Below are 115,343 nucleotides of genomic sequence, written 5' to 3'. Positions count from 1 at the left end.
CTTCCCCCTCTCCTCGTCCGGCCCCGGGGGCCGTCATGCTGTTGATCGATCGTGGCGTCCGTGGTGCTACTTCTTGACGCGAACGGTCTTGGTGGAGCGCGTTTCGAGGGTCATCTCGTCCGCCTCCGCGACCTTCGCCTTCAGTCGCACAGTACCGGTCGCCGCATCGACGACGTCGACCACCTTCGAAAGCAGTTTCGCAGTGTCCCGGTTCCCGGACGCCGACGCCAACTGCACCGCACGGCCCAGTTTCGCCGTCGCACCGTCGAAGTCGCCCGACCTGCGGGCGTCCAGCCCCTGCTGGATGACGTGCGCCAGTTCCGCCTGGCCGGTGTAGTGCGCGACCTGCGGATTGATCGAGGTCGACGCCACCACGTCGTCCGTCCAGACCGCCCGTACGAGCCCCCGCGAGAGCACCTGTGGAGCTCCCGCGCCCGAGGGGTCGGGCAGGATCAGGGAGACCCGGGCCGCCAGCATCTCCTGGCCGATTCCGGCCTCGGGGACCAGGACGCACACGTGGTAGTCGCGGGACTCGTCGCCCCAGGAGCCGGTCGGGTGGTCCCCGGCGCGCGGGCCGGCCTCGGTGCGCCGGCCGGTCAGGTCCTCGACCGTGGGCGCCATTTGCTTCAGCAACGGAACAGTCGACCATCAGCACCACCGCGGCGCTCGGCCCCTGACCCGGTCCGTACCCGGGTGGCGCCGCCGCCCCGGCCAGCGGTACGCCGCCGGTGGTGGTGCCGCCGGTCGAGGTGACGGTGACGATCGCGTTGACCTCGCGGCCGCCCTCCGGAAGGAACTCGTTCTGGCAGACCTCGACGGAGAACCGCGGCACGTTCGACTCGGAGAAGTTGGCCATCCGGTCGGCTCCTTGAGGCTCAGACGGTGGTGCAGGCCGATCCTGCCCCTCGCGGCTCCACGGCGAACGGCAGCAGAGCCACGGTTACGTTGTCGTGGCCCCCGCCGTCGAGCGCGTGTCCGACGAGCACCTGGGCGCCGTGCAGCGGGCGCCGATGGGCCTCCAGAGGAACGGCCGCGGCCATCTCCTCGGCGGATTCCGCGTAGTTCCACAGGCCGTCCGTGCAGACCACCACCAAGCCGGGGCGGTCCGGCTTGAACGAGGCGGTGTGCGGCTCCAGTTCGTAGGAGTCGGCGCCGAGCCAGCCGGTGATGGCGTGGGCGCGCTCGTCCGCGTACGCCTCGGCCTCGTTCATCAGGCCCGCCGCCACCATCTGCGCGGCCCAGGAGTCGTCCTCGGTGAGCCGGGAGGGCGGGCCCGTACGGTCGTCCGGCACCCAGTAGACCCGGCTGTCGCCGACCCAGCCGACGACCAGCAGACCGCCCGCCATGATCGCGCCGACCAGGGTGCAGGCCGGGGCGTTCTGGTGGCGGGGGGCCTCGTGCCCGGCCACCCCGGGAGGGTCCTGGGCCAGCGCGTTGACGGCCTCGGACGCGGCGACGATCGCCTCGTGCATCGCCTGCTGGGGGTGCGTGCCGCGCGGCAGGGACTCCAGCAGCGCCTCGTTGGCGGCGACCGCGGCGGCCGCCGACGCCTCGTCGGGCCGGCTCGCCGAAGAGACGCCGTCGCAGACGATGGCGACGACGGCGGGGGAGCCGTCCGGCAGCGCGGTCGAGGAGACCGCGAAGGAGTCCTCGTTACGGTGGTGGCGCAGGCCCCGGTCGCTGACGGCTGCCACCGAGCCGAGCTCCTGCTCCATGTGGTCGCGCTCGCGTGGCTGGGCGTGCCCGCAGTTCTCGCAGTACCCGTCGGGATCCACCCGGCCGGACCGGCAGGCCACACAGACCTGCGTGCCGGCGGCGGGCGTGGGGGTGGGCTCCGCCGTACGGGGACCGGGTGCGGCCGGCGCGAAGTCGCCGGAGGGGTCAGGGGTGCCGGCGGGCACGACGGCGGGCGCCACGGCGGCCGGGCCGGCCGTGGCCGGGGCCGCCGTCGCCGCCCGGTCGTCATGGCGCATCGGGGGTGTCGCGGCCTGCCCGTCGTGGTGCACCGGGGGTGTCGTGGCCTGCTCGTCCCGGTGCACCGGGGGTGTCGTGGCCTGCTCGTCGTGGTGTGCCGGGGGTGTCGTCGGCAGCGGTTGGCCGCCCGAGTCCGTGCCGGGCAGGTCCGTCGCCCGGTGCACCGGCGCCGGCACGTCGGAGCTGTCCGTCTCGGAGGCGGCGGGCCACCGCACGGCCGCCGCGGGCGCGGCCGGGGTGTCGGGCGCGGCCGGGGCCGCCGGGGGCACGGTGACGGCCTGTGTCGGGCGGTCGTCGGGGCGCGCGGGCACGGCCGAGAGGTCGTAGCCGCACGCGCCGCAGAACAGGTCGCCGGACGCCGGTGGCTCCTCGCAGCCGGGACACCTCGCCAGGGCGGGCTGTTGGTGGCTCTCTGACATCTTCACACCCACGTCCGGGGGCGGAAACGGTTGGCCCGCTCCACCAGTTCGATCCTCTCGTCGCCCCGCTGCGCGAGCCGGGCGAGCATGCGGTACGAGCGTTCCAGGCCCAACCGCAGCCCCCGCTCGCCCAGTTCGGCGCCGAGCAGTTCCCGGGTACCCGGAGATCCCGACGCCGATCCGCCCGGCGGCGGTCCACCGGGACTACCGGAGAGTACCCAGTCCAGCGCCTTGCCCAGTACCTCGGTCGTCAACTGCTCGCGTCGCACCGGGTCCAGGCCGAAGCCGGTCAGCGCCGCCACCTGGACGCCGGCGGCCGCCAGGTCGGCGTGCAGGGGCTCGGCGGGGTCCCGCTCGCGCAGCCGGGCGCGGACGGCGGCGACGCGGGCCGCGGTGTAGTGGATCGACGCCTCCGGTACCGACTCCAGCGTGCGCGCCGCCCCCGCCCGGTCGCCGGCGGCGATCTGCACCCGGGCCAGGCCGAACGCGGCGCTCACGAAGCTCGGATCGGTCGCCCAGACCAGGCGGTAGTACTCGGCGGCGTTGTCCAGCTGGCCCAGCACCTCCGCGCAGATCCCCAGCGCCAGCTTGGGCGCGGGCTCCCCGGGAAACGCGTCATACAACGCGTCGAAGGAGAGCGCCGCGACCTCGTGGTCACCGGTCACCAGCGAGGTGACGCCCCGGTACCAGACGACCCGCCAGTCGTCCGGATGCCGGCCCTCCAGGGCGGTCAGCGCGGCGGCGGCGGAGTCCGGTTCGCGCATCTCCAGCCGGGCCCGCAGCTCCCGCAGCCGGGTCTCCGGCGAGGCCGTCGACACCGCCTTTAGGGCCGCGATCAGCTCGGCGGGCGCGGAGGCCATCAGGCCGGCGAGGAACCCGGCGTTCGGGTCGTTCGCGTCGACCCGGGGGACCGGCAGCGCCAGGGCGGTGGCCCCGACGTCGAACTGCGCGAGCCGGACGCCCCCGGCGGTCACCTCGGAAGGGCCGTACGGACCGGTCCGCGCCGCTGGGGCGGGTGCGCCCTCCCGGGTCGCCGGGACGACGGCGGCGTGCGCGTGCGCGGGTGCGGAAGCGTGAGCGGGTGCGGGTGCGTAGGCCTGCGCGGGTGCCGGGGCGACGGGGGCGTGCGCCGGTACGGGACCGTGTGCGGGGGACGCGTACGCCGCCACCGTGCCGCCGCCCTGCGGACCGGCGTACGGACCAGCGCCCGTGCCGCCGCCCTGCGGCCCGGCGTACGGACCAGTTCCCGTGCCGCCGCCCTGCGGACCGGCGTACGGACCAGCGCCCGTGCCGCCGCCCTGCGGACCGCCCCGTACATGCGTCGCCGCCGCCGTCAGCGGCGCCGCCCCCCGGGTGGGCCACACACCTGCCACGGGACCGGACGGCTGCCCGCCCATCGGCAGCGCACCGGCCACCGCCGACGTCACGGCCCCGGGGGCCACCGGCACCGCACCGCCCTGAGCCGCGAGGACGCCACCCTGACCCGCTACGCCCTGGCCCTGCGCCGGAATCCCCGGCAGCGGGCCCGTCCCGCCTTTGCGCCGCCCGAAGCGGCCGCCGCGCCCCGCGGCCGCCACCCGGGCGCCCAGCCGCGACACCTCGTCCACCTGCTCGGCGAACAACTCCGTGTCCGTCACCCGCGGTTCCGTACCGAACAGCGTCGACAGCGCCGGTCTCGGCCGCCCCGTCTGCAGCGCCACGACCTCGCGCAGCACGCCGGTCAGCTGCTCGGCCATCTCGGACGCGGAGGCGAACCGCTGGGCCGGATCCGGGTCGGTGGCCCGCACCAGCAACCGGTAGAACGACTCGTAGGTGCGGAACACCTCGATGTTGTCGGGGTCCGGCAGCGAGTCCACGAAGACGTTCGTGTATCCCTGGAAGTCGAAGGTGAGGACCGCCAGCGTCCGCGCCACCGTGTACAGGTCGGAGGCGACCGACGGGCCGACCTCGGCGACCTCGGGGGCCTGGTAGCCGACGGTGCCGTAGATGGCGGACTCCTCGTCGTCCATCCGGCGCACCGCGCCCATGTCGATCAGCTTGAGCTGGTCCTCGGTCTGGATCGCGTTGTCGACCTTGAAGTCGCAGTAGAGCAGGTTGCGGCTGTGCAGATGGCCGAGTGCCTCCAGCGCCTCGATCCCGTACGCGCAGGCCTGCTCGACCGGGAGCGGGTCACGTCGGCCGGCCGGGGTGCGGCGCTGGTTGGCGATCTCCTTGAGCGCCTTGCCTCCGACGTACTCCATGACGATGTACCCGTCGAGCGAGCCGGTCCGCTGGTCCAGGTGCTCCACGAAGTTGTAGATCCGGACGATGTTGGCGTGCTCGATCTCGGCGAGGAAGCGGCGCTCGGAGATGGCCGCCGCCATCGCGTCCTGGTCGCCGGTGTCCAGCAGGCCCTTGAGCACCACCCAGCGGTCCGAGACGGCCCGGTCCACCGCGAGGTAGACCCAGCCGAGCCCGCCGTGCGCCAGGCAGCCCACGACCTCGTACTGGCCGTGCACGAGGTCGCCGCCGGTCAGCTTCGGCACGAAGGAGTAGGGGTGGCCGCACTTGGTGCAGAACCCCTCGGTGCGGCCCGGCCGCTCACCGCGCGAACGCCCCACCGGCGCCCCGCAGTCCGAGCGGGAGCAGAACCGCTTGCGCTCGGGCACCTCCGGGTCCGCCATCACCGCCGTACGCGGGTCGGGCCGGGGCACGTCCGGGACCTGCACCAGTCCGACGCCGAGCCGGCTCCGGGTGGCGGAGGCGGCCGACGAGCCCGAGGAGCGCACCGAGACCGAACGGGAGGCGGAGGAGCCGGAGAGCGAGCGCGACAGCCGCCCCGACACCGAGCGCCGCGAGGTCGACGAACGTGACGAGGAGCGCGCGGAGGAGCGGGAGCCGGAGCGCTGGGAGGAGCTGCCACGGCTGCTCGCCCGGCCGCCGCCCGCGATCCCGGTGGGCGGCGAGGAGACCATGCCGGTCGGCGAGACGACCGGGGCCAGACCGCAGGTGCCGCAGTACAGCTCACCGCCGCCCATGTCCTCGTAGGCACCCTCGCACGCCGGGCGCTGGCACTGCGTACTCATCGTGTCTCCCCCTGATCGCCCGACCCGGCCTCGCCCCGCCGGTCCTCGGACCCCTCAGGCCGTTGCGGTGTCAGCAGCTCGGCCGCCGCCTGCTGGTAGCGCAGCACGGTCTGCTCGGCCACCCGCAGATCGCAGGGGGCGCTCCACAGCATCCGGCGCGCCGCGTCGTACCGCTCGATCAGCAGCGGGTCCTCCGCCAGACCGTGCCGGGCCACCTTCGCCCGGTACGCGTCGAGCCGGCCGCGCAGCTCCGCGCGGACCGCCAGCGGGGCCGTCACCGAGGTCAGCGACTCCCGGGCGCGCAACAGCTCCTCCTCGGCTTCCCGCTCCAGCGACTCCAGGAGCGGGGTGAGCCGGTTCCACCGGGCACGCCTGCGGTACTCGGCGGCGATGTCCAGCCGCTCCTGGAGCGCGGTCGCCGGTCCGCTGACGGCGGGCACCTCGGAGGCGGCGATCTTGGCCAGCACCTCGCCGCGCGCCGCCCGCGCCTCGGTCAGCGTGCGGTCGGCCCGTGAGAGCACGTCCCGCAGCCGCATCAGCCGCGCCTCGGCGTCCTGTCGCACCGCGAGCACCGCCTCGATCTCCCGCCGCACGTCCTCCAGGGCGCGGGCCGCCCGGTCGTAGCGGGAGGTGTCGGGGCGTCCGCCGCCGGGCGCGGCACTGCCGGGGCCCGGCAGCCAGAACGCCAGCGGGTCGGAGATCACCTGCACGCGCAGCGTGGTGAGCTCCTCGGTGATGTCCTCCAGGTCGTCCCCGGCCGGGTGCTCACCGGGCCGCACCCCGACGGAGTGGGCCAGCGAACGGGTCCGGCGCAGCTCGGCGGCGAGCAGGTCGATCCGGGCGGGCAGTGCCGACCAGACGGAGTCCGAGGCGACGACCATGTCCAGCGACCTGGCGTACAGCTCGTTCATCCGGGCGACCAGCTCCTGGAGCGAGAACCTCTCGGAGAGCCGGGCCGGGCCCGTGTCCGAAGGAGGCGGCACCGCCCCGGAGTTGGCCACCGTGACCGCCTCGCCGCGCAGCAGCTCGGTCAGGGCGGCCAGGTCCTCCCGGTTCGGGTGGCGGCGGCGCGCCCGTATCTCCCTGGCCTCCTCCAGCGCGCCCGCGTAGGCGTCGAAGTACCCCCACAGCAGCGTGATCGACTGCTCGGTGGCGGCCCAGCGCTCCCGGGTGACACCGGTCAGCTCGGCGCCCTCCAGGAGGCGGCGTCCCGCATGGTCCTGCAGGGCGAGGAGCGAGGTCTCGATGGCCTCGTGCTCCGCGCCGAGCCGGGCCAGCGCACGGTCCGCCTCTTCCCGGTCCATGACCGGGCCGGGGGGCCTCCCTGCGAAGCTGGGGAAGGATCCCGCGACGCCCATCGATCACCTCTCCGCTCTCGCCGCCGGGCCGGTGGGCCCGGACGGGGTCAGGTTGCTCCGGTACGTGCGTCCGTCCGGCACGCACGCGTTCACCGCCTTACGCACGTGTCCCGGCGCGCCGGGGTCACTCGCTGCGGTACTCGGGGGCCGGCGGCGCCGTGATGCCGGGCAGTCCGGCCGCCAGCCACTTGCGGTACGACACCATCCAGGCGCTGTCCGCCCCGCCCGCGCGGTAGTCGACCAGGACCTTGTTGACCCGGGCCACCAGATCGTCGGCCCCCCTCTTCGCCGCCACGCCGTAGTACTCGGTGGTGAACGGCCCCGTGCCCTTGAGCGCCACCGCCGGGTCCTGCGCGGCCTGCCCCGCGCCCAGGGCGTTGTCGGTGAGGACGGCGTCGACCTCGCCGAGCTGGAGCCGGACCAGGCAGTCCAGCTGGTTGGGGACGGTCAGCTGGTCCCGGTCCCGCTCGGTGCCGTCGAACCCGTCCCTGAATATCGCCCCGTACGACTTCCTCTCCAGCGCCTCGTAGGCGGTGGTGCCCTCGCCGGAGCAGACCCGCTTGCCCTTCAGCGAGTCGTCGTACCCCGTGATGGGGGAGTCCTTGGGGGCCAGGATCTGCTGTCCGGTCCGGAAGTAGGCGGTGGAGAAGGAGACCTGCTCCAGCCGCTTGCAGTTGATGGTCATCGTCCGCACGATGACGTCGACCCGGTCCCTCTCCAGGGCGGCGATGCGCTGGTTGGTGGGGATGGCCCGGAAGATCACCGCGTCGGGATCGCCCAGGATGTCCTTGGCCAGCGCCCGCACGAGGTCGATGTCGAACCCTTCGAGCTCGCCGCTGTAGGGGTTGCGGTAGCCCCAGCGGAAGCTGTTCTGGTCGACGCCGGCGACCAGCTTCCCGCGCGCCTTGATCTTCTGGATGCCCGGCCCGTCCACCGACGAGGGCGGCAGGCTCGCCTCCGGATCGGTGCACGCCTCGGCCCGCACCGGCACGGTCGCCGTCGTCCCGCCGACCGTGTCCGCCCCGGCGGTCCGCTCGCCGTGCAGGGAGAGCGGCAGCAGGGTGAGCGAGGCGGTGAGCACGCACGCCACCGCCATCCCCGTCACACCGCCCCAGCCGCGCAGCCCGCCCCGCGCGGGGCCGCGCCGTGTCCATGTCCTCGCCCTGGCCATCGCTGCCCCTCTCACCGGTACTCCGAGAGTCTGCGGTTGACCCCGAGGATCGCGCCGACCGCTCCCAGCACCGCCAGTGCGGCGGCTCCGGTCGGCAGGCCGCGCAGGGCCCCGCGCCCGTCCTCGGCGGCCGCGGTGAACTCGCCCTGCTCATGGGCGAGCGCCTTCCGCAGGGCGCTGTCCACCTGGTGGAAGGACTGCCCGGTGGAGTCCTCGGCCCCGATGATCTGCTTCAGCGCACCGTCGTAGTCGCCCTGGTCGTCCGTGGCGCGCGCCGTGCGGTGGCGGTCCTGCCACTCGGTGACGCTCCTGGCGGCCCCGGCCACCGGCGCGCTGCCGCTCTCGTCGTCGGCGAGCCGCCGGGCCTGCTTCAGCTGCGCCCCGAGGGCCTTCATACCGGTGGTGTAGTCCCTCTCGTACTGGTCGGCCGAGCCGTCGGCCGTCAGCACGGCGCCGCGCGCCACCAACGTGAGGTTCTCGTTGGCCCGGGCCTTCAGGGAGTTGATCCGCGCGTTGTTGAGGACGTCGAGCGATTCCTGGCCGTGCACCATGGCGGAGCGCAGCTCGGTGCGGGCCACCGTGTGCCCCACCGCCAGCCAGAGCAGCACCACCGAGGCGGCGGCCGTCGCCACCAGCAGCCCGTGGTTGAACACCCGGTTGGTACGGTGGTAGTTGCGGCGCTGCGTCCACACCAGCGCGCCCAGCACCACGATTCCGGCGGCGAGCGAGAGGAAGGGCCACCGCCGGGCGTCGGCGGAGTCCCCTTCGAGCCGGCCCGTCTCCGCCGCGTACAGCCGCTCGGCGGCCGGCAGCAGCTCGTCGGTCATCTTCCGGTTGGCGTACCGGAGATAGGCACCGCCCAGCGGGAGCCCCTGCCGGTTGTTGGCGCGGGCCCGCTCGATCAGGCCGGTGTAGACGGGCAGCAGCTCGTTGAGCGTGGTGATCTCCTGCCAGGAGCGGGTCGAGGAGTCGGTGTTCGCCGACGCCTTGACCAGCAGCCGGGCCGCTTCCTCGATGTCCTTGCGGTACTGGTCCTGTACGGCCTCGGGCTCCTGCGCCCCGGCGAGGAAGCCGCTCGCCGCCATCGTGTCCGCGTCGGCGAGCGAGCGGTAGATGTTCGCCGCGTCCGCGCTGAGCGGCTGACTGCGCCCCACCACGTCGTCGGCGGCGGAGGCCCGGTGCGAGATCTCCAGTGCGGTCACCGCCCCGAACGCCACGACCAGCAGCGCCAGGACGGCCCCGATGATCTGGAGGCGGCCGGGCTCGGTCGTCCCCACCGCGCGCAGCCGTCGGCTCCGCACGGCCCAGGTGGAACGGCGCTGTGCGGGCAGGCCGATGGGCACGGGCGCCTGTTCCGGCGCGCGCTGCGTCCGCGGGCCGCCCTGCTGCAGCTGTGTCACTCCACCTCCCCCTCGGTCACCGACGATGCCCCGGACCCCGGCCGACCGGGAGCCGGCGCCCGGCCAGAAGTATGGCCGCAGGGACGGACACGTACATCACGAACGCCTGGATCCCACCGGTCAACGCATTCGATCAGGGCGGAAGCGGCCGATCAAGGCGATCGGCGCAACGCGCCCCGAAACCTCCCCATAAGCGAACCCGCCCCGTCAGCGGCCTCCCCCGAAGCCTCTGCCGACCCGCCACCGGGCCCGATCCGCAGCATCCCCAGCCATCCGCCCGTCCCGCCGTCCCCCGGCGTTCCGGACTCCCCATCAGGTACACGTGTGAGGCGCGCGATCGGTTCCCTCACCTGCTCCGCGTTCCCCCGAACGAGGGGCACCCCACCGCGTGAAAGCGACAGGACGCCCCGCGTCGGACCCCCGGGAGATCAGGCGTACTGCGCCCGCAGTCGCCGGTGCACCTCCGGCGCCGCCCCCGTGACGTCCAGGCCCAGCAGCGCCGCCCCCAGCACCGGCGGCTCGGTCACCACCCGCACCACCGCCTTCGGGGCGCGGGCCGCCAGCAGTTCGGCGATCCGGTCGTTCAGCCGCGGATGGCGCGCGGCCAGCACGCTGCCGCCCAGCAGCACCGGCGCCTCCTCCTCCAGCAGCTCCAGGCGGGTCAGCGCCACCGAGGCCATCGCCACCACCTCCTCGGCCAGCCGCTCCACCAGCGAGGCCGCCACCGGGTCCCCGGAGAGGGCCGTGGCGAACAGCACCGGTGTCAGCTCGTGCCGCCGGGTCATCGGGATCGCGCCCCGGTGCAGCGCCTCGATCAGCGCGTACATCGAGTCGAGCCCGAAGTGCGCCGGCAGCGTCACGGCCAGCCCGGTCGGCTCACCGCGCCCGTCCTCGGCGCGGGCGGCGAACCACAGCGCCTCGTCCGCCAGCCCCGCGCCGCCGCCCCAGTCGCCGGATATCCGGCCGATCGCGGGGAACCGGGCCGTCCGCCCGTCCGGCGCCATGCCCGCGCAGTTGATCCCGGCCCCGCAGACCACCGCGACGCCCCGGGGCTCGTCCACCCCCGCGCGCAGGACCGCGAAGGTGTCGTTGCGCACCTGGACCGAGGTGCCCCAGCCCCGCGCCTCCAGCGCCTGGGTCAGTTCGGCCTCCTCGACCGGCAGGTCGGCGTTGGCGAGGCACGCCGAGATGTGGCCGAGGGAGCCGGGCGCGGAGGGCAGCTCCGCGACGGCCCGGTCCAGGGCCGAGCCCAGGACGTCGACGGCGGAGTCCACTCCCACCAACGGCGGCTGGAACCCGCCGCCCCGAGCCGTGGCGAGGACCGTGCCGTCCGCACCGAGCAACGCCACATCGGTCTTGCTGTTGCCCGCGTCGACGGCGACGACCGCGACGTTCACGCCCACGCGAGGTGCTCCCGGTTGTGCGCGACCAGCCGGTCGGTGAGCTGCTCGGCGTAGTCGTACTGACCGATCAGCGGATGGGCGAGCAGCGCCTTGAAGACCCGGTCCCGGCCTCCGCGCAGCGCGGCTTCCAGGGCGAGGTCCTCGTAGGCGGTCACGTTGGCGATCAGACCGGCGTACAGCGGGTCCAGCGCGGGGACGGCCAGCGGGGTCGCGCCGTCGTGCCCGACCCGGGCCTGGACCTCGATGACCGCGTCGTCCGGGAGGAACGGCAGCGTCCCGTCGTTGTACGTGTTGACCACCTGGACCGGCGAACCGCCGCCGCCCAGCAGGGAGGCCGCGAGGTCCACGGCCGCCTCCGAGTAGAACGCGCCGCCGCGCTTGGCGAGCAGACCGGGCTTCGTGTCCAGCGTCGGGTCGCCGTACATCGTCAGCAGCTCCTTCTCCATCGCCGCGACCTCGGCGGCCCGGGACGGCTTGGTGCCGAGCTCCCGTACGACCTCGTCGTGGGCGTAGAAGTAGCGCAGGTAGTACGAGGGGACGACGCCGAGCCGGTCCAGGATCTGCCGGGGCAGGTGGAGGTCGTCGGCGATGGTGTCGCCGTGCTTGGCGAGCAGCTTCGGCAGCACGTTCTCGCCGTCCGGGCCGCCGAGCCGCACACCCAGCTCCCAGGTGAGGTGGTTGAGCCCGACGTGGTCCAGGTGCACCTCGGAGGGGTTCACCTCCAGCAGCCGGGCGAACGTGCGCTGGAACCCGATCGCCACGTTGCACAGGCCGACCGCCTTGTGCCCGGCCTGGAGCAGGGCCCGGGTGACGATGCCGACCGGGTTGGTGAAGTCGATGATCCAGGCGTCCGGGTTGGCGCGGCGCACCCGTTCGGCGATGTCCAGCACGACCGGCACGGTCCGCAGCGCCTTGGCGAGGCCGCCCGCGCCGGTGGTCTCCTGGCCGACGCAGCCGCACTCCAGCGGCCAGGTCTCGTCCTGGTCGCGCGCGGCCTGTCCGCCGACGCGCAGCTGGAGGAGGACCGCGTCGGCGCCGGCCACACCGGCGTCCAGGTCGGTGGTCGTGGTGATCTTCCCGGCGTGGTCCTGCTTGGCGAAGATCCGCCGGGCCAGGCCGCCGACCAGCTCCAGCCGGTCGGCCGCCGGGTCGACGAGGACCAGCTCCTCGACCGGCAGCGTGTCCCGCAACCGGGCGAAGCCGTCGATCAGTTCAGGGGTGTAGGTGGACCCGCCACCCACTACTGCGAGCTTCATTGTCAGCCCTTTACTCCGGTGAGTGTGACGCCCTCGACGAATGCCTTCTGAGCGAAGAAGAAGACGGCGATCACAGGGGCCATGACCAGAACGGTCGCGGCCATGGTCAGGTTCCAGTCGGTGTGGTGAGCGCCCTTGAAGGATTCCAGGCCGTAACTGAGGGTCCAGGCGGCCGGGTTCTCGGAGGCGTAGATCTGTGGTCCGAAGTAGTCGTTCCAGGCGGCGAAGAACTGGAAGAGGGCGATGGCCGCGATGCCGCTTCGCCATCGGCAGGACGACCTTGATCAGCGTACGGAACTCACCGCAGCCGTCCACCTTGGCCGCGTCCAGATACTCGTTCGGGATGGTCAGGAGGAACTGCCGCAGCAGGAAGATGGAGAACGCGTCACCGAACGCCATCGGGATGATCAGCGGCCACAGCGTGCCGGACAGGTCCATCTGCTGCGCCCAGAACAGGTACATGGGGATGATGACGACCTGCGGCGGCAGCATCATCATCGAGATGACGAGCATCAGCGACAGCTTGCGGCCCCGGAAGCGGAACTTCGCCAGCGCGTACGCCACGGGGATGGACGACACGACGGTCAGCACGGTGCCGAGTCCGGCGTACAGCAGGGTGTTGCGCCACCAGGTGAGGAAGCCGGGGGTGTTGAAGACCCGTTCGTAGTTGCCCCACTCCCAGGTGTCGGGGGTGAGGTCGCGGGTCAGCGCCTGCTGGTCGTTCATCAGCGAGGTCAGCACCACGAAGACGAACGGCAGTACGAAGAAGAGCGCGGCGGCGATCCCGAGCGAGTGGACGGCGATCCAGTGCAGCAGGGCCTTGCGCCGTGCGGTGCGCGCGGCGGCCGTGGGCCGGTCGGCGGCCGGGGCGGGAGCGGTCTTTTCGATGAGTTGGGTCATGGCTCAGTCACCGGCCTGGATCAGGCTGTCGCGGCCTCGCATGAGCAGCGCGGTGAAGGCCATGGCCAGGGCGAACAGGATGAGGGCGACGACGCAGGCGGCGCCGTAGTCGAAGCGCTGGAAGCCGAGGTTGTAGACGAGCTGGGGGAGCGTGAGTGTCGACTTGTCGGGATAGCCGGGTTCGAAGGACTGGCCGGAGCCGCCGATGACCCCGGAGGCGACCTTTCCGGCGACCAGCGGCTGCGTGTAGTACTGCATGGCCTGGATGACGCCCGTCACCACGGCGAACAGCACGATCGGCGCGATGTTGGGCAGCGTCACGAAGCGGAACCTCTGCCAGGTGGAGGCGCCGTCCAGTTTGGCCGCCTCGTACTGCTCGGCCGGCACGTCCAGCAGCGAGGCCATGAAGATGACCATCAGGTCCCCGATGCCCCAGACCGCGAGCATGGTGAGGGCCGGCTTGGACCAGGCGGCGTCGTTGAACCAGCCGGGCGTCGGCAGCCCCAGGTCCCCCAGGATCGCGTTGACCGGCCCGGTGCCGGGGTTGAGCAGGAAGACGAAGGCGAGCGTCGCGGCGACCGGCGGGGCCAGGTACGGGAGGTAGAACAGCGTCCGGAAGAGACCCGTCCCCGTCTTGATCTTCGTGATCAGCAGACCGGTCCCGAGCCCGAAGACGACCCGGCAGGTGACCATGACGACCACCAGCCAGAGCGTGTTCCCCAGCGACGGCCAGAACATCGGGTAGTCCCGGAAGACGTAGGTCCAGTTCGTCAGCCCGTTGAAGACCGGCGCCCCGAACCCGTCGTACGACATGAAGGAGAAGTAGACCGTCGAGGCCATCGGGTACGCGAAGAAGACCGAGAACCCGATCAGCCACGGTGACATGAAGGCCGCGTTCCGCAGCGCCGACCTGCGGCGCTTGGAGCGGAGAGTGTGCGTCGTCATCGTCGGGCTACTTGGCCTTGGCGATGTCGGTGTCGATCTGCTTCGCGGTCTTCTCCAGGCCGGCCTGGAGGTCCTTCACCGCGCCCTTCTCGTACTGGTAGCCGAAGTCCTGGAGGGTGAGCTGGTACGCCGAACCGTTGACGGCCCCGTCGGGGGTGCTGGACTTCGGGTGCTGGGCGATGTCCAGGAAGGTCCGGAAGCGCGGGTCGAACTTCAGGTCGGGCGAGTTCAGCGCCTCGAAGGTGGAGGGCACGTTACGGATGCCGTTGGCGAAGTCCACGACCGCCTCCGTGTCACTGGTCATGTACTTCACCAGCTCCCACGCCGCGTTCTGCTTCTTGCCGGCCGGGGCGATGCCCACGATGGTGCCGGAGAGGAATCCCTTGCCGTAGCTGTCCGCCTCGTCGTCGGCGACGGGCATCGGCGCGACCCCGATCTCGAAGCCGACCCCGGCGTCCTCGGCCATCCCGAGCCGCCACTCGCCGTCCAGCTGCATGGCCACCTGGCCGGTGTGGAAGGGGTGCTTGGCGCCCCACTCGTCACCGAAGGTGCCGCGGTACTTCTCCAGCTTCGGGTAGCCGCCGAGGTCCTCCACGAGCTTCTTCTGGTACGTGAACATCTCCGCGAACGCCGGGTCCTTGGCGATGTTGGACTTGCCGTTCTCGTCGAAGTACGTGTGGTCCCACGAGGACAGGTAGTGGTCGGCGACGGTCTCGTAGCCGTGGAAGGTGGGCATGAACCCGAGCTGCTGGTAGCCGTCGCCCTTCTCGACCGTCAGCTTCTTGGCCACGCTCGCCAGTTCGGACATCGTCTTCGGCGGCGCGGTGATCCCGGCCTTCTTGAAGGCGTCCTTGTTGTAGTAGAGGCCGTAGGCGTCGGTGAGCAGCGGCAGGGCGCAGCGCTTGCCCTCGAACTGGGTGTAGTCGAGCAGGACCTTCGGGAAGGTCTTCTCCAGGTCGAGCTTCGACTTCTCGATGAACGGCTTCAGGTCGGTGAAGGCGCCCGACGAGCAGAACTTGCCGACGTTGGAGGTGGTGAAGGAGGAGACGACGTCCGGCCCGTTCGAACCGCCCGCGCGCAGCGCCTGGTTGAGCTTGTCGTCGTTGATGTTGCCGGAGACCTTCACCGTGATGTTCGGGTGGGCCTTCTCGAACCGGTCGATGTTGTCCTGGACGGCCTTGACCTCGGCGGGCGAGCTCCAGCCGTGCCAGAAGTTGATCGTGGTCTCCGCCTTCGGGTCGTCGGTGGCCCCGGCCTCGGACTGGCCGGTACACGCGGTGGCGAGCACCGATATCGCGGCGACGGCGACAGCGGTGCTGGTGAGACGGCTTGTGCGCATGACAAAGCTCCCAGGGGCGGGGAAGAGAGGCAGACGGCAGGGACGGGAAATGGACGGGCTCAGCGCGAGGTGTCGAACACTTCGTCGCGGGTGTCGGCGAGCGCCCTCTCCAGGGCGCCGCGCAGCACGGGGGTACGGTCGATCTCGCCGACGACCAGCCGGGGCCGGGAGGCGGCGAGCTCGGCCAGCTCGGACTGGATGAGGGAGCGCAGGACCTCGCCGCCGGCGGCGACCGCACCGCCGGAGAGCACGATGAGCCCGGGGTCCAGCACGGCGGTGACGGAGGCGAGACCGGTGGCGAGCCGGTGGGCGTACTGGCCCAGCAGCTCGGTCAGCGCCTGGTCCTGCCCGTACGCGGCGGCCGCCCGCTCCAGCAGGGCGGCGGCGGCCTCGGCGTACGGCTGCTGCGGGGTGTCGATGCCGAGCGCCTTGGCGAGCCGGGGCACCGCCTGGGCGCCCGCCAGCTCCTGGAAGCCGCCGCTGTTGGCCTTGACGACCTGGCGTACGAGGGGGGTTCCGGGCACCGGCAGGAAGCCGACCTCGCCCGCGCCGCCGGTGAAGCCGCGGTGCAGGCGCCCGTTGATGACGAGGGCGGCGCCGAGGCCCTCCCCGTTCCACAGCAGCACGAAGTCCTCGTGCCCGCGGGCCGCACCGAGGCGCTGCTCGGCCACGGCGACCAGGTTGACGTCGTTCTCGTACTCCACCGGCATCGGCAGGAACGCGGCCAGTTCGTCCAGGAGGGTGGGGGAGTGCCAGCCGGGCAGGTGCGAGGCGTACCGCAGCCGCCCGGTGCTCGGGTCGAAGGCGCCCGGGGTGCCGATGACGACCCGGTGGATGTCGGCGCGGGTGAGCCCGGCCGCCTTCACCGCCCCGTCCAGCGCGTCGGCGACCTGGCGCACCACGCTGTCGGCGCGCCGGCCGGGGGTCGCCAGCTCGAACTGCCCGACGCTGGTCCCGGTCACGTCCGCGACGGCGGCGACGATGCGCCGCTCATTCACGTCGAGCCCGGCCACATGCGCGGCGCGCGCGTTCACCATGTAGAGCTGCGCGTTGGGCCCCGGCCGCCCCTCGCTGGTCCCGGTGGCGACGACGAGACCGGCCGCCTCCAGCCGCGCCAGGAGCTGCGATGCGGTGGGCTTGGACAGCCCGGTCAGCTTGCCGATCCGGGTCCGGGAGAGCGGCCCGTGCTCCAGCAGCAGATCGAGGGCGGCCCGGTCGTTCATGGCCCGCAGCACCCGGGGGGTGCCCGGTGTGGTTCCCGTCATCGTGGACGCACCCACCTCTGTGAGGAGCTCTGCCGGGCCCTGCGCCCGAACTCTGTTAGGAAAGTTTCCTATTCTGGGAGGACGGTAGGACGCTAGCCACCGGGGCGTCAATGGGGACCGCCCGTCCGGCAATCAAAGCGTTACCTCGCACGCCGACGCCCCCGGCCGCCTTCCTGGGATCCAGGGGCGGCCGGGGGCGCCGGGGTGAGGCCCTACTTGTTCAGATTGGTGGGCGGCGGTATCGGCGTCGCCGCCAGCGACTGCGGGGAGGTCGCCGACGCGTACGCCGAGGGGGCCGCCATCGCTGCCGTCGGGTCCGCCGTGGACTCGCCGTCCGTCTGGAGCGGCACCGCGCCGATCATCCGGATGCCCGCCTCGTCCAGCGCCTGCTTGATGCGCCAGCGCAGCTCGCGCTCCACGCCGATCGACTTGCCCGGCATCGTCTTCGCGGTGACCCGGACCGTCATGGAGTCCAGCAGGACCGCGTCCAGGCCGAGCACCTCCACCGGGCCCCACAGCCGCTCCGACCAGGGGTCTTCCTTCGTCATGGTCTCGGCGGCCGTGGTGATCGCCGCGCGGACGTGCTCCAGGTTCTCCGTGGGGCGCACGGTCACGTCGACCCCGGCGGTGGACCAGCCCTGGCTGAGGTTGCCGATCCGCTTGACCTCGCCGTTGCGGACGTACCAGATCTCACCGTTGTCGCCGCGCAGCTTGGTGACCCGCAGGCCGACCTCTATGACCTCACCCGAGGCCACCCCCGCGTCGATCGTGTCCCCGACCCCGTACTGGTCCTCCAGGATCATGAAGACGCCGGAGAGGAAGTCCGTGACCAGGTTGCGGGCGCCGAAACCGAGGGCCACCCCCGCCACACCCGCCGACGCGAGCAGGGGCGCCAGGTTGATCTTGAAGGCGCCCAGCACCATCAGGACGGCCGTCCCCAGGATCATGAAGGAGGCCACCGAGCGCAGGACCGAGCCGATCGCTTCCGAGCGCTGGCGCCTGCGCTCCGCGTTCACCAGCAGACCGCCCAGCGCCGTGCCCTCCACCGCCTGGGCACTGCGGTTCATCCGGTCGATCAGGTTGGTCAGGGCGCGCCGGATCAGGTAGCGCAGCGTGACCGCGACCGCGACGATCAACAGGATGCGCAGACCGGTGCTCAGCCAGGTGGACCAGTTCGCCTCGACCCAGCCCGCGGCGTTCCCGGCCTGCTCGGCGGCGTCGTCCAGCGAGCCGACCGGCTCGGGTGACGGGGCTGCGGCCAAGAGGGCGGACAGGGACACGACAGGGACCTCCAGGGGGACGACGGCGGGTCATCCACACTAACGAAGCCGGGGGAGTGGATCGTTGCCGTCAGCGGAGGAGAGACAGGTCTCACCGGGGACAGGTCCGCTGTGGCCGATCGCACAGTGCGCACGGCCGCCCTGGTGAGGCACCACTCCGGAGCCCGGCGGGCGCCCGCCGCGCCGGAGGGTGAGAAAAATCCTCCCGGCCCGTTACCCCTACGTGGTGGCGCTTCGACCAGGCATGAGGAGAGACTGAGATCGGATCGTCCCGGCGCGAGCCACGCGCCGCCGGCGTACAAGGAGGCATCCACCGTGCCGCACGTCCTGGTTCTCAACGCGTCGTACGAGCCGCTCGGCGTCGTACCGCTCCGCCGCGCGCTCGTCCTCGTCCTCGAGAACAAGGCCATCTGCCTTGAGGAGACCGGCGCCTTCCTGCACAGTGCCACCCGTGCCGTGCCCGCGCCCAGTGTGGTCCGGCTCAAGCGTTTCGTCCGGGTCCCCTACCGGGGGCCCGTTCCCCTGACGCGCCGGGCGCTGTTCGCCCGGGACGGGGGGCGCTGCATGTACTGCGGGGCCGCCGCGACCAGCGTCGACCACGTCATTCCACGCAGCCGCGGTGGACAGCACGCTTGGGACAACGTGGTGGCCGCCTGCCGCCGCTGCAACCACGTCAAGGCCGACCGCCACCTCCCCGAGCTCGGCTGGCGGCTGCGCCACCAGCCCGCTCCGCCGACCGGCCTGGCCTGGCGGATCATCGGGACCGGACACCGCGACCCGCGCTGGCTGCCGTACCTGCAACCGTTCGGCGCGGACGACGTGATGGCCCGGATCGACGGCGTTTCCGCCTGAGACCGGGCCTTCGCCGTCGCCGGGCCCGCTGTACGGGTCACTCCGCGACCGCGTACGCCTCCACCGACCAGAGCGAGTAGCCGTACTGCGTCGCCCGGGCGTCGCCCCGCACCCGGATGAACCGGGTGCCCTCGGCGTCCATCCGCACCGACTCGCGCCCGCCCCGGCCCTCCCGGACGGTCGCCGCGGTGCGCCAGGTACGGCCGTCGGCGGAGACCTGGACCCGGTAACCGGAGGCGTACGCGTCCTGCCAGGACAGCACCACCTGGCCCAGCCGCACCGGCCGCACCAGCTCGGCCCGCCACCACGCGCCGTCCTCCACCGGGGAGGACCACCGGGTCTCCGGGTCGCCGTCGGAGGCGTCGGAGGCGGGGAAGTCGGGGGTCTCGTCGCCGGAGGAGGAGGCCGTGGCCGTACGCACCAGATCCGGCCCGCCGGTACGCGGGAAGGCCCGCACGGTCAGGGTGGACTCCTGGCCGCCGAAGGTCAGCGGCACCTCGTACTCACCCGCCGGGGTGTCCGCCGGAACGGTGATGTCCACCGGCACCTCGGTACGGGAGCCGCGCGGCACGGTCGTCTGCTTCGGGACCCGCACCTCGATGCCCTCAGGGGCCTTCGCGGTGAGCTTGCCCTTCACCTCGGCCGGACGCCGCCCGGCCAGCCGCGCCGCGACCCGCTGCGGTTCGCCGCCGATCTCCGCGTCCGTCTCGCCGCGCGCCAGGTCGAGCGTGGCGGCGGGCTCGTCCCCGAACCACGGCACCAGGGCGCGCAGCCGCAGGGTGTCCGCCGGGATCGCGGGGGCCGTCGGCAGGCTGGGGCTCAGATAGGACGGGGGCGTGGTCCGGGCCGCCTCGGGCACGGTGACCCGTACGGCGTCGGCACGCAGCCCCTTCGCGGGGGTCTGGGTCCAGCCGGCCGGCGACAGCCGCCCCAGCGCCCGCCAGCCCTCGCCCGGCACATGGGCCTCGACGACCGCGCCGGTCAGGGCGGGGCCCGGCTCGGCGAGCACCGTCACCGCCTGGAGCGGGCGGGCCCGGTCCAGGCGGACCGTGTGGCCGCTGCTGTCCTCGGTGACCCGGCCGCCGGCGCGGTCGATGCCGTTCCAGCCGTCGGCGGCCTTCTCGGCCCGGTCCAGGAAGGGGTCGAGCACCCCCTTGCCGACCGTGGCCTTCTGCGCCGCGATCTCCTCGCGCAGTGGCTCCAGGGCCAGCTGCGCCCGCCAGGCCCCCGCCCCGTCGCCGCCCGCCTGGGCCTGGAGCAGGTCCACGGCGAGCTCACCGGCGCGACCGTACCGGGCCAGCTGCTCGGTCCACGGGCGCACCTCGTCGGCGAGGCGCCCCTCGGCGGGGGTGGCCAGCCGCTCGGGGGCCCGCCGCATCACGGTGAAGGCCGCCCGCAGCTCGCGCGCCGCCCGGTCCCGGACCGGGGCGCCCGATGCCCGGGACTGCCAGAACGCGGTGAACAGGGGCCGCAGATAGGCGGACTCCTCCGCACCGAGCACCGAGTCCGCGCTGTTGCCCGCGAGCGCCCGCAACGCCTCCCGGGCCCCCGCGTCGCCGCCCGCGAGATCGTCGATCGCCGCCTGCCAGGACGCGTCCGCGCGGTACCCCTTCGGGTTCCAGGCGAAGTCGGCCGCGGTGAACAGCGGGATGCGCGAGGCGGACGCCTGCTCCATCGCGTTGGCCAGCAGCGCCGCCGAACCGCCCGCCACCGCCGGGTCGCGGCCGGTGTACGGCCCGAGGAAGATCCGGTCCTGGGCGTAGTCGTTGACCGGGTAGTTGTCCATCGTCACCAGCGGGTGGCGGAACGCGGCACGCGCCCCGGCCAGCTCACCACCGGTGATCTTCTCCGGTACGACCCCGACGCCCGTCCAGGCCACCTGCACCCGGCCGTCCAGCTCGGCGGCGAGCGCCGTGCGGTAGTCGGTCGCCCCGTCCTGGTAGAACTCCGTCGGCAGCACCGACAGCCGTGCCGCGTCCGGGTGGCGCTCCGCCAGGTGCCGGGCGACCGCACCGGCCACCTGGGCCTGCGCCCGGGCCGCCGCCTCGGGGCCGCTGCCGAACCGCTCGGCGTCCAGGTCGCAGTGCCACTCGCTGTAGCTGACGTCCTGGAACTGGAGCTGGAAGACCCGCACCCCCAGCGCCCACATCGCGTCGATCTTCTTCGTCAGCGCCCGGACGTCCTGGTCGGAGGCCATGCACATCGCCTGGCCCGGGGACACGGCCCAGCCGAGCGTCACATGCTCGGCCCGCGCCTCGCGCGCCAGCGCCCGGAAGTCGGCCCGCCGGTCGGCCGGGTAGGGCTCGCGCCAGCGGGCCAGCCGGTAGGGGTCGTCGCCGGCCGCGTAGAGGTACCGGTTCTGCTTGGTGCGGCCCATGAAGGCGATCTGGGCGAGCCGCTCCTGCTGGGTCCAGGGTCGTCCGTAGAACCCCTCGGTCATGCCGCGTACGGCCGTTCCCGGCCAGTCCCGCACCACCACGCCGGCCACCGAGCCGCCGCTGACCAGCTGGCGCAGGGTCTGGACCGCGTGGAACAGGCCGTCCTCGCCGAGCCCGTCCAGGGCCACGGTGGCGCGCCCGGCGACCCGGCCGGACGCGATCCGGTAGCCGCCCGCGGGCAGATCGGCGCGCTCGGGTGCGCGCAGCGCCCGCAGGGCCTGTCCGGCGCCCGGACCACCGATCCGGATCAGGGGCCCGCGCCCGGGCAGGCCCTCGTGCACGGTGGCGACCCCGGCGGCGCGCAGCAAGGAGCGCAGCTGCGCCACGGCGTAACGATCGGCGTCCGGCGCGGCGAGGACGGTGGCCTCGGTGCCGAGCGGCAGGGCCGGGCCGGTGGCCTCGATGCTCTGGGGCCGGGGCCAGACGGCGGGCGGCTGGGCGCTGCCGGCGCGGTCGGGCGAGGCGGCGGCGGGTCTGCCGGGGTCGAGGGGGGCGGCGGTCGCGGCCGGTGCGACCGGACCCAGCAGACCGCCGATCACGGCGACGGCCACGGCCGTGGCCTGCTTCCTGCGCCCGAACCGCACGTCACGCTCCCTCGAAGGATCTGAGTGGGGTCCGAGCCCACCACCCGTGCGTGAGGGTGTCAATGCGTGTGGCTGTTCTGCCGGACTTGCCGCGAATAGTGGCACCTTCGTGCCTCTTGGGACGGGAGTGAGGGGAGGGAGTGGCTGAAAACAGCCCATAGCTGCCGTGCGGGGGAACGGAATGTGACCCATGGCACGTTGGGCTCGTTGTCCTGATGCGTTCGCCGCCATGACGTCACCGCGCACGCCGTCATGACGCGTATGTCACGTCCAGGTCTGCGCACGCGGGGCCTGGGTAGGCCTGCTGTGTCCTGTTCTCCACGGCCAGGAGGCCACCATGCCCGCATCCGCGCAGCTTCTGCTCTCCGCCCTCTCCGAACAGGTACCCGCCCAAGCCGATCCCGCGCCGCTGACCAGCGGACTTCCCCTCGCCGATGTCGCCCACCTGATCAGCGGGCCGCCGCTCGCCGACCTCTCCCTCCTCCCCGGCGAATCCTCGTACCCCGACGCCGCACCGCTGACCAGCGAGCCCCCGCTCGCCGATGCCACCCCGCTCACGAGCGAGCCTCCGCTCGCCGCCGTCGCCCCTCTGACCAGTAAACCGGCACCCGGTGCCGCGGGGGGCATGGAGTTCCCAGGAGTCTGAATGGGCTTGTCCCGGCTCGCCGCATTGCACGGTGTCGCCACCTCCTACTCCCCGTCTCCGGATGTCACGGTGTCCGTCCCCGACGACACGGTCATCGCCGTGCTCGCCGCGCTGGGCGTGGACGCCGGCACCCCGGAGGACGTACGGAGGTCACTTGTCGCCGCGGAGTCCCGCTCGCGCCTGCTGCCGCCGACCGTGGTGGTCTGGGCCGGTGAGCCGCTGCCGCCCGAGCTGGCCGGGCTGCCGCCCGGCTCGACCGTGACGGTCGAGCCGGAGCCGGCGGGCGGGACCCCCCGGCCCGCCGTCACCTGGAAGGTGCCGGGGGCCGCCTCGTCCTGGAAGGCGCCGCAGACCTCCCCGCCCGAGCGGACGCCGGACCCCGCCGCCTCCCGGACGGTGCTGGACACGGACTCCCGGGCGGCGTCGGACGCGCCCGCCTCCCGGACGGTGCTGGACACGGACTCCCGGGCGGCGTCGGACCCGCCCGCCCCCCGGACGGTGCTGGACACGGACTCCCGGGCGGCGTCGGACCCGCCCGCCCCCCGGACGGTGCTGGACACGGACTCCCGGGCGGCGTCGGACGCGCCCGCCTCCCGGACGGTGCTGGACACGGGCTCCCGGGCGGCGTCGGACGCGCCCGCCTCCCTGGCGGTGTCGGACGTGGCCGCCTCCCGGATGGTGCCGGATGCGTCCACCTCGCCGACGGCGGGGACGGCGGCCGGGTCCCCGCCCACCGTCCCCGCCGGGTGGACCGAGCCTCCCTGCGGTGTCCACCGCCTCCACCTCCGCACGCCCGACCACCACGAGGCCACCGCCACCCTGGTCGTCGCCCCGCCCCGGGTCCCGCAGCCGCCCGGGCGCACCCACGGCTTCCTGGTCCAGCTCTACTCCCTGCTCTCCGCCCGCTCCTGGGGCATGGGCGACCTGTCCGACCTGGCCGACCTCGCCGCCTGGTCCGGGCGCACGCTCGGCGCCGGGTTCGTCCAGGTCAACCCGTTGCACGCGGCGGTCCCCGGCCGCCCCACCGACCCCTCCCCGTACCGCCCCTCATCGCGCCGCTTCCCCGACCCCGTGCACCTGCACGTCGAGTCGGTCCCGGAGTACGGGCACGTCCACGACCGCGCCACCCTGGACGACCTCCGCCAGGACGCGGCGGCGCTGAGCGAGGCCGTGCTCAACAAGGGCGCGCTGATCGACCGGGACGCCGTCTGGGAGCTGAAGCGGCAGGCCCTGGAGCTGATCGCCCAGGTGCCGCTCACCCCCGGCCGCCGCGCCGCCTACTGCGACTTCCTCGCGGAGCAGGGCCAGGCGCTGGAGGACCACGCCCTGTGGTGCGCGCTCGCCGAGGTACACGGCCCCGACTGGCACAGCTGGCCCGAGCCCCTGCGTGACCCCCGCTCCCCGGGGACCGCCCGCGCCCGCGCCGAGCTGCTGGACCGGGTCGACCTGCACTGCCGCCTCGCCTGGCTGACCGCCACCCAGCTCGCCGACGCCCAGCGGGCCGCCGAGGGCGCCGGGATGCCGGTCGGGATCGTCCACGACCTGGCGGTCGGGGTACACCCGGCCGGGGCCGACACGTGGGCCCAGCAGGACGCCTTCGCCCACGGGATGTCGGTCGGCGCGCCGCCGGACGCCTTCAACGCGCGCGGCCAGGACTGGGGCCTGCCGCCCTGGCGCCCCGACACCCTCGCCGCCACCGGATACGCCGCCTTCCGGGGCCTGCTGCGCGGCCTGCTGGCCCACGCGGGAGCAGTGCGCATCGACCACGTCATGGGCCTGTTCCGGCTCTGGTGGGTGCCGGAGGGGTGCCCGCCCACCGACGGTACGTACGTCGCGTACGACGCCGAGGCGATGCTCGCCGTCCTGGTCCTGGAGGCCCACCGGGCCGGCGCCGTCGTGGTCGGCGAGGACCTGGGCACCGTCGAGCCCGGCGTCCGCGAGGCGCTCACCCGGCGCGGGGTGCTCGGCACCTCCGTGCTCTGGTTCGAACGCGACTGGGAGGGCGACGGGCGGCCGCTGGCCCCCGAGCAGTGGCGCCGTGACTGCCTCGCCACCGCCACCACCCACGACCTGCCCTCCACCGCCGCCCGGCTGACCGGCGACCATGTGACGCTCCGCCACCGCCTCGGCCTGCTCACCCGCCCCCTGGAGGAGGAGCTCACCGAGGACGTCACCTCCACCGCCGAGTGGCTGGCGCTCCTGGCCCGGCTGCGGATGCTCCCCGAGGGCGAGGGCAACGAGGAGGCCGCCGTCCGCGCGGTCCACCGCTTCCTGCTCGCCACCCCCGCCCGGATGACCGGCGTCTGGCTCCCCGACGCCGTGGGCGACCGCCGCCCGCAGAACCTCCCCGGCACCTGGGACCAGTACCCCAACTGGCGACTGCCCGTCGCCGACGCCGAGGGCCACCCGGTCACCCTGGAGGAGATCGCCGCCTCACCCCGCCTGCACGGACTGATGGAGGTCATGCGCCCCCGCACGGCCCGTACGGCACCCCCGGGCGAGCGCCCCGACTAGGCGTTCGCTACGTTGGCACCGTGGACAAGAAGAACGCTATGCGCGCCGGCGTCGTTGCGGCCGGGACGACGCTGATGATGCTGCTCATGTCGGCCCCGGCCCTCGCGCTCACGGCCGACGACGGTGACGACCCGGGCCAGGGCCTGAGCGTGATGGAGACCATCGGTCTCTACGTCATCGCGCCCATCGGCCTGTTCCTGTTGATCACGGCCCTGGTCATGGTCCTGGACAAGTCCAGGAAGCAGGTCTGACCCGCACACGTACGAAGGATGCGCCGCCGGCAGGAGCTACCGCGCGGCGCATCCGCATGTCCGGGGCCGGACCGAACGGGACGTGGGCGGAGCGGGACCCGGGCCGGACGGGTCCGGCCCCGCCGGGTCGGTAGGTCGCGGCCATGACCGAGTGGGACGTCAAGAAGCTCCGCATCCTGCGCACCCTGCGGGACCGCGGCACCGTGACGGCGACCGCCGAGGCGCTCTCGATGACCCCCTCCGCCGTCTCCCAGCAGCTCACCAACCTGGCCAGGCAGCTCGGCGTGGAGCTCCTGGAGCCCCAGGGCCGCCGGGTACGTCTCACCGACGCCGCCCACCTCGTCCTGCGCCACGCCGAGGCGGTCTTCGCCCAGCTGGAGCGGGCCGACGCCGAACTGACCGGCTATCTGCGCGGCGAGGCGGGCGAGGTGAGGGTCGGCGCGTTCTCCACCGCCGTGCCCGCCCTCGTCGTCCCCGCCGTGACGCTGCTGCGCGCCGAGGACCGCCCGGGACCCGACGTACGCGTACGGGAGGCCGAGGCGGCCCAGGCGTACGAGCTGCTCACCGCGGGCGAGGTGGACCTGGCCCTCTCACTGGCCGCCCACGCCCCGACCGCCCGCGACCCCCGCTTCTCCCTCTTCCCGCTGCTCGCCGACCCGCTGGACGTGGCGCTCCCGGCCGGCCACCCGCTGGCCGGAGCGCCCGCGCTGCGCCTCGCCGACCTGGCCGCCGAACGCTGGATCTTCGGCGGTTCCGGCCCCTGGTCCGCGATCACCACGGCCGCCTGCGAAGCGGCCGGTTTCGTCCCCGAGCAGGCGCACAGCGCCGCCGGATGGACCGCGATCCTCGCCCTGGTCGAGGCGCGCATGGGCATCGCGCTGGTCCCCCGGATGGCCTCCCGGGAGCAGCGCCGCGAAGGCGTCGTGATGCGGGTCCTGGAGGCGGACCAGCCGCGCCGCCATGTGGTGGCGGCGGTCCGGCACGGGGCGGAGACCGGCCCCGCGGTGGCCCGGGTGCTCGCGGCGCTCACCCGCGTGGCGGACTCGGTCAGCTGAGCCGTCCGTCAGCCGCGTGATTCTTCAGCTGCGCTGAACGGTATGTGCGGAAACTTTCGATGGACCTGATGGGTCCGATGGCGCGAAGGTAAGGGCATGACCTCCGACGCGAGCGAGAGCACATTCCAGAACTCCGACACCGACCCCCACGCCAATGACGCCGCGCCCTACGGCGGCGGCGACCCGTACGCCGACTACCGGGAGGCGGGCGACCTCCCCTTCGCCGAGCTGGTCGACCTCGCCGACCGTCGGCTCGGCGCCGGCGTGATCGCCGCCAACGACGAGTTCTTCGCCGAGCGCGAAAACCTGCTGCTGCGCGAGCGCGCCGTCTTCGACCCCGAGCGCTTCGGCCACAAGGGCAAGATCATGGACGGCTGGGAGACCCGCCGCCGCCGGGGAGCGGACGCCGACCACCCCTTCCCGGCCGCCGAGGACCACGACTGGGCGCTCATCCGCCTCGGCGCCCCCGGCATCGTGCGCGGCCTGATCGTGGACACCGCCCACTTCCGCGGCAACTACCCCCAGCGCGTGTCGGTGCGGGCCACCGCCGTCGAAGGCACCCCGAGCCCCCAGGACCTGCTCGCCGACGACGTGAAGTGGGAGGAGATCCTCGCGCCCACCCCCGTACGCGGACACGCGGCCAACGCCTTCGAGATCACCGGCGGCCGCCGCTACACCCATCTGCGCCTCTGCCAGCACCCCGACGGCGGTATCGCCCGCCTCCGCGTACCCGGCGAGGTCGTCCCGGACCCGGCCTGGATCGCCGCGCTCGGCACCGTGGACCTGATCTCGGTGCTCAACGGCGGCCGTTACGAGGACGCCTCCGACCGCTTCTACTCCTCACCCACCCAGATCATCCTGCCGGGCACGTCCCGCAAGATGGACGACGGCTGGGAGAACCGCCGCCGCCGGGTCCGCGACACCAACGACTGGGTCCGCTTCCGGCTGCCCGCCCAGGGCGCGGTCCGCGCGGTCGAGATCGACACCGCCCACCTCAAGGGCAACTCCGCCGGGTGGATCGCCCTCCAGGGCCGCAACGGCGGCACCGGCGAGTGGTTCGAGATCATCCCGCGCACCCGCCTCCAGCCCGACACCCTCCACCGCTTCGTGCTGCGCGCCCAGGCCGTCGTCACCCACGTCCGCCTGGACGCCTTCCCCGACGGCGGGGTGGCCCGGATGCGGCTGCACGGCAGCTTCACGGAGTCCGGCACGGCCGAACTGACCCGCCGCTACGAGGAGTCCGGCACGTGACCCCGTAACCCCCGGACGGCACCCCCGGTTCCCGCCCGGCGGACGGCTGCGCTCCCGCGCCCGCCCGCCGGGCGGCTTCCACCTTCCCGTACCCGGCGAAGGGGCGCCCCCTCCGCAGCGGCGGAGAGGACACCCCCGGTGGCGCGTTACGCGGTGGCCGCCGCCGCGTCCGCCGCCTGGGCCTTCAGGGCCCGCTCCACGCCCGCCCGCGACTCCGACATCAGCCGGCGCAGGGCCGCGCTCGGCTCGGCCGAGGCCAGCCAGGCGTCGGTGGCGTCCAGCGTCTCCTGGGAGACCTGGTAGGCCGGGAAGAGGCCGACCACGATCTGCTGGGCCATCTCGTGGCTGCGCGAGTCCCAGACGTCCTTCACCGCGGCGAAGAACTTCTCCGCGTACGGGGCCAACAGCTCGCGCTGGTCCGGCTGGACGAAACCGTTGATGACCGCGTCCTGGAGCGCGTTGGGCAGCTTGTCGGACTCCACGGCCGAGGCCCAGGCCTGCGCCTTGGCCTCCTCGGAGGGCTGCGCGGCCCGGGCGACGGCCGCGTGGCGCTCGCCCGCCGCCGTCCTGTCACGCTCGTACTCGGCGGCGATCTCCTCCTCGTCCAGCAGCCCGACCGCGGCCAGCCGCTGCACGAACGTCCAGCGCAGCTCGGTGTCGACGGTCAGGCCCTCGACGGACTCCGTACCGTCCAGCAGCGACTGGAGCAGGTCCAGCTGCTGCGGGTCGCGGGCCGTCGCCGCGAAGGCGCGGGCCCAGGCCAGCTGGTGGTCGCTGCCCGGCTCCGCCGCCCGCAGGTGCGCCAGCGTCGCCTCCGTCCACTGGTTGAGCGCGGCCTCACGGGACTGGGGGGCCGCGTACAGATCCAGGGCCAGCTTCAGCTGGCGGTGCAGCGACTGGACGACGCCGATGTCCGACTCCTTGCCGATGCCGGAGAGCACCAGCGAGAGGTAGTCGCGGGTCGCCAGTTCGCCGTCGCGCGTCATGTCCCAGGCGGAGGCCCAGCACAGGGCGCGCGGCAGCGACTCGGTGAAGTCGCCCAGGTGCGCGGTGACGACCCGCAGGGACTCCTCGTCGAGGCGGACCTTCGCGTACGACAGGTCGTCGTCGTTGAGCAGGACGACCGCCGGACGGGCCCTGCCCACGAGGGCGGGCACGTCGGTGCGCTCGCCGTCGACGTCCAGCTCGATCCGGTCGGTGCGCACGAGCTTGCCGTCCGCGGTCAGGTCGTAGGCGCCGATGGCGATCCGGTGCGGGCGCAGCGTCGGCTCGCCCTTGGCGCCGACGGGCAGCGCCGGGGCCTCCTGGAGGACGGTGAAGGAGGTGACGTGACCGTCGGCGTCGGTCTCGATCTCCGGGCGCAGGATGTTGATGCCGGCCGTCTCCAGCCACGCCTTCGACCAGGTCCTCAGGTCACGGCCCGACGTCTTCTCCAGCGCGCCCAGCAGATCCGAGAGGCGGGTGTTGCCGAAGGCGTGCGCCTTGAAGTACGCCTGCACGCCCTGGAAGAACGCGTCCTTGCCGACGTACGCGACGAGCTGCTTGAGCACGGACGCGCCCTTGGCGTACGTGATCCCGTCGAAGTTGACGAGTACGTCGTCCAGGTCGCTGATGTCCGCCATGATCGGGTGCGTGGAGGGCAGCTGGTCCTGCCGGTACGCCCAGGTCTTCATGGAGTTGGCGAACGTGGTCCAGGAGTGCGGCCACTTCGAGCCCTCGGCGTCCGCCTGGCAGGCGATCGAGGTGTAGGTGGCGAACGACTCGTTCAGCCAGAGGTCGTTCCACCACTCCATCGTGACGAGGTCGCCGAACCACATGTGGGCCAGCTCGTGCAGGATGGTCTCGGCCCGCACCTCGTACGCCGCGTCCGTCACCTTGGAGCGGAAGACGTACTGGTCGCGGATGGTGACCGCGCCGGCGTTCTCCATCGCGCCCGCGTTGAACTCCGGGACGAAGAGCTGGTCGTACTTGGCGAACGGGTACGCGTAGTCGAACTTCTCCTGGAACCACGCGAAGCCCTGCCGGGTGACGTCGAAGATCTCGTCCGCGTCCAGGTACTCCGCGAGCGAGGGGCGGCAGTAGATGCCGAGCGGCACGGACCGGCCGTCCGCCTCGTAGCTGCTGTGCACCGAGTGGTACGGGCCGACGATGAGAGCCGTGATGTACGTGGAGATACGCGGCGTCGGCTCGAAGGACCAGACGTCGTCCTTCGGCTCGGGCGTCGGGGAGTTCGAGATGACCGTCCAGCCGGCGGGGGCCTTCACGGTGAACCGGAAGGTCGCTTTCAGGTCCGGCTGCTCGAAGGACGCGAACACGCGGCGGGCGTCCGGCACCTCGAACTGGGTGTACAGATAGGCCTGTTCGTCGACCGGGTCGACGAACCGGTGCAGCCCCTCACCGGTGTTGGTGTACGCGCAGTCCGCGACGACCTTCAGCTCGTTGGCGCCCTCGCGCAGACCCGGAAGCGCGATCCGGGAGTCGCGGAACACGGCGGCGGCGTCCAGCGCCTCCCCGTTGAGCACGACCTCGTGGACGGCCGGGGCGACCAGGTCGATGAAGGTCTCCGCACCGGCCTCCGCGGAGTCGAAGCGCACGGTGGTCGCGGACCGGTAGGTGCCGCCCCCCTGCGCTCCGGAGAGGTCGAGATCGATCTCGTACGCGTCCACGGCCAGCAGGCGCGCCCGCTCCTGTGCCTCTTCGCGGGTCAGATTCGTGCCAGGCACGCGGTCATCTCCTTGGTGTGCGACTTGCTATGCGGCGTTTTGGCCATCCTTCCATGTGCGGCGCACCCAGGGGGCGCCCGGCGGACCATCCCGGCCCCGCGCCCCGGCGTGAGGTCCGAATTCCGCCGGAGCCGGGCGGCGGACCGGAGCAGGCTCGGACCATGACCGGATACGAGCCCCGCCCCATCGCCCCCGCCGCCCTCGCCGAACTCCGCACCGTCGACGACGCCGGCCGCCCCTGTGTCCCGTACACCGACACGGAAGGCGGCGCCCCCCTCCGCTGCTGCCTGCGGGGCAGCGAGCCCGGGGAGCGGATCGCGCTGGTCTCCTGCGCCCCGCTGCGCCGCTGGGCGGCCGGGACCGGGGCGAGCCCGGGGGCGTATGACGAGCAGGGCCCCGTCTTCATCCACGCCGAGGAGTGCGCGGGCCCGGACCCCGCCCGCCCGGGCTACCCGTTCTCGCGCCCCGGCGCACTGCGCACGCTCCGCTGCTACGACGCCCGGGGGCACATCGTCGGGGGCCGGCTGCTGGAGATCCCGGCCGAGGCGGAGAAGGGCTTCGACGCGGCGTTCGACGAGGCGTTCGCGGACCCGCGGGTGGCCTTGGTGCATGTGCGGGCGGTGGAGTACGGGTGCTTCCACTTCGAGGTGCGACGGCCCTGAGGCGGGCACGCGGAAGGGGCGGCCACCGGTGTGCCCGGTGGCCGCCCCTTCCGTAGGCGTACGGAACCGCCCCTCACCGTACGCGCAGGGCCGCGGCTCAGCCCCTCAGCTCGGCCGCCACCAGCTCCGCGATCTGCACGGCGTTGAGGGCCGCGCCCTTGCGGAGGTTGTCGTTGGAGACGAAGAGGGCGAGGCCGTTGTCGACGGTCTCATCGACCCGGATGCGGCCCACGAAGGAGGCGTCCTTGCCCGCCGCCTGGAGCGGGGTGGGGATCTCCGAGAGCTCGACGCCTTCGGCGTCCTTCAGCAGCTCGTAGGCGCGCTCGACACCGATGGGGCGGGCGAAGCGGGCGTTGATCTGGAGGGAGTGGCCGGAGAAGACCGGGACCCGGACGCAGGTGCCGGAGACCTTCAGCTCCGGGATCTCCAGGATCTTGCGGGACTCGTTGCGGAGCTTCTGCTCCTCGTCCGTCTCGAACGAACCGTCGTCCACGATCGAACCCGCCAGCGGCAGCACGTTGAAGGCGATCGGGCGCTTGTAGACGGCCGGCTCGGGGAAGTCCACGGCCTCGCCGTCGTGGGCCAGCTTCCCGGCGTCGGCGACGACCTTGGATGCCTGGCCGTGCAGCTCGGCGACGCCGGCCACCCCGGAGCCGGAGACGGCCTGGTAGGTGGCGACGGTCAGCGCCTGGAGACCGGCCTCGGCGTGCAGCGGGCGCAGCACCGGCATCGCGGCCATCGTCGTGCAGTTCGGGTTGGCGATGATCCCCTTGGGCCGGACACGGGCCGCGTGCGGGTTGACCTCGGAGACGACGAGCGGGACCTCGGGGTCCTTGCGCCAGGCGGAGGAGTTGTCGATCACGACGGCGCCCTGTCCTGCGACCTTCTCGGCCAGCGCCTTGGAGGTCGCGCCCCCGGCGGAGAACAGCACGATGTCCAGACCGGTGTAGTCGGCCGTGGAAGCGTCCTCGACGGTGACGCCGGAGCCCTTGAAGTCGATCGTGGAACCCGCGGACCGGGCGGAGGCGAACAGCCGCAGCTCGTCGACCGGGAAGTCCCGCTCGGCCAGGATACTGAGCATGACTGTGCCGACCTGACCGGTGGCGCCGACGATTCCGACCTTCACTGGAACTCCTCTGTACGTGCGCTGTGCGTGTGCGCGACCCGTTTGCCGCTCCATGATGCGTATGTCCGGGCCCACCTTGTCCAATCCATTGTCCGACCTGCGGACTCCTGCCGACGGGGCCGAACGTTTCGTCGTCCCGCGGCGTCGGAGGGGAAACATCTTCGGGGGAGGCGTTCCTTGCCGAGAGGGAGCGAACCGGGTGCGCGGGACCCGCTGGGTCCCGCGCAGGTGGACCGGGTCCGGGCCGTGCTGTCCCTGGGCGGGGTCCCGTACGCGGACCTCCAGGACGGGGTGCGGCAGATACGGCTGCGGCTGCTGGAGCGCACCGCGCGGGGCCAGGCCCCTCCGGCGGACCTCGGGGCCTGGTCGGCCGTGGTCGCCTCGAACCTGGCGGCCGACTGGGCCGGGCGCGCAGGCGGGCTCCTACCGGCCGGGGACCCCGATGACCGTCGTGGTCTCCCGCTTCCCGGCCGAGCCGGTGCCGGCCTGCACGGAGGACGGCGAGCGCGCGGCGGCCTGGGAGTGGCTCTCGGCCGCGCTGCCGGGCTCGCGCGGGCTGGGGTGCGAGGACCGGGCTGAGCCGAGTGAGGACGCACGGCGGGGCGGGAGCTCGTGGAGAGCTCCCGCCCCGCCGTCGATCAGGATCGATCAGGATCCGTCAACGAGTGATCCGTTACGGCGTGACCTTCTCGATCACGACGCTGCCGGTGCCCGCGGCGGTGCCGCGCGCGTTGACCAGCTGGACCTCACCGAAGAACTGCCGGCCCTCGGGAGCCGCCCCGGCGACCACGACCTCGGCGCCGACCTGCGCCGAGGCGCCGCTCGCCAGGCTGTAGGTCTTCGACGCGTCGACCTTGAGGGTGCCGAGCGAGGCCGAGTAGTACACGTCGCGGTAGTCGTACGTGGTCGACCCGGCCGGGACCGAGTAGCCGTCGACGATGACCGTGTACGTACCCGCGGCCGGGTTGACCAGGCTGACCTTCTCCTCGGAGCCGGCGGTGGTGCCGCTGCCGACCTGCGTGGCGCCCCGGAAGACGTACAGGTCGAGGTCGGCGTTGGCGTCCGACGTACCGCCGATGGCGACGTCGAGCTTCTCGACGCCCGCACCGATGGTGACCGTGGACTGCTGGGACTGGCCCGTGGAGATCGACGGCTTGGTCACCTTGGCCGAGCCGAGCGAGCCGCCCTTGAGCTTGCCGTCGAGGGCGGCAGCGCCGTTGGTGACCTTCCAGCTCACCGCGGCCGGGGTGCCGACCTTGGCCTCGGCGATGGTCTGCACCGCCGGGTCGAAGGTGGCGCCGAGCAGCGAGACGTCCAGCTTGAACGGGTTGTCCAGCAGCGGCGACGTACGGCGCGACTCGATCTCGATCTCCCACACGCCGGGCTGCGGGTCCTTGTAGGAGCGCACGTCCGGGCGGCAGGTGTTGGCCGGGTTCTCGTAGTTCGGGTAGCAGTTGACCGTGGAGGTCGGGTCGACCGGCGTCCCGTACGGGTGCAGGGCGATGAACCGGGTCTGGCTGCCCGAGCGCAGCGCGCTGAGGGCGACCTCAAGGGTCTTGGCGCCTTCCGGCACGTCGACGAAGTACGAGGTGGTGCCGTTGCGCTGCACCGAGCCCGACGACTTGAACGCGTAGTTGGGCTGGTTCAGCTCGTGCGCGACGACGACGGTGGAGAGGACCTGGTGGTCGACGCCGACGGTCTTCCTGTCGTCCAGCTCCAGGACGGCGCTGTGCACGCCCGCGGTCCTGGCCTTCGCCGTGACCTTCAGCTTCACCGGGGTGTCGAGCGGCAGCGAGACGTACTCGGGGCTGCTCAGCTTGAAGGTGCCGTCGTTGTTCTTCCACGACAGCTTGTGCTGGACGTCGCGGTCCGGACCCGTGGTGCGGGTGACGGTGATCTCGTAGACCTTGGTCTCGTCGACCTTGAGGCCGCCCTCACGGTCGTAGAGGCCGGTGCCGAAGCCCGGGTCCTTGAGCGCGAAGTCGATCGCGGTGTCGACCGGGGCCTTCACCTGGTACTCGTGCGCCGGGGTGCCCTGCTTGGTGATGAGCTTCCAGGCGCCGACGATGTCGATCAGGCCGGAGCCCTGGGCGTGCGCGGGCACGTCCTTGATGTGGGTCGCCGAGCTGGTCAGCGCGGTCCGGAGGTCGGCCGGGGGCAGCTCCAGACCCCTCTGCTTCGCGGCGGAGAGCAGCAGGGCCGCCGCACCGGCGGCCTGCGGCGAGGCCATCGAGGTGCCCTGGAGCATCGAGTAGCCGGCCGGCAGGGCGTAGCCCGCCTCCTTGACCGGTCCGCCTGCGGACCAGGTCTGGGTGGTGTTGATCGAGGCACCCGGGGCCGAGATGGTCGGCGTGAAGCCGCCGTCCTCACGCGGACCGCGCGACGAGAAGGGAAGCAGGTCGTACTTCTTGGTGACGTTGGAGCCGTAGTTCGCGGCCCACGTCTCCTTGGAGATCGACGCGCCCACCGAGATGACGTGGTCGGCCAGGGCCGGGTCACCGATGGTGTTGAGGCCCGGGCCGCTGTTGCCGGCCGAGATGACGAGCTGGACGCCGTAGATGTCGACGAGGCGCTTGTAGAGCTCGGCGCGGGCGTTGTTGCCGTCGTTGAGCGGCGGCAGGCCGCCGATCGACATGTTGACGATGTCGACACCGCGGTTGACGACGAGGTCGATCATGCCCTCGGTCAGCGCGATGTTGGTGCAGCCGCCGGACCAGGTGCAGGCGCGCGAGGAGACGACCTTGGCGCCGGGCGCCGCACCGTTCATCTGGCCGCCGAACAGGCCGTTGGCCGCGGTGATGCCCGCGACGTGCGTGCCGTGCGAGCCCTCGATGACGCCGATGTTGACGTAGTCGGCCTTGGCGCCCGCCGCGTTGTAGACCACGTTCTTGCGGGTCTCGACGACGAACGGGATGCGCTCGACGACATCGGTGCGCGGGTCGTCCTCACCGAAGTAGGAGACCTGGAACTTCTCCTTGTACGGCTTGAGGACCGTGTCGTCGGCGAAGTCGGCGTTGCTGTTCAGGTCGACCCGGGAGGTGCCGGTGACCGGGTCGTAGAGCACGCCCCACACGTCGGTGGTGTCACCGTCGCGGTTGAGGTCGCCCGCCATGTCACCACCGGTGGTGGCCGCCTCGGCGAACGTGGCGAACCTGTAGCTGCCCGCCGGCGCCGACCAGGTCTTGCCGCCGGACGTGAACGTCGGGCCGGCGACGGTCTGCGACATCTGGAGCCAGGTGCCGTCACCGTCGGTGACCGGGTCGGTCGCCGTCACCCAGTCGACGATCTTGCGCTCGCCGGTGGTGGTCTTCTTCAGGGCCGGGTGGCCGAGGTCGACGCCGGAGTCCAGGACGCCGATGGTGATCCCGCGGCCGTCGGCCTTCGGGTTCTTCTCGACGAACTCGACCGCGCCCGTCTCGAAGGACGGGTTGTACGGGTTGGCGGCCGGCGTCTTCCTGCCCGGGGCCGGGTAGCTGCCCGTGGCCTTCGGCTGCTTCGCCCCCGAGGCCCGGTCGCCCGAGGGCGTCGGGTCGTCCAGCTTGATCTCCTGCTTGAGATCGATGCCGAGGACGGACTTCAGCTTGGCGGCCGCCTCGATGGTGTCCTCGGCGGTGCCGGTCGGCACCGTCGCCCGGACGTAACCGAGCTTGTCGTAGGTCTGACCCAGCACGGAGCCCTTGACGGCGTCCAGCTGCTCGGTGACCTGCTCGGTCGCCCCCGGGGTGGTGGCGATCATCATCGTGACGTTCTTCTCGCCCTTGGCCTCGGCCTTGGCCAGAACCTCGGCGTCAGCCGTGCCGAGCTTGTCGCCCCGGTCGCTGGTGGCGGCCGGTTTGACGGGTGCCGGTGCCGGGTCGTCGACGGCGAACACCGGCGCGGCGCCGGCGGCCGCGAGAGCGGCCGCCAGGCCGGCGGCGGCCGCGATGCGCGCGGCGCGTCTCGTCCCGGGTATGGAGCTGGGGGATTCCTTGGTCATCAGCATCCCTGTAATTGAAAGAGAGAGTCCGGAATTCGGTACCGGATGACCGCTCAGCCTGTCGTAAATGACAGGGCTTTGTGGAGAGTTGACGGAGCTGAGACAGGTACATGGCATAGATCCGCCACGGGGGGCATTGCGTCACGAGGGATGAATGAGGCGAAAGCGTACGCTGGAGGCGCCGATCGCGGGCCTGTGGTCCGGACCAGTGGCACCGCCGGACGCGTCGGCCCCCGCTCAGCGCGGCAGCACCACCAGATAGGCGGCCGGCTCCCGGTCGTTCGCCGCCATCAGCGCCGTACGCACCACCGTGGCCTGCTGGTCCATCGCCTCGCGCAGCTTCCGCGGGGTGAGGTGGACGACCGTGACCCCCAGCCGCTCCAGGTGGTCGCGCTTGGCGGCGTACGCGGACCACCGCGGGTCCTCGACGTGCTCCGGGTCCCGGTTCCGTGGCCGCTGCCCCTGCTGCGGCGCGCCGAACCGGGGGGCCCGGGTGTCCAGTTCGACGGCGACGGCCTGATCCGGCCAGAACGCGTCGACCCCGCCCAGCTCCGGACCGCCCGGCAACCGGAGGGTCACGTTCCACAACGGCTCGGACAACCCGTGCTCGCGCACCATCGCGTACAGCCGCGCCTCCGCCACCGCCCGGCCCTCGGCCAGCAGCGCGTCCACCGCGTCCACCACCGCCGGTCGCCCCAGCAGCTTCGCCGCGCTCAGCTCCCGCACCACGGCGGCCGGTTCGCTGTGCCCGGCCCGCACGGCCTCGGTCAGCAGCCGGCGTACGGCCTCCGCGTCCCCCAGCCCCGCCACCGCGTCGGTCAGCGCTCGCTCCACCGGCGCGACGGGCACCCCGGCCAGCCGCACCGGCACGGGCAGCTCGGACGCCCGCACCACCTCCACGAACCGGGTCGAGCGCAACCGCCGGGTGCACGGCACCAGGACGTCGACGCGGTGCAGCTCCCCGAGGTCCGGCCCGGTGGCGAAGCCGTGCAGGGCCAGCGCCGCCAGGCCGGTGACCATCGCCTCGCCGAACCCCGCGTCCGACGGCTCCGGGGGCGTACGCCGGGAGGAGGCCGGCGGGCGCCCCGCGTACAACAGGGCGCCGTGCAGCCGCTCCTGGCCGCCGGGCGGACCGGAATGCAGCAGGTAGACCCCCGGCAGCAGGTGCTGCCAGGGGCCGCCCGGCAGGCACTGCGCGGACGTCTGCGCGGCGGAGATGCCCCTCGCCCGGAGCTGGGCGGCGGACAGGACGCGGTGCGTCACGTCCTGGAGGTGGTGCGGGGGGCGGGGAGACGGCGGGGACGAGGGGGACAGGAACGGCAGCGGGGTGTTCTGGGTCATGGCCGATGGTTTCCCGGTGACGCGGGGGGCCCTAACCCCTGTTACACACCCGTCGACAATTCCAGACAACACCGCCCTAAAGTACGGATGTTCGACAGCCGAAAAGGGCTGTCGCGCCGGAATTGGCCGGGGGGCGCGTCCGGGCAGGCGTGCGAGCGCCGACTTCGCGTCGCCCGCACACCGGGCCCGTGCACCCCAGTTGAGGCCGGCCGGTGGCCCTGCCTACGCCCGCGCGTCGCACTCCTGGCCCCGCAGCACCCGCGCCAGGTCGTCCCGGGCCTCCAGCACCAGCCGGCGCAGCGCCGGAGCGGCGTCCGCGTGGTCGTTCAGCCAGGCGTCGGTCGCCGCCAGGGTCCGCGGACTGTCCTGGAGCGCGGGGAAGAGCCCCTTCACCACGTGCATGCCGATCTGGATGGACCGCTCCGCCCAGACCCGCTCGATCACCTCGAAGTAGCGGCCCGCGTACGGGGCCAGCAGTTCCCGCCGCGAGGGCTGCTCGAAGCCCGCGATCGTCGCCTCCACCAAGGCGTTGGACAGCTTGTCCGACTCCACGACCGCCGCCCACGCCTGCGCCTTGACCGCCTCCGAGGGGCGCGAGGCCAGGCACCGTACGTGGTGGCGCTTGCCGGACGCCGTGTCGTCGCGGGCCAGCTCGGCGTCGATGGCCGCCTCGTTCGCCACGCCGTGCGCGGCGAGCGGGGAGAGGAAGGCCCAGCGCAGCTCCTGGTCGATCTCCAGGCCGTCGATCCGGGCCGTGCCCTCCAACAGCGCGCCCAGCAGCTGGAAGTCCGTCGCGGAGCCTGCGACGGCCGCGAAGAAGCGGGCCCACGTCAGCTGGTGCTGGCTGCCCGGCTCGGCCTGCCGCAGCTCGCGCAGCGCGCCCTCGGCCAGCGTCCGGCCGCCCTCCTCGCGCCAGGCCGGGGCGGCGTAGTTCACCAGCGCGGACTGCGCCCAGGCGTGCAGCATCTGGAGGACCCCGATGTCGCTCTCCCGGCCGGCGTGCGCCAGCACCAGCGCGACGAAGTCGCGGGCGGGCAGAGCCGCGTCCCGGGTCAGGTTCCACAGGGCCGACCAGCACAGGGCGCGGGCCAGCGGGTCGGTGATGTCGCCCAGGTGGTCGCGGAGGGTGGCCAGCGACCCCTCGTCGAAGCGGACCTTGCAGTACGTGAGGTCGTCGTCGTTGACCAGGATCAGGTCGGGCCGCTCCGCCCCGGCCAGCTCCTTCACGACCGTGCGCTCCCCGGCCACGTCCACCTCGGCCCGGGCGTACCGCGTCAGCTCGCCCTCGGGCGTACGCCGGTACAGGCCGACCGCGACCCGGTGCGGGCGCAGCTCCGGGTGGGAGGCGGCGGCCTCCTGGAGAACCGCCAGCTCGGTCAGCGCCCCGGCCGCGTCGTACGTGGCGAGGGGGGTCAGCACGTTGACCCCGGCGGTCTGCAGCCAGGAGCGCGACCAGGCCGTCATGTCGCGGCCGGAGGTCTCCGCCAGCACCGAAAGAAGGTCCCCCAGACGCGTGTTGCCGTACGCGTGACTCTTGAAGTAGCGCCGCGCGCCTTCCAGGAAGGCGTCGCGTCCCACGTACGCCACGAGCTGCTTCAGTACGGACGCGCCCTTGGCGTAGGTGATGCCGTCGAAGTTCAGCTTGGCGTCCTCCAGGTCACGGATGTCGGCCGTGATCGGGTGCGTGGAGGGCAGCTGGTCGGCGCGGTAGGCCCACGCCTTGCGGTTGTTGGCGAAGGTGATCCAGCCGTTGGTGAACCGGGTCGCCTCGACCATCGAGAAGGAGCCCATGAAGTCGGCGAAGGACTCCTTCAGCCACAGGTCGTCCCACCACTCCATGGTGACCAGGTCGCCGAACCACATGTGCGCCATCTCGTGCAGGATGACGTTGGCGCGCCGCTCGTAGGCGGCCGAGGTGACCTTGCCGCGGAAGATGTACTCCTCCCGGAAGGTGACCATGCCCGGGTTCTCCATCGCCCCGAGGTTGTACTCCGGCACGAACGCCTGGTCGTACTTCCCGAAGGGGTAGGGGTAGTCGAAGTTGTCGTGGAAGAAGTCCAGGCCCTGCTTGGTGATCAGGAAGACGTCGTCCGCGTCGAAGTGCCGGGCCAGCCCCTTGCGGCACATCGCGCCGAGCGGGATCTCCAGCGTCGAACCGTCGTCCAGGGTGCGGCTGTAGTGGTCGGTCACATAGTGGTAGGGACCGGCGACGACGGCCGTGATGTACGTGGAGACCGGCTTGGTCTCCGCGAACCGCCACACCCCGCCCTCGTGCGACTCCTCGGCCCCGTTGGACCAGACCCGCCACCCCTCGGGCGCGGTCACCTGGAAGCGGTAGGGCGCCTTCAGGTCCGGCTGTTCGAAGTTGGCGAAGACCCGCCGGGCGTCGGCCGGTTCGTACTGCGTGTAGAGGTAGACCTCGCCGTCCTCCGGGTCGACGAAGCGGTGCATGCCCTCGCCGGTCCTGCTGTACGCGCACCGGGCCTCGACCACCAGGACGTTCTCGCCCGCCAGGAGCCCCTCCAGCGCCACCCGGGCCCCGTCGAACACGAGGGCGGGGTCGAGGGCCTTCCCGTTCAGCGTCACGGCGTCCACACCCGGCGCCACCAGGTCGGCGAAGGTCGACGCGCCCGCACGGGCGGAGCGGAACCGGATCGTGGTCAGCGACCGGAACGTCCGCGGACCGGCGTTCCCGTCGCCCCCGTCGGCCCCCTCGGGCTCGCCGACGGCGGAACGCAGGTCGAGCTCGACCTCGTAACCGTCGACGGTCAGCAGCTCGGCCCTCTGCTGGGCCTCGTCGCGGGACAGGTTTTCACCGGGCACGGGCACTCCTTCGTGACGCGCGTCATGTGTCGTGTTCGAACCCATTGATCCTTGCACGCGTCCCCGGCGGCCGGTATCCGGTCAGGCCACGAGGTCCGGCCGGGAATGACACACCCCCCGGGAGGCGTTTCGACCCTCAGCAGCAACAGCCCTTCTTGAGGAGAGACATGCCCGAGAACACCGCGGCGAACGGCAAGACCCCGGCCGATTTCTGGTTCGACCCGCTCTGCCCGTGGGCGTGGATGACCTCCCGCTGGATCCTTGAGGTGGAGAAGGTCCGCGACATCGAGGTCCGCTGGCACGTGATGAGCCTCGCCGTCCTGAACGAGGACAAGCTGGACGAGCTGCCCGAGGAGTACCGCGACCTGCTGGAGAACAAGGCGTGGGGCCCGGTCCGGGTCGTCACCGCCGCCCGGCAGCTCCACGGCGACGAGGTCGTCGGCCCCCTCTACACGGCGCTCGGCACCCGCTTCCACAACAACGGCGAGGGCCCCACCCGCGAGGCGGTCGTCGGCGCCCTGAAGGACGTCGGCCTGCCCGAGGACCTGGTCGAGTACGCCGACCAGGACACCTACGACACCCAGCTGCGCGCCTCGCACCAGGAGGGCATCGACAAGGTCGGTCAGGAGGTCGGCACCCCGGTCATCGCGGTGCCCGGCGCGGACGGCGAGCAGGTCGCCTTCTTCGGCCCCGTCGTCACCCCCGCCCCCAAGGGCGAGGAGGCCGCGAAGCTCTGGGACGGCACACTGCTGGTCGCCTCCATCCCGGGCTTCTACGAGATCAAGCGGACCCGCACGCAGGGTCCGATCTTCGACTGACGCCGGTCTTCCGCCGGGCGGGCCGGGAGCACGCGTGTGCTCCCGGCCCGTTGTCAGTCGTGTGCTCCCGGCCCGTTGTCAGTGGTGGGTCGTACGGTGAGGACCATGCGAATCTCACCAAAGATGATCACGATCGACTGTCCCGACCCGCAGACGCTGGCCGCCTGGTGGGCCACGGCGCTGGGCGTGGAAGGCACGCAGGACTACGACGAGTTCGTCGTCGTCCCGGCCACCCCGCTGGTGCTCGGCTTCCAGCGGGTGCCCGAGCCCAAGACCGTCAAGAACCGGATGCACATCGACTTCGCGTCCCCCGACCGCCCGGCGGACGTGGAGCGCCTCACCGGCCTCGGCGCGACGGTGATCGGTGAGCACTCCATGCACGGGCTGACCTGGACGGTCCTGCAGGACCCGCAGGGCAACGAGTTCTGCCTGGCCGACGAGGGCGGCCACTGACCGACCGCCCGGACCGGTCACGGCCCCGGCCGGCCGTGCACCGGCACTTTCGCCACCGTGCCCGGCCCGATCCTCCCGCGGTACCCGACCGACGTCCTCGCCGTCCCGCCGGCTCCCGCCGGGGCGATGGCCTCGCCGGCCACCGTGCCCGGCCCGATCATCCTCTCGCGGTACCCGACCGACGTCCTCGCCGTCCCCCCGGCTCTCGCCGGGGCGATGACTTCGCCCCCTCACCGGCCAGATCGGCAGCGCTCTCGGCTACGCCGCCGTCGCCACCGCCTACGCGGCCCTCCACTCCTTGCCGCTCGCCCTGCTCACGGACCCGGCCGCCGCCGACCCCGCCCGCACCGGCCGGCGCCACGTCCACCGGCCCGCCGACGGCGGCCGAGACCCTGGCTCTCGCCCTCGGCACGGGGGCCTTCGCCCCGGTCCTCACGGTGACCGGTTTCCGTTCCTCGGACGCCGGCCATCGAGGTCGCCCGGCCCGCCGCCGCGCTGACCGGCCTCACGGCGGGTAGGAGCCTGCTGCCCGCACTCCTCGCCGCCGCGAGCCCGTGGCTGCCCTACCGCTACCGCGAGGACCCCGCCGACGCCCCGGAGGACGCCACCCGTGCAGTCTGACCCCGCAGCACGCGCTCAAGAGGCCCCCGCGCTCCCCACCGGCCGCCCCGCCGCCGACATCCTCACCGAGCTGACGGCCCTGCGCACCGCCGACGCCCCCACCCGGGGCGGCCGGACCTTCGCCTACGTCTACGACGCCGGGCGCGCGGGCCTGGCCGAACTGGCCGCCGACGCCTATGCCGCGTACGCCTCCGTCAACGGCCTCGACCCCACGGTCTTCCCGAGCGTGGCGCGCCTGGAGAACGACCTGGTCGGGGCGGCGGCAGCCCTCCTCGGAGCCCCGCCGCAGGCGCAGGGCACCTTCACCAGCGGCGGCACCGAATCGATCCTGCTCGCGGTCAAGGCGGCGAGGGACCACGCCCGTTCGACCCGGGGGGTGACCGACCCGCAGCTGGTCCTGCCCTCCACCGCGCACGCCGCCTTCCACAAGGCCGCCGCCTACCTGGGCCTGGAACCGGTCGTGGTCCCGGTGGACCCGGTGACGTACAAGGCCAACCCCACCGCGATGGCCGCCGCGATCACGCCCCGTACCGCCCTGGTGGTCGCCTCGGCCCCCTCGTACGCGCACGGGGTCATCGACCCGGTGGCCAGGATCGCGGAGGCGGCGGCCGAGCACGAGGTGCTGTGCCACGTGGACGCCTGCGTCGGCGGCTGGCTGCTCCCGTACCTGCGCCGGGCGGGCCGCACGGTCGAACCGTTCGACCTCTCGCTCCCCGGCGTCACGTCGCTCTCGGTGGACCTGCACAAGTACGGCTACGCGGACAAGGGCGCCTCGGTAATCCTCTACCGGGACGCCGGACTCCGCCGCCACCAGTACTTCGCCCACGCCGCCTGGCCCGGCTACCCGGTGGTCAATCCGACGGTCCAGGGCACCAAGTCGGCGGGCCTGCTGGCCCAGGCGTGGGCGGTGCTCCAGCACATAGGCGAGGACGGCTACACGGCGCTGGCGCACCGCGTGGCGACGGCGTCCGACCACCTCCTGGAGGGCCTGCGTGCCACCCCGGACATCCACATCCTCGGCGAACCGGTGCCAAGCCTGGTCGCGTTCACGGTCCTCACCTCCGCCCTACCGGACCGGCCCGCCGGCACACCCGACCTGAGCCTCCTCCTGCATCTGGCAGACGAGATGCGCGTACGCGGCTGGTACCTCCAGCCCCAGCTCTCCTTCGACGGCCTCCCGCCCAACCTCCACCTCACGCTGACCCCCGCCACGGTCGACCGGGTGGACGCCCTGCTCACCGACCTGACCGCCGCCCTGTCCTCGGCCCGCACCCTCCCCCCGGTCACCGCCGACCCCGCCCTCATGGAACTGGCGGCGGGCCTGGACCCCGACACCCTCACTCCGGAGGACGTGGCGGGCATCCTGGCCTTCGCGGGCCTGGGGGAGGGCTCGGGGACCGCCGGCCTCCCGGAGCGGATGGCCCCGGTGCTGTTCCTGCTGGACGCGCTGCCGGGCCGGCTGAAGGAGCGGCTGCTGACGGAGTTCGTGGGGTCGGTGTTCCAGGCGAGGCGGCCGTGATCAGACGGCCCGTGCCGCCGCCTCCAGTTCCGCCACCGTCCCCGACATCACGGTACGGATGTGCCGTGTCAGGTGGTCCGCCGGCCAGTCCCACCAGGCCACCGCCAGCAGCCGCGCGATGTCGGCCTCCTCGTAGCGGGTGCGGATCAGCCGGGCCGGGTTGCCGCCGACGACGCCGTAGTCCGGGACGTCCGAGACGACCACCGAGCGGGAGCTGACGATCGCGCCGTGACCGATGCGGACCCCGGGCATGATCACGGCCTCGTAGCCGATCCACACGTCGTTGCCGACCACGGTGTCGCCCCGGCCGGGCAGGCCTGTGAGCAGGTCGAAGTGGTCGGACCAGGAGCCGCCCAGCGTCGGGAACGGGAACGTGGACGGGCCGTCCATGCGGTGGTTCGCGCCGTTCATGATGAACCGCACCCCCGTGCCCAGCGCGCAGAACCTGCCGATCACCAGGCGCTCCGGGCCGTAGTGGTACAGCACGTTCCGGGTCTCGAACTCCGTCGCGTGCTCCGGGTCGTCGTAATACGAGTACTCCCCGGCCTCGATCAGCTCCGAGGTGACCAGCGGCTTCAGCTGCACCACGCGGGGCTGGCCGGGCATCGGGTGCAGGACGGTGGGGTCGGCCGGGACGGGGGCGGGGGCAGAGCTCATGGGATCGCTTCCGGGGCATGGGCATGGGCATGGGCATGGGCATGGGGCACGGGCGGCGGGCGAAGGCCATCGTGGCAGCCCGCTCCGCCGAGCGACGGGTATTTTCCTGCCCGGCCGGGGCGGGAGGACGGCCTCACCCGGCAGCCGCCGCACACCCCACCCGGAACGGCTCCCGCTGAGACCAGTCCGCCGCCACCCCCCGCATCACCAGCGCGCTGTCCAGCACCGCGCTGCCCGGCGGGAAGCGGTCCAGGTCCTCGAAGAACGAGGAGCGTACGGTACGAGGCCGGCCCGCCGTCACCTTCCAGGCGTCCGTGGACAGTTCGAGGACGTCCAGGTGGCTGCCCCCGGCGTTGGGGGAGAGGCCCCGGCTGCCGAGGCGGAAGAACTCCGACGCCTCCGCCAGGTCCGTGAACAGCTCGCTGCCGCGCAGTTCGTCGGCGCTCTCCACCGTCGCGTCGACCTCCACCTCACCGTCCCGGGTCGTGAAGGCCACCCGTACCGCGTCGGCCTCCTCCCGCACCGTGAAGTCCGCGCGGCCGTGCTCGCCCGGGTAGATCCGGCCGCCCGCGAAGGCGTTGAGGCGGGAGGCGGTGTCCCGGCGTGGGATGTAGACGCCGCGCTCCACGCCGTCCGGGCCGTCCCACTCGACGGAGATCCGGTGCGCCGCGTTCTCGCTGGTCAGCCCGGTCGCCGCCGGGGCCCAGCCCGGGCGGACGCCGCCGACCCGCAGCAGGCAGATCCCCGCCACCGCCTGGCCGCGCACCAGTTGGGGCCGCAGCGGCGCGGGCAGCAGGGCCGCCGCGATGTACGGGTCCACCCGGTAGTTCACCAAAAGACGGCGCTCGATGACACTGGAGAGCCGGGTCCTGATCATGAGGCGTCGCCTTCCGGGGCGGGGCGCCACTTCGTGTGGCGGAGCACGATCTGTTCGGGGCACACGGCGCTCAGGAAGCGCCCCACGCAGATGGCGAGGCGCTCCTCCGCGAGCGAGTAGAGGATGCGGTTGGCGTCCCGGCGCTCGGTGACGAGCCCGGCGCCCTTGAGGACGCCCAGGTGGCGCGAGATGGACGGGGCGCTGATCGAGAACCGGCTCGCGATCTCGCCGGCGGCCAGTTCGCCGCCGCGCAGATCCTCCAGGATCTGGCGCCTGGTGGGGTCGGCGAGGGCGCGGAAGGCGCTCGCCTCGTCGTCGGAGGCAGAAGCAGAGGCAGAGGCAGGAGTAGAAGCAACGGAGGGTGGTTCCATAACCTCATGTTTAGCATATGAGCTAAATGGCTAACAACTCAGCTGGAGGGGGTGGGAAAGCCCCCGCGAGTCACGTCCTCGCGGGGGCTTTCCGTTCATCCGCCTGCCGAAGTGAAGGTTGAGAAGACGATCACGAGGCAGGACGTGTTTTGTCCGCCGTGGCGGAATCAGGGGGCGAGCAGGAGAACGTCCGTGCGCTCCTTGGCGGCGGCGTAACGCTTGGCCACGTCCTGCCAGTTGACGACCCGCCACATCGCCTCGATGAAGTCCACCTTCTGGTTCTTGTACTGCAGGTAGAAGGCGTGCTCCCAGGCGTCGAAGACCAGGATCGGGACCGATCCCTGGCCGACGTTGCCCTGGTGGTCGTAGACCTGCTCGACGATGAGCTTGCCGCTGAGGGGCTCGTACGCGAGCACGCCCCAGCCGGAGCCCTGGGTGGTGGCGGAGGCCTTCGTCAGCTGGGACTTGAAGCCCGCGAAGGAGCCGAAGGACTCGGTGATCGCGTCGGCGAGGTCGCCCACGCCGTCCGCCGCGAGGGGCTCGCCACCGCCGTCACCGGTCATGTTGTGCCAGTAGATCGAGTGCAGGATGTGGCCGGAGAGGTGGAACGCGAGGTTCTTCTGGAGGCCGTTGATCGCTCCCCAGGCCTCCTTGTCGCGGGCCTCTCCCAGCTGCTCCAGGGTGTCGTTCGCACCCTTGACGTAGGCGGCGTGGTGCTTGTCGTGGTGCAGCTCGATGATCTGCGGATTGATGACCGGTTCGAGCGCCGCGTAGTCGTACGGGAGTTCCGGGAGCGTGTACGTGGCCATGATGCGAGCCCTCCGACTGCTGGGAATGCCGTCCAGTTGTTATTGCAACCTATATGCAGGAGCAGGCTAACAGCAGGAGGGTTCGCCAAGTGATCAGCCCTTCGGCCTAGGACCTGCGGCGCGGTGGGCCGGGCGTGCGCGGCGGTCGGGCGTGGGCCGTCGGTCGGGGGTGCGCGGCGGGTCAGGCGTGTGCGGCGGGCCCGTCCGGTGTGGTGGACGGGCCCGCCGGGAGGGTCGCGGACGGCCGGCGGGACGGGTCGTCGCCGGACCGCGGGACGGACAGGTCGCGGCCCGTCAGTGGGACGGGTCGCCGCCCTGCCGCTCCTGCGCGTCGACGCCCGTATGGGCGGACGCGTCCTTCTCGCCGCTGGGGCGCCGGGACTTGCCGCGGCGGCCGGTCCCGTGCATGTCGGAGTCCCCGCCGCGGTCCTCCCCGCGGCGCGTCGAGCTCTCCAGCGGGGTGCCTTCCAGTGAGGCGCGCTTCTCCTCGTCGGTCGGCTTCTTGCGGGGCCTGTCCGGCTCCGGGGCGTAGGTGTCCGGGTTGAAGGAGCGGTGCGCGCTGGGGTTGGGCTGCTGCGACTTCTCGTCGACATCGGGTGCCCAGCCGTGCTGGCCCTCGCCCTTGAACCTGCTCGGCTCCTCGCCGCGCCGGGACGGTTTCTTCGACATGGGGGGCCTCCCACTCTCGTCGGGTGTCCTATTATCCTCCCTTTTCTTGTTATAAAGGCCTCCTGTCTCCCTGTCTGTCCCTCTCCCCACGAGCGCCCATGTTTGGACACGGCTTCCCGGGGGACCCGCGATAACGGCCGAGCGGTCCGCGCAGTGGCGGCCGGGTCGCCCGGGGTCCACCGAGCCCGCTTCCGCGCCGGGCGCGAGTGCGCCGCGCGCATCACCCCCGCCGCACCGACCAGGAGGACTTGATGCCATCCCCGAACGCCCCCGACGCCCCGAACGGCTCGAACGCCTCCCAGGGCTCCGGCGCTGACTCCCGCGACCCGAAGCTGGCCCTGCCGGTCGCGGACGCGGCGGGCTGGGGCCCGCTCGACGTCCGCGCCGTCGACACCGTACGGCTGCTGGCCGCCGACGCGGTGCAGAAGGCGGGCCACGGCCACCCGGGCACCGCGATGAGCCTGGCCCCGCTGGCGTACCTGCTCTTCCAGCAGGTCATGCGCCACGACCCGGCCGACGACCAGTGGCTCGGGCGCGACCGCTTCGTGCTCTCCTGCGGCCACTCCAGCCTCACCCTCTACATCCAGCTGTACCTGAGCGGGTACGGCATGGAGCTCTCGGACCTCCAGGCGCTGCGCACCTGGGGCTCCAGCACCCCCGGTCACCCGGAGTACCGCCACACCCGGGGCGTGGAGATCACCACCGGCCCGCTGGGCCAGGGGCTGGCCTCCGCCGTCGGCATGGCCATGGCGGCCCGCCGGGAGCGCGGCCTGCTCGACCCCGACGCGCCGGCCGGCACCAGCCCCTTCGACCACCATGTGTACGTGGTCGCGTCCGACGGCGACCTGATGGAGGGCGTGACGTCCGAGGCCAGTTCGCTGGCCGGACACCAGGAGCTCGGGAACCTCGTCGTCTTCTACGACTCCAACCACATCTCCATCGAGGACGACACCGACATCGCCTTCAGCGAGGACGTGACCGCCCGCTACGCCGCGTACGGCTGGCACGTCCAGACGGTCGACTTCACCCGGACCGGCGACTACGTGGAGGACGTCGACGCCCTCCTGGCCGCCGTCGAGGCGGCGAAGAGCGAGAGCGGCCGCCCCTCCCTGATCCTGCTGCGCACGATCATCGGCTGGCCCGCGCCCACCAAGCAGAACACCGGCAAGGCCCACGGCTCCGCCCTCGGCGACGACGAGGTCGCGGCCACCAAGAAGCTGCTCGGCTTCGACCCGGACGCCGCCTTCACCGTCGAGGACGCCGTACTGAAGCACGCCCGAGCGGTCCGTGAGCGCGGCGCCGAGGCCCACCGCGCCTGGGAGCCCCGCTACCAGGAGTGGCGCGCCGCCCACCCCGAGCGCGCCGCACTCCTCGACCGGCTGCTGGAGCAGGAGTTCCCCGAGGGCTGGACGGACAGCCTCCCCGTCTTCGACGCCGACCCCAAGGGCATCGCCACCCGCAAGGCATCCGGCGATGTGCTGACCGCGCTGGCACCGGTCCTGCCCGAGCTGTGGGGCGGCTCGGCCGACCTCGCCGGGAGCAACAACACCACCATGGAGGGCGAGCCGTCCTTCGTACCGGAGTCCAAGCAGACCGGCGAGTTCCCCGGCAACCCCTACGGCCGCACACTCCACTTCGGCATCCGTGAGCACGCCATGGGCTCCATCCTCAACGGCATCGCGCTCCAGAGCCTCACCCGCCCCTACGGCGGTACGTTCCTGATCTTCAGCGACTACATGCGCCCGGCCGTCCGGCTCGCCGCCCTGATGAAGCTGCCGGTCACCTACGTCTGGACGCACGACTCCATCGGTCTCGGCGAGGACGGCCCCACCCACCAGCCGGTCGAGCAGCTGGCCGCACTCCGCGCGATCCCGGGTCTCGACGTCGTACGGCCCGCCGACGCCAACGAGACCAGCGTGTGCTGGCGCACCGTCCTGGAGCACCGCGACCGGCCCGCCGGCCTCGCCCTGACCCGGCAGCCGCTGCCCGTCCTGGAGCGGGGCGAGGGCGCGTACGCACCCGCCTCCGGGGCAGCCCAGGGCGGCTACGTACTCGCCGACAGCCAGGGCGCCACGCCCGACGTCATCCTCGTCGGCACCGGGTCGGAGGTCCACATCGCCCTGGAGGCCCGCGAGCTCCTGGCCGCCGAGGGGCACGACGCACGGGTGGTCTCCATGCCCTGCCGCGAGTGGTTCGCCGACCAGCCGCACGCGTACCAGGACGAGGTGCTGCCTCCCGGGGTGCGGGCGAGGGTCAGCGTCGAGGCCGCCGTCGCCCAGGGCTGGCGGGACATCGTGGGCGACGCGGGCCGCATGGTCAGCCTGGAGCACTTCGGTGCCTCGGCCGCCTACGAGCGCCTGTACGAGGAGTTCGGCATCACGCCCCGCGCGGTGGCCGACGAGGCCCTGGCGAGCATCCGCGCGGCCACGGGCCCGGTCCGGCCCGGCGGCGAGCGCTCCGGCGCCACCCCGACCGAGGGCGGTACCGGCGACGTCGGTTAGACCACCCCCTCCCGACCGAGGGCGGCACCGGCGAACGCCGGCCGGCCCCCTCACGCACCACGCGCACCACATCCACCCCACCCACCAACCGCCGACCGTCTCTACGAAGAGGAGCCTCATGTCCCCCGCACCCACCCCCCGCTACACCGTCCCCGGCCTCGGCGTCGACGAGGGCCGGCAGGTCATCGACCTCCTGACGCTGCGCCTGCACGCGCTCAACGACCTCGCGCTCACCCTCAAGCACATCCACTGGAACGTGGTCGGGCCGCACTTCGTCGCCGTCCACGAGATGCTCGACCCGCAGACCGCCGCCGTACGGGAGATGGCCGACGCGGCCGCCGAGCGGATCTCCGCCCTGGGCGGCGAGCCGCAGGGCACCCCGGGCGTCCTGGTCAAGGAGCGCACCTGGGACGACTACAGCGTCGGCCGCGCCGACGCCATCGCCCACCTCGGCGCCCTCGACCTCGTCTACACCGGGATCATCGAGGACCACCGCGAGGCGGTAGAGAAGGCCGGCGACCTCGACCCCGTCACCGAGGACCTGCTCATCGAGCACCTGCGCGGCCTGGAGCAGTTCCAGTGGTTCGTCCGCGCACACCTGGAGAGCAGCTCCGGCACCCTGTCGAACGCCGGCGCCGACACCGAGGAGGCGGCGGCCGAAGCGGCGTCCCCGAAGCAGTCGGCCGCCAAGCGCACTCCGGCGAAGAAGACGGCGCTGCCCACCCCCGCCAAGAAGACGGCGGCCAAGAAGGCCGTCAAGAAGACGGCGAGCAAGCGCACCACACGCTGACGACGGAGCCGGGAGCCGGGCGGCCCGCGGGCGCGGCCCCGCGGTGGGCGCCCGGGGGCAGCGGTTCCGCGCCCGGAAGGTGTCCATCCGGCCTTCGGACCCGCCGCACGCGCGTCCGCGAGGAGCGTGTGCGGCGGGACGGGAGGGGGTCTACTTCCGCTGTGCGGGGATGTCCGCCGCTTCGCCACCCCGACGCCGCTGACGTACGACACCGACACCGATCAGCACCAGCGTCAGCGCCCCGGTGGCCAGCAGCTGGTCGCGGGTGTCCGGCTGGCGCAGCATCAGCAGGAAGATGCCCGCCATGCCCGCCAAGGAGACGATCGTGAGGGCCGGGAACAGCCACATCCGCACGACCAGCGTCTTGGGCGCCTCCCGCTCGGTCCGGCGGCGCAGGATCAGCTGGGAGACGGCGATGAAGATCCAGACGACCAGGATCACCGCACCGATCATGTTCAGCAGCCAGGGGAAGACGTCGTCCGGCCGCCAGTAGCTGAGCAGCACGCACAGGAACCCGAACACCGACGAGAACAGCACCGCGTTGCGCGGTACCCCGGACGAGATCCGGCCGAGCACGGCCGGCCCCTGACCCCGGGCGACCAGGGACCGGGCCATCCGCGACGCGCCGTAGATGTTGGCGTTCATCGCGGAGAGCAGGGCGATCAGGATGACCACGTTCATGATCTGCGCGGCACCGCCGATGCCGAGGTGGTCGAGCATCGCGTAGAAGGGGCCGACCTCGGCGACCTTCGGGTTGTCCCAGGGGACCAGGGTGACGATGACGGCCATCGAGCCGATGTAGAAGACCGCGATGCGCCACATCGCCGTACGGACCGCCTTGGCGACGCCCTGCACCGGGTTCTCGGACTCGGCGGCGGCGATGGTGACCGTCTCCAGACCGCCGTACGCGAAGACGGAGGCGAGGAGCCCGATGATGAAGCCGTCCATGCCCTTCGGCAGGAAGCCCCCGTCGCCGGTGAGGTTGGTCAGGCCGGGCGCGTCCGTGCTCGGGAGCACGCCGAGGATGGCGAGCAGGCCCAGCACCAGGAACAGGGTGATGGCGATGACCTTGAGCGCGGCGAACCAGAACTCGAACTCGCCGAAGTTCTTCACGGCGGCCAGGTTCGTCCCCAGGAAGATCACCATGAACAGGGCGACCCAGGCCCACTCCGGCGTCCCGGGCAGCCAGCCGCTGACGATCTGGGCGGCGCCGATGCCCTCCAGGCCGACGGCGACGCAGAGCAGGAACCAGAAGGACCAGCCGGCGGTGAACCCGGCCCAGGGGCCGATCGCCCGTTCGGCGTGCACGGAGAACGAGCCGGAGGCCGGGTTGGCGGCGGACATCTCGCCGAGCATGCGCATCACCATCATGACGAGCAGCCCGGAGATCGCGTACGCCACGACGATCGAGGGCCCGGCGGCGGCGATGCCGGCCCCGGAGCCGACGAAGAGTCCGGCGCCGATCACCCCGCCGAGGGCGATCATCGACAGGTGCCGCTGTTTGAGGCCGTGGGTGAGCGCGGAGTCCGCCGTCGCCGCTGCGGGGGCTGCGGGGTCAGCGGTGGGAGGAGACGCGGAGGTCCGAGGCATGGACGAGCTCTGTTCGGTAGCTGAGACGGGGGACGAACCCACAGTCTGAGCGTCTTCACCGCTCATGCGGAACGGATGTCCGCTATACGGGCACGAGGCTCACACAAGGTGCACACGTGCTACCGGCCGGTAGGCGCCGAGCCCTCACGCTCCCGCCACTGACGCCCCACCGCCACCAGCAGCACCAGTGCCGTCGCCCCCGCCGACCACAACACCTGCGGGCGCGCACCGGCGTCGGTCAGCATCAGCAGCAGCACCCCCGACAGCCCGGCCAGCGTCAGCCAGGTCAGATACGGGAAGCACCACATCCGCAGCGTGAGCGCCCCCGGCGCCTCCCGCTCCAGCCGGGCGCGCAACCGCAGTTGGGAGGCGGCGATGAGCGCCCAGACGAACAGCAGCACCGCGCCCACCGAGTTGAGCATGTAGAGGAACACGGTGTCCGGCCAGAGCAGGTTGAGCAGTACGGAGACGAAACCGAAGGCCACCGACGCCAGCACCGCCCGCCGGGGCACCCCGCCCTCCGCCCCTGCCTTACGCGACACCTTCAGCAGCCCGCGCGGCGCCTCCCCGCGCTCCGCCAGCGAGAAGACCATCCGCGAGGACCCGTACAGATTGGCGTTGAGCGCCGAGAGCAGCGCCACGAACACCACGATGTTCATGATCTGCGCGGCGGACGGCACCCCGATCGTGTCCAGCACCTTCACATACGGGCTCAGCCCGGCCCGCTGGGCGGTCCACGGCAGCACGGTCACGATCACGAGCATCGAGCCGACGTAGAAGAAGAGGATGCGCACCACCGCGCTGCGCACCGCCCGCCCCACCGCGCGGGCGGGGTCGTCCGTCTCGGCGGCGGCGATGGTGACGACCTCCAGGCCGCCGAAGGCGAAGACCACGGTCAGCACACCGGAGACGACCCCGCCCCAGCCGTTCGGCAGGAAGCCGCCCTGCCCGGTCAGATTGGTCATCCCGACCGGATCGGTGTCGGGGAGCCACCCGAGGACGGCCAGCACCCCGAGCCCCAGGAAGACGACGATCGCGCCGACCTTCAAGGAGGCGAACCAGAACTCGAACTCGCCGAAGTTCTTCACCGCCGTCAGGTTGGCGACGGTGAAGACGACCATGAACAGCAGCACCCACGCCCACGGTTCGACCGCCGGCACCCACCCGTGGGCGATCTGCGCGGCGGCCGTCGCCTCCACGGCGAGGACCACCACCAGCAGGAACCAGTACAGCCAGCCGACGCTGAACCCGGCCCACCGCCCGAGCGCCCGCTCCGCGTGCACGGAGAAGGAGCCGGACGCGGGCATCGCCGCGGACATCTCGCCGAGCATCCGCATCACGAGCATGGCGAGCGCGCCCGCGATCAGGTACGAGACGACGATGGCGGGCCCCGCCACCGCGATCCCGGCACCCGACCCGACGAAAAGCCCGGCCCCGATCACCCCGCCGAGCCCCAGCATCGTCAGATGGCGCTGCTTCAGCCCGTGGGCGAGCGGCTCGGAGGGGACCGGAGGGGCTGCGGGCGGGGTGGGCGGAGCCTCGTGCATGGGGTGCGGGTCACTCTCGGATCATTTATGGGGAACCTACAGTCTGAGGCCAGGAGCCCCCTCCCGGCAAAACGGGCCACCTCCCCCCTCACCTCCGTGACGAGCGTCACGCCCAGAGGTGATTGTGCGGAGGTCTTTGTGTGAACCCCACCAACCCGTCAACCGCCGCTTTGTGGGCGGCTGATGGTGAACGAGCGTTGACCCCTGGGCTAACGTCTCCACCAGCCCACCCCATCTGCCTGGCGGAGCCGTCCCAGCCTGCCTGCCCTCACCCGCGGAGTCCCGATGAGCACTGCTGCCGCCCCCGTCCGTTCCGGAGCGGTCCTCGCCGACCTGCTGCCCGCAGCCCGGCACCGCTACGCCGTCGACGCGGCCCTCGTGCTGGGCGGCGCGGCCCTCACCGGCATCGCGGCCCAGATCTCCGTCCCGGTCCCCGGCTCCCCGGTCCCCGTCACCGGCCAGACCTTCGCCGCGCTGCTCATCGGCACCGCGCTCGGCGCCCGCCGCGGCTTCCTCGCCCTCGCGGTGTACGCGCTCGTCGGTATGGCCGGCATGCCGTGGTTCGCCGAGGGCACCTCGGGCTACGCGATGCCGTCCCTCGGCTACATCCTCGGGATGCTGGTCGCCGCCACCGTCGTCGGCGCCCTCGCCCGCCGCGGCGGCGACCGCTCGGTGCTCCGCACGGCGGGCACGATGGTGATCGGCTCCGCGATCATCTACGCCGTCGGCGTGCCCTACCTGGCGCTGGCCACCGGCATGTCCCTGAGCGCCGCCGTCGCGGCCGGGCTCACCCCGTTCCTCATCGGCGACGCGCTGAAGGCGGCCCTGGCGATGGGCGCCCTGCCCGCCTCCTGGAAGCTCCTCGGCCGCCGGGGCTGAGCCGCTCACCCGGCCCCGTACGGGCCACCGAAGAGGCCCGCCGGATCGTACTGGGAGACCAGCCCGGCGAGCCTCTTCGCCGTTTCCGCCTCGTGGAAACCGGCGGTACGGTCCCCGCCGCCGAAGGAGAAGTTCAGCGAGCGCCCCACGGTGAGAGGCTCCAGCACCCGCCCCACCTCCCCGTACAGCGCGCGCACCGATGCCACGTCCGTACCGTCCAGCGGCGACAGCAGCCGCAGCAGGAACCGGGCATCGCGGTACGGCACGGCGTTCGGCACGTCCGGCCCGGCGGCCAGCGCCCCACCCAGGTGGTTGAACTGCACCACCGTCATCATCGGCGCCCGGGGCCCGGCCAGTTCGAAGGCCCGTACGGTCCGCTCCGCGTCCGCCGCGCCGAGCACCGCACTGTCCCCGTAGTACGCGTGCGGGAACGGCGGGTCGCTGTGGATGGTGTGGCTCTCGGTGTACGGCATCTCCCGCAGCGAGTCGCCGAGGACGGGGGAGTCCGCCGCGCCCCGGGAACCGATCGACGCGGCCGCCCCGATCGCCCGTAGCGGAGCCACCAGCCGCTCGCCCTCCGCCACGTCCCCGGTGAAGGCCACCCGCACGGAGATCACGTACCGGCCGCGCAACTCCTCGGGAAGCTGCGGCAGCTCGGGGTAGACGAGCGCGGCCAGCGAGGACGTCAGGGTGTCCGGCACGGTCCGGGTCCAATCCAGATAGCCGCGCACCACCTCGGCCGCCCACCGGCCGTCGAAGACGATCGAGCCGCCGTAGAGCCGCTCCACCGCCACCAGCCCGGTCTCCAGCCCGGTCACCACCCCGAGCCGGTGCCCGCCCCCGCGCAGCCCCCAGAAGAGCTCCGGCTCGCGCTCCGGCGTGACCCGGCGCGCTATGCCGTCGGCGGTCACCACGTCCAGCGAGCGCACCTGGTCGGCGGCGTACCCGAACTCCCGGGCCAGCACGCCGAGCCCGCCGCCCAGCGTGTAGGAGACGGCGCCCACGGAGGGGGAGGAGCCGTTGAGCGGGGCGAGCCCGTGCGGGGCCGCCGCCTCGATCACCCGGCCCCAGGACGTGCCCGCGCCGATCCGGGCGGTGCGGCGGACCGGGTCGACGGTGACGGAGTCCAGGGCGCGGGTGGCGATGAGGACCCCGCCCTCGACGGGACCGGGGAGCCCGTGGCCGGAGGCGTGCGCGGCGACGCGGAGCCCGCGCCCGGCCGCGTACGCCACGGCCTCCCGTACGTCCTCGGCTGTGGCGGCCTCGACCAGCCGGTCGGGGCGGATCGGGAAACCGGTCTGGAAGGTGGCGGGTTCTGCGGGCTCGACGGATGCGGAAACCATCAGGGAGGCTCTCCTTCGTTCGCGCTCTCGGCGGTACGAAGGAAAGCCTCCCTGATAAACCTGACGTGGTCCGTCAGTTATCGATCACGTACGGATCACTCGGCGACGGCCCTGCGGGTGCGCATCTCGCGGAACAGCGAGATCCCCACCACCAGCGCGGCGACCAGCAGCGACAGCACGACCTGCTCGCGGGCGGTGTCGTCGGTCAGCATGTAGACCAGGACGAAGGAGATCATCGCGATCGTCGCCCAGGTCAGATACGGGAAGAGCCACATCCGCACGACCAGCTTGCCGGGGGTCTCGCGCAGGATGATCCCGCGCATCCTCAGCTGGGTGAAGCAGATGACCAGCCAGACGAACAGGGCGACCGCGCCGGAGGAGTTCAGCAGGAACTGGAACACCGTGTCGGGCCACTGGTAGTTGAAGAACACCGCCACGAAGCCGAAGACGACCGAGGACAGGATCGCCGCCTTCGGCACGCCCCGCTTGTTGACCTTGGCGAAGGACTTGGGGGCGTCGCCCCGCTCACCGAGCGAGAAGGCCATCCGGGAAGCGGTGTAGAGACCGGAGTTGAGGCAGGACAGCACGGCCGTCAGCACGATGAAGTCCATGACCTGGCCGGCGTGCGGGATGCCGATCGAGTCGAGGGCGGCGACATAGCTGCCCTTCTCCAGGATCGACGGGTCGTTCCACGGCAGCAGCGTCAGCACGACGAAGATCGAGCCCAGGTAGAAGACGGCGATACGCCAGATCACGCTGTTGGTGGCCTTCGACACGGCCCGCTGCGGGTCCGACGACTCACCGGCCGCCAGGGTCACGATCTCGCTGCCCATGAAGGAGAAGACCACCATCAGCACACCGGTGAGGATGGCCCCCGGCCCTTCGGGGAAGAACCCGCCGGAGTCCGTGAGGTGGGCCAGACCCGAACCGGGGTTGTCCGAACCGGGCAGGAAGCCGAAGACGGCGAGCATGCCGACCACCACGAACGCGGCGATCGCCACGACCTTGATCCCGGCGAACCAGAACTCGAACTCGCCGTAACTGCCCACCGAGACCAGGTTGGTGGCGGTCAGCACGACCATGACGATCAGCGCCCAGGCCCACTGCGGGACACCGGGGATCCAGCCCTCCAGGATCTTGGCGCCGGCCGTCGCCTCGACGGCGAGCACCACGACCCAGAAGAACCAGTAGAGCCAGCCGATGGAGAACCCGGCCCACCGGCCGAGCGCCTGGTCGGCGTAGGCGGAGAAGGAACCGGAGCTCGGGCGGGCCGCGGCCATCTCGCCGAGCATCCGCATCACGAGGACGACCATCAGGCCGACCATCGCATACGACAGCAGAATCGCCGGGCCCGCCGCCGCTATGCCGGAGCTGGAGCCCACGAAGAGGCCCGCACCGATCACACCGCCGATCGCGATCATCGAGAGGTGGCGGTTCTTCAGTCCTGCCTGAAGCCCGCCCGACGAGTCCGGCCGGTCCGGCTCACCAGGCTCGTGGCCCGGCTTCGCCAGCGTCGTCTGCGACGTCATGGGGGAGTCCTTACGTTTTCGTGCCTGAGGGTGTGCCCTGCTCCGCGAGGGGCGGTGCGGAAGACATGGCCACGCATTCAAGCCCGGAACGGGGCGAAAGCGGAACCCCCTCTTTCGGATCGTTTGCCGGATCGTTGTCCGAGTGGCGTCCGCCACACCGCACCGGGCAGCAGGCCACGGCCCCACGACGGGGTGGACCCCGCGGCTCCACGACCTGACAGGTCCCGACCCCGCTGACCGCTACCCCGCGAAGTTCGTGCCACACTTCGCTCCATGCGCGTGTACCTCGGATCCGACCATGCCGGTTACGAACTCAAGAACCACCTCGTCGAGTGGCTCGGTGCCCACGGCCACGAGGCCGTCGACTGCGGCCCCCACATCTACGACGCCCAGGACGACTATCCGCCGTTCTGCCTGCGTGCCGCCGAGCGGACGGCCGCGGACCCCGACAGCCTCGGCATCGTGATCGGCGGCTCCGGCAACGGCGAGCAGATCGCCGCAAACAAGGTCAAGGGCGTCCGCGCCGCACTGGCCTGGAGCGAGCAGACCGCCGCCCTCGGGCGTGAGCACAACAACGCCAACGTCGTCGCGATCGGCGGCCGGATGCACACGGTGGAGGAGTCCACCAAGTTCGTCGAGATCTTCCTCGCCACGCCGTACTCGAACGAGGAGCGCCACACGCGCCGCATCGAGATGCTCTCGGCGTACGAGAACACCGGCGAACTCCCCCCCGTCCCGGCCCACCACCCGCAACAGGGCTAGGGCCTCCGGCGGATCATGACCGGGGCCGCCGGACACCCCCGCCCCACGCCACCTGTGCCGCCGGGTCCCCCACCCGGCGGCACGGTCACGTCAGCGCCCGTACCTCCACAGGGAGCAGCCCGCCGTGCCCGAGGGACACACGATCCACCGCCTCGCCCAGGACCACGCCGTGCGGTTCGCGGGCGGTCCGGTCCGGGTGAGCAGCCCGCAGGGCAAGTTCGCCGACAGCGCGGCCCTGCTCGACGGGCACACCCTCACCACCACCGACGCCCACGGCAAGCATCTCTTCCTCGGCTTCGGCGACACCGGCTGGGTCCACATCCACCTCGGCCTCTTCGGCAAGCTCGGCTTCGGCACCGCCCCGCCCCCGCCGCCCACCGACACCGTCCGCCTCCGGCTGGTCAACGCCGGGCACCACGCCGATCTGCGCGGCCCCACCACCTGCGCGCTGATCACCGAGCCCGAGAAGCGCGCGATACACGAGCGCCTGGGCCCGGACCCGCTCCGCGGCGACGAGGACGGGGAGCGCGCCTGGCAGCGGATCTCCCGCAGCCGGACCACGGCCGCCGCCCTCCTGATGGACCAGAAGGTCATCGCGGGCGTCGGCAATGTCTACCGCGCCGAAGTCCTCTTCCGCCACGGCATCGACCCCTACCGCGCGGGCAAGGACCTCACCCGCGCCGAGTGGGACGCCGTCTGGGCGGACCTGGTGGCGCTGATGCGCGAGGGCGTGACGCACAACCGGATCGACACCGTCCGCCCCGAGCACCTCCCCGAGGCGATGGGCCGCCCGCCCCGCAGGGACGACCACGGCGGCGAGGTCTACGTCTACCGCCGGGCCGATCTGCCCTGCCACATCTGCGGGAGCGGGATCCGCACGGCGGAGCTCGCCGCCCGCAACCTCTTCTGGTGCCCGCGCTGCCAGGCCCCGGGCGCGTCCGGCACCTGACACCGCCAGGACATCCCGTACGGCTCAGAACCCGTGCGGCAGCCACGGCTCCACGTGCCAGGAGAACGCCGACGAGACCTCCGCCACCGCTCCCGGCCGCACCTCGCGCACCCGCCCCGCCGCCGCCAGCGAGGTGAACGACACCCCGCCCAGGTAGGCGGCGCCCAGCTCCCGAACCGACAGCTCCAGATCCGGCGCGCGATCCGGCGCACGCCGGCACGAGGCACCGCCCTTCGCGTCCGCCACCAGGTGCCAGCGCCCCGCGTTCCACGGGCAGAAGGCGTCCTCCACCTCCAGCACCACATCCACCGGCGTGCGGTAGGCGCGCGCCTCCAGCGCCGCCCCCACCTCCACCAGCCGTACGTGGAGCGCGTCCTGCACCCGCGCCTCGCACCGCCGCACATCCGAGACCAGATGCATCAGCGGCTCGTCCACCGGCCGCCCGCCCGCCTCCACGGACGACATCAGGTCGATGCCGAACAGGAACCGCCACAGCGCCGCGTACGACGCCGCGTCCAGCGCCCCCAGATCCCGCAGCGCCACCGTCCCCTTCGGCCCCGCCCGGTCCCAGTCGGGCCGCGTCCGGAAGGTGGCGTACCCCGTCACCTCGCCGCCCCGCTCGGCGAGCACGCACTGCAACGCGGAGGCGCCCGCCCGGTCCTTCTCGGTGTCGATCACCGCGGCCTGCTCCCACTTCGGCTGCCGCACGGGCGTGCCCGGACGCTCCGCGGCGAGCCGCCCGTACACCTCCTCGCAGGCGGGCAGGGCCGCCACCGGATCGGTGTACCGCACCCGCACCTCGTCCGTGCCCGGCGGCAGGTCGAGCCGCACCCGGTCGGTGTCGACCTCCAGGCTCAGCGCCCGGGTCGCGGACCCGTAGCCGAAGCGCCCGTAGATGGCCGGTTCCGACGCGGTCAGCACGGCGAGCGGCTCGCCCCAGGAACGTACGTCGTCCAACTGGCGCCGCATCATCGTCCGCAGCAGCCCGCGCCGCCGGTGCGTCCCCGCGACGCTCACCGCCGTCACCCCCGCCGTGTCCACCGCCGTCCCGCCGGGCACGGTCAGCCGGAAGCTGTACGCCCCGGCCGTACCGACGCAGGTCTGCCCGTCCCAGAGCCCGATCGACCGGTCGTACTCGGTCAGGTCATGCCAGAGTTCGCGTGACTCCGGAGCACTCAGCGCGCCCCCGAACGCACGCTCCAGACAGGCGAACCAGAGGTCCCATTCAGCGGGTCGCAGCACACGGGGTTCTGAGGTCATGACCCATCCCTACCAGGCGGAGCGGAAGCGGACGACTCGATTTCGCCTCCCTGGTCCCGGGGTCCCCCTGCACCGGAGGCGTCCGGGTGGATAGGGTCCCGGCAATGGCCCGTCGCGGAGGAGTGGACGACTTCTGGGCCCGGTGGCGCAGATCGATGCACCGGGCCCGCATCGGGCTGCGCAGATCCGGGGTGGACTACTTCCGGGGCGACGGCTCCGACTGGATCGCGCTGGCCGGTCTGCTGCTGACGATCCCGGCCATCACGTTCGCCACCGTCTCCAGCCCCGTCTGGATCGACCCGGCCGCCCTCGCCCTGCCCATCGTCGCGGGCGGCCTCCTGCTGCGCCCCGCCAGCCTGCTCGGCCTGTACGCCGCGGCGGCCGCCGCCCTGATCGTGGAGGCGCTCACCCTGGGCCCGTACGCGGACGGCCCGGCCAGGGTCACCCCCGGCACCGTGCTGGTGGTCGCCGCCTGCGGGTTCTTCGGGCTGGTCCTCGCCCAGTTCCGGGCCCGGGTCGGCGTGCCCTGGCGGCGCGGCGGGACGATGCTCTTCGACCTGCGCGAACGCATCCGGGTCCAGAGCTCCCTGCCCCGGCTGTCCCAGGGCTGGCACCGCGAGATGGCCCTGCGCCCGGCCGGCGGCCAGTCCTTCTCCGGGGACTTCGTCGTGGCGGCCCGCACCCACGGCGGCCGGACCCTGGAGGTCGTCCTCACCGACGTCTCCGGCAAGGGCATGGACGCGGGCTCCCGCGCCCTGCTGCTCTCCGGGGCCTTCGGCGGGCTGCTCGGTTCGCTGCCGCCGCACGCCTTCCTCGCCGCGGCCAACGGCTACCTGCTGCGGCAGGACTGGGACGAGGGGTTCGCCACCTCGATCCACCTGGTGCTGGACCTGGACTCCGGCGACTACGAGATCTTCTCGGCCGGCCACCCGCCCGCCCTCCAACTGCACGCCGGCACCGGCCACTGGGAGGAGAAGTCCGGGGAGGGCCCGCTGCTCGGCGTCTACGACGGGGCCGAGTTCGGCGCGGTGAAGGGTTCACTGGCGCCGGGGGACGTGCTGATGCTCTTCACGGACGGCCTGGTGGAGGCGTCCGACCGGGACATCGCCGAGGGCATCGACCGGTTGACGGGCGAGGCCGACCGCTATGTCGCCACCGGCTTCGAAGGCGCGGCCTGGCACCTGATCGAGGCCTGCGCCAAGGACGTCAACGACGACCGGGCGCTCCTGCTGCTCTCGCGCCGGTCCTGAGAGCCCGGTCCATCCGGCTTGTCGTCAACGGAAGAGGCGCCCATCACCCGTGAGTGGTCATGTGGTGATCGTCACCCATGGGCACGCACGAAGGCGCCTCTCCGCTTCCGTCCGGACCGGCACCGGTCCTGTTCCCACCGGCACCGGGTCCCGTTCAGACCGACGCCGGAATCCGGTCCTGATCCTGGTCGTTGTCCCTGCCACGTCCTACGGGGAGGATCCTGGCGAGCCAGTGCGAGCGTCCGGCCGCCAGCGGGGCGAGGACGGCGAGCAGCAGCACATAGCCGGCGATGAACAGCGAGAGCCGCTCGTCCAGTCCGGATGCCGCCGCCATGGTGGCCAGGATGAGCGCGAACTCGCCCCGGGCCACCAGCGTGGTGGCGATGTTGGCGGTGGCCTGCGCGCCGAAGCCGTACACCCTGGGGGCGGCGAGCCCCGCGGCCACGTTCATAGCGAGCGTCAGGACGACGGCCGCCAGCACCGGCCAGAAGACGCTCAGCAGGTCGCCCGGGTCGATGGAGAGGCCGAAGGCGAAGAAGAAGATCGCGCCGAACGCGTCCCGCAGCGGGTGGACGAGCTGGAGAATGCGTTCGCCGGACGTGGTCGAGCCGAGCATCAGGCCGACCATGAAGGCACCGATCGCGTCGGCGACGCCGAACATCGAGGAGACTCCGGCGACGAAGACCGCGGCACCGAGGAAGGAGATGACGAGCAGCTCGTCGTCCTTGGTGTTCATCAGCTTGCCGATGAGCTTCGTCCCGAACCGGGCGGCCAGGGCGAGCAGCAGCAGGAAGCCGAAGGCCTTGCCGCCGTCGACGAGCATCGCCGAGAGGCTGTCCGCACCGGACAGGATCGGCTGGAGAGCTGCCAGATGGAGGGCGAGGAAGACGTCCTCCACGACGATGATGCCGAGGATCGGCCGGGTCTCCGGGTTACCGATGCGCCCCAGGTCCACCAGGATCTTGGTGACGATGGCGGACGAGGATATGCCGAGGACACCGGCGAGGACCAGCGCCTCCGATGTGTCCCAGCCCAGCGCGAAACCGAATCCGAGACCGGCGTCCACGTTCAGGACCAGATAGGTCCCTCCCGCGAGGGCCATCTTCCGGCCGCCCGTCCTGAGGTCGTCCGTGTGGAAATCGAGCCCCAGGTAGAAGAGCAGGAGGACGAGTCCCAGCGCGGAGAGCATCTCCAGATCGTGCGGGTCGGAGAGAAGCGTGTATCCGGGGGTGTGGGGGCCGAGGAGGATCCCGGCCAGGATGAACAGGGGGATCGTCGGCAGCCCGATGCGGCCGCCGAGGCGGGCGAGGACGGCGGCGGCCAGGAAGGCGCCGCACATGGCGAGGAGGGTGTCTGCGTGTCCGATGGGCCTGTTCCTTCGGGTAGGTCACGAGAGCGTCAAGAGGTCGTCAAGAAGGCGTCAACAAACCATCAGTAATTAGTTTTCCGAAAGATTGACTCTGTAACTATGAGTCCGTCAAGTTGTCAGCTTTTGTCTGTTTGAGCTGCTGTGGCCGCGTGTGCGGGGGATCACCCGGAGACCGAAAGGATTCGGCCAACCCGGAAACGCGCTGATCCACCCGCGGCTGTCGCCGGGGTGGATCAGGAGACGGGGAGGAGGCCGGTTCAACGCTTCGCGGGGGCCTTCCGGAACGCCCACTTCATATCCGGTTCGGTGGCGAACTTCAGGGCCCGGCCCACCGGCGGGGAGCACAGGAGCGTCACCGCGATCGCGGCCACGGCCGAGACGACGACCAGGCCGACGGGGTCGGAGAGCCAGGTGTGCCGGTCGAACAGGCCTGTGTACACAGCGCCCTTGATCAGGAAGCCGTGCAGCAGGTAGCCGCAGATCGTCCCGGCGCCCAGGACCGTGAACCACATGTGCCTGCGCGGCACCCAGGCCAGGAAGCCGATGGTGAGCACCAGGGCGCAGCCGATCATCGCCGGTGTCATCACCGCACCGGACCACCACGGAGCGTCCATCTCCTGGGCGCTGTTGGCACGGTAGAGCCAGCCGAGCTGCATGCGCGGGGCGATCCAGTAGGCGAACACCAGGGCGCCCGCGAAGAGCGGCAGGGACAGCAGCCGCACCTCGCGGCGCCGGACCAGCTGGAAGTGCTCGGGCTTCATCAGCAGGCCGAGGACGAAGAACGGCAGGAACTGGAAGACCCGTTGGAGGTCCAGGTCGTCGCCGATGTCGGGGGAGACCGAGGCCAGCACGGCGATGGCGAGGGCCACCGGCAGCGGGTGGCGCAGCGTGTGCCAGAGGGGCGTGGTGACCCGCCAGATGAACAGGGCGATCAGGAACCACGTGAGGTACAGCGGATCAGCCAGGCTGATCGAGGTGTCGGGCGCGTCGTCCACGTACCGCTTGAAGAGCGAATAGGCCGTCTCGAACAGCACGTACGGCACGGCGACACCGGTGATCAGGCGCTTCACCTTCGGCGCCGACATGTCGAACGTGCGGGAGAAGTAGCCGGAGATGAGGATGAAGGCCGGCATGTGGAACGTGTACACGACCATGTAGAGCGCCCGGGTGGCCCGGCTGCCGTCCATCACCGGTTCCCAGGCGTGCGCCATCGCCACCAGGACGATGGCCAGATACTTCACGTTGTCGAAGTAGGGATCGCGCCGCTTCGCCGCCGGGGAGGCCGGGGCGCCGGCCGCGCGGGCGCCCCGCTCAGTGGCGGGGCGCGGGGCGGTGAGCGTCTGCTCGCGTCTGGGCTCCGACTCCCGGGTCACCGGGGGGAGCGAGGCCCTTGTGAATAGGCTCGGAGCTGGGAACATCCAAGGCACCTTAGACCCGTAGATTGCCTTGCGTAAAACCACGATGAGATATCACGCGTTCCCCGCTGTTCGCTGATGAAACAGTCGAACACTGACCGATATGACACCCTTGATCCTGCTTAAATAGGGCATATCGACAGGGAGTTGGGCGAGTGAATTACGTTGCACCACACGTCTCCCATTACCTGTGAACAACCTGTGGGGATATGGAGACGATCGCTTGGCCGAGGGGTGAGCGAATATGCGGTCGAGCGGATTTCGCGGCGGAAGCGCGATGCGGTCGGCGTGGAGCCCCCGTGAGCTGGGCAGGATGGCGGGATCCGGCCAGTGCGATCCGTCACCCGGCAGCAGATACCGGGGAGTTGGTGGCACGATGGACGCGACGGGGCGCGCAGTGGAGCACGTTTCCGGGCCGGCAAGGCGGACCGACCGAGGGTGTGATCAGACGTGGCTATTTCACTGTCTATGGTGCTGCTGTTCGCGGTCATCCTGGTGGTGCTGATCCGCGGGGGCTCCATCAAGCCCGGGCCCGCGCTCGTCGCCGTGCTCTTCGGCTTCTTCCTGGCATCGACCGGCATGGCGCCGTCGATCAACAGGTTCATGAACTCGATAGCGGACACGATCAACCAGATCAGCTTCTGAGTACGGCCGCGTCCGCCACGCGGCCGTGCATGAGAGGCCCGTACACGCAAGAGCCCCCGTACACGCAAGAGGCCCGGTCCGACGAAGATGTCGGACCGGGCCCAGGCGTGGAGCGGGCGACGGGAATCGAACCCGCGTAGCTAGTTTGGAAGACTAGGGCTCTACCATTGAGCTACGCCCGCGAGCACCGCACCGCAGGTCCGGGGACCGCGGCACGAAGAGCATCGTAGCGGGTCGGCGGTGGTGTCCGCACACCTGGTGGTGCCGGCCGCCGGACCGCGGCCCCCCGGCCGCCCCGTAAAGAGGCCGACGCACGGCTGTGGGGCATGTACCCTACGTGTCGCACCGACGGGGTGTGGCGCAGCTTGGTAGCGCGTCCGCTTTGGGAGCGGAAGGTCGTCGGTTCGAATCCGGCCACCCCGACCACCAGCAAGATCGCATTGTGGGAGTCCTCCCCCTTGCCGTTACTATGCAAATTGCGTGCCCGTGTGTCTGATGTACCGGGCTCGGTCCGCGAAGCCGCCACTCGGCGGCCCAGCAGAACCCCAAGAAGTCAGCCACCAAGGAGACCGAACCGTGAAGAGCGCCGTGGAGACCCTGAACCCGACTCGGGTTCGGCTCAGCATCGAGGTGCCCTTCGAGGAGCTCAAGGACAGCCTCGACGCGGCGTACAAGAAGATCAACCAGCAGGTCACGGTGAAGGGCTTCCGCAAGGGCAAGATCCCCGCCCGGGTCATCGACCAGCGGTTCGGCCGCGGTGCTGTGCTGGAGGAGGCCGTCAACGACGCCCTCCCGAAGTTCTACACCGAGGCGGTCAACGAGGGTGAGCTGAACGTCCTCGGCCAGCCCGAGGTCGACATCACCGAGCTGAAGGACGGCGAGCTGCTGGCCTTCACCGCCGAGGTTGACGTACGCCCCGAGATCGAGATCCCGGACTACTCCGGCATCGAGGTCACCGTCGACGCCCTCGAGGTCACCGACGAAGAGGTCGAGAAGGCCGTGGAGCAGCTCCGCGAGCGCTTCGCCTCCACCAACCCGGTCGAGCGCGCCGCCGCCGACGGCGACGTCGTCACGATCGACCTGGAGGCCAAGGTCGACGGTGAGGTCCTGGAGGACGGCGTGGCCGCGGGTGTCTCGTACACCATCGGTTCCGGCGAGCTCCTCGACGGCATCGACGAGGCCGTGACCGGCCTGGAGGCCGGTGGCGAGGCCACCTTCACCTCCGAGCTGAAGGGCGGCTCCGCCGAGGGCAAGGCCGCGGAGGTCACCGTCAAGGTCACCGCCGTCGCCGCCCGCGAGCTCCCCGAGCTGGACGACGACTTCGCCCAGATGGCCAGCGAGTTCGACACGCTGGAGGAGCTGAAGGCCGACAGCCGCAAGCGCCTGGAGACCACCAAGCAGTACGACCAGGCCACCCAGGCCCAGGAGCGCGTCCTGGAGGAGCTGCTGAAGCTCGCCGAGGTCCCGATCCCGGAGAAGCTGCTCGCGGACGAGGTCCAGACCCGCAAGCACAACCTGGAGCACCACCAGCTCGGTCAGATGGGCCTCGACCTCGAGAAGTACCTCGAGATCCAGGGCAAGACCCTGGAGGAGTTCGAGAACGAGACCTCCGAGCAGGCCGTCAAGGGCATCAAGACCCAGTTCATCCTCGACGAGCTGGTCAACAAGGAGAAGCTGAACGTCAACCAGGAGGAGCTCACCGAGCACCTCATGCGGCGCGCGGCCTCCTCCGGCATGAGCCCCGACCAGTTCGCCCAGGCCGTCGTCGAGGGCGGCCAGGTGCCGATGCTCGTCGGCGAGGTCGCCCGCGGCAAGGCGCTCGCCGTCGTCGTCGAGGCCGCCAAGGTCGTCGACACCAACGGTGAGGTCGTCGACCTCGAGGACGACGAGGAAGAGACCACGGAGACGGCCGAGGCCGCCACCGAGGACAAGGCCGAGGAGAAGAACGAGGCCTGAGCCTCGCCCTGATCCGCACGGCGGCCACGCGCTGACCGGCACGACGGGCCCCGTACGCGCCACGCGTCCGGGGCCCGTCGCCGTATCCCGTCGCATCGCTGTGCGGCCCCGGAACCCCTGTGCCCACGGCGGACCTTGCGCTCCCAGCGAACAGTTGCGGAACCGGGATGGCGTTGTCCCACCTGCGCGTTAGGGTCCATGAAGAGGAAGGGTGGGGGAGTCCCTCACCCGCCCGGTACGAAGACGCTGAGACGGCCGGAGCCGTCAGAGACGAGCAGGTGGATACGTGACGAATCTGATGCCCTACGCCGCCGGAGAGCCGTCCCTCGGTGGAGGCCTCGGTGACCAGGTCTACAGCCGACTGCTCGGCGAGCGCATCATCTTCCTCGGTCAGCAGGTCGACGATGACATCGCCAACAAGATCACCGCACAGCTCCTGCTCCTTGCCGCCGACCCGGACAAGGACATCTACCTCTACATCAACAGCCCCGGTGGCTCCGTGACGGCGGGCATGGCGGTCTACGACACCATGCAGTACATCCCGAACGACGTGGTCACCATCGGGATGGGCATGGCGGCCTCGATGGGCCAGTTCCTGCTCACCGGCGGCACCGCGGGCAAGCGCTTCGCGCTCCCCAACACCGACATCCTCATGCACCAGGGCTCGGCCGGCATCGGCGGCACGGCCTCGGACATCAAGATCCAGGCCCAGTACCTGCTCCGCACCAAGACGCGGATGGCGGAGATCACCGCCCGCCACTCCGGCCAGAGTGTCGAGACGATCATCCGCGACGGCGACCGCGACCGCTGGTACACGGCGGAGGAGGCCAAGGACTACGGCCTCATCGACGAGATCATCACGTTCGCGTCGGGCATCCCGGGCGGCGGCGGCACCGGTGCCTGATCCGGTCCCCACCGGACCGGCAGCACCTCCCGCACACCTCTCGTACGCCGAGACCCCCAGCCCACAGAACGCCACCAGGATGGTGAACACCCACATGAACAACTTCTCCGGCGCCTCCGCGAGCGGCCTCTACACCGGCCCGCAGGTGGACAACCGCTACATCGTCCCGCGCTTCGTGGAGCGCACCTCGCAGGGTGTGCGTGAGTACGACCCGTACGCGAAGCTCTTCGAGGAGCGCGTGATCTTCCTCGGCGTCCAGATCGACGACGCCTCGGCCAACGACGTCATGGCGCAGCTGCTCTGCCTGGAGTCGATGGACCCGGACCGCGACATCTCGATCTACATCAACAGCCCCGGCGGCTCGTTCACCGCGCTCACCGCGATCTACGACACGATGCAGTTCGTGAAGCCGGACATCCAGACGGTCTGCATGGGCCAGGCCGCCTCCGCCGCCGCCGTCCTGCTCGCCGCCGGCACGCCGGGCAAGCGCATGGCGCTCCCGCACGCCCGCGTCCTCATCCACCAGCCGTCCTCGCAGACGGGCCGTGAGCAGCTCTCCGACCTGGAGATCGCGGCCAACGAGATCCTCCGCATGCGGACGCAGTTGGAGGAGATGCTGGCCCGGCACTCGACCACCCCGCTGGAGAAGATCAGCGAGGACATCGAGCGTGACAAGATCCTCACGGCCGAGGACGCCCTGGCGTACGGGCTCGTGGACCAGATCGTGTCCACCCGCAAGACCGCTGCGGGCGCATCGCTCTGACGTCGGTCTTTCCCCTTGGCACATTCCGTTTGCACCGTCTCGGCCGTGTGAACCGTGCCAAGGGGGGCCCGAACGGGGGCCCAGGCAAGGTACCGTCGGATAGAGGCACCAGGAGCCGCTGAACCAGGCGGTCTCCCAGGCGAAGGGGAAGCACCTCGTGGCACGCATCGGTGATGGCGGCGACCTGCTCAAGTGCTCGTTCTGTGGCAAGAGCCAGAAGCAGGTGAAGAAGCTCATCGCGGGACCCGGTGTGTACATCTGCGACGAGTGCATCGATCTCTGCAACGAGATCATCGAGGAAGAGCTCGCGGAGACGAGCGAGGTCCGCTGGGAAGAGCTTCCCAAGCCCCGCGAGATCTACGAGTTCCTCGAGGGGTATGTCGTCGGGCAGGAGCCCGCGAAGAAGGCCCTCTCGGTCGCGGTGTACAACCACTACAAGCGGGTCCAGGCCGGGGAGAACGGCGGCGGTGCCGGTCGTGAGGACGCGATCGAGCTCGCCAAGTCGAACATCCTGCTGCTGGGCCCCACCGGCTCCGGCAAGACGCTCCTCGCGCAGACGCTGGCCCGGATGCTCAACGTCCCGTTCGCCATCGCCGACGCGACGGCGCTGACGGAGGCCGGCTATGTCGGCGAGGACGTCGAGAACATCCTGCTGAAGCTGATCCAGGCCGCCGACTACGACGTCAAGAAGGCCGAGACCGGGATCATCTACATCGACGAGATCGACAAGGTCGCCCGCAAGAGCGAGAACCCGTCGATCACCCGCGATGTCTCCGGCGAGGGTGTCCAGCAGGCCCTGCTGAAGATCCTGGAGGGCACCACCGCCTCCGTGCCGCCGCAGGGCGGACGCAAGCACCCGCACCAGGAGTTCATCCAGATCGACACGACGAACGTGCTGTTCATCGTGGGCGGCGCCTTCTCCGGACTGGAGAAGATCATCGAGTCCCGGGCCGGCGCCAAGGGCATCGGGTTCGGCGCCACGATCCGCTCCAAGCTGGAGATCCAGGCGAGCGACCAGTTCCAGGAGGTCATGCCGGAGGACCTGGTGAAGTTCGGGATGATCCCCGAGTTCATCGGCCGTCTCCCCGTGCTGACCTCGGTCCACAACCTGGACCGCGAGGCGCTGCTCCAGATCCTCATCGAGCCGCGCAACGCCCTGGTCAAGCAGTACCAGCGGCTGTTCGAACTCGACGGCGTGGAGCTGGAGTTCGAGCGCGAGGCACTGGAGGCCATCGCCGACCAGGCGATCCTGCGCCAGACCGGCGCGCGCGGCCTGCGCGCCATCATGGAGGAAGTCCTCCAGTCCGTGATGTACGAGGTCCCGTCCCGCAAGGACGTCGCCCGCGTCGTCATCACACCGGACGTCGTCCGCAACCACGTCAACCCGACGCTGGTCCCGCGCGAGCCGCGCACGATCGGCAAGAACGACGGCGGCGGCCGCCACGAGAAGTCCGCCTAGCCGCAGGCGAGTCGCTCACGCCGAAGGGGCGCCCACCGGTCGACCGGTGGGCGCCCCTTCGGGGTTCGGGCGTCAGATCTTGGTGCGCGAGGTGTTGTAGAGCTTGGCGGCCAGGGCGGCCACGTCCTCCTGCGGCATGGACTTCCCCGTCAGTGCCGAGCCGATGTCCACCGCGACGACGATGCCCACCGTGCTGTAGTCGGCCCAGATGCAGACCGGCGTGACGATCTCCTTCGGCCCCTTCGCCGGGGTGCCGTCGGCCTCGTCGTTGATCGTCTTGAGCTCCTGGCACCTCATCAGGGCGCCGTCGAAACCGGCCGGCTTCATGTCCTTGGGGCTGCCGACCAGGGCGACCTTCTCACCGTCGGAGTCCTCCGCCATGCTCTTCTCGGCTTCGCTGAAAGCCTTGTCGAGGGTCGCCTCCGGGTCCGACACCTCGCCCCAGATGCCCTGCAGGAGCAGCATCTTCTGGGCGAGGGGATTGTCCTTGGTGCCGCTCATGTACTGCGCGGCCGCCTCGTTGGGGTTCTTGATCCCCATCGCCTCGGCCTCGGCCTTGTCCTTGCCGCTGATCGGACCGGACGGCTTCTTCTTGGACGGGTCCTGCTTGTAGTCGTCCACCGAGGCGGCGGGCGTCAGCTTGTAGCCCTTGGTCGAGTCGGCCACATCACTGCTGCCGCCGCCCGCCGTGAAGAAGTACACCCCGCCCGCGATGACCGCCAGCGCCACCACCGAGACGGCCACGATCAGTCCGGTCTTCTTCTTCGGCTGCGGCGGCTGGGCGCCGTACACCGGCTGGCCGCCGTACGGAGGAGCCGGCGGCTGCTGGCCGTACGGGCCGGGCTGCTGGGGCTGCGGGTAGCCGTAGCCGGGCTGACCCGGGGGAGGGGTGCCGTAACCGGGCTGACCCTGCGGCGGCGCACCGTAGGGGCCCGGCTGCTGCGGCGGGACGCCCGGAGGGTCCTGCTGGGGGTAGCCGTAGCCGGGCCGGCCCTGCGGCGGCGGGCCGCCGTACGGTCCGGGCTGCTGGCCGTACGGTCCGCTCTGGCCCTGCGGCGGCTGCCCACCGTACGGGCCCGGCTGGTTGTAGCTCATTGCGGTGTCCCCTCCAGAATTCCTCGTGCGTTGCGAACATCCTGACGGAAGCCGCCGTGACATGGGGGATCGGGCCGGACACCGTTACCGAACCAATCCGTTTCAGTGCAGACCTGTGACGGCCCTAAACTGTCCCCCGTGACCGAGAACTCATCGCAGCAGCCAGCCAGCAACCCCGAACTGCCGACCCAGTACGCGCCGGCCGATGTAGAGGGGAAGCTGTACGAGCGCTGGGTAGAGCGTGGTTACTTCGAAGCCGACGAGCACAGCGACAAGCCGCCCTACAGCATCGTCATCCCGCCGCCGAACGTCACCGGCTCCCTCCACCTGGGCCACGCCTTCGAGCACACCCTGATCGACGCCCTGGTCCGCCGGAAGCGGATGCAGGGCTTCGAGGCGCTGTACCAGCCGGGCATGGACCACGCCGGCATCGCCACCCAGAACGTCGTCGAGCGCGAGCTCGGCAAGGAGGGCAAGTCCCGCCACGACCTGGGCCGCGAGGCGTTCGTCGAGCGCGTCTGGCAGTGGAAGGACGAGTCCGGCGGCCAGATCTCCGGTCAGATGCGCCGCCTCGGCGAGGGCGTTGCCTGGTCCCGTGAGCGCTTCACCATGGACGAGGGCCTCTCCAAGGCCGTCCAGACCGTCTTCAAGCAGATGTACGACGACGGGCTGATCTACCGCGCCGAGCGCATCATCAACTGGTGCCCCCGCTGTCTCACCGCGATCTCCGACATCGAGGTGGAGTACCAGGAGGACGACGGCGAGCTCGTCTCCATGACGTACGGGGACGGGGACGAGACCATCGTCGTCGCCACCACCCGCGCCGAGACGATGCTCGGTGACACCGCCGTCGCCGTCCACCCCGACGACGAGCGCTACCGGCACCTGGTCGGCAAGCAGATCAGGCTGCCGCTGACCGACCGTACGATCCCCGTCGTCGCCGACCACCACGTCGACCCGGAGTTCGGCACCGGCGCGGTCAAGGTGACCCCCGCGCACGACCCGAACGACTTCGAGATCGGCAAGCGCCACGACCTGCCGTTCCTCACGGTCATGGACGAGCGCGCGGTCATCACCGTCCCGGGCCCCTTCGAAGGTCTGGACCGGCTGGAGGCCCGCTCCGCCATCGTCGCCGCCCTGCGCGCCGATGGCCGGATCGTCGCCGAGAAGCGGCCCTACGTCCACTCCGTCGGCCACTGCTCGCGCTGCAAGACCACCATCGAGCCGCGCCTGTCCCTCCAGTGGTGGGTCAAGGTCGCCCCGCTCGCCAAGGCCGCCGGTGACGCGGTCCGCGACGGCAGCGTCAAGATCCACCCGCGGGAGATGGAGAAGCGGTACTTCGACTGGGTCGACAACCTCCACGACTGGACGATCTCGCGCCAGCTCTGGTGGGGCCACCGCATCCCCGTCTGGTACGGCCCGAACGGCGAGGTCGTCTGCGTCGGACCGGACGACGAGGCACCCACCGGCGAGGGCTGGACCCAGGACAGCGATGTCCTGGACACCTGGTTCTCCTCCGGCCTGTGGCCGTTCTCCACCCTCGGCTGGCCCGAACGGACCGACAGCCTGGCGAAGTTCTACCCGAACTCCGTCCTGGTCACCGGCTACGACATCCTCTTCTTCTGGGTCGCCCGGATGATGATGTTCGGCCTGTACGTCAACGACGGTGTCCCGCCGTTCGGCACCATCGTCCTGCACGGCATGGTCCGCGACGAGCACGGCAAGAAGATGTCGAAGTCCTTCGGCAACGTGGTCAACCCGCTGGACTGGATGGACAAGTACGGCTCCGACGCCCTGCGCTTCACCCTCGCGCGCGGCGCCAACCCGGGCACCGACGTCCCGATCGGCGAGGAGTGGGTCCAGGGTTCGGCGAAGTTCTCCAACAAGATCTGGAACGCCACCCGATTCGCCCTGATGAACGGCGCCACGATCGAGGGCGAACTCCCCCCGGTCGAGGAGATGTCGGTCACCGACCGCTGGATCCTGTCCCGCCTCAACAAGACGGTCGCGGACGTCGACGGCTTCTACGACGACTTCCAGTTCGCCAAAATCAGCGAGTCCCTGCGCCACTTCGCCTGGGACGAGGTCTTCGACTGGTACGTCGAGCTCTCCAAGACCACCTTCTTCGCGGGCGGCCGCCCGGCCGAGGTCTCGGGCCGGGTCCTCGGCGAGGTCCTGGACGTGATGCTGCGGCTGCTGCACCCGATCGTCCCGTTCGTCACGGAGGCGCTGTGGACCGCGCTCACCGGGCGCGAGTCGATCGTCATCGCCGAGTGGCCGGGCGACTCCGGCTTCCGCGACGACGCGGCCGAGAAGGAGATCGAGCTCGTCCAGCAGGTCGTGACCGAGGTCCGCCGCTTCCGCAACGACCAGGGCCTCCAGCCCGGCCAGAAGGTCCCGGCCGAGCTCACCCTGACCGGTACGGCGCTCGCCCCGCACGAGGCGGCCATCCGCCAGCTGCTGCGGCTCCAGCCCGCCGGGGACGGCTTCCACGCCACCGCCTCCCTCCCGGTCGCCGGGGCCACCGTCGCCCTGGACCTGTCCGGCACGATCGACGTGCCGGCCGAGCGCAAGCGCCTCACCAAGGACCTGGAGGCGGCGCGGAAGGAGAAGGCGCAGGCCACCGGGAAGCTCGGCAACGAGGCGTTCCTGGCCAAGGCCCCGGACGACGTGGTCGACAAGATCCGCGGCCGCCTGTCCAAGGCCGAGGCCGACATCGAGCGGATCTCCGCCCAGCTGGCGGCCCTCCCGCAGAGCTGATGTGCTGATCGGCGAAGCCCCCGTTCCCCCGGCCGACCGGGGGGAGCGGGGGCTTCGCCGTACCGTCTGCGGGCAGTCCGCCGGGCGCTGCGCGCGATGTCGGTGCCCATCCGTAGACTGGCCCCGTGAGTGAGCCCCGCCCTTCAGACCGGCACGACGCGTCCGAGCCCGACGACACCTTCGAGGAGATCGTCGGCGAAGAGACCCAGCGCGACCCCGACCTGGCGGTGATCGAGGCCGGGAGCCGCACCCTGCGCACCTACGCGGGATCCCCCCAGGGCGAAGCGGTCCCCGCCCGACCCACCGACCCCGAGACCGACCGGGCGCTGCGCGCGGTGGAGCAGGAGCTCGCCGGACGCTGGGGCGAGACCAAGCTGGAGCCCTCGGTCACCCGCATCGCCGCCCTGATGGACGTGCTCGGCGAGCCGCAGCGCGCCTACCCCTCGATCCACATCACGGGGACCAACGGCAAGACCTCCACGGCCCGCATGATCGAGTCCCTGCTCAACGCGTTCGAGCTGCGTACCGGCCGCTACACCTCGCCGCACGTCCAGTCGATCACCGAGCGGATCAGCCTCGACGGCTCCCCGATCGAGCCCGAGCGCTTCATCGAGACGTACGAGGACGTCAAGCCGTACGTCGAGATGGTCGACGCCCAGCAGCCCTACCGGCTCTCCTTCTTCGAGGTGCTCACCGGCATGGCGTACGCGGCCTTCGCCGACGCGCCGGTCGATGTGGCGGTCGTCGAGGTCGGCATGGGCGGCACCTGGGACGCCACCAACGTCATCGACTCCACCGTCGCGGTCGTCACGCCCATCTCGCTGGACCACACCGACCGCCTCGGCACCACGCCGGCCGAGATCGCCGGGGAGAAGTCAGGCGTCATCAAGCCGGGCGCGACGGTCATCCTGGCGCAGCAGCCGGTGGACGCCGCGCAGGTGATGCTGAAGAAGGCCGTCGAGGTGGACGCCACCGTGGCCCGCGAGGGCATGGAGTTCGGCGTCGTCTCCCGCGAGATCGCCGTCGGCGGACAGCTGCTGACGCTGCGCGGACTCGGCGGTGCGGCCACCGAGTACACAGAGATCTTCCTCCCGCTGTACGGGGCCCACCAGGCGCACAACGCCGCCGTGGCGCTGGCCGCCGTCGAGGCGTTCTTCGGCATCGGCGCCGAGCAGGCCCGTTCCCTCGACATCGACGCGATCCGCAAGGCGTTCGCCGCGGTCCTCTCGCCCGGCCGCCTGGAGGTCGTGCGCTCCAGCCCGACCGTCGTCCTGGACGCCGCGCACAACCCGGCGGGCGCGAAGGCCGCGGCGGACGGCATCTCCGAGGCGTTCAGCTTCTCCCGGCTGATCGGCGTGGTCGGCACCAGCGGCGACAAGGACGTGCGGGGGCTGCTGGAGGCCTTCGAGCCGATCTTCGCCGAGGTCGTCGTCACGCAGAACTCCACCGACCGCGCGATGGACGCGGACGAGCTGGCCGCCATCGCCGTCGAGGTCTTCGGCGACGACCGGGTCCAGGTCGAACCGCGCCTCGACGACGCGCTGGAGGCGGCGATCACGCTGGCCGAGGAGGACGACGAGTACGCGGGCGCCGGGGTCCTGGTGACCGGATCGGTGATCACGGTCGGCGAGGCCCGGCTGCTTCTGGGAAGGGGCTGAAAGAAGGATGCGGACGCTCTGCGCCTCGACACTGCTCGGTGAGTTCTTCGTCATCGGCTTCGCCGGACTCGTCGCCATGAAGCTGGACGACGCCTCCATGGCCGCCGTCTGGACGGTCTGCGGGGCCGGCATGCTGCTCTCCCTGCTGCTCTGCGGGATGATCACCCGCCCCGGCGGCATCCAGCTCGGCTGGACTTTTCAGGTCGCCCTGGTCCTCAGCGGCTTCGTGGTCCCGATGATGTTCATCCTCGGCCTGATCTTCGGCGGGCTGTGGTGGGCCTCGGTGCACTACGGCCGCAAGATCGACGAGGCCAGGGCCCGCTGGGCGGACCAGCAGGCCCGGCAGGAGACCGGCGGGGCCGCCGCCTGACGTGACGGCAGGTGTCCGGGGCGCGAGGGTGACCCTGGGTGAACCCGGGCGCAGACCCCCTCCCGTGCCCCTGTAATCTCGCCTCACCGCACCCGTATGCCTGCAAGGAGCCGCACATGACCCAGCGCACCCTCGTCCTGCTCAAGCCCGACGCGGTCCGCCGCGGCCTGATCGGCGAGATCGTCGGCCGGATCGAGCGCAAGGCGGGCTGGCGCATCACCGCGCTGGAGCTGCGCACCCTGGACCAGGACACGCTGGAGCAGCACTACGGGGAGCACAAGGGCCGCTCCTTCTACGAGCCGCTCGTGGAGTTCATGGCCTCCGGCCCGGTCGTCGCCCTGGTGGCCGAAGGTGAGCGGGTGATCGAGGGTGTCCGCGCCCTGGCCGGCCCCACCGACCCGATCGCCGCCGCGCCCGGGTCCATCCGTGGTGACTACGGCACGATCACCCGGGAGAACCTCATCCACGCCTCGGACTCGCCGGAGTCCGCAGAGCGGGAACTGAAGCTCTTCTTTCCGGGACTTTCCTGACCCGATCGGCCAAACAGCGCTGCCTGCCTGGGGCGACCGAAGTAATTCGGTCGCCCTTCGGCATAGGGTTCCCTCTCGCGGGAACGCATCCCTCCGACGTAACGTCACCATGGGTAGAACGGGCAGCCGTTCCGCTCACAATGGCGAAGGACCCTCGCGCTGTGTCCGTGCATACGGCACTACGATGGAAGCTTCCACGCCCGCAGCGCCAACCTCGCCTACCAGAACAAGCCATCATCGCTTCTTGGGAAGGCCCGACGCATCCTCATGGGGAACAAGGGGAACTCAATGTCGTTCATCGGCCGTGACATGGCTATCGACCTCGGGACTGCCAACACGCTGGTGTACGTCAGGGGGCGCGGCATCGTCCTGAACGAGCCGTCCGTCGTGGCCATCAACACCAACACCGGCGGGATTCTGGCGGTCGGCTCCGAGGCCAAGAAGATGATCGGGCGCACGCCCGGCAACATCGTTGCCGTGCGGCCCCTGAAGGACGGCGTGATCGCCGACTTCGAGATCACGGAGCGGATGCTCCGCTACTTCATCCTCAAGATCCACAAGCGTCGCTACCTGGCCCGCCCCCGGGTCGTCGTGTGCGTGCCCTCCGGTATCACCGGGGTGGAGCGCCGCGCCGTCATCGAGGCCTCCACCCAGGCCGGCGCGCGTCAGGTGCACATCATCGAGGAGCCCATGGCCGCGGCCATCGGCTCCGGCCTGCCGGTCCACGAGGCCACCGGCAACATGGTCGTCGACATCGGTGGCGGCACCACCGAGGTCGCGGTGATCTCGCTCGGCGGAATCGTCACTGCCCAGTCGATCCGGACCGCCGGTGACGAGCTGGACAACGCGATCATCCAGCACATCAAGAAGGAGTACTCGCTCCTCCTCGGTGAGCGGACGGCCGAACAGATCAAGATCACGATCGGTTCCGCGTACGACATGGACAAGGACGAGCACACCGAGATCCGTGGCCGTGACCTCGTCTCCGGGCTGCCCAAGACGGTCGTCATCTCGGCCGCCGAGGTCCGCAAGGCCATCGAGGAGCCGGTCAACGCGATCGTCGACGCCGTCAAGACGACGCTCGACAAGTGCCCGCCCGAGCTCTCCGGCGACATCATGGACCGGGGCATCGTCCTCACCGGCGGCGGCGCGCTGCTGCGCGGTCTGGACGAGCGGCTGCGCCGCGAGACGGGCATGCCGATCCACATCGCCGAGGACCCGCTGGACTCGGTCGCGCTCGGCTCCGGCAAGTGCGTCGAGGAGTTCGAGGCGCTCCAGCAGGTGCTGGACGCCCAGCCCCGCCGGTAGGACCGGCGCGACATCACCCGATCCGGCGCGCGGACGCTGCGGCTCCGCCCGCCGGATCGTTGATATAGATCGTTGCTGTACACGTCACGACGTCACGACAGCCACGCATACTCAGGCACGAACATTCCGACGAGGAAGGCACGGCCGCCGCACGTGAGGGACACACGAGAGAGCCGGCTGCTCCTGGTGCTGCTGATCGCCATCGCATTCGCCCTGATCACGGTCGATATCCGAGGCGGCGAGGAGTCACCGGTGGACGGCGCCCGGCAGGCCGCAGCCACGGTCCTGGGACCTGTGGAGAACGGCGTCGCGGCCGCGGTCGACCCGGTGGGCAACGCCATAGGGGCGGTACGGGACTCCGGCAACCGGCACGACCGGATCTCCGCCCTGGAGCAGGAGAACGCCGCGCTGAAGGCCAGGCTCGGCAGCGACGACCGCACCAACAGCCGCGTCCGCCAGCTCGACGCCCTGCTGAAGAACGCGGGCGCCGGACGGTACGGCATCAAGGGCGCCGAGGTCATCGCGATAGGAGCGGCCCAGGGCTTCTCCTGGACGATCACCATCGACGCCGGATCGAACGACGGCATCCGCCGCGACATGACCGTCCTCAACGGTGAGGGGCTGGTCGGCCGGGTCACCACCGTCGGCCCGAACACCGCGACGGTCCTGCTGGCCAACGACCCGGACTTCACCGTCGGCACCCGGATGGAGAAGACCGACGAGCTCGGCTTCGCCACCGGCCAGGGCTCGCGCCCGCTCTCGGTCCAGTTCCTCAACGGCAAGGCCAAGGTCAAGGCGGGCGACCGGCTCGTCACCTTCGGCTCCAGCAAGGACAAGCCCTTCGTGCCCGGCGTCCCGGTCGGCGAGGTCGTCCGCGTCGACCCCTCGGGCGGCGCGCTGACCCGGACCGTCTACGTCAAGCCGTACGTCGGGTTCACCAAGCTCGACATCGTCGGCGTCGTCGTCCAGGCGCCGCGCGCCGACCCCCGCGACACGGTCCTGCCGAAGCAGCAGGCCAGGACGGAGCCCAAGCCGACCCCCACGGTCACCGTCACCGTCCAGCCGAACGGCGACATCGTCGACGGCTCGGGCAAGGTCGTCGGCAACACCAACAAGAAGCCGGGCGACGGCGAAGCGGCCGGTGACGCGGCAGGCGACCAGCAGGGCGACGCCCAGCAACCCGACAACGCGGCAAGCGACCAGGAGTAGCCGATCCCCATGCGCCTGAACCGGACTCTGCTCTCCATCGCCCTGGTCGTCGTCGCCCTCGTCATCCAGGTATCCGTCCTCGCCCGCCTCCAGCTCCCCGGCGCCGTCCCGGACCTGCTGCTCCTCACCGTCCTCGGACTCGCCTTCGTGTACGGGCCGGTCAGCGGCGCGTTCATCGGCTTCGGCGCGGGCCTCCTCGCGGACCTCGCGCCCCCCGCCGACCACGCGGCCGGGCGCTACGCCCTGGTGCTCTGCGTCATCGGCTATCTCGCGGGCCTCGTCCGGCCGGAGAACGGGCAGCTCAAGTCGGCCTTCGCCCCGATGGCCGCGGTGGTCGCCGCCGCGCTCGGCTCGACCCTGCTGTACGCGGGCGTCGGCGCCCTCGTCGGCGACACGGCCGCCCGCCATGTGGGCCTGGGCAGCCTGCTGTTCACGGCCGCGGTCTACGACCTGCTGCTGGCACCCTTCACCGTGCCGCTGATCATGGCACTGGCCAGACGCACCGAGAACGATCCGCTCTCCGAGGCATCCTCCGGCGGGAACGACGTGGCCGCCGGCTGGCTCGCCTCGGGCACCGGCCTGCGGATCGGCAGCCAGCGCGGCGGCCTGCGCGTCAAGGCCGCCCGCTCCCGCGCGGCCCGCGCGGGACGCATCAAGGGGGTCAAGCGACTGTGAAGCCGTACCTCACGGGGCAGTGCCCCCGTACCACCACCGGGGGCACCCCGTGAGCAACATCCCCGAGACCGGGCGGAGCCAGCGGGTCCAGATCCGGCTCATCGTCATCCAGGTCCTCGTCTTCTCGCTGCTCCTCACCCTCGGTGGGCGCCTGTGGTACCTCCAGGTCCGCAACGGCGACGAGTACACCGCCGAAGCGGCGGGCAACGGTGTGCAGCAGGTCGTCCAGCCCGCCGTGCGCGGCTCGATCCTCGACGCGCGGGGCGTACCGCTCGCCGACAACGAGACCCGGCTCGTCGTCTCCGCCAGCCGCACCGAGCTGCTGAAGATGAAGGACGACGGTGTCGGCGTCCTCACCCGGCTCGCCGACGTCCTGGACATGAAGGCGCAGGAGGTCCGGGACAAGGTCCGCCTCTGCGACTCCAAGACTCCCCAGCCCTGTTGGAACGGCTCGCCCTACCAGCCGATCCCGGTCACCGACGAGGCCACCACGCAGCAGGCACTCCAGATCCGCGAGCGCGCCGAGGACTTCCCCGGCATCACCGCCGAACCCACCGCCGTACGCCGCTACGCCGCACCCGGCAAGGCGAGGACCGCGCAGGTCCTCGGCTATCTGTCGCCCGTCACCGACGACGAGATCCAGAAGGCGGTCGACGGCCCGTCACCGTACCTGCGCTCCGACCAGGTCGGCCGGTCCGGCCTTGAGCGCACGTACGACAGGGAGCTGCGTGGCAAGGCGGGCGTCACCCGCTACGAGGTCGACAACCTCGGCCGGGTCATGGGCGAGGCCGAGGACGACCCGGCGGTGCCCGGCTCCAACCTCGTCACCAGCCTCGACGCCCGGGTCCAGGCGGTGGCCGAGTACGAGCTCGCCGAGGCGATGAAGAAGGTCCGGGACGAAACCGACAAGATCACCGGCCGTAAGTACGAGGCCGACTCCGGCGCCGTCGTCGTCATGGAGTCCAAGACCGGCCGGGTCGTCTCGATGGCCTCCCAGCCCGACTACGACCCCAACGACTGGGTCGGTGGCATCTCCGGCAAGCAGTACGCCAAGCTCACCAGCAAGAAGTCCAACTACCCGCTGCTGAACCGGGGCATCCAGGGCCAGGCGCCCGCCGGCTCCATCTTCAAGGTGGTCTCCGCGAGCGCGGCCGTGCGGGGCGGCCACGCCTTCGACGACACCTACAACTGCAGCAGCTCCTACAGCCTCGGCAGCCAGACCTTCGCCAACTTCGAGTCCCAGGGGCACGGCCCCATCACCCTCGGCGACGCGCTCAAGTACTCCTGCAACACCGTCTTCTACCGCCTCGGCCACGAGGAGTGGCAGCGCGACGGCGGCATAAAGCCGAAGAAGGACGCCAAGAACTGGTTCTACCGCACCGCCCGTGACTTCGGGCTGGGCGCCGAGAGCGGCATCGACCTGCCGAACGAGGTCAAGGGCCGCATCCCGGACCGCCAGTGGAAGCAGGACTTCTGGAAGGCGAACAAGAACGCCTGGTGCAAGGAGGGCAAGAAGGGCGGCACCTACGTGCAGCAGATCGCCTACGAGAGCTGCCTGGAAGGCAACCAGCTCAAGGCCTACGACAGCATCAACTACGCCATCGGGCAGGGTGACGTCCTCGTCACCCCGATCCAGATGGCCACCGCCTACGCCGCCATCAGCAACGGCGGCACCCTCTACGCGCCCACCGTCGGCAAGGCCGTGATCAGCCCCGACGGCAAGACCGTCCAGGAGATCAAGCCGAAGGCCACCGGCAAGCTGCCCATCAACGCCCAGACCGTCAAGGACCTCGACAAGGGCCTGCGCTCGGTGGTCGAGCCCGGCGGCACCGCGGCCTGGCGGTTCGGCGGCTGGCCGCAGGACAAGATCCCGATGCGCGCCAAGACCGGCACAGCGCAGGTGTACGGCAAGCAGACCACCTCCTGGTTCGCCACCTACACCGACGACTACACGATCGTCATGACGATCTCCCAGGGCGGCACCGGCTCCGGCGCCTCCGGGCCCGCCGTCCGCAAGATCTACGACGCGCTCTACGGCCTGGACGCCGAGGGCAACCAGGATGTGAAGAAGGCCCTGCTGCCCAAGCCGCAGAAGACGCTGCCCAAGATCCAGCCCGACGGCTCGATCTACGCCCCGAAGGTCAAGCCGTACAACCCCCAGCCGGCGCAGCCGGAAGGCCAGCAGGCCGACCCCGAGAACCTGGTGCCCCAGCCCCCGGGCCAGCCGGGGCTCACCGGCTCACCCGCGTTCGGGAGGCGGCCCTGATGGCAGGTGGATTCTCCGTCTCCCGGTACGCCCCCGAGCGGGGCTCCTGGGCCAAGCTGACGGCCCGTGACTCGCTGGCCCGGCGGCTGGACTGGCCGCTGCTCGGGGCCGCGCTCGCGCTCTCCTTCCTCGGCTCGCTGCTCGTCTGGTCCGCCACCCGCAACCGCGACCACCTCACCCAGGGTGACCCGTACTTCTTCCTGATCCGGCACGCCCTGAACACCGGCATCGGCCTCGCCCTGATGGTCGGCACGATCTGGCTCGGCCACCGCACCCTGCGCGGGGCGGTCCCGGTCCTCTACGGCATCTCGGTGCTGCTGGTCGCCGCCGTCCTCACCCCGCTCGGCACCACGGTCAACGGCGCCCACGCGTGGATCAAGCTGCCGGCGGGCTTCTCGATCCAGCCCTCCGAGTTCACGAAGATCACCATCATCCTCGTGATGGCGGTGCTGCTCGCGGCCCGCGTCGACGCGGGCGACCAGGCCCACCCCGACCACCGGACCGTCGCCAAGGCGCTGGGCCTCGCGGCCGTCCCCATGGCCGTCGTCATGCTGATGCCGGACCTCGGCTCGGTGATGGTGATGGCCGTCATCGTCCTCGGCGTCCTGCTGGCCTCCGGCGCCTCCAACCGCTGGGTCTTCGGCCTGCTCGGCGCGGGCGCCGCCGGCGCCGTGTCGGTCTGGCAGCTCGGGCTGCTCGACGACTACCAGATCGCCCGCTTCGCCGCCTTCGCCAACCCGGCGCTCGACCCGGCCGGTGTGGGCTACAACACCAACCAGGCCCGTATCGCGATCGGCTCCGGCGGCCTCACCGGCACCGGGCTCTTCGAGGGCACCCAGACCACCGGGCAGTTCGTCCCCGAGCAGCAGACCGACTTCGTCTTCACCGTCGCCGGCGAGGAACTGGGCTTCCTCGGCGCCGGGCTGATCATCGTCCTGCTCGGTGTCGTCCTGTGGCGCGCCTGCCGGATCGCCCGCGAGACCACCGAGCTGTACGGCACGATCGTCGCCGCCGGCATCATCGCCTGGTTCGCCTTCCAGTCCTTCGAGAACATCGGCATGACGCTCGGCATCATGCCGGTGGCCGGTCTGCCCCTGCCCTTCGTGTCCTACGGAGGGTCCTCGATGTTCGCCGTCTGGGTGGCGATCGGGCTGCTGCAATCGATCAGGGTGCAGCGCCCGATGTCCGCCTGAACCCGGCTCAGGGGGGTAGGTGTCCGTATATGGCGGACACCAAGCGCGAGATCGAGCGGAAGTACGAAGCCACCGACGCCACCCGGCTGCCCGACCTGAGCCGGGTGGCCGGGGTCGGCCGGGTCGTGGAGCGGGGCGTGAGCGAGCTGGACGCCGTCTACTACGACACCGCCGACCTCCGCCTCGCCCGCGACTCCCTCACCCTGCGCCGCAGGATGGGCGGGGACGACGAGGGCTGGCATCTGAAGTTCCCCGTCGCCACCGGCATCCGGGACGAGCTCCACGAGCCGCTGGCCGACGCCCTGCCGTCCTCCTTCGCCGCGCTGCTGCGCTCCCGCCTGCGCCACGCCGAGGTGGCCCCCGTCGTCCGCCTGCTCTCCTCCCGTGACGTCCGGCACCTGACGGACCCCGACGGCACCCTCCTCGCCGAGGTCGGCATCGACACCGTGTGCGCCGAGCGCCTCGCGGGTCAGGGGACCGGCACCACCGCCACCTGGACCGAGATCGAGGTCGAGCTGGCCGACGACGGCGACCCGGCGATCCTGGACGCCGTCGACAAGCGCCTGCGCAAGGCCGGGGTACGCCCCTCGGAGTCCGCCTCGAAGCTCGCCAGGGCCCTCGCGGAGACCGCGCCCGTAGGCAGGAAGAAGACGGCGAAGCGGAAGAAGGACGAGCCGCGGACCGCGGGCGACCACGTCCTCGCCTACGTGCGCGAGCAGATCCGCACGGTCGTCGACCTCGACCCCGCCGTCCGCCGCGACCTGCACGACTCCGTGCACAAGATGCGCGTGGCGACCCGGCGGCTGCGCAGCGCCTTCAAGACGTACCGCACGATCCTCGACCGCGAGGTCACCGACCCGATCGGCGCCGAGCTCAAGTGGCTCGCCGGCGAACTGGGCGTCGACCGCGACCAGGAAGTCCTCGACAAGCGCCTGGGCGCCGGCACCGACGCGCTCCCGGGCACCCTGGTCCTCGGCCCGGTGCGCGGACGGCTGCAGATCTGGTCCGCCGCCCGCCGCACCGGAACGCGCCGCAGGATCGTCGACGTACTGGACGGCGAGCGGTATCTCACCCTCCTGGACACGTTGGACGCCCTCAGCGCCGACCCGCCCCTGCGTCCCGCCGCCTCCCGCGCACCGGGCAAAGCCCTGCCCCGCGCGGTGCTCAAGGACTACAAGAAGCTCGCGCGCCGCATGGACCACGCCCTGGAGCACCCGCCGGGCCCCGAGCGGGACACCGCGATGCACGAGGCCCGCAAGGCCGCCAAGCGCGCCCGGTACGCGGGCGACGCCGCCCGGCCCGCCCTCGGCAAGCCGGCCAAGCGCTTCGCCAAGCGGGTGAAGGCCGTGCAGTCCGTCCTGGGCGACCACCAGGACAGCGTGGTGGCCCGTGAGGCCCTGCGCACCCTCGCCGTCCAGGCCCACGCGGCCGGCGAGACCGCCTTCACCTGGGGGCTTCTGTACGGGCGCGAGGAGGCGAGTGCCGACGCACGGGAGCGCGAGCTGCCCGAGGTGTGGGCACGGGCCTCGGACCCCGCACTGCGGGCGGATCTGAAGCACTGAGCCGCGCGGTACGCTGGATGGTCACCCCAGCCGGCTCACGAAGGTTTGCGAGATGTCTGCCGCATCGGTCTTCCCACAGCTCGAAGCTCTGCTCCCGCATGTGCAGAAGCCCATCCAGTACGTCGGCGGTGAGCTGAACTCCACCGTCAAGGACTGGGACAGCTGCGACGTCCGCTGGACCCTGATGTACCCCGACGCTTACGAGGTCGGGCTGCCCAACCAGGGCGTCATGATCCTCTACGAGGTGCTGAACGAGCGCGAGGGCGTCCTCGCCGAGCGCACGTACAGCGTCTGGCCCGACCTCGAAGAACTGATGCGCGAGCACAACGTGCCCCAGTTCACCGTGGACAGCCACCGCCCCGTCGGCGCCTTCGACGTCTTCGGGCTGAGCTTCTCCACCGAGCTCGGCTACACCAACATGCTCACCGCCCTGGACCTGGCGGGCATCCCGCTGGAGGCCAAGGACCGCACGGTGGACCACCCGATCGTCCTCGCGGGCGGCCACGCCGCGTTCAACCCCGAGCCGATCGCGGAGTTCATCGACTGCGCGGTCATCGGCGACGGCGAGCAGGCCGTCCTGGAGATCACCGAGATCATCCGCGCCTGGAAGGCCGAGGGCCGCCCCGGCGGCCGCGACGAGGTGCTCTTCCGGCTCTCGAAGACCGGCGGCGTCTACGTCCCGCGCTTCTACGACGTCGAGTACCTCCCCGACGGCCGCATCGGCCGCGTCGTGCCCAACCGGTCCGGCGTGCCGTGGCGCGTCTCCAAGCACACCGTCATGGACCTCGACGAGTGGCCCTACCCCAAGCAGCCCCTGGTCCCGCTCGCGGAGACCGTGCACGAGCGGATGTCCGTGGAGATCTTCCGCGGCTGCACCCGCGGCTGCCGTTTCTGCCAGGCCGGCATGATCACGCGCCCCGTGCGGGAGCGAAGCATCACCGGCATCGGCGAGATGGTCGACAAGGGCCTCAAGGCGACCGGCTTCGAAGAGGTCGGCCTGCTCTCCCTCTCCTCCGCGGACCACAGCGAGATCGGCGACATCGCCAAGGGCCTGGCCGACCGCTACACCGACGACAAGGTGGGCCTCTCGCTGCCCTCCACCCGCGTCGACGCGTTCAATGTCGACCTGGCCAACGAGCTGACCCGCAACGGCCGTCGCTCCGGTCTCACCTTCGCCCCCGAGGGCGGCTCCGAGCGGATGCGCAAGGTCATCAACAAGATGGTCTCGGAGGAGGACCTGATCCGGACCGTCGCCACCGCGTACGGCAACGGCTGGCGTCAGGTGAAGCTGTACTTCATGTGCGGCCTGCCCACCGAGACCGACGAGGACGTCCTCCAGATCGGTGACATGGCGGTCAACGTCATCGCCAAGGGCCGCGAGGTCTCCGGCCAGAACGACATCCGCGCCACCGTCTCCATCGGCGGCTTCGTGCCCAAGCCGCACACCCCCTTCCAGTGGGCCCCGCAGCTTTCCGCCGAGGACACCGACGCCCGGCTGAAGAAGCTGCGGGACAAGATCCGCGGCGACAAGAAGTACGGCCGCTCCATCGGCTTCCGCTACCACGACGGCAAGCCCGGCATCGTCGAGGGCCTGCTCTCGCGCGGCGACCGGCGCGTGGGCTCCGTCATCCGCGCGGTCTACGAGTCCGGCGGCCGCTTCGACGGCTGGCGCGAGCACTTCAGCTACGACCTGTGGATGAACTGCGCGGAGAAGACGCTCCCCGGATTCGGGGTCGACGTCGACTGGTACACCACCCGCGAGCGCACCTACGAGGAGGTCCTGCCCTGGGACCACCTCGACTCCGGCCTGGACAAGGACTGGCTCTGGGAGGACTGGCAGGACGCGCTCGACGAGACCGAGGTCGAGGACTGCCGCTGGACCCCCTGCTTCGACTGCGGCGTCTGCCCGCAGTTCGACACATGGCCACAACTGAGTGAGAGCGGTAAGAAGATGCTCCCGCTGACAGTGAAAAAGTAGGCTTGACCAGCGGCGATGCCATCCGGAGGATGGCAGAGACGCTTGCCGGTCTGAGCGAGACGGGGCGTGCTGACATGCTTCGGACCATGGGAGTGAAGGGGCGCGAGGAGCCGTCGCGATCCGTGCGACGCACGCCGCTTCCCGCACCCCGGCAGGACGCGAGAATCGTCAGCGAGATCGAGTGGCAGTAGGGCTGAAGGGCGTTCGGGCTGGTCGTTGTCCGAGCGCCCTTCGCTCTGCCCGGTAAGTCTGACGCTGAGGGCTTTCCCGTTCTGGAAAGGTGGCTCTCTTGACCTTGCTCACGGTGGCTCGGGAGCATCGAGGGGAGCCATCGAGACGGAGGGGGAAGTCATGGGCGCACCGCTGCGCAAGCTGTCCGGGGACGCGGAGTGCAAGAACGGAACCTGCCCGACCCTGTGGGGAACGGAGGACGGCAAGGACTTCGTCGTTCAGGGGTACATCGAATCGGACCCCGAGCGCCTGGCGCAGCTCGACCTGCCTGAGGGGGAAAGCGCCGTGATCGTTCCGGCTGCCGTCCTTGAGGAGTTCTTCCGTGCTCAGCGGTGAGGAGTTCGGCCGTCTCTTCGAGACCTTCGAGGAGACCGCGTTCCGGCTGGAGACGCTCGACGTATACGACGTGGAGGAGGAGCGGGAGGAGATCGCTCAGTTCCTCTCGGGTGAGGACATGGGCCCGGAGTGGAGTGACAACCCATGGGTGCGCTCGATGACCGACAAAGGCAAGAGCGTCTCCCGCGTTCACGTTCTGCGCTCCCCGCTGACGGACTACCTGCGCTACGAACTGTCGGCCTACCCCGGCAACATCAAGGCCGGGGAGTCCATCGCGATCGTCGACCTTGCCGAGCAGCAGGTGACCGGTCTGCCCGATCACGACTTCTGGCTCTTCGACGACCGTGACGTCTACCGCATGCACTACACACCCGAGGGCAAGTTCGTCGGCGGTGAGCGCCTGCCCGCCGAGCGACTGAGGGAGTATCAGGGTTACCGCGACGTCGCCCTCACCCGCGCCGTGCCGTTCGCGGCCTACTGGGAGCGGCATCACTGACCACGGAGTCGATCGGGAGAGCCCTGCGGGCACTGCGCGAAACATCGGGACTGACCGGTGACGCGATAGCCCGTAGGGCTTCCATGTCCGCAGGGAAGCTCTCGAAGATCGAGAACGGCCGGGCAATGCCCACTGTCCAGGACGTCGACCTGATCCTGTCAGCCCTCGGTGTCTCGGACGCGGTGAAGGAACAGTTCCTGGCGACTGCCCGCGCCGAGGTCACTGAGGCCACAGCGTGGCGTCTGCTGCGCCGTATGGGTCCGTGGAAGCACCAGAACACCATCAAGGCCGTCGAGGCACACACGGCTGCTCTCCGGCTTTTTCAGGGGCAACTCATCCCCGGACTCCTCCAGACGCCGGAGTACGCCAGTGCGGTGTTCTCCCTTCCTCCGGCACTGGCTGACGAGACCAGAAGTCGGACGGTGGCAGCACGGATGGAGCGGCAGGCGACGCTGGACACCCAAGGATGGACCGCGGAGAGATCCATCAGGGAGGCGGCAAGCGTGAGTGATCCGAGGACGACGATGGACGGTCCGGTGAACTTGGCCGTGCCCCGCCCGCTTCCTGAACCCGCGAAGGGGTGCGGAGTCTGCGAGGCGCTGGCCGGTCAACGGAAGACGGCGCGGGACCGGGGGGACTTCTCGGCGGCGACGGATGCGGACGTGGAGATCAGGAACCACCCGCACCGGACACGGCGGCCACGGTGACGCGGGCCGTCCTGCGGTACGTGCTGCACCGCATCACGGAGCACCCGGATACAGACGTCACGTTCGAGGCGGAGTGCCGGCACTGCGGCTGGTCGTCGACGGCTTCGACGGACACGGAAGCGGTCGACGTCGAGTGCATGAGCCATACCGGCAGGAGCGGCCACAAGGGCTTCCGGCGCGTCCGTACGTCGTTCGCGACGGTGGTGCGCGCCGAGTAGGCACAGACCCCTGCCCTTCCCGTGATCGCGGCGGCGCGACGCGGTAGGGGCAGGCCAGTTGTCCCCCGATCGGACAAGCCACGGGTAGGCGGCAGGTCCCGCCTCCGCCTGAGCTGACGTGCTCAGAGAGACGGCGGCGAAGTCGCCTTCAAACTGCAACGGGGTGCGTCCCACGGTGACGGACCTTCCTTCCTGTGCGGCGCACACGGGTGTGCCAGTGACCCCCGCCGGACGGCGGGACATGTGCCTCCCTTCTGTCGGTGGGGGCGTATCGCAGATCAGGCTGGGGCGCCGGATGTGCCACAGGCGTGCTGATGGCCATCGACAAGGGGGGCTGCGCACGTCTCGCAGGTCCAGACGATTCCGCTCGTGATGTTCAAGGGTGGCGACATCCGGGCGGTGACCGAGGCAGCGCATAGCTGTGCCCCGGCGGGTGAGTGGAAGTCGCGCAGTACCGTCCTGCGCTTCGGGATGCCCTCAGCCTCCCTGCGAGCCCCTTGGGATCGCGGCCCCCGGTTCTGGTGGCCAGCTCGACCGTCGTCACGCGGCGGGAGCTACGGTGCCGCTCTATGCGAGAGCGGAGAGATCTTCCTACATGGCGAACTGCTCGGCCGTCAAACGGCTGGCTGCGCCCCCCGCCCATGGGGTCGTTCCTGTTGCAGACATGGGCGGGGCGATCAGCGTCAGAGTTTCGCTGCGAAGTCGTCCGCCTTGATGACGAGCCGCTCGCGTACATCACGCGGGATTTTCAAGCGCAGGTGCACGGCTGGAGCGCGCACCCCCTTGACCTTGGTACGTGTCACCTCGCACGTGATGCCGACGCGGCGCAGATCGACGGCCATGGCTTCCATGCCTCCGGCCTCCCAGGCTTGGCGGAACGTCTTCCCGTTATGGATGAGGGTCCATCTGTCCTGCGTCCTCTCAGGGTTGATCGCGCTCAGTTCGTCCATCAGCCTGTCGAGGGTCTTCTCCGCCTGCTCCTGGCTGAACCGCGTCTTCATGTAGCGGCCTCCGGGCTCAAGCCCCTTCATGTAGTAGGCGATGGATTCTTCGAGCCTCTTCACTTCGGCGCGAGCTTCGGCACCTTGGGCGTACTCGCGGACCTGTACAGGGAAGCGCCAAGGACTCGTAGTACATCGTTCACGAGCACGTCATACACGCGCTGAGGGTCCGGAGCGCCGAGTCCTCCGCTCTTGCACTTCTGGCATCGGAGGTATCTGTACTGGCCGAACTTGTTGGTCGTGACGTGCACGGTCATGTTCGACGCGCAGTCGACGCAGACCAGTACTCCCAGGAACTGTGTAGCGCCGTGGGTCTGGCGCGGAGGCTGCATCTTGCCGCGCCGGTCGATCGCCTCCTGGAGCTTGTCGTACTCGTCCTTGGTGAAAATGGGATCGGCCACCCGGATGGGCTGGCCGTCGTGGCCGAGGATCAACTTGGAGCGGCGCACACCTTTCTCCTTGTTCTCCTCTACGCGGTAGCCCATGAGCGCAGGGTTGCGGAGTCGACGGAGCAGAGTTGACGTAGTGAGCCCTGTCGACATGAGGCCGGAGCGCACGAGGCAGGTGGACATCCGTCGTGCGGACACTCCCCGCATAGCCATGCGGTACGCCCACCGCAGCGCCGTGTGAGCACCCGGCTCGATGGCGAGGGACGGCCTACCGTTCACCTTGGTGGTGACGTAGCCGTACGCAGGCTTCCCGACGAACCATGCATCCTGCGTCCGCGTGTAGTCCCAAAGTGATGCCACGCGGGTAGAGGTGTTGGCCGCTTCGATCTCCGCGATCCCACCGATGAGGGTGACCATCATCCGACCGACGGTCGACTCAAGGTCGATCTGATCGTTCTTCGAAGCAAGGTTCTTCCCGTACCGCTGGCACCACTCGATCATGGTCGAGAGATCTGACGTGCGGCGGATGAACCGGTCCAGCTTCCAGAAGAGAAGCGCATCGAACTCCGGTACCCGGTTGTTGAGCCACTCGCCCAACTCCTTCCGCTTCCACGGCGGCACCTTGGTGGCGGACACGTTCAAGTCGGAGGCAACGCCGACAACCCGGTACCCCTTGTCTCTGGCCAACAGCCGCAGGTCGAGTTCCTGACGCACCGGCGAGGTTGTGTCCTCCCTGAGGACGGAGAGCCGGACAGAGAGGAGTGCGCACGGGGCGTCCGCAGGAAGCAACGCCTCCGTCTTCTTGAGTTCCGCCAGGAGCGCGAGGTCCGAGGCGGTCCACTCGGTGTCGATGTCGTACTTCTTCAGGGGCGGAGGCCAGCCGTGGATTTAGGGGTGTGTCCATCTGCCCGCAGTTCGACCTGGGCATCCCGATCGGCCCGACCGGCAAGAAGCTGCTCCCGCTGAGCGTGGTGAACAAGTAGCGCGTCCCTCGGCGACAGCGCGGGTCGCCCTCCGGGCCACGCCCGGCGCGCCGCGGCCCAAGGCGGGGCGCGCCCCGCCCCGGAGCCCTCGCCCGCCGCCCGGGAAACCGGGCGGCGGGCCCGTCGGGACACCCGGCGCGCACCGGTCGGCGGCGCGGGCGGGGCACGGTTCCGGGAACCGTCGGGGGTGTCTGCGCGTACTCTGGGTAGTACAACGACTGTCCCCAGCGCGGCGCAGGCGTCCGAGACCTCCCTGCTGGGCGAGAAACTCGTCGAGCGGGGGTGAGCCGGAGCGGCACCCCGGGGACCACCCCGTACTTCGTGGGCGGCGCTCCACAGCGCCCGCCCCGCACCGAGGAGAAGAACCACTGGGCAAGCGACAGCCCGAAGGCCCGCCGCCCGCACCGGCAGTGCAGCGCATCCGTTTGCGCTACACCAAGCGCGGCCGCCTCCGGTTCACCAGTCACCGCGACTTCCAGCGGGCCTTCGAGCGGGCTCTGCGCCGCTCCGAGGTGCCGATGGCGTACTCGGCGGGTTTCACCCCGCACCCCAAGGTCTCCTATGCCAATGCCGCCCCCACCGGCACGGGCAGCGAGGCCGAGTTCCTGGAGATCGCCCTCACCGAGGCGCGCGACCCCGACCTCCTGCGCGAGCTGCTCGACAGCTCGCTGCCGGACGGCCTCGACATCATCGACGCGGTGGAGGCCCGCACCTCGGGCCTCGCCGACCGCTTGACCGCCTCCGTCTGGGAGATGCGCCTGGACGGCGTCGACCCCGACGAGGCCCGCAGAGCCGTCGAAGCGTTCAACGCCGCTGAGAGTGTCGAGGTCCAGCGCAAGGCGAAGAACGGCATCCGGACCTTCGACGCCCGCGCCGCCGTCGCCGACCTGCAGGCCCTTGATCCACCGGCTGATAGGCCGGGGGACAAGCCCTGTGCGATACTGCGGCTGGTGGTTCGGCACGTGACACCTGCCGTGCGACCCGACGACGTCCTGTCCGGTCTCCGCGCTGTGGCCGACCTGGCGGATGGGGTCTCCCCTGTTCGAGCGCAGCCGAGAGCTTGGGGATCCGTCCCCGCCGCGGTGACGAGGCTGGCGCAGGGGCTCTTCGACGAGGAGTCCGGCACGGTGACCGACCCGCTCGCGCCCGACCGCGAGGCCGCCCCGACCGCACATCCCGCGGTCGCAGCAGCCGTCGCGACGGCGCCGGAAGGTGCAGGTTCCGCGTAAGGCGGTCGTTGTAGCGCAGCCCTCCGACTCGGGAGCCACCTGGGTCGGGCCGCGCACTGACCCATAAGACTTTCGCCAGGCCGTCCGCGAGATCGCGGACGGAACCGGTGAGCCAGACATCAGCTCCCGTGCGGCGCCCGCGCCCCGGACGGCCCTCCGCACCACGCGGACCGTGCCGGACCGGAAACAGACGCGGCGCCCGGGAGCGCGACGGGAGAACCGCCCGCATGCCTCAGCCGAACGAACCCGCGACCAACGGGAACAACGAAGAGAACACCCCCGGGGACAAGCTGCCGCCGCGCCGCAGGCGCCGCGCCGCCTCCCGCCCGGCGGGCCCGCCCGGCGCCCCGGTGACACCGGCCGCCGAGGACACCGCACCGGCCGCCGAGGACACCGCACCGGCCGCCGAGGACACCGCACCGGCCGCCGAGGACACCGCACCGGCCGCGGAGACCGCCGCCGTACCGGCCCCGGAATCCGCGCCCGAGGAGACGGCCCCCGAGGCCGCCCCGCCCGCCCGTACGCGCCGCCGTGCCGTGCGCAAGGCGACCGCGCCCGCGGGCGCTCCCCAGACCGCCGAGGCGGCTGCCGAGGTCGTCGAGCCCGCCGCCCCGGTGGCCGCCGCCGAGATCCCGGCCGCCGAGCCTGTGGAGCCGGCCGAGGAGGCCCCGGCCCCCCGCACCCACCGCCGCGCGGTCCGCAAGGCCACCGCTCCGGCCGGTGCCCCACAGGCCGCCGAGGTCGTGAGGGCCGTGGAGGCCCCGGCCGAGCCGCTCGTGGAGGAGGACGAGGAGCCGGCGGCCGAAATCGCCGAGCCCGAAATCGCTGAGCCCGAGGTCGTCGAGCCCGAGGTCGTCGAGTCTCCCGCCCCGCGCCGCCGCCGGGCCTCCCGCAAGGCGACCGCGCCCGCCGGCGCCCCGCAGGCAGCCGAGGCCGCTGTGGTCGTCGAGCCGGTCGCGCCCGCCGAGCCCGTGGCCGAACCGGCCGTCGTGGCCGAGCCCGCCGAGCCCGCCGCCGAGGCCCCGCGCGGCCGTACCCGGCGCCGCGCCTCCGCCCCGGCCGGCACCCCGCAGGCCACCGCCCCGGAAGCCGTGAACGAGCCCGCGCCCGCCGCCGAGCCGGCCCCGGCCGCCGCCGAGGTCGTCGAGCCCGCCGAGGAGGCCCCGGCGCCGCGCAGCCGCCGCCGTGCCTCCCGTAAGGCCACCTCACCCGCCGGGGCCCCGCAGGCCGGCGAGGCGGCCGAGCCGGCCGCCGCTGCCCCCGCCCCCGTGGAGGAGCCCGTCGAGGCCGGCGAGAGCCTGCCCGCCGCCGTCGCCGAGGAGCTGGCCGCCGAGGTGGAGGGGGCCGAGGAGGCCGCCCCGCGCGGACGCCAGCGCCGCCGGGCCACCGCCGCCGCGGGCCGCCCCGAGTTCACCGCCAAGACCGAGGAGCCGAGCCGCAAGGGCCGCCGCGCCACGCGCCCGGCCGTCGCCGTGTTCCAGGCCCCGGTCTTCGCCGAGCCGATGTTCCAGACCCCCGAGACGGCGGCCGCCGCCGCTGCCGCGGCCGGCTCCTCCGCCCCGTACGACGAGGCCGACGAGGCCGACGAGGCCGAGGAGCAGCAGACCGCCGAGGTCCAGCAGGCCCCCGCGCCCGCCGAGGCCGCACCGCAGGGCGGCTCGCGTCGCCGTCGCCGCCGCCGTGGTGAGGCCGTCGAGGCCGAGCAGGCCGCGGCGCCCGCCGCTCCGGTGGAGGCACCCGCCGAGCAGCAGCCCGTCGAGGAGGCCTCCGAGGCCGAGGCGGACGAGCAGGAGGGCGAGGACACCGACGAGTACGGCGACCGCCCCTCGCGCCGCCGTCGTCGCGGTGGCCGCCGTCGCCGCCGTGGCGAGGCCAACGACCTGGACGAGGCCGAGCAGCACAGCGACGAGGCGCCTACGGCGTCCCGCGCGGAGGACACCCGCGCCGAGGACGAGCAGGCCCTGGGCCAGGCCGCCGACGACGAGGAGGAGGACGACGACAACGACTCCTCGGCCTCCGGGTCGAGCAGCAGCCGCCGTCGTCGTCGTCGCCGTCGCCGCGGCGGTGAGGGCGGCCCCGAGGCCGACAACGGCACGGACGATCCGGAGCGTACGGTCGTCAAGGTCCGTGAGCCGCGCAAGAAGGAAGCGGAGCGCGAGCCGGGCACCGGCTTCGACGAGGTCCAGTCCATCAAGGGCTCGACCCGTATGGAGGCGAAGAAGCAGCGCCGCCGCGAGGGCCGCGAGCAGGGCCGCCGCCGCGTCCCGATCATCACCGAGGCGGAGTTCCTGGCGCGCCGCGAGGCCGTCGAGCGGGTGATGGTCGTCCGCCAGAGCGGCGAGCGCACCCAGATCGGCGTCCTCGAGGACAACGTGCTCGTCGAGCACTACGTCAACAAGGAGCAGGCCACCAGCTACGTCGGCAACGTCTACCTGGGCAAGGTGCAGAACGTCCTGCCCTCCATGGAGGCCGCGTTCGTCGACATCGGCAAGGGCCGCAACGCCGTCCTGTACGCCGGTGAGGTCAACTTCGAGGCGCTCGGCATGGCCCACGGGCCGCGCCGCATCGAGACCGCGCTCAAGTCCGGCCAGTCGGTCCTGGTCCAGGTGACCAAGGACCCGATCGGCCACAAGGGCGCCCGCCTGACCAGCCAGGTCTCGCTGCCCGGCCGCTACCTGGTGTACGTGCCCGAGGGCTCGATGACCGGGATCAGCCGCAAGCTGCCCGACACCGAGCGCTCCCGCCTCAAGACGATCCTCAAGAAGATCGTCCCCGAGGACGCGGGCGTCATCGTGCGCACCGCCGCCGAGGGCGCCAGCGAGGACGAGCTGCGCCGTGACGTCGAGCGGCTCCAGGGGCAGTGGGAGGAGATCCAGCAGAAGGCGAAGGGCACCAGCGGCTCCAACGCGCCGACGCTGCTCTACGGCGAGCCGGACATGACCGTCCGGGTCGTCCGCGACATCTTCAACGAGGACTTCTCCAAGGTCATCGTCAGCGGTGACGAGGCGTGGGAGACCATCCACGGTTACGTCTCGCACGTGGCGCCGGACCTGACCGAGCGGCTCTCCCGCTGGACCTCCGAGGTCGACGTCTTCGCCACGTACCGCATCGACGAGCAGCTGATGAAGGCGCTGGACCGCAAGGTCTACCTGCCCAGCGGCGGTTCGCTGGTGATCGACAAGACCGAGGCGATGGTGGTCGTCGACGTCAACACCGGCAAGTTCACCGGCCAGGGCGGCAACCTGGAGGAGACCGTCACCAGGAACAACCTGGAGGCGGCCGAGGAGATCGTGCGCCAGCTGCGGCTGCGTGACCTCGGCGGAATCGTCGTCGTCGACTTCATCGACATGGTGCTGGAGTCCAACCGGGACCTGGTGCTGCGGCGCCTGCTGGAGTGCCTGGGCCGCGACCGCACCAAGCACCAGGTCGCCGAGGTCACCTCGCTCGGCCTGGTCCAGATGACCCGCAAGCGGGTGGGCCAGGGTCTGCTGGAGTCCTTCTCCGAGACCTGCGTCCACTGCAACGGGCGCGGTGTGATCGTCCACATGGAGCAGCCGACGTCCGTCGGTGGCGGCGGCGGTGGCAAGAAGGCCAAGAAGCGTGGCCGCGGCGGCGCCGGCCAGGACCACGAGCAGGACCACGAGCACGGCCACGGCCACGAGGACCACGTGACCTCCGAGCCGGCCGAGACGGAGGCCGAGCTGGCCGCCGAGGTCGCCGCCCCGGTGGCGGTGGAGCCCGAGGTCACCGCCGACGAGGAGTTCTACAGCAGCCCGGCCGAGGCCGAGGCGGCCGCATCGCGCGGCCGTGGCCGCCGCCGGGCGACCCGCAAGGTGTCGGCCCCGGCCGGCGCCCCGAAGGCCGCGGCTGCCACTCCGGTGGCCGAGGCGCCCGCTCCCGTCACCGAGGCGGAGCCGGTCGCCGTCGCGCCCGCGCCCGAGGCCCCGGTCGCTCCGGAAGCCCCTGCCCCGGTCGCGCGGGAGGCAGCCGAGGTGGCGGAGGCCGCGCCCCAGGGCCGTACGCGCCGGCGTGCCACCCGCAAGGCGTCCGCTCCGGCGGGTTCGCCGAAGCAGGCCGAAGCGGCGGAGCCGGTGCAGCCGGCCGAGCCCAGCACGGACCCGGTCGCCGTGGAGGACCCGGTCGTCGAGGCGCCCGCCGAGCCCGCTCCCGTGGCGGAGACCCCCGTGGCGGAGACCCCCGCGGCGGAGGCTCCCGTACAGGAGGCCGCTCCGCCGCGTGCCCGGCGCCGGGTGACCCGTAAGGTGACCGCTCCGGCGGGTTCACCCACGGGAGCGGAGGAGGCGGCGGTCGTCGTCGTCGATTCGGCGCCCGAGGCGAAGGCCCCGGAAGCCGAGGCCGACGCGTCCGACGCGGCGGCACCGGCGAAGAAGACGGCCCGCAAGGCCGCCGCCAAGAAGGCTCCGGCGAAGAAGGCGGTGGCCAAGAAGACGGCCGCCAAGAAGACCGCCGCGAAGAAGACCACGGCGAAGACGACCGCGAAGAAGACGACGAAGAAGACCGTCGCCGCCGAGCAGTCGTCGCCTTCCGTGACCGCCTCGGCATCGTCCACCGACGGCGAAGTGTCGGCCGGATGACGATTCCGTAATCGGATGTTCATTGTCCGTGGCCCGTTCCGATACCTTTCGGGGCGGGCCGCGGGCTTTGTTTCAGAACTGATGCAAGCGGCGGTTAACGGGCCCGAAATGGGCCGAGAAATCCCTGATAATGTGACGGCGGTCGCTGGACTGTCAGGATTCTTCGCAGAAACTACAACCGGTGACCGGCCCGGTGACAGACAGACCGGACCAGAATCCTCGGCAGGGCGTCGGCATCGCGCCGGTGGGGTTACGCGCGGCCTCGTAAGACGTCCCGCGCCCAGAGCTCTGCCCTGTAACGAGCTCTTGCGGTGTTCAAGGAGGACGTCCATGACGAGCATCAACGAGCAGCCGATCCCTGCTGCCCGTCCGGTCATCGGGGAAGACGAGATCGAGGCCGCCGTACGCGTACTGCGCAGCGGCCGGGTCGTGCAAGGGCCCGAGGTCGCGGCCTTCGAGGAGGGCTTCTCCCGCCTGGTCGACGGGCGGCACTGCGTCGCCGTCAACTCGGGCACATCGGCCCTCCAGCTGCTGCTCCTCGCGCTGGGGATCGGCCCCGGCGACGAGGTGATCGTCCCCTCGTTCTCCTTCGCGGCCTCCGCCAACGCGGTCCGCCTGGTCGGCGCCGACGCGGTCTTCGCCGACATCGAGCCGGGCAGCTTCGGCCTCGACCCGGCGGCCGTCGAAGCCGCGATCACCCCGCGCACCGCCGCGATCATGCCGGTCCACCTCTACGGTCACCCGGCGGCCATGGACAAGATCATGCCGATCGCCGAGAAGCACAAGCTGGCCGTGGTCGAGGACGCCTGCCAGGCCCACGCGGCGGCGCTGAACGGCACCCCGGTCGGCGCGTTCGGCGCGGGCGGCACCTTCAGCTTCTACCCGACCAAGAACATGCACTCCCTCGAGGGCGGCATGGTCTCCACGGGCGACGCCGAACTGGCCCGTACGCTGCGCCTCCTGCGCAACCAGGGCATGGAGCAGCGGTACGCCAACGAGATCGTCGGCGCCAACATGCGGATGACCGACGTGAACGCGGCCGTCGGCCGCGTCCAGCTCGCCAAGGTCGAGGGCTGGACCGAGCAGCGCCGCGCCAACGCCGCCTACCTCGACGCCAACATCACCGCCCCGAGCGTCACCCTGCCGCCGGTCGCCGAGGGCGCCCGGCACATCTACCACCAGTACACCGTCCGGATCCGGGGCGACCGGGACGCCGCGATGGCCAAGCTCACCGAGGCGGGCGTCGGCAACGCGGTCTACTACCCGACGCCGATCCACCGGCTGAAGCCGTACTGGGAGCCGGACCAGAAGGCGGGCCGCAGCTGGGAGCTGCCGGAGACCGAGAAGGCGGCCGCCGAGGTCGTCTCGCTGCCGGTGCACCCCTCGCTCACCCGACACGACCTGGAGCGCATCGTGACCGCCGTGAACTCCCTGGGGGAGAACCTGTGAGCGCCGTGCTGAAGGCCGGGCTCATCGGCCTGGGCTCCATGGGCCGCAACCACGCCCGGGTCCTCGCCGGCCTGGAGGGCGTCGAGCTGGTCGCCGTCGTCGACCCGATGGGCGACAAGAACGGCTGGGCACAGGGCGCCCCCGTCCTGTCCACCGTCGAGGAGCTCATCGCGCTGGGCATCGACTACGCCGTCGTCGCCTGCCCCACCGGCCTGCACGAGGAGGTCGGCCTCCAGCTCGCCGACGCCGGCGTCTGCGCCCTGATCGAGAAGCCGCTCGCGGACACCGTCGAGGGCGCCCGCCGCCTCGTCGAGGCCTTCGAGTCCCGCGACCTGGTCGCCGGCGTCGGCCACATCGAGCGCTGCAACCCGGCCCTGCTCTCGCTGCGCAGCCGCCTGGAGGCCGGCGAGCTGGGCGACGTCTACCAGGTCGTCACCCGCCGCCAGGGCCCCTTCCCGCACCGGATCGCCGACGTCGGCGTGGTCAAGGACCTCGCCACGCACGACATCGACCTGACGGGCTGGGTCACCGGCCAGACGTACACCTCGATCGCCGCGCACACCGTCTCCAAGTCGGGCCGCCCGCACGAGGACATGGTCTCCGCGGTCGGCCAGCTGTCCGACGGCACGATGGTCAACCACCTGGTCAACTGGCTGAGCCCGCTCAAGGAGCGGTTCACCTCGGTCACCGGAGAGCGCGGCTGCTTCATCGCCGACACCCTCACCGCCGACCTCACGTTCCACTCCAACGCCGCGGTCACCACCGAATGGGAGGCGTTGCGCGCCTTCCGCGGTGTCTCCGAGGGCGACATGATCCGCTACGCGATCCCCAAGCGTGAGCCGCTGCTTGTCGAGCACGAGCTCTTCCGCGACGCTGTACAGGGCAAGCCCGCCGACATCTGCACCTTGCGCCAGGGGCTTCGTACCGTCGAGGTGGCGACTTCGCTGCTCGACTCGGCCAACAGTGGCCGGACCGTTGTATTCGAGACAGGAGAGCACGCTCGTCATGGCGATTGAGAGCTCGGCCGCAGGGCCGGAGCGCAGTTCCCGGGGAAAGATCGTCATGCTCGTCGACAACGGCGTCAACGGCGATTCCCGGGTACAGAAGGAAGCTCGCTCAGCCGCGGAAGCCGGCTGGGACGTGGTGCTTCTGGGCAAGTCGCCCACCAAGAAGAACCAGCGGTGGCAGCTGGGCGAGGCGCAGGTCCGCCTGCTGCACGTGCCGACTCCCATGCACCGTCGTCGCCACGAGTACCGTCGGCCCGGGCTGCGCTCGCCGCTCGCCTATCCGCCCGGCCCGCTCGCCGAGTACCGCAAGCAGCGGGTGAAGGCGTGGCGCGCCGAGCTGAACGTCCGGGGTGTCGAAGCCAGGCGCGACAAGTCGGCGCTGGGCGCCGCGCGTCTGCTGCCTCCGCGTCTGCTGGCGAAGGCGCTGAGCAAGTGGGTGCACCTGCGGGCCGGCCGCACGGAAGCCCTCGCGCAGCGGCGCAAGAACATGGACTCCCCGCTTGATCGTTTCACCACGGCCTTCTGGCTCCGCACCATGGGCGACCGTGCGTGGCGCCGGCTCGACCCGGCCCTGTGGGACTTCGAGCTTGCGTACGGGAAGGTCATCGACCGGCTCGAACCCGACCTGATCCACGCGAACGACTTCCGCATGCTCGGCGTGGCCGCGCGGGCGAAGCTGCGGGCCGAGGCCAAGGGCCGGTCCGTCAAGCTCCTGTGGGACGTGCACGAGTTCCTGCCCGGCATCAAGCCGTGGAGCCCGCACCCGCGCTGGCACATCGCGCAGTGCGGACACGAGCGCGAGTACGCGAAGTACGCCGATGCCGTCACCACGGTCTCGTCCACGCTGGCGGAGATGCTGGTCGAGCGGCACGGCCTGAAGGCTCTGCCGAAGGTGGTGCTCAACGCCCCGGACGCCGAGATCTCCCCGGAGCAGGCCGCGGAGCCGGTGCCGGACCTGCGTGAACTGTGCGGGATCGGCCCCGACGTTCCGCTGGCGGTCTACAGCGGCGCGGCGGCACCGCAGCGGGGCCTGGACATCATGGTCGAGGCACTGCCCCAGCTCCCGGGCACGCATGTGGCGTTCGTCGTCCTGCGGACCAACTCGGCGTACATGCAGGAGCTCAGGGAGCGCGCCGCCGAGCTGGGTGTCTCCGAGCGGCTGCACATCCTGCCCTACGTGCCGCACTACCAGGTCGTCCCGTTCCTGTCCGCGGCGAACGTGGGTGTCATCCCGATCCACCACTGGCCCAACCACGAGATCGCCCTGATCACCAAGTTCTTCGAGTACTCGCACGCCCGCCTGCCGTTCGTGGTGAGTGACGTGCGGACGATGGGCGAGATGGTGGCCCGGACCGGCCAGGGTGAGGTGTTCACCGCCGAGGACGTGTCCGACTACGTCAGGGCGGTCAAGTCGGTGCTCGCCGATGCCGCGAAGTACCGCGCGGTCTACGAAAACCAGGGGCTGCTGGAGAACTGGACCTGGGAGGCGCAGGCCGAGGTCCTGGACGGCGTGTACTCCGCGCTCGTCGAGGGGTCCCGTACCAGGATGGGGCGGTCGGACACCCAGGTGATGGCATGACACGAAGCCCCGACGTCAGCGTCGTCGTCGCGGTCTACAACACGATGCCCTACCTGACGGAGTGCCTGAACTCCCTGGTCCGGCAGAGCATCGGGCTGGACCGGCTGGAGATCGTGGCCGTCGACGACGGTTCGACGGACGACAGCGGCGCCGAACTCGACCGGTTCGCCGAGCGCTACCCCGGCGTCGTCAGGGTCCTCCACCAGGAGAACTCCGGCGGCCCGGCGGCGCCGAGCAACCGGGCGCTGGAGGTCGCGACCGGCCGGTTCGTGTACTTCATCGGCTCCGACGACTACCTGGGCGACGAGGCCTTGGAGCGGATGGTCGCCTGCGCCGACGAGCACGGTTCGGACATCGTGGTCGGCAAGATGGTGGGCACCAACGGCCGTTACGTCCACCAGAAGCTCTACGCGAAGTCCGACCCGGACATCAGCCTGTACGCGTCGAGCCTGCCGTTCACGCTGGCGAACACCAAGCTCTTCCGGCGCGAGCTGGTGGACAAGCACCGGCTGCGGTTCCCGGAGGACATGCCGGTCGGCAGCGACCAGCCGTTCACCATCGAGGCGTGCGTCCGGGCCCGCAAGATCTCGGTGCTCGGCGACTACACGTACTACTACGCGGTCAAGCGCGGTGACGCGAGCAACATCACCTACCGGGCCGACCATCTGGCCCGGCTCCGGTGCGCCGCCAGGATCATGGATCACACGGCCGGCCTCATCGAGGCCGGGCCGCAGCGCGACGCCGTCTTCAAGCGGCACTTCGAGTGGGAGCTGTCCAAGCTGCTGCTCGACGACTTCCCCGCTCTGCCCCTGGAGACCCGGCGGCGGGTCTGCGAGGGTCTCGCCGCCCTGCTGGAGGCCTACTTCACCGACGGGCTGCGCGACGCGACCGGAGTGAAGAGGCGGGTCCGGTTCGGCCTGGCGCAGCGGGGTGCCGTGGCGGAGCTCACCCGCGCCATCGCGGACGAGACCGACCACGGGGCGCCGCCCTTCCTGCTGGAGGGGGGCCGGGCCTTCGCGCCCTACCCGGGCTTCCGGGACGCCGGGGTCGGCCTCGACGACCGCTGGTACGAGGCGCGTGAGGGGGTCGCGGGCAGGCTCGCGGCCGGTACGAAGCTGGTGTCGGCGGACTGGGAGCAGGACGGGCAACAGCTCACCCTCGCCCTGAAGCTGCGCCTCGGCGTCACCGGCGACACGTCGTCGGCCATCGTCGCTCTCGCCCAGGGCGCGATGCCGCAGAGCGCCGACAACCCCGGCGCACGTAAGCTGCCCAAGGACGCCCTGCGCCCGAAGGCGGTGGGGGAGTTCACCAGGGAACCCGCCGAGGGAGGTGCCGGCATCCTGCTGGGCGCCCGTATCCCGGTCCAGCCAGTCCGGGCCAAGCGCGGCGTCCGCGTCTACGTCGACGTCGCGGGCTCCACGTACGAGATCCCGGTCCGCACCGAGGGCCTGCCGATGCCGCTGGCCCGGCGGTGGGGGGCGACCACCCCTCACCGGGTCGCGGCAAGCCCGAACCCGAAGGGGCGGCTCGTGATCACGACGGCCCCGCTGTGGGAACCGAAGCTTGGCATGGGCGCACTCTTGCGCCGAACGCTGTCCAGGTCGAAGAGGAAGTAACCCCGATGAACATCTGTGTAGTCGCGCTCGGCAAGATCGGGCTTCCGCTCGCCGTGCAGTTCGCCGCCAAGGGCCACAAGGTCATCGGCGCGGACGTCAACGAGAAGGTCGTCGAGCTGGTCAACGCGGCCACCGAACCGTTCCCCGGCGAGTACGACCTCGACGTCAAGCTCAAGGAGACGGTGGGCGCCGGCCTGTTCTCCGCGACGACGGACACCACGGCCGCGGTCGCCGCGTCCGACGCCGTCGTGGTCGTCGTCCCGCTGTTCGTGGACGCCGAGGGCACCCCGGACTTCGGCTGGATGGACAACGCCACCAGGGCCATCGCGGCGGGCCTGAAGCCCGGCACCCTGGTCAGTTACGAGACCACGCTGCCGGTCGGCACGACCCGTACCCGCTGGGCTCCGATGCTGGCCGAGGGCTCCGGCCTCACCCCGGGCGAGGACTTCCACCTGGTCTTCTCCCCGGAGCGCGTGCTCACCGGCCGGGTCTTCGCCGACCTGCGCCGCTACCCCAAGCTCGTCGGCGGCATCGACGAGGCGTCCGCCGCGGCGGGCGTCGCCTTCTACGAGGCCGTCCTCGACTTCGACGAGCGCGAGGACCTGCCCCGCCCCAACGGCGTCTGGGACCTCGGCACGGCGGAGGCCTCCGAGCTGGCGAAGCTCGCCGAGACCACCTACCGCGACGTCAACATCGGTTTGGCCAACCAGTTCGCCCGGTTCGCCGACAAGAACGACATCGACGTCAAGAAGGTCATCGAGGCCTGCAACAGCCAGCCCTACAGCCACATCCACCAGCCCGGCATCGCCGTCGGCGGCCACTGCATCCCGATCTACCCGCGGATGTACCTGTGGAACGACCCCGAGGCGACCGTCGTCCGCTCGGCCCGCGAGGCGAACGCCGCGATGCCCGAGTACGCCGTCGACCTGCTGGCCGCCGCCTACGGCGACCTGGACGGCGTCGGGGTCCTGGTGCTGGGCGCCGCCTACCGCGGTGGCGTCAAGGAGACCGCGTTCTCCGGCGTCTTCGGCGTCGTCGAGGCCCTGAAGGCGCGCGGCGCGGTGCCGTTCGTCTCGGACCCGATGTACACCGCCGATGAGCTGACCGCCCACGGCCTCGTCCCGCACGAGAGCCAGGCCGTCACCGCCGCGATCCTCCAGGCCGACCACGCCGAGTACCGCGAGCTGGCCGCCGAGGACCTGCCGGACGTCCGCGTCCTGGTCGACGGCCGCCGCACGACGGACCCGGCGAAGTGGGCCGGTGTGCGTCGCGTCGTCATCGGCGGCTGACACCGCCGGACAGCACCGAGGAGCCCCCCGCCGTCGCCGGTCGGGGGGCTCCTCGCGGTGCGGACCCGGTACGCCTCCGGCCCCCAGGCCCGCGCGGCGCGCTCCCGCCCGGAGGGTTACTGCGGCGCGCTCCGGCCCGGAGGGTTACGCGGCGCGCTCCCCGAGCACCCCGTCCTTCTCCTCGTACACCGTCCCGCTCTGCGGGCACTCCCACACGCCCGGCTCGCCCTCGCGCGCCACCAGGCGCACGCCGCTGCGGCCCACCCAGCCGATCCGCCGGGCCGGTACGCCGACGACCAGGGCGAAGTCCGGGACGTCCTTGGTCACCACGGCACCGGCCGCGACCATGGCCCACCGGCCGATCCGCACCGGGGCGACACAGACCGAGCGCGCACCGAGCGAGGCGCCCTCGGCGACCTTCACGCCCACGGCCTCCCAGTCGCCGCCGCGCTTCTGCTTGCCGTCGGGGTCCACCGAGCGTGGGTTGTGGTCGTTGGTGAGGACCACCGCCGGTCCCACGAAGACGCCGTCGCCGAGCTCGGCGGGCTCGTAGACGAGGGCGTAGTTCTGCAGCTTGACGTTGTCGCCGATGCGGACGCCGGTACCGACGTACGCGCCGCGGCCGACCACGCAGCCCGCACCGAGCTTCGCGCCCTCACGGATCTGCGCCAGCTCCCAGACGCTGGAGCCGGCCCCGATCTCGGCGGTCTCGTCGACCTGGGCGGTGGGCTGGACCCTGTAGTTCACTGCTGCGCCTTCCGGGAGGTGTCTGCTTGTCCGGCGAGCATACGGTCTTCCCGCCCGCACCCCGGTTTGACCCCCCACCCCCCCGCCCCGTAACCTTGACCCTCGGTGTGTTTCCGTACGCACCTGCCCCTGAGCACATCCCTCCCGGTAACGGTCGGTGTTCGCGCCGTCCGCCAGGAGAGGCCGCTCATCCTTCCGGATCGCCCCGGGCCCCGGCCCGTGCGAGCGGCTGGCATCAGGGGATCCGTTCCGAGCGAGAGAGAGATCCGCGTGTACGCCATCGTGCGCAGCGGTGGTCGCCAGCACAAGGTAGCTGTCGGCGACATCGTTGAGGTTGACAAGATTTCCACTGCCAAGGTTGGCGACACGGTCGAGCTCTCGACCCTGCTCGTTGTCGACGGTGACGCGGTCACCAGCGACCCGTGGGTGCTGGACGGCATCAAGGTCACGGCCGAGATCGTGGACCACCACAAGGGCGCGAAGATCGACATCCTTCGCTACAAGAACAAGACCGGCTACCGCCGTCGCCAGGGTCACCGCCAGCAGTACACGGCGATCAAGGTCACCGGTATCCCCACGGCTGCGAAGTAAGGGACTGAGAACACATGGCACACAAGAAGGGCGCATCGTCCACTCGGAACGGGCGCGATTCCAATGCTCAGCGGCTCGGCGTGAAGCGCTTCGGCGGTCAGGCCGTCAACGCCGGTGAGATCCTGGTCCGCCAGCGTGGCACCCACTTCCACCCGGGCACGGGCGTCGGCCGTGGCGGCGACGACACGCTGTTCGCGCTGACCGCCGGTGCGGTGGAGTTCGGTACGCACCGTGGCCGCAAGGTCGTGAACATCGTTCCGCTCGCCGTCTGATCTCCCGACGCGCGCAGAACGACACACAGCACCTTTCCGAGGGCGGATCTCAGCTTTCCCGGTAACCGGGGAAGCGGGTCCGCCCTCGGCGTGTTACGACAGAGACAATTCCGTATTTACCGCAGTACCTGGAGGCACCAACCATGACCACCTTCGTGGACCGCGTCGAGCTGCATGCCGCCGCGGGTAACGGAGGCCACGGCTGCGCCTCCGTACACCGTGAGAAGTTCAAGCCGCTGGGCGGCCCCGACGGGGGCAACGGCGGACGGGGCGGCGATGTGATCCTCGTCGTCGAGCAGTCCGTGACCACGCTGCTGGACTACCACCACAGCCCTCACCGCAAGGCCACCAACGGCCAGCCCGGCGCCGGCGACAACCGTTCCGGCAAGGACGGCCAGGACCTCGTCCTGCCCGTGCCCGACGGCACCGTGGTCCTCGACAAGCAGGGGAACGTGCTCGCCGACCTCGTCGGCCAGGGCACCACCTTCGTGGCCGGTCAGGGCGGCCGCGGCGGCCTCGGCAACGCGGCGCTGGCCTCCGCCCGCCGCAAGGCCCCCGGTTTCGCGCTGCTCGGCGAGCCCGGTGAGGACCGGGACATCGTCCTGGAGCTCAAGACCGTCGCCGACGTGGCCCTCGTGGGCTACCCGAGCGCGGGCAAGTCCTCGCTGATCTCGGTGCTCTCCGCGGCCAAGCCGAAGATCGCGGACTACCCGTTCACCACGCTCGTCCCGAACCTCGGCGTCGTCACCGCCGGCTCGACTGTCTACACCATCGCCGACGTCCCGGGCCTCATCCCCGGCGCCAGCCAGGGCAAGGGTTTGGGCCTGGAGTTCCTGCGCCACGTCGAGCGCTGCTCGGTGCTCGTGCACGTCCTGGACACCGCCACCCTGGAGTCCGACCGTGACCCCGTCTCCGACCTCGACATGATCGAGGAGGAGCTGCGGCTGTACGGCGGCCTGGACGACCGGCCCCGCATCGTCGCCCTGAACAAGATCGACATCCCGGACGGCCAGGACCTCGCCGACATGATCCGCCCCGACCTGGAGGCCCGCGGCTACCGCGTCTTCGAGGTCTCCGCGATCGCGCACAAGGGCCTCAACGAGCTCAGTTACGCGCTCGGCGGGATCATCGCCGAGGCGCGTGCGGCCAAGCCGAAGGAGGAGGCGACCCGCATCGTCATCCGTCCCAAGGCCGTCGACGACGCGGGCTTCACCGTCACCCTGGACGACGAGGGTATCTACCGGGTGCGCGGCGAGAAGCCCGAACGCTGGGTGCGCCAGACCGACTTCAACAACGACGAGGCCGTCGGCTACCTCGCGGACCGGCTCAACCGCCTCGGCGTCGAGGACGCCCTGATGAAGGCGGGCGCCCGGGCCGGCGACGGCGTGGCCATCGGGCCCGAGGAGAACGCGGTCGTCTTCGACTGGGAGCCGACCGTGACGGCCGGCGCCGAGATGCTGGGCCGCCGCGGCGAGGACCACCGGCTGGAGGAGCCGCGCCCCGCGGCGCAGCGCCGCCGGGACCGCGACGCCGAGCGCGACGACGCACAGAAGGAGTACGACGAGTTCGACCCCTTCTAAGGAACACTCGCGCGCTCGCTCCCTTCTAAGTCGCAACTCGCGCACTCGCCCCCTTCCAGGGAGCATTCGCCCCCTTACCAGGAGCAGCGGGAAGCAGGACCGGACGGCTCGGCTCCAGAGGGAGCCGAGCCGTCCGGTAGCCTCGGGCCCGGATAGCGGGTGGCCCCGGCCGTTTCGGCGGCACACCGGGTGCCCGGGCCACGGATGTGCCGATTACGCAACACCTCTGTGGATTCGATCACTCCGCGTACCGGGCCCGCACCATCCAACCTCCCTGGCCAGAGGGTGAACTGCGGGTTTCCGCGGGACGAGGGGCGGACGACGTCCACCTTGCGAGACGGTCACGGAGAGTGCGACCATCACACTGTTCCCCCGTCATAGCAAGGTAGGTCGTCTGTGTCTGTGCCGAACGAAGCCAAGCCCCGGACCACAGCGGTCGTTCTCGCCGGTGGTACCGGACAGCGCGTGGGGCTGTCGATCCCCAAGCAGCTGTTGAAGATCGCCGGCAAGGCAGTCATCGAGCACACGCTGACCATCTTCGAGAACGCCGAGGACATCGACGACGTCATCGTGCTGATGGCGCCCGGTTTCGTGCCGGACATCGAGAAGATCGTCGCCAAGGCCCAACTGACCAAGGTCACCCGCGTCATCGAGGGCGGCTCCACTCGCAACGAGACAACCGAGCGTGCCATCGCGGCCCTCGGTGAGGGCCTGGCCGAGGGTGAGGACCGCAACGTCCTCTTCCACGACGCGGTACGCCCCCTGCTGTCACAGCGTGTGATCAAGGACTGTGTCGACGCCCTCGACCGCTACCAGGCCGTCGACGTCGCCATCCCCTCCGCGGACACGATCATCGTGACCCGCACCCACGGCGAGGACGGGGAGTTCATCACCGAGGTCCCCGACCGCTCCCGGCTCCGCCGCGGCCAGACCCCGCAGGCGTTCAAGCTCTCCACCATCCGCAAGGCCTACCGGATCGCGGCGGGCGACCCCAACTTCCAGGCGACCGACGACTGTTCGGTGGTCCTCAAGTACCTCCCCGACGTGCCGATCTACGTGGTCGCGGGCGACGAGTACAACATGAAGGTCACCCAGCCGGTCGACGTCTTCATCACCGACAAGCTCTTCCAGCTCGCCTCCACCGCCGCCCCGCGCCAGGCCGACGAGGCCGCCTACCGCGAGCTCCTCTCCGGCAAGACCCTTGTCGTCTTCGGCGGTTCGTACGGGATCGGCGCCGACATCGCCACGCTGGCCGAGAGCTACGGCTCCAGCGTCTACGCCCTCGGCCGTTCCACCACCGGTACGCACGTGGAGAACCCGGTCCACATCGACGAGGCGCTCTCCAAGGCGTACGCGGAGACCGGGCGCATCGACTACGTCATCAACACCGCGGGCGTCCTGCGCATCGGCAAGCTGGCCGAGACGGACAACACGACGATCCAGGAAGCGCTCAACGTCAACTACCTGGCCCCCGTCCAGATCGCGCGCGCCTCCTACAAGTACCTCGCCGAGACCCAGGGCCAGTTGCTGCTCTACACCTCCAGCAGCTACACCCGGGGCCGTGCCGAGTACAGCCTCTACTCCTCCACCAAGGCCGCGATGGTCAACCTGACCCAGGCGCTCGCCGACGAGTGGGCGGGGGAGGGGATCAGGGTCAACTGCGTCAACCCGGAGCGGACCGCGACGCCGATGCGCACCAAGGCGTTCGGCCAGGAGCCGGAGGGCTCGCTGCTCTCCTCGGAGGCCGTGGCGCGCACCTCGCTGGACGTGCTGCTCTCCGCGCTGACCGGTCACGTCATCGACGTACGGCAGCAGGACCCGACGGCCGGAGCCTCCGCGTCCTCCGGGTTCGAGCAGGCGCTGGCCTCGGTGCTGGACCGTCAAGAAGATGTGTAATAATTCTTGACAATTGTGCTTTTACGGGCCTCTGTTATCGCTTAGCGCGATCGCAGAGGCCCGAATGCGTGAAGCCGCAGCTTCACATTTACCTCAATACGTGAATCAAACCGGCACCCCCCTGGAGCAGGTTCTTCGTGATTTCGACAGCCATTCGCCTGGCCCGCGTGGGTAGCAGGTCAGAACTGGCGGCAGCGTTGTTGATGGGGCTGGGATATCCCTGCGTCATGCTTGCCGCGCTCATTCCGAACATCTGGTTCTTCGCGGCGGCCGCGGCGCTCACGTACGCGGCGGACTGGTATCTGCACCAGCGGGGGAGCTATCTGGTCAACCGGCTCAGCAAGGTGCGGGCCGGACTGCCCATCCGCTTCCTGCTGCGTCAGCTGATGCTCATCCTGCTGCTGGCCAGGCTGGACCTCGCCGAGGAGCCGCTGTTCTACACGGCGGTCGCCTGCTTCCTGCTCTTCTACGGCCTGCAGGCCCCGCACGGCGCCCTGACGACCCTGATCCGGCTCCGCCGCACCATGCCGGTCGTCACCCGCAACGTGGACCTGCACGCCGTACGCATCCCCGACGCTCCGCCGGGTGCGCTGCTGCGCCGCTGCGCGGAGAAGATGCTGCACCTCGACATCCCGGCGATGGCCGCCATCGTGATCGCCGCTGGGACCGGCGAGGACGTCATCGGCTACGTGGGCGCCGCGCTCACCCTGCTGCTCGCCCTGACCTACCTCGCGGCGCTGCTCCCGTACGTGCGCCGTAGCCGCCTGGTGCCGCCGGCCGCCGCCGTGCTCAAGGCCGTCGACACCTGGCTGCGCGAGTACCAGCCGACCGTGGTGCTCTACTTCTCCGGCTCCAACGAGTCCGCCTACCAGGGCAACATGTGGCTGGAGACCATGGCCCGCGTCGAGGGCCGGCCGCTGATCATCATGCGGGAGCGCGGCCTGGTCCCGCAGCTGTCCGACACCTCCGTCCCGGTGCTCTGCGTCCCGGCCGGCACCCACCTGATGAACCTGAACCTCTCCACGGTTCGGGTCTGCCTGTATCCGGCCAACGTCGGCAAGAACATCCACATCCTGCGGGTGCCGACCATGAAGCACGTCTTCATCGGCCACGGCGACAGCGACAAGCTCGCCAGCGTCAACCCGTACTCCAAGGTCTACGACGAGGTCTGGACGGCCGGCCGGGCCGGCCGCGACCGCTACGCGCTGGCCGACGTGGGCATCCGGGACGAGGACATCGTCGAGGTCGGCCGCCCCCAGCTGGAGCCCATCAAGAGCTGGACGGGCTCGGTCAAGAACCCCATCCCGACCGTGCTGTACGCGCCCACCTGGGAGGGCTGGGACGACAACCCCGGCAACACCTCCCTGCTCCTGGCGGGCGAGAACATCGTGCGCCGGCTCCTGGCCGCCGACGACCCGGTCCGGATCATCTACAAGCCGCACCCCTTCACCGGCATCCGCAGCGCCAAGGCCAGGGCGGTCGACGCCCGCATCCGGGGGATGCTGGGGCAGGCGGCCGGCCAACGCGCCGCCGAGCCCCGCTGGGCGAAGGAGGCCGAGCGGGCGTCCGCCGCCCACAGTGCCGCCAAGGCCGAGCTGGTACGCATCGACGCCCGCCTCGCGGGGCTCGAGGTCGTGGGCCGCTCCGGCGGGGACGACGCCGAGAAGTCGAGGGTCTCGCTCGCCGACCCCGCCCGCGAGGCGGAGACCGCGCAGCTGCGGGCCGCGTGGAACGACGCCTACTGGCGGTCCTTCGGCTGGTGGGAGCACCGTACGGTGACGGGCGCGCAGCCCAAGCTGTACGACTGCTTCAACGAGTCCGACGCCATGGTCTCGGACATCTCCAGCGTGGTCTCCGACTTCATCGCCAGCGGCAAGCCGTACGCGGTCACCGACTCCGCGGCGCTCGGTGCCGAGGAGTTCAAGCGGCAGAACACCGCCGTACGGGCCGCGGTGATCCTCTCCAACAGCGCCGAGGAACTCGACGAGCTGCTGACCGCGGTGGCCGACCCGGCGGCGGACGCGCTGGCGGACGCCCGCCGTGAGCTGAAGACCTACCTCCTGGGGCCGGACGAGCCGACCTCCATGGAGCAGTTCAACGCCGCCGTACGGGCGCTCACCGCCAGGGCGGAGGCCCGCAACGCGGGTGTCGCCCAGCGGCTCGGCGACCAGGCCCTGGCCGTCCCGGACCGCGAGGCGGCCTCCAGCGGCGTCGGTACGGGCGAGCCGGAGGCACTGGCCGAGGCCGGTGTGGCGGCGGACCCGGACGCGATGGGCGCGTCCGAGGCCGAGGGCGAGTTGGACGCGGCGGCGCAGACCGCGGTCAGCGAGGGGACCTCGGCGGCGCGCTGAAGCGTGCGCCGGAGCGCAGTTGCCGAAGCAAAAGCAACCGTGACGGCGGCCCGTACGTCTTCCTTCCGGGGCAGATGTACGGGCCGTTCGGCGTGTTGACGCATAAAGCGTGCAGAGTCGGTCATTGGCCCTCTTTCGTGATCCAATCGACGGGTGCGGATGGCCGACATGACCAGGACGAACGACAAGCCCGATGTCACCGTGATCATCGGGGCGTATGAGGCGATGCCCTACCTCATCCGGTGTCTGGAGTCCGTGGAGGCGCAGACGATCGGGGCCGGGCGCCTGGAGGTCGTCGCGGTCGACGACGGTTCCACGGACGGCACGGGCGAGTACCTGGAGGAGTTCGCGGCGCGGACGGCGATTCCCACGCGGGTGGTCCGGCAGGCCAATTCCGGAGGCCCCAGCGGTCCGCGGAACGTCGGCCTGAAGCTGGCCCGCGGCCGGTACGTCTTCTTCCTCGACGCCGACGACTACTTAGGCGAGGAAGCCCTGGAGCGCATGGTCGCCATGGGCGACCGGGCGGGCACGGACGTGGTGCTCGGAAAGGTCGTCGGCGTCAATCGCGGTGCGGCCAAGTCCATGTGGAAGCAGACGGTCGAGCGAGCCGACCTGTACACGTCCAACATCAAGTTCACGCTGAGCGCGCAGAAGCTGTTCCGGCGCGACCTCCTCACCCGGCTCGGCCTGACCTTCGACGAGCAGCTGAAGACCGGCGAGGACGCCCTGTTCACCATGGAGGCGTACCTGCGCGGCAACGGGGTCTCCGTCGTCGCCGACTACACCTGCTACTACCTGGTGGGCCGGGACGACGGCAAGCACGTCACGAAGAGCGGCACCTACGTGCTGCGTTTCGACTCCGCCAGGGCGCTCATGAAGCTCATCGCCGCCCATGTCCCGCCGGGGCCGCAGCGTGACGTCCTGATGGTCCGGCCCTTCGTCATCACCCTGCTGCCGCAGTTCGGCCCCGCGCTGCTGCGGCAGAGCCAGGCGGTGCAGCGGAAGAAGATGGAACTGGCGGCCCCGCTGCTGGAGGAGTACTGGACACCGGGGCTGGCCCGCCGCCTCAAGGTCCAGGAGAGGCTCCGGCTGGTCTGCGTGGCCCAGGGGCGGCTCGATCTCCTCCTGGGCATCCTGCAGTTCGTGAAGGACAAGAAGGAACCCAAGGCGGTCCGCAAGGGCGTCCGGGGGCGCCTCCACCTCGCCTACCCGTACTTCGGCGAGCGAGGAGGACTGCCGGACTCGGCGTACGAGCTGACGGTGACCGAACGGATCGGTGGCGGGAAGCCCAAGGTGCCGCAGCGGCAGTCCGCCGCGGTCTTCATGCGACGCCTGGCGCGCAAGGCGCGCAGGACGGCGCGAGCCGCCATGGCTGCTCCGCGGCGGGCATCGCGGAGCTGATCCGGACGGTCACCGCGCCACGGCGGAGGTACTCCGAGCCGGTGGCGGCGCCCTTCGGTCTTCCTCGCTACTCGGGGCGCAGCAGTCTCTTGACCGGGCGTCCCACCACACGACGGGCCCGGCGGTAGGCCGACGGCCAGGCGGTCTTTCCCTCTCCCGCCTGCACCTTGATGTTGACCGGGACGCTCTTCTTGGCGAGCTGGTTGCGCAATTGGGCGTTCTCCGCGGACAGCTCCTCCATGCGGCTCCGCAGCCAGCCGAGACGGCCGCTCAGCGCCTCGGGGTCGCTGTCGGTCCACGGGCGGGCCGCGGGCGGGAGCGTGAGTCCGGCCAGCTGCGCCTCGAACGCCGCACCGCCGTCGCCGTGCGTGAAGGTGTTCTCCAGGCCGTTCTTCTCCATGAACCCGGTGAAGCGGAGGAACCGCTCCTTGTGTCCGTTCACCAGCTCACCGAAGTCGGCCGCCTCGTAGAGCTCGGCGGGGTCGATGTCCTTGGGGACCTCGGTGATCTCGCGGTGCGGGATTCCGAAGTACCGGCAGAGCTCCAGGGTCCGGGAGTCGCTGCACAGGACGGTACTGGGGACACCGGCCAGCAACGCCGCGATGTTGCCGTGGATGCGGGAGCCGAAGGAGAAGTCGAACTCCCGGAGTTCGCTGATCCAGGTGGCCGGGTCGATGTAGAGGCGGACCTTGCCCTCGCGGTACATGGGGTGCGAGGGGTGCGTCGGCATCGAGGTCTGCGTACCGGAGACGTGGGACGTCTCGCGCCAGTGCAGCAGCTCCCCTTCGAGGAGGTTCTGTCCGATGAACCTGAGGTTCGGATAGCGCTGGTGGGCCTGCCGGATGATGGAGTCCATCCCCTGCGAGCGGACGGCGCTGTGCGAACCGTTGACCGAGACGCGTGACTCGGAGGTCAGCGACTCCACGCGCTTGTCGACGGTGAACGTCTCGCCGTGCATGAACATGGAGGGGCAGCCGATGACCTCGACGTCCCGGAACCCCATGTCCTTGAGGTACTGCTCCGTGAACTCGCCCCGCACGCCGATCGAGGCGCTGCGGTCGAGGACCGCCGTGACGAACGCCCTGACCGCCGGCTCCAGCGGCTTGAGCCGCGCCGCGTTGTACTTCAGGTCGGCCTGGGCGCCGACGCCCAGGACGACGACGGGGATCCGCAGCTTGGTGATCAGCTGCGTCATCCGCGTCAACGACCGCTCGAACGAGGGGCGGAAGGCGTTGGCCAGGGGGACGACGAAGGCGTCGTACTCCTCGTTGATGCGCTCCGCCTCGGACGCGATCGTCCTGATCCCGTTGGAGACCACTTCCGTCCGTGGCGTCGTGAGGATCTTGTGCGCGGCGTCGCTGAAGATCAGATTTCCCGCGTTCGTCGCAAAGACGTCTCTGTGGAGGGACTGTTCGAGGGAGTCCACATCGAAGGGGCTTTTGCCCGACCTGAGAAGTACACGTCTTTTGCGGGTGGGTTCATCAGTCACGTATAGAGCGTAGCCTGATGAAACACCGCCGAAGATTACGTGAAGGGCTCGTCCCCGGCCCATGGCGCAGCCGATCGGAGGGGCCGGCCGGGCCCCGCGGGGCGGCGTGCCGGGCACCCGCCCCGGAGACGGCGTCGCAGCCGCTGAGACGGACCCGGCGGCCCACGGCCCGCCTCGCGTAGATTGTGGGCGCCGATGAGGACGACATGATGGGGACGGGCGTACGTGTCAGGGGCAAGTGAATCCGAAGGCGCACTCCGCACACCCTCCGACGGGGCAGGCGCGGGCCGCGGGCCTGATGTGACCGGCGCCCGCAGGATCGTCGTCAAGGTCGGCTCCTCCTCGCTCACCACGGCCTCCGGCGGCCTCGACGCCGACCGGGTCGACGCCCTCGTCGACGTGCTGGCCAAGGTCCGGGACGGCGGCGAACGCGAGGTCGTCCTCGTCTCCAGCGGTGCCATCGCCGCCGGGCTCGCCCCGCTAGGCCTGGTCCGCAGGCCCAAGGACCTCGCCCGCCAGCAGGCCGCCGCCAGCGTCGGCCAGGGCCTCCTGGTGGCCCGCTACACCGCCTCCTTCGCCCGCTACGGCGTCCGCGTCGGCCAGGTGCTCCTCACCGCCGACGACACCAGCCGCCGCGCCCACTACCGCAACGCCTACAGCACTCTCGACAAGCTCCTGGAGATGGGCGCCGTCCCCGTCGTCAACGAGAACGACACCGTCGCCACCGACGAGATCCGCTTCGGCGACAACGACCGGCTCGCCGCCCTCGTCGCCCACCTCGTCCACGCCGACCTGCTGGTCCTGCTCTCCGACGTGGACGGCCTCTACGACGGCCCGCCCGGCACCCCCGGCGCCTCCCGGATCGCCGAGGTCGCCGGCCCCGACGACCTGGCGGGCGTCACCATCGGCAGCGCCGGCAAGGCGGGCGTGGGCACCGGCGGCATGGTCACCAAGGTCGAGGCCGCCCGTATCGCCACCGCCGCCGGGGTCCCCGTCGTGCTCACGTCCGCCAGCCGGGCCGCCGACGCCCTGGCGGGCCGCGACACCGGTACGTACTTCCACCGCACCGGCCGCCGCTCCGCCGACCGGCTCCTGTGGCTCGCCCATGCCTCCACCCCGCAGGGCGCGCTCACCCTGGACGACGGCGCCGTACGGGCCGTGGTGGAGCGCCGCACCTCGCTGCTGCCCGCCGGGATCTCCGCCGTCGAGGGCGAGTTCAGCGCCGGCGACCCGGTCGAACTGCGCGATCCGCGCGGCACCCCGGTGGCCCGCGGACTCGTCAACTTCGACGCGAAGGAGATCCCCCAGCTGCTCGGCCGCTCCACCCGGGAACTGGCCCGTGAACTGGGCCCCTCCTATGAGCGCGAGGTCGTACACAGGGACGATCTGGTCGTTCTCGCGCCCCGCCCCACCCCCTGAAACGGCTGAAAGTCCCGCCATCGGGCAGGGACCTTTACCAAAACCGCCCCACACCAGGCCGTGGACTGGTCCACTTTGTAGCGGGGAATCAGGGGTCCGCACAGCAACACATCACAGGAGGCCGCCGGTGAGACGAGCGCGCCCGG

Annotated in this window: 83 protein-coding genes, 2 tRNA genes and 4 pseudogenes (1 of these 89 cut by a window edge); 53 read left to right on the top strand and 36 right to left on the bottom strand. The window is 71.3% G+C overall.

Annotated elements, in window-relative coordinates:
- Nucleotides 1-66: 66 nt before the first annotated feature.
- The 13 genes and pseudogenes from ACIQAK_RS04140 to ACIQAK_RS04080 all read right to left on the bottom strand — a co-directional run bounded on the left by ACIQAK_RS04140 (nt 67) and on the right by ACIQAK_RS04080 (nt 17,775).
- Nucleotides 67-856, bottom strand: a pseudogene (locus ACIQAK_RS04140) (hypothetical protein).
- 19 nt (nt 857-875) lie between these two features.
- On the bottom strand, nt 876-2,393 hold the full coding sequence (locus tag ACIQAK_RS04135) for a protein phosphatase 2C domain-containing protein (RefSeq protein ID WP_366387877.1): 1,518 nt from the start codon (nt 2,391-2,393) through the stop codon (nt 876-878).
- A 2-nt stretch (nt 2,394-2,395) separates the two neighbouring features.
- Nucleotides 2,396-5,458, bottom strand: a complete 3,063-nt coding sequence (locus ACIQAK_RS04130; RefSeq protein WP_366387878.1) for a tetratricopeptide repeat protein — start codon at nt 5,456-5,458, stop codon at nt 2,396-2,398.
- The gene (locus tag ACIQAK_RS04125) at nt 5,455-6,816 is read right to left on the bottom strand and encodes a hypothetical protein (RefSeq protein ID WP_366387879.1); all 1,362 of its coding nucleotides are present in this window, start codon (nt 6,814-6,816) and stop codon (nt 5,455-5,457) included. The genes ACIQAK_RS04130 and ACIQAK_RS04125 overlap by 4 nt, the downstream gene beginning before the upstream one ends.
- Before the next feature lie 124 nt (nt 6,817-6,940).
- A complete protein-coding gene (locus ACIQAK_RS04120; RefSeq protein WP_366387880.1) occupies nt 6,941-7,987 on the bottom strand; it encodes a glutamate ABC transporter substrate-binding protein in 1,047 nt (348 codons plus the stop codon).
- An 11-nt stretch (nt 7,988-7,998) separates the two neighbouring features.
- The gene (locus tag ACIQAK_RS04115; protein ID WP_401847759.1) at nt 7,999-9,387 is read right to left on the bottom strand and encodes a hypothetical protein; all 1,389 of its coding nucleotides are present in this window, start codon (nt 9,385-9,387) and stop codon (nt 7,999-8,001) included.
- Between the two features lie 428 nt (nt 9,388-9,815).
- Complete coding sequence (locus tag ACIQAK_RS04110; RefSeq protein ID WP_366387881.1) at nt 9,816-10,790, bottom strand: BadF/BadG/BcrA/BcrD ATPase family protein; 975 nt, start codon at nt 10,788-10,790, stop codon at nt 9,816-9,818.
- On the bottom strand, nt 10,781-12,046 hold the full coding sequence (locus tag ACIQAK_RS04105) for a 6-phospho-beta-glucosidase (RefSeq protein ID WP_366387882.1): 1,266 nt from the start codon (nt 12,044-12,046) through the stop codon (nt 10,781-10,783). The genes ACIQAK_RS04110 and ACIQAK_RS04105 overlap by 10 nt, the downstream gene beginning before the upstream one ends.
- Before the next feature lie 2 nt (nt 12,047-12,048).
- Nucleotides 12,049-12,946, bottom strand: a pseudogene (locus ACIQAK_RS04100) (carbohydrate ABC transporter permease).
- Nucleotides 12,947-12,949: 3 nt separating this feature from the next.
- Nucleotides 12,950-13,891 (bottom strand): sugar ABC transporter permease, encoded by a 942-nt coding sequence (locus tag ACIQAK_RS04095; RefSeq protein WP_366387883.1) that lies wholly within the window; start codon nt 13,889-13,891, stop codon nt 12,950-12,952.
- Nucleotides 13,892-13,898: 7 nt separating this feature from the next.
- Complete coding sequence (locus tag ACIQAK_RS04090; protein ID WP_366387884.1) at nt 13,899-15,230, bottom strand: ABC transporter substrate-binding protein; 1,332 nt, start codon at nt 15,228-15,230, stop codon at nt 13,899-13,901.
- Between the two features lie 59 nt (nt 15,231-15,289).
- Complete coding sequence (locus ACIQAK_RS04085; RefSeq protein WP_366387885.1) at nt 15,290-16,495, bottom strand: ROK family transcriptional regulator; 1,206 nt, start codon at nt 16,493-16,495, stop codon at nt 15,290-15,292.
- Nucleotides 16,496-16,707: 212 nt separating this feature from the next.
- Nucleotides 16,708-17,775: a mechanosensitive ion channel family protein gene (locus ACIQAK_RS04080; RefSeq protein ID WP_366387886.1), complete on the bottom strand. Its 1,068-nt coding sequence runs from the start codon at nt 17,773-17,775 to the stop codon at nt 16,708-16,710.
- 315 nt (nt 17,776-18,090) lie between these two features.
- On the opposite strand from ACIQAK_RS04080, the gene ACIQAK_RS04075 reads away from it, so the two are divergent.
- Nucleotides 18,091-18,627, top strand: a complete 537-nt coding sequence (locus tag ACIQAK_RS04075) for an HNH endonuclease (RefSeq protein WP_031122726.1) — start codon at nt 18,091-18,093, stop codon at nt 18,625-18,627.
- Between the two features lie 37 nt (nt 18,628-18,664).
- Here the strand turns inward: ACIQAK_RS04075 and ACIQAK_RS04070 are convergent, their stop codons facing one another.
- Nucleotides 18,665-21,649: a beta-N-acetylglucosaminidase domain-containing protein gene (locus ACIQAK_RS04070; RefSeq protein ID WP_366387887.1), complete on the bottom strand. Its 2,985-nt coding sequence runs from the start codon at nt 21,647-21,649 to the stop codon at nt 18,665-18,667.
- 337 nt (nt 21,650-21,986) lie between these two features.
- Here ACIQAK_RS04070 and ACIQAK_RS04065 point away from each other — a divergent pair, with 337 nt between their 5' ends.
- The 5 genes from ACIQAK_RS04065 (at nt 21,987) to alc (ending at nt 27,366) form a co-directional block, all read left to right on the top strand.
- A complete protein-coding gene (locus ACIQAK_RS04065; RefSeq protein ID WP_366387888.1) occupies nt 21,987-22,295 on the top strand; it encodes a hypothetical protein in 309 nt (102 codons plus the stop codon).
- Nucleotides 22,296-24,809: a 4-alpha-glucanotransferase gene (gene malQ / locus ACIQAK_RS04060; RefSeq protein WP_366387889.1), complete on the top strand. Its 2,514-nt coding sequence runs from the start codon at nt 22,296-22,298 to the stop codon at nt 24,807-24,809.
- Between the two features lie 20 nt (nt 24,810-24,829).
- Nucleotides 24,830-25,060 (top strand): hypothetical protein, encoded by a 231-nt coding sequence (locus tag ACIQAK_RS04055; RefSeq protein WP_366387890.1) that lies wholly within the window; start codon nt 24,830-24,832, stop codon nt 25,058-25,060.
- Nucleotides 25,061-25,203: 143 nt separating this feature from the next.
- Nucleotides 25,204-26,115 (top strand): LysR family transcriptional regulator, encoded by a 912-nt coding sequence (locus ACIQAK_RS04050; RefSeq protein ID WP_366387891.1) that lies wholly within the window; start codon nt 25,204-25,206, stop codon nt 26,113-26,115.
- 96 nt (nt 26,116-26,211) lie between these two features.
- Nucleotides 26,212-27,366 (top strand): allantoicase, encoded by a 1,155-nt coding sequence (alc, locus tag ACIQAK_RS04045; protein WP_366387892.1) that lies wholly within the window; start codon nt 26,212-26,214, stop codon nt 27,364-27,366.
- Between the two features lie 146 nt (nt 27,367-27,512).
- On the opposite strand, the gene pepN (ACIQAK_RS04040) is transcribed toward alc, so the two are convergent.
- A complete protein-coding gene (gene pepN, locus ACIQAK_RS04040; RefSeq protein ID WP_366387893.1) occupies nt 27,513-30,089 on the bottom strand; it encodes an aminopeptidase N in 2,577 nt (858 codons plus the stop codon).
- A 161-nt stretch (nt 30,090-30,250) separates the two neighbouring features.
- Here pepN (ACIQAK_RS04040) and ACIQAK_RS04035 point away from each other — a divergent pair, with 161 nt between their 5' ends.
- Complete coding sequence (locus tag ACIQAK_RS04035) at nt 30,251-30,751, top strand: DUF1203 domain-containing protein (protein WP_366387894.1); 501 nt, start codon at nt 30,251-30,253, stop codon at nt 30,749-30,751.
- A gap of 97 nt (nt 30,752-30,848) precedes the next feature.
- Here the strand turns inward: ACIQAK_RS04035 and ACIQAK_RS04030 are convergent, their stop codons facing one another.
- Nucleotides 30,849-31,877, bottom strand: a complete 1,029-nt coding sequence (locus tag ACIQAK_RS04030) for an aspartate-semialdehyde dehydrogenase (RefSeq protein ID WP_366387895.1) — start codon at nt 31,875-31,877, stop codon at nt 30,849-30,851.
- Nucleotides 31,878-32,054: 177 nt separating this feature from the next.
- Here ACIQAK_RS04030 and ACIQAK_RS04025 point away from each other — a divergent pair.
- Nucleotides 32,055-32,279 (top strand): annotated as a pseudogene (locus tag ACIQAK_RS04025) (RNA polymerase subunit sigma-70); the annotation flags it as partial.
- A 271-nt stretch (nt 32,280-32,550) separates the two neighbouring features.
- Here the strand turns inward: ACIQAK_RS04025 and ACIQAK_RS04020 are convergent.
- The 3 genes from ACIQAK_RS04020 to pepN (ACIQAK_RS04010) all read right to left on the bottom strand — a co-directional run bounded on the left by ACIQAK_RS04020 (nt 32,551) and on the right by pepN (ACIQAK_RS04010) (nt 40,017).
- On the bottom strand, nt 32,551-35,859 hold the full coding sequence (locus tag ACIQAK_RS04020) for a S8 family serine peptidase (protein ID WP_366387896.1): 3,309 nt from the start codon (nt 35,857-35,859) through the stop codon (nt 32,551-32,553).
- A gap of 231 nt (nt 35,860-36,090) precedes the next feature.
- Nucleotides 36,091-37,194, bottom strand: a complete 1,104-nt coding sequence (locus ACIQAK_RS04015) for a hypothetical protein (protein WP_366387897.1) — start codon at nt 37,192-37,194, stop codon at nt 36,091-36,093.
- 222 nt (nt 37,195-37,416) lie between these two features.
- Entirely contained in the window at nt 37,417-40,017 is a 2,601-nt protein-coding gene (pepN, locus tag ACIQAK_RS04010) for an aminopeptidase N (protein ID WP_366387898.1), read from the bottom strand.
- A gap of 167 nt (nt 40,018-40,184) precedes the next feature.
- On the opposite strand from pepN (ACIQAK_RS04010), the gene ACIQAK_RS04005 reads away from it, so the two are divergent.
- From ACIQAK_RS04005 to ACIQAK_RS03995, 3 genes are all read left to right on the top strand, one after another.
- Nucleotides 40,185-40,835 (top strand): DsbA family protein, encoded by a 651-nt coding sequence (locus ACIQAK_RS04005; protein ID WP_366387899.1) that lies wholly within the window; start codon nt 40,185-40,187, stop codon nt 40,833-40,835.
- A 105-nt stretch (nt 40,836-40,940) separates the two neighbouring features.
- Nucleotides 40,941-41,288 carry a VOC family protein gene (locus ACIQAK_RS04000; RefSeq protein ID WP_366387900.1) on the top strand — a complete coding sequence of 116 codons (348 nt, stop codon included), beginning with the start codon at nt 40,941-40,943 and terminating at the stop codon, nt 41,286-41,288.
- Between the two features lie 610 nt (nt 41,289-41,898).
- Nucleotides 41,899-43,428 (top strand): aminotransferase class V-fold PLP-dependent enzyme, encoded by a 1,530-nt coding sequence (locus tag ACIQAK_RS03995; RefSeq protein ID WP_366387901.1) that lies wholly within the window; start codon nt 41,899-41,901, stop codon nt 43,426-43,428.
- On the opposite strand, the gene ACIQAK_RS03990 is transcribed toward ACIQAK_RS03995, so the two are convergent.
- The 5 genes from ACIQAK_RS03990 to ACIQAK_RS03970 all read right to left on the bottom strand — a co-directional run bounded on the left by ACIQAK_RS03990 (nt 43,429) and on the right by ACIQAK_RS03970 (nt 46,811).
- A complete protein-coding gene (locus ACIQAK_RS03990) occupies nt 43,429-44,085 on the bottom strand; it encodes a CatB-related O-acetyltransferase (protein WP_366387902.1) in 657 nt (218 codons plus the stop codon). It lies immediately after the preceding gene.
- A gap of 133 nt (nt 44,086-44,218) precedes the next feature.
- A complete protein-coding gene (locus tag ACIQAK_RS03985) occupies nt 44,219-44,962 on the bottom strand; it encodes a DUF2071 domain-containing protein (RefSeq protein WP_366387903.1) in 744 nt (247 codons plus the stop codon).
- Nucleotides 44,959-45,333, bottom strand: coding sequence for a metalloregulator ArsR/SmtB family transcription factor (locus ACIQAK_RS03980; RefSeq protein WP_366387904.1), 375 nt, complete (start codon nt 45,331-45,333; stop codon nt 44,959-44,961). Before ACIQAK_RS03980 ends, ACIQAK_RS03985 begins: the two co-directional genes overlap by 4 nt.
- 167 nt (nt 45,334-45,500) lie before the next feature.
- The gene (locus tag ACIQAK_RS03975) at nt 45,501-46,142 is read right to left on the bottom strand and encodes a superoxide dismutase (RefSeq protein ID WP_366387905.1); all 642 of its coding nucleotides are present in this window, start codon (nt 46,140-46,142) and stop codon (nt 45,501-45,503) included.
- Between the two features lie 294 nt (nt 46,143-46,436).
- Complete coding sequence (locus ACIQAK_RS03970) at nt 46,437-46,811, bottom strand: hypothetical protein (protein WP_366387906.1); 375 nt, start codon at nt 46,809-46,811, stop codon at nt 46,437-46,439.
- A gap of 251 nt (nt 46,812-47,062) precedes the next feature.
- On the opposite strand from ACIQAK_RS03970, the gene tkt reads away from it, so the two are divergent.
- The gene (tkt, locus tag ACIQAK_RS03965; protein WP_366387907.1) at nt 47,063-49,312 is read left to right on the top strand and encodes a transketolase; all 2,250 of its coding nucleotides are present in this window, start codon (nt 47,063-47,065) and stop codon (nt 49,310-49,312) included.
- A gap of 118 nt (nt 49,313-49,430) precedes the next feature.
- Entirely contained in the window at nt 49,431-50,102 is a 672-nt protein-coding gene (locus ACIQAK_RS03960; RefSeq protein ID WP_366387908.1) for a DNA starvation/stationary phase protection protein, read from the top strand.
- Nucleotides 50,103-50,252: 150 nt separating this feature from the next.
- On the opposite strand, the gene ACIQAK_RS03955 is transcribed toward ACIQAK_RS03960, so the two are convergent.
- Together ACIQAK_RS03955 and ACIQAK_RS03950 are read right to left on the bottom strand one after the other, a co-directional pair.
- Entirely contained in the window at nt 50,253-51,692 is a 1,440-nt protein-coding gene (locus ACIQAK_RS03955) for an amino acid permease (protein WP_366387909.1), read from the bottom strand.
- 119 nt (nt 51,693-51,811) lie between these two features.
- Nucleotides 51,812-53,239 (bottom strand): amino acid permease, encoded by a 1,428-nt coding sequence (locus ACIQAK_RS03950; RefSeq protein WP_366387910.1) that lies wholly within the window; start codon nt 53,237-53,239, stop codon nt 51,812-51,814.
- 285 nt (nt 53,240-53,524) lie between these two features.
- Here ACIQAK_RS03950 and ACIQAK_RS03945 point away from each other — a divergent pair, with 285 nt between their 5' ends.
- Complete coding sequence (locus ACIQAK_RS03945; RefSeq protein ID WP_366387911.1) at nt 53,525-54,118, top strand: biotin transporter BioY; 594 nt, start codon at nt 53,525-53,527, stop codon at nt 54,116-54,118.
- A 5-nt stretch (nt 54,119-54,123) separates the two neighbouring features.
- On the opposite strand, the gene ACIQAK_RS03940 is transcribed toward ACIQAK_RS03945, so the two are convergent.
- Entirely contained in the window at nt 54,124-55,461 is a 1,338-nt protein-coding gene (locus ACIQAK_RS03940) for an FAD-binding oxidoreductase (protein WP_366387912.1), read from the bottom strand.
- Between the two features lie 95 nt (nt 55,462-55,556).
- Nucleotides 55,557-56,990, bottom strand: a complete 1,434-nt coding sequence (locus tag ACIQAK_RS03935) for an amino acid permease (protein WP_366387913.1) — start codon at nt 56,988-56,990, stop codon at nt 55,557-55,559.
- Between the two features lie 273 nt (nt 56,991-57,263).
- Here ACIQAK_RS03935 and ACIQAK_RS03930 point away from each other — a divergent pair, with 273 nt between their 5' ends.
- Nucleotides 57,264-57,752: a ribose-5-phosphate isomerase gene (locus tag ACIQAK_RS03930; protein WP_366387914.1), complete on the top strand. Its 489-nt coding sequence runs from the start codon at nt 57,264-57,266 to the stop codon at nt 57,750-57,752.
- A 124-nt stretch (nt 57,753-57,876) separates the two neighbouring features.
- The gene (locus ACIQAK_RS03925) at nt 57,877-58,701 is read left to right on the top strand and encodes a DNA-formamidopyrimidine glycosylase family protein (RefSeq protein ID WP_366387915.1); all 825 of its coding nucleotides are present in this window, start codon (nt 57,877-57,879) and stop codon (nt 58,699-58,701) included.
- Nucleotides 58,702-58,725: 24 nt separating this feature from the next.
- Here ACIQAK_RS03925 and ACIQAK_RS03920 read toward each other — a convergent pair whose 3' ends face one another.
- Nucleotides 58,726-59,961: a GNAT family N-acetyltransferase gene (locus ACIQAK_RS03920; protein ID WP_366387916.1), complete on the bottom strand. Its 1,236-nt coding sequence runs from the start codon at nt 59,959-59,961 to the stop codon at nt 58,726-58,728.
- Between the two features lie 104 nt (nt 59,962-60,065).
- On the opposite strand from ACIQAK_RS03920, the gene ACIQAK_RS03915 reads away from it, so the two are divergent.
- Nucleotides 60,066-61,211 carry a PP2C family protein-serine/threonine phosphatase gene (locus tag ACIQAK_RS03915; protein WP_366387917.1) on the top strand — a complete coding sequence of 382 codons (1,146 nt, stop codon included), beginning with the start codon at nt 60,066-60,068 and terminating at the stop codon, nt 61,209-61,211.
- Nucleotides 61,212-61,365: 154 nt separating this feature from the next.
- Here ACIQAK_RS03915 and ACIQAK_RS03910 read toward each other — a convergent pair whose 3' ends face one another.
- Both ACIQAK_RS03910 and ACIQAK_RS03905 read right to left on the bottom strand, forming a co-directional pair.
- The gene (locus ACIQAK_RS03910) at nt 61,366-62,550 is read right to left on the bottom strand and encodes a cation:proton antiporter (RefSeq protein WP_366387918.1); all 1,185 of its coding nucleotides are present in this window, start codon (nt 62,548-62,550) and stop codon (nt 61,366-61,368) included.
- A gap of 287 nt (nt 62,551-62,837) precedes the next feature.
- Nucleotides 62,838-63,998 carry an acyltransferase family protein gene (locus tag ACIQAK_RS03905; protein WP_366387919.1) on the bottom strand — a complete coding sequence of 387 codons (1,161 nt, stop codon included), beginning with the start codon at nt 63,996-63,998 and terminating at the stop codon, nt 62,838-62,840.
- 447 nt (nt 63,999-64,445) lie between these two features.
- On the opposite strand from ACIQAK_RS03905, the gene ACIQAK_RS03900 reads away from it, so the two are divergent.
- Nucleotides 64,446-64,640 carry a hypothetical protein gene (locus ACIQAK_RS03900; RefSeq protein WP_026241379.1) on the top strand — a complete coding sequence of 65 codons (195 nt, stop codon included), beginning with the start codon at nt 64,446-64,448 and terminating at the stop codon, nt 64,638-64,640.
- A gap of 108 nt (nt 64,641-64,748) precedes the next feature.
- Here ACIQAK_RS03900 and ACIQAK_RS03895 read toward each other — a convergent pair.
- A tRNA-Gly gene (locus ACIQAK_RS03895) sits at nt 64,749-64,822 on the bottom strand.
- A gap of 167 nt (nt 64,823-64,989) precedes the next feature.
- Here ACIQAK_RS03895 and ACIQAK_RS03890 point away from each other — a divergent pair.
- From ACIQAK_RS03890 to clpX, 5 genes are all read left to right on the top strand, one after another.
- Nucleotides 64,990-65,066: transfer RNA gene (locus ACIQAK_RS03890), tRNA-Pro, on the top strand.
- 150 nt (nt 65,067-65,216) lie between these two features.
- On the top strand, nt 65,217-66,596 hold the full coding sequence (gene tig, locus ACIQAK_RS03885; RefSeq protein ID WP_366387920.1) for a trigger factor: 1,380 nt from the start codon (nt 65,217-65,219) through the stop codon (nt 66,594-66,596).
- A gap of 298 nt (nt 66,597-66,894) precedes the next feature.
- Nucleotides 66,895-67,500: an ATP-dependent Clp protease proteolytic subunit gene (locus ACIQAK_RS03880; protein WP_366388587.1), complete on the top strand. Its 606-nt coding sequence runs from the start codon at nt 66,895-66,897 to the stop codon at nt 67,498-67,500.
- 79 nt (nt 67,501-67,579) lie between these two features.
- A complete protein-coding gene (locus ACIQAK_RS03875; RefSeq protein ID WP_366387921.1) occupies nt 67,580-68,263 on the top strand; it encodes an ATP-dependent Clp protease proteolytic subunit in 684 nt (227 codons plus the stop codon).
- 157 nt (nt 68,264-68,420) lie between these two features.
- On the top strand, nt 68,421-69,722 hold the full coding sequence (gene clpX / locus ACIQAK_RS03870) for an ATP-dependent Clp protease ATP-binding subunit ClpX (RefSeq protein WP_366387922.1): 1,302 nt from the start codon (nt 68,421-68,423) through the stop codon (nt 69,720-69,722).
- A 72-nt stretch (nt 69,723-69,794) separates the two neighbouring features.
- Here clpX and ACIQAK_RS03865 read toward each other — a convergent pair whose 3' ends face one another.
- Nucleotides 69,795-70,817, bottom strand: coding sequence for a hypothetical protein (locus ACIQAK_RS03865; RefSeq protein ID WP_366387923.1), 1,023 nt, complete (start codon nt 70,815-70,817; stop codon nt 69,795-69,797).
- A gap of 138 nt (nt 70,818-70,955) precedes the next feature.
- On the opposite strand from ACIQAK_RS03865, the gene ACIQAK_RS03860 reads away from it, so the two are divergent.
- From ACIQAK_RS03860 to ACIQAK_RS03790, 15 genes are all read left to right on the top strand, one after another.
- Nucleotides 70,956-73,577 (top strand): valine--tRNA ligase, encoded by a 2,622-nt coding sequence (locus ACIQAK_RS03860; protein ID WP_366387924.1) that lies wholly within the window; start codon nt 70,956-70,958, stop codon nt 73,575-73,577.
- A gap of 125 nt (nt 73,578-73,702) precedes the next feature.
- Nucleotides 73,703-75,235: a folylpolyglutamate synthase/dihydrofolate synthase family protein gene (locus ACIQAK_RS03855; RefSeq protein WP_366387925.1), complete on the top strand. Its 1,533-nt coding sequence runs from the start codon at nt 73,703-73,705 to the stop codon at nt 75,233-75,235.
- A gap of 7 nt (nt 75,236-75,242) precedes the next feature.
- Nucleotides 75,243-75,605: a DUF4233 domain-containing protein gene (locus tag ACIQAK_RS03850; RefSeq protein WP_366387926.1), complete on the top strand. Its 363-nt coding sequence runs from the start codon at nt 75,243-75,245 to the stop codon at nt 75,603-75,605.
- 116 nt (nt 75,606-75,721) lie between these two features.
- Nucleotides 75,722-76,135: a nucleoside-diphosphate kinase gene (ndk, locus tag ACIQAK_RS03845; protein ID WP_366387927.1), complete on the top strand. Its 414-nt coding sequence runs from the start codon at nt 75,722-75,724 to the stop codon at nt 76,133-76,135.
- Between the two features lie 288 nt (nt 76,136-76,423).
- On the top strand, nt 76,424-77,443 hold the full coding sequence (locus tag ACIQAK_RS03840; RefSeq protein WP_093687258.1) for a rod shape-determining protein: 1,020 nt from the start codon (nt 76,424-76,426) through the stop codon (nt 77,441-77,443).
- A gap of 153 nt (nt 77,444-77,596) precedes the next feature.
- Nucleotides 77,597-78,652: a rod shape-determining protein MreC gene (gene mreC / locus ACIQAK_RS03835; protein WP_366387928.1), complete on the top strand. Its 1,056-nt coding sequence runs from the start codon at nt 77,597-77,599 to the stop codon at nt 78,650-78,652.
- A 9-nt stretch (nt 78,653-78,661) separates the two neighbouring features.
- Complete coding sequence (gene mreD, locus ACIQAK_RS03830; protein WP_366387929.1) at nt 78,662-79,327, top strand: rod shape-determining protein MreD; 666 nt, start codon at nt 78,662-78,664, stop codon at nt 79,325-79,327.
- A gap of 49 nt (nt 79,328-79,376) precedes the next feature.
- Complete coding sequence (mrdA, locus tag ACIQAK_RS03825; protein WP_366387930.1) at nt 79,377-81,593, top strand: penicillin-binding protein 2; 2,217 nt, start codon at nt 79,377-79,379, stop codon at nt 81,591-81,593.
- Nucleotides 81,593-82,786, top strand: coding sequence for a rod shape-determining protein RodA (gene rodA / locus ACIQAK_RS03820; RefSeq protein ID WP_366387931.1), 1,194 nt, complete (start codon nt 81,593-81,595; stop codon nt 82,784-82,786). Before mrdA ends, rodA begins: the two co-directional genes overlap by 1 nt.
- Nucleotides 82,787-82,815: 29 nt before the next feature.
- Nucleotides 82,816-84,348 (top strand): CYTH and CHAD domain-containing protein, encoded by a 1,533-nt coding sequence (locus ACIQAK_RS03815; protein ID WP_366387932.1) that lies wholly within the window; start codon nt 82,816-82,818, stop codon nt 84,346-84,348.
- 52 nt (nt 84,349-84,400) lie between these two features.
- Nucleotides 84,401-86,326, top strand: a complete 1,926-nt coding sequence (locus ACIQAK_RS03810; RefSeq protein ID WP_366387933.1) for a TIGR03960 family B12-binding radical SAM protein — start codon at nt 84,401-84,403, stop codon at nt 86,324-86,326.
- A gap of 351 nt (nt 86,327-86,677) precedes the next feature.
- Entirely contained in the window at nt 86,678-86,893 is a 216-nt protein-coding gene (locus ACIQAK_RS03805; RefSeq protein ID WP_366387934.1) for a hypothetical protein, read from the top strand.
- Entirely contained in the window at nt 86,880-87,389 is a 510-nt protein-coding gene (locus tag ACIQAK_RS03800; RefSeq protein WP_366387935.1) for a DUF6879 family protein, read from the top strand. Before ACIQAK_RS03805 ends, ACIQAK_RS03800 begins: the two co-directional genes overlap by 14 nt.
- The gene (locus ACIQAK_RS03795) at nt 87,371-88,096 is read left to right on the top strand and encodes a Scr1 family TA system antitoxin-like transcriptional regulator (RefSeq protein WP_401847770.1); all 726 of its coding nucleotides are present in this window, start codon (nt 87,371-87,373) and stop codon (nt 88,094-88,096) included. The genes ACIQAK_RS03800 and ACIQAK_RS03795 overlap by 19 nt, the downstream gene beginning before the upstream one ends.
- Entirely contained in the window at nt 88,093-88,314 is a 222-nt protein-coding gene (locus ACIQAK_RS03790) for a hypothetical protein (RefSeq protein WP_366387936.1), read from the top strand. The genes ACIQAK_RS03795 and ACIQAK_RS03790 overlap by 4 nt, the downstream gene beginning before the upstream one ends.
- 683 nt (nt 88,315-88,997) lie before the next feature.
- Here ACIQAK_RS03790 and ACIQAK_RS03785 read toward each other — a convergent pair.
- Nucleotides 88,998-90,556: pseudogene (locus ACIQAK_RS03785) on the bottom strand (recombinase family protein).
- Nucleotides 90,557-91,097: 541 nt separating this feature from the next.
- On the opposite strand from ACIQAK_RS03785, the gene ACIQAK_RS03780 reads away from it, so the two are divergent.
- The 7 genes from ACIQAK_RS03780 to ACIQAK_RS03750 all read left to right on the top strand — a co-directional run bounded on the left by ACIQAK_RS03780 (nt 91,098) and on the right by ACIQAK_RS03750 (nt 103,451).
- On the top strand, nt 91,098-91,916 hold the full coding sequence (locus ACIQAK_RS03780) for a TIGR03936 family radical SAM-associated protein (RefSeq protein WP_366387937.1): 819 nt from the start codon (nt 91,098-91,100) through the stop codon (nt 91,914-91,916).
- Between the two features lie 227 nt (nt 91,917-92,143).
- Nucleotides 92,144-96,511, top strand: coding sequence for an Rne/Rng family ribonuclease (locus ACIQAK_RS03775; protein ID WP_366387938.1), 4,368 nt, complete (start codon nt 92,144-92,146; stop codon nt 96,509-96,511).
- 330 nt (nt 96,512-96,841) lie between these two features.
- Nucleotides 96,842-97,960 (top strand): DegT/DnrJ/EryC1/StrS family aminotransferase, encoded by a 1,119-nt coding sequence (locus ACIQAK_RS03770; protein ID WP_366387939.1) that lies wholly within the window; start codon nt 96,842-96,844, stop codon nt 97,958-97,960.
- On the top strand, nt 97,957-98,976 hold the full coding sequence (locus ACIQAK_RS03765; protein ID WP_366387940.1) for a Gfo/Idh/MocA family oxidoreductase: 1,020 nt from the start codon (nt 97,957-97,959) through the stop codon (nt 98,974-98,976). Before ACIQAK_RS03770 ends, ACIQAK_RS03765 begins: the two co-directional genes overlap by 4 nt.
- Nucleotides 98,966-100,546, top strand: coding sequence for a glycosyltransferase family 4 protein (locus ACIQAK_RS03760; protein ID WP_366387941.1), 1,581 nt, complete (start codon nt 98,966-98,968; stop codon nt 100,544-100,546). The genes ACIQAK_RS03765 and ACIQAK_RS03760 overlap by 11 nt, the downstream gene beginning before the upstream one ends.
- Nucleotides 100,543-102,162: a glycosyltransferase family 2 protein gene (locus tag ACIQAK_RS03755; protein WP_366387942.1), complete on the top strand. Its 1,620-nt coding sequence runs from the start codon at nt 100,543-100,545 to the stop codon at nt 102,160-102,162. Before ACIQAK_RS03760 ends, ACIQAK_RS03755 begins: the two co-directional genes overlap by 4 nt.
- Nucleotides 102,163-102,167: 5 nt before the next feature.
- Complete coding sequence (locus ACIQAK_RS03750) at nt 102,168-103,451, top strand: nucleotide sugar dehydrogenase (RefSeq protein WP_366387943.1); 1,284 nt, start codon at nt 102,168-102,170, stop codon at nt 103,449-103,451.
- A gap of 144 nt (nt 103,452-103,595) precedes the next feature.
- On the opposite strand, the gene ACIQAK_RS03745 is transcribed toward ACIQAK_RS03750, so the two are convergent.
- Nucleotides 103,596-104,198, bottom strand: a complete 603-nt coding sequence (locus tag ACIQAK_RS03745; RefSeq protein ID WP_366387944.1) for an acyltransferase — start codon at nt 104,196-104,198, stop codon at nt 103,596-103,598.
- A gap of 270 nt (nt 104,199-104,468) precedes the next feature.
- Between ACIQAK_RS03745 and rplU the strand changes: the two genes are divergently transcribed.
- The 6 genes from rplU to ACIQAK_RS03715 all read left to right on the top strand — a co-directional run bounded on the left by rplU (nt 104,469) and on the right by ACIQAK_RS03715 (nt 112,289).
- Nucleotides 104,469-104,789: a 50S ribosomal protein L21 gene (gene rplU / locus ACIQAK_RS03740; RefSeq protein WP_010062939.1), complete on the top strand. Its 321-nt coding sequence runs from the start codon at nt 104,469-104,471 to the stop codon at nt 104,787-104,789.
- Between the two features lie 14 nt (nt 104,790-104,803).
- Complete coding sequence (gene rpmA / locus ACIQAK_RS03735) at nt 104,804-105,061, top strand: 50S ribosomal protein L27 (protein WP_015608479.1); 258 nt, start codon at nt 104,804-104,806, stop codon at nt 105,059-105,061.
- A gap of 143 nt (nt 105,062-105,204) precedes the next feature.
- A complete protein-coding gene (gene obgE, locus ACIQAK_RS03730; protein WP_366387945.1) occupies nt 105,205-106,641 on the top strand; it encodes a GTPase ObgE in 1,437 nt (478 codons plus the stop codon).
- A 396-nt stretch (nt 106,642-107,037) separates the two neighbouring features.
- Nucleotides 107,038-108,537 (top strand): bifunctional cytidylyltransferase/SDR family oxidoreductase, encoded by a 1,500-nt coding sequence (locus tag ACIQAK_RS03725; protein ID WP_366387946.1) that lies wholly within the window; start codon nt 107,038-107,040, stop codon nt 108,535-108,537.
- A 227-nt stretch (nt 108,538-108,764) separates the two neighbouring features.
- On the top strand, nt 108,765-110,888 hold the full coding sequence (locus ACIQAK_RS03720; RefSeq protein WP_366387947.1) for a hypothetical protein: 2,124 nt from the start codon (nt 108,765-108,767) through the stop codon (nt 110,886-110,888).
- Between the two features lie 159 nt (nt 110,889-111,047).
- The gene (locus ACIQAK_RS03715) at nt 111,048-112,289 is read left to right on the top strand and encodes a glycosyltransferase family 2 protein (RefSeq protein ID WP_366388589.1); all 1,242 of its coding nucleotides are present in this window, start codon (nt 111,048-111,050) and stop codon (nt 112,287-112,289) included.
- A 67-nt stretch (nt 112,290-112,356) separates the two neighbouring features.
- Here the strand turns inward: ACIQAK_RS03715 and ACIQAK_RS03710 are convergent, their stop codons facing one another.
- A complete protein-coding gene (locus ACIQAK_RS03710) occupies nt 112,357-113,778 on the bottom strand; it encodes a polysaccharide pyruvyl transferase family protein (protein ID WP_366387948.1) in 1,422 nt (473 codons plus the stop codon).
- 300 nt (nt 113,779-114,078) lie between these two features.
- On the opposite strand from ACIQAK_RS03710, the gene proB reads away from it, so the two are divergent.
- Together proB and ACIQAK_RS03700 are read left to right on the top strand one after the other, a co-directional pair.
- Nucleotides 114,079-115,197 (top strand): glutamate 5-kinase, encoded by a 1,119-nt coding sequence (gene proB, locus ACIQAK_RS03705; protein WP_366387949.1) that lies wholly within the window; start codon nt 114,079-114,081, stop codon nt 115,195-115,197.
- Nucleotides 115,198-115,324: 127 nt separating this feature from the next.
- Nucleotides 115,325-115,343, top strand: partial view of a hypothetical protein gene (locus ACIQAK_RS03700; protein ID WP_366387950.1) — the 5' end (the start) only. The gene runs 473 nt beyond the window's last position; only the first 19 of its 492 coding nucleotides appear in the window; it begins with the start codon at nt 115,325-115,327; the stop codon falls past the right edge of the window.

It is taken from the genome of Streptomyces sp. NPDC088706, assembly GCF_044752765.1.
Lineage (GTDB): Bacteria > Actinomycetota > Actinomycetes > Streptomycetales > Streptomycetaceae > Streptomyces.
This window is presented reverse-complemented; position numbering and strand designations above follow the sequence as displayed.

What these genes read in the sequence shown, in the direction of transcription:
- ndk (WP_366387927.1), top strand. Translation starts at nt 75,722, where the DNA reads ATGACCCAGCGCACCCTCGTCCTGCTCAAGCCCGACGCGGTCCGCCGC.
- ACIQAK_RS03760 (WP_366387941.1), top strand. Translation starts at nt 98,966, where the DNA reads ATGGCGATTGAGAGCTCGGCCGCAGGGCCGGAGCGCAGTTCCCGGGGA.
- ACIQAK_RS03775 (WP_366387938.1), top strand. Translation starts at nt 92,144, where the DNA reads ATGCCTCAGCCGAACGAACCCGCGACCAACGGGAACAACGAAGAGAAC.
- ACIQAK_RS03805 (WP_366387934.1), top strand. Translation starts at nt 86,678, where the DNA reads ATGGGCGCACCGCTGCGCAAGCTGTCCGGGGACGCGGAGTGCAAGAAC.
- ACIQAK_RS03990 (WP_366387902.1), bottom strand. Translation starts at nt 44,085, where the DNA reads ATGAGCTCTGCCCCCGCCCCCGTCCCGGCCGACCCCACCGTCCTGCAC.
- ACIQAK_RS03940 (WP_366387912.1), bottom strand. Translation starts at nt 55,461, where the DNA reads ATGGTTTCCGCATCCGTCGAGCCCGCAGAACCCGCCACCTTCCAGACC.
- ACIQAK_RS03905 (WP_366387919.1), bottom strand. Translation starts at nt 63,998, where the DNA reads ATGTTCCCAGCTCCGAGCCTATTCACAAGGGCCTCGCTCCCCCCGGTG.
- ACIQAK_RS04015 (WP_366387897.1), bottom strand. Translation starts at nt 37,194, where the DNA reads ATGACCCAGAACACCCCGCTGCCGTTCCTGTCCCCCTCGTCCCCGCCG.
- ACIQAK_RS04105 (WP_366387882.1), bottom strand. Translation starts at nt 12,046, where the DNA reads ATGAAGCTCGCAGTAGTGGGTGGCGGGTCCACCTACACCCCTGAACTG.
- ACIQAK_RS04120 (WP_366387880.1), bottom strand. Translation starts at nt 7,987, where the DNA reads ATGGCCAGGGCGAGGACATGGACACGGCGCGGCCCCGCGCGGGGCGGG.
- ACIQAK_RS04065 (WP_366387888.1), top strand. Translation starts at nt 21,987, where the DNA reads ATGCCCGCATCCGCGCAGCTTCTGCTCTCCGCCCTCTCCGAACAGGTA.
- ACIQAK_RS03865 (WP_366387923.1), bottom strand. Translation starts at nt 70,817, where the DNA reads ATGAGCTACAACCAGCCGGGCCCGTACGGTGGGCAGCCGCCGCAGGGC.
- ACIQAK_RS03920 (WP_366387916.1), bottom strand. Translation starts at nt 59,961, where the DNA reads ATGACCTCAGAACCCCGTGTGCTGCGACCCGCTGAATGGGACCTCTGG.
- ACIQAK_RS03840 (WP_093687258.1), top strand. Translation starts at nt 76,424, where the DNA reads ATGTCGTTCATCGGCCGTGACATGGCTATCGACCTCGGGACTGCCAAC.
- ACIQAK_RS03810 (WP_366387933.1), top strand. Translation starts at nt 84,401, where the DNA reads ATGTCTGCCGCATCGGTCTTCCCACAGCTCGAAGCTCTGCTCCCGCAT.
- ACIQAK_RS04130 (WP_366387878.1), bottom strand. Translation starts at nt 5,458, where the DNA reads ATGAGTACGCAGTGCCAGCGCCCGGCGTGCGAGGGTGCCTACGAGGAC.
- ACIQAK_RS04050 (WP_366387891.1), top strand. Translation starts at nt 25,204, where the DNA reads ATGACCGAGTGGGACGTCAAGAAGCTCCGCATCCTGCGCACCCTGCGG.
- ACIQAK_RS03910 (WP_366387918.1), bottom strand. Translation starts at nt 62,550, where the DNA reads ATGTGCGGCGCCTTCCTGGCCGCCGCCGTCCTCGCCCGCCTCGGCGGC.
- rodA (WP_366387931.1), top strand. Translation starts at nt 81,593, where the DNA reads ATGGCAGGTGGATTCTCCGTCTCCCGGTACGCCCCCGAGCGGGGCTCC.
- ACIQAK_RS03955 (WP_366387909.1), bottom strand. Translation starts at nt 51,692, where the DNA reads ATGCCTCGGACCTCCGCGTCTCCTCCCACCGCTGACCCCGCAGCCCCC.
- ACIQAK_RS03930 (WP_366387914.1), top strand. Translation starts at nt 57,264, where the DNA reads ATGCGCGTGTACCTCGGATCCGACCATGCCGGTTACGAACTCAAGAAC.
- ACIQAK_RS03770 (WP_366387939.1), top strand. Translation starts at nt 96,842, where the DNA reads ATGACGAGCATCAACGAGCAGCCGATCCCTGCTGCCCGTCCGGTCATC.
- ACIQAK_RS04095 (WP_366387883.1), bottom strand. Translation starts at nt 13,891, where the DNA reads ATGACGACGCACACTCTCCGCTCCAAGCGCCGCAGGTCGGCGCTGCGG.
- ACIQAK_RS04085 (WP_366387885.1), bottom strand. Translation starts at nt 16,495, where the DNA reads ATGACGGGAACCACACCGGGCACCCCCCGGGTGCTGCGGGCCATGAAC.
- ACIQAK_RS03950 (WP_366387910.1), bottom strand. Translation starts at nt 53,239, where the DNA reads ATGCACGAGGCTCCGCCCACCCCGCCCGCAGCCCCTCCGGTCCCCTCC.
- ACIQAK_RS03880 (WP_366388587.1), top strand. Translation starts at nt 66,895, where the DNA reads ATGCCCTACGCCGCCGGAGAGCCGTCCCTCGGTGGAGGCCTCGGTGAC.
- ACIQAK_RS03935 (WP_366387913.1), bottom strand. Translation starts at nt 56,990, where the DNA reads ATGACGTCGCAGACGACGCTGGCGAAGCCGGGCCACGAGCCTGGTGAG.
- ACIQAK_RS03945 (WP_366387911.1), top strand. Translation starts at nt 53,525, where the DNA reads ATGAGCACTGCTGCCGCCCCCGTCCGTTCCGGAGCGGTCCTCGCCGAC.
- mreD (WP_366387929.1), top strand. Translation starts at nt 78,662, where the DNA reads ATGCGCCTGAACCGGACTCTGCTCTCCATCGCCCTGGTCGTCGTCGCC.
- ACIQAK_RS03750 (WP_366387943.1), top strand. Translation starts at nt 102,168, where the DNA reads ATGAACATCTGTGTAGTCGCGCTCGGCAAGATCGGGCTTCCGCTCGCC.
- malQ (WP_366387889.1), top strand. Translation starts at nt 22,296, where the DNA reads ATGGGCTTGTCCCGGCTCGCCGCATTGCACGGTGTCGCCACCTCCTAC.
- ACIQAK_RS04125 (WP_366387879.1), bottom strand. Translation starts at nt 6,816, where the DNA reads ATGGGCGTCGCGGGATCCTTCCCCAGCTTCGCAGGGAGGCCCCCCGGC.
- ACIQAK_RS03985 (WP_366387903.1), bottom strand. Translation starts at nt 44,962, where the DNA reads ATGATCAGGACCCGGCTCTCCAGTGTCATCGAGCGCCGTCTTTTGGTG.
- alc (WP_366387892.1), top strand. Translation starts at nt 26,212, where the DNA reads ATGACCTCCGACGCGAGCGAGAGCACATTCCAGAACTCCGACACCGAC.
- obgE (WP_366387945.1), top strand. Translation starts at nt 105,205, where the DNA reads ATGACCACCTTCGTGGACCGCGTCGAGCTGCATGCCGCCGCGGGTAAC.
- ACIQAK_RS04020 (WP_366387896.1), bottom strand. Translation starts at nt 35,859, where the DNA reads ATGCTGATGACCAAGGAATCCCCCAGCTCCATACCCGGGACGAGACGC.
- ACIQAK_RS04090 (WP_366387884.1), bottom strand. Translation starts at nt 15,230, where the DNA reads ATGCGCACAAGCCGTCTCACCAGCACCGCTGTCGCCGTCGCCGCGATA.
- tkt (WP_366387907.1), top strand. Translation starts at nt 47,063, where the DNA reads ATGCCATCCCCGAACGCCCCCGACGCCCCGAACGGCTCGAACGCCTCC.
- ACIQAK_RS03915 (WP_366387917.1), top strand. Translation starts at nt 60,066, where the DNA reads ATGGCCCGTCGCGGAGGAGTGGACGACTTCTGGGCCCGGTGGCGCAGA.
- ACIQAK_RS04035 (WP_366387894.1), top strand. Translation starts at nt 30,251, where the DNA reads ATGACCGGATACGAGCCCCGCCCCATCGCCCCCGCCGCCCTCGCCGAA.
- ACIQAK_RS04000 (WP_366387900.1), top strand. Translation starts at nt 40,941, where the DNA reads ATGCGAATCTCACCAAAGATGATCACGATCGACTGTCCCGACCCGCAG.
- ACIQAK_RS03815 (WP_366387932.1), top strand. Translation starts at nt 82,816, where the DNA reads ATGGCGGACACCAAGCGCGAGATCGAGCGGAAGTACGAAGCCACCGAC.
- ACIQAK_RS03970 (WP_366387906.1), bottom strand. Translation starts at nt 46,811, where the DNA reads ATGTCGAAGAAACCGTCCCGGCGCGGCGAGGAGCCGAGCAGGTTCAAG.
- ACIQAK_RS03850 (WP_366387926.1), top strand. Translation starts at nt 75,243, where the DNA reads ATGCGGACGCTCTGCGCCTCGACACTGCTCGGTGAGTTCTTCGTCATC.
- rpmA (WP_015608479.1), top strand. Translation starts at nt 104,804, where the DNA reads ATGGCACACAAGAAGGGCGCATCGTCCACTCGGAACGGGCGCGATTCC.
- ACIQAK_RS03720 (WP_366387947.1), top strand. Translation starts at nt 108,765, where the DNA reads ATGCTTGCCGCGCTCATTCCGAACATCTGGTTCTTCGCGGCGGCCGCG.
- ACIQAK_RS03755 (WP_366387942.1), top strand. Translation starts at nt 100,543, where the DNA reads ATGACACGAAGCCCCGACGTCAGCGTCGTCGTCGCGGTCTACAACACG.
- ACIQAK_RS03980 (WP_366387904.1), bottom strand. Translation starts at nt 45,333, where the DNA reads ATGGAACCACCCTCCGTTGCTTCTACTCCTGCCTCTGCCTCTGCTTCT.
- ACIQAK_RS03715 (WP_366388589.1), top strand. Translation starts at nt 111,048, where the DNA reads ATGGCCGACATGACCAGGACGAACGACAAGCCCGATGTCACCGTGATC.
- ACIQAK_RS04005 (WP_366387899.1), top strand. Translation starts at nt 40,185, where the DNA reads ATGCCCGAGAACACCGCGGCGAACGGCAAGACCCCGGCCGATTTCTGG.
- ACIQAK_RS03975 (WP_366387905.1), bottom strand. Translation starts at nt 46,142, where the DNA reads ATGGCCACGTACACGCTCCCGGAACTCCCGTACGACTACGCGGCGCTC.
- ACIQAK_RS03875 (WP_366387921.1), top strand. Translation starts at nt 67,580, where the DNA reads ATGGTGAACACCCACATGAACAACTTCTCCGGCGCCTCCGCGAGCGGC.
- ACIQAK_RS03960 (WP_366387908.1), top strand. Translation starts at nt 49,431, where the DNA reads ATGTCCCCCGCACCCACCCCCCGCTACACCGTCCCCGGCCTCGGCGTC.
- ACIQAK_RS04135 (WP_366387877.1), bottom strand. Translation starts at nt 2,393, where the DNA reads ATGTCAGAGAGCCACCAACAGCCCGCCCTGGCGAGGTGTCCCGGCTGC.